Raw genomic sequence first — 109,819 nt, forward strand, 5'->3', positions numbered from 1 at the left:
CGTGGAGCCCGGGCTCCGGCGGTCGGACGGCGAGTACCGCCGGATCGGCGAGATCCGGGCGACGACGTACCGGGGCCGCGAGGCCGCCGACATGGAGTGGGTCGCCCGGGACGACGGCGACCGGGTGCGCACCTTCGGCCGTGGGTTCCTCCTCGGCGCGGGTCGCAGCTTCTCGCTGCGCTGGACGGCACCGGCGGACGACTGGGAGGCCGCGGCGAACGAGAAGGCGCTCGCCACCGTGCTCGACACGTTCCGCGAGGACGCGGACCGGCGCGCGTGACCGGCGCGCGTGACCGGCGGGGCCGTTTTCGCTCCGTCCGGCCGGGGACTCGCCGGTTATGGTGCAAATCGGATACACGATGATGACCGAGCAGGCCGGCCCCCGTGAGCTCGTCGGCCACCTGGTGCGTGCCGAGGAGGTGGGGTTCGACTTCTCGGTGACCTCGGACCACTACTTCCCGTGGCTGCGCGCGCAGGGCCACTCGCCGTACGCGTGGAGTGTGCTGGGCGCGGCGGCGCAGGCGACCTCCCGCATCCCGATGATGACGTACGTGACGTGTCCGACGTTCCGCTACCACCCGGCGGTGGTGGCGCAGAAGGCGGCGACGGTGCAGTTGCTGTCCGAGGGCCGCTTCCGGCTGGGGCTCGGTTCGGGCGAGAACCTCAACGAGCACGTGGTGGGCGGCGGCTGGCCGTCGGTCGACGTGCGGCACGAGATGCTCCAGGAGGCCGTGGAGATCATCCGGGCGCTGTTCGAGGGCGGCCACGTGAACCACCGGGGCACGCACTTCGACGTGGAGTCGGCCCGGCTGTGGGACGTGCCGGACAGCCCGCCGCCCATCGGCATCGCCGTCTCGGGGGAACGCTCCTGCAAGCTCGCGGGCGAGCACGCCGACCTGGTGATCGCCACCGAGCCGAAGCCGGGGCTGCTGGAGGCCTTCGACCGCCACGGCGGCGGCGGCAAGCCGCGCGTGGGTCAGCTGCCGGTGTCCTTCGACCCCGACCGGGACACGGCGATCAAGCGCGCGCACGCGCAGTTCCGCTGGTTCGGCAGCGGCTGGAAGGTCAACTCGGAACTGCCGCACCCGGATTCCTTCGAGGCGGCCACCCAGTTCGTCACCCCCGACGACGTCGCCGAGTCGATTCCGTGCGGCGACGATCCGGAGGCTTTCGTGGAGGCCGTACGCCCCTACGCCGAGGCCGGGTTCACCGAGATCGCCCTGGTGCAGATCGGCGGCGAGACCCAGCCCGCCTTCCTGGACTGGTCGGAGAAGACCCTGCTGCCCGCGCTGCGGGAGGCGCTGGGCGGCTCCTGAGACACCGGCACGGAAACCGGGTCGCCGACGAATCACCCGTCCGACTGAGCATCTTGCCGACGTGCGGGGTACTAGAGGGCTCTACGTCCGTTCCCCTGGAGGCTGCTGTCGTGAACTCCCTCGTGCGCAAGACGCTGGTCGTGCAGCTCCAGGCGGGCGATGCCGACCGCTGCCCGGTCCTCGCCCACCTCGGCTACGACGCCGCGGACCCGTTCGCGCTGACCGTGGTGTTCAGCCACGACGGCCGTGTGCTCGCCCGGTGGACGCTGGACCGGGAGATGGTGGGCGACGGACTGACCCGTCCGGTCGGCGTGGGCGACGTGCGGCTGCGGCCCGAGTCACGGGGCGTGTGGGACGAGTTGCGCGTCGAACTGCTCGGCGACGCCCGACCGGACGGGGACCGCCACCGCGCCGTCGTGTTCGTGTGGGCGGCGGCGGTCGAGGCCTTCCTGCGCGAGACGTACGACGTGGTCCGGCCCGGGCAGGAGGAAGTGTGCGTCGACGACTTCCTGGCGGAGCTCATGGCCGAGGGCTGACCGTCCGCCGTCAGCGGGACGTGTGGCGGTACCGGGTCCACATCGGTATCCCGAACCAGCACAGCAGGTACCAGAAGACCACGCCGGCCACGAGGTAGGGCACGAAGCCGTCGTGGGTCGCGACGCGCAGGATCAGCAGCAGTGAGCAGGCCGTCGTCGCGAGCAGCAGCACCAGACCGAGAATGGTCAGCCGGGAGGCCCACCGCACCGCCTGCGGCTTCACGCGTCGCCCCGAGACGATGCGGTGCAGGGACACCGGTCCGATCAGGGCACCGGTCGTCACGGCGCCGAGGACGACGGTGATCAGGTAGATCATCTGGTCGGTGTCCGAGAGGTCGTCGTACTTGGGCTGGAACACGACGGTGAGCAGGAAGCCGAAAAGGATCTGCACGCCCATCTGGGCGACGCGGACCTCCTGGATCAGCTCCGTCCACATCCGGTCCGCCCGCTCCTCCTCGCTCTCGTTGCGCCCCCTGCGCCGCACCGGCTGCTCAGCCGCGTCCGTCACGTTTCCTCCCGATGCCGTGGCCTTGAGTTCTCTTCCCTCTTCCCGGGTTCCCCGCGCTCAGGCGCCCTGTCGGCGCGGTGGCGCACTGTTTGAGTGATCGGGAGGCGGTTACACGGGCCGGGAACCACACCGGCCGGAAGGAAGGCGAAGGATGTCCGACACTCAGCTCACCGTGACGCTCAGCGGCGGCGGCGTGGACGACGCGCGGGCGGTCGTGCGCGCACTGGAGGATGTCTTCGGGGCGCCCGACGCCATGCCTGCCGACGACCGGGCGACGGTGCGCACCGCGACCTTCGACGCACCGGACACCGTGGAGGCGGCCACGCCGCCGGAGGCGGGCGCCCCGCTGTCCGCGCCGGTGACGGTCACCGTCCAGGGAACGCCCCAGGCCGTCGAGGCGGCGAGCCGGACCCTGACCCGGGCCTTCAGCACCCGCGACGAGGGCGCGGCCTCCGGCGACCAGGAGCGGGAACGCGAGCTGCTCCTGGTGCCGTGAGTTTCGCCCGTCCCGGCTACCAGCGGCCCTCGACCTGGTCCTTGATCCGGCCGTCGTAGAGGTCACGGATCGCCACGAGGGTCTCCTCGGACAGTTCCGGCAGCCGGGCGGCGTCCGCGTTGGCGCGGGCCTGCTCCGGGGAGCGGGCGCCGGGGATCACGGTGGTCACTCCGGGCTGCTGGACGATCCAGCGCAGCGCGAGCTGGGCCGGGGTGTACCCCTCGGGGGCGAGCGCGGCGAACTCCGCCGCCGCCTGGACGCCGGTGGCGAAGTCGACGCCGGCGAAGGTCTCGCCCTGGTCGAAGGCCTCGCCGTGCCGGTTGAAGTTGCGGTGGTCGTTGGCGGCGAAGACCGTGTCCCGGGTGTACTTGCCGGACAGCAGGCCGGAGGCGAGCGGCACCCGGGCGATGATGCCGACACCGGCCTCGCGGGCGGCCGGCAGGACCTCGCGCAGGGGCTTCATCCGGAACGGGTTGAGGATGATCTGCACGCTGGCCACGTTCGGCCGGGCGATCGCGGTCAGCGCCTCCTCGCAGGTCTCCACGCTGACGCCGTACGCGGCGACGCGCTCCTCCTCGACCAGGGTGTCCAGAGCGTCGAACACCTCGTCGCCGGAGTAGACGGGGGTGGGCGGGCAGTGCAGCTGCACCAGGTCGATGACGTCGACGCCGAGGTTGCGGCGCGAACGGTCGTTCCACTGACGGAAGTTGTCGAGGACGTAGTTCTGCGGGATCTGCTCGACCCGGCGGCCCATCTTGGTGGCGACCAGCACGTGCAGGTCGGGTCGGCCGCGCAGGAACGTGGCGATGGTCTCCTCGCTGCGTCCGTCTCCGTAGACGTCGGCGGTGTCGAAGAAGGTCACCCCGGATTCGGCCGCCGTCTCCAGTACCGTCAGGGCTTCCTTGTCGTCGACGTCTCCCCAGTCGGCGCCGAGTTGCCAGGTGCCGAGGCCGACCACCGAGGCGTGCTGGTGCGACCTGTCGAATGTGCGCTCGTCCATACCCGCCAGTCTGTCATCCGGCGCCCGCCCGCACCGCGTCGGCACGGTGCGGGCGGGCAGGCGGGCAGCTCAGCCGCGGGTGGCGAGGTTCCGCGCCTGCGCCGTCCGCGCGATCACGGGTCCCAGCCTCCGTTTGAGCCGCCGCAGCGCCTGCGAGTGTCCGGCCGCGCGGTCGATCCGGTAGTACAGCCGGGGCGGGACGTACAGCAGCAGGGGCGAGTGCCGCTGGCCGAGCAGCGCGAACATCTCCTGCGGGGGCAGCCCGATGTATCGGGGCAGGTTCTCGTACCACCGGGCGCTGTAGCGGGCCGCGCTCTGCACCGGCAGCAGGGCCGCCTTGCGTTCCCGTTCGTAGCGGGCGAGGGCGTCCGGGAGGGGGACGGGCTCGCGCAGTGCGGAGGCCAGGGCCATGGCGTCCTCCAGGGCGAGCGTCGTTCCGGCGCCGATGGAGTAGTGCGTGGTGTGGGCGGCGTCGCCGAGCAGGACCAGGTTGCCGCGGGCCCAGGTGCGGTTGGTGAGGGTGCGGAAGGTCAGCCACGAGGCGCCGGGGCCGGAAGCGGACCGGCCGGTGAGCGGGTGGCCGTCCAGGACGTCGGCGAACAGTTTCTCCAGCAGGACGAGTCCTTCGGCCTCGTCAGCCCGGTCCAGGCCCAGCCCGGTCCAGGTCTCGGGGGCGCACTCGACGACGCAGGTGCTGCCCTCGGGGCCGTAGCCGTAGCCGTACGCCCAGATCCAGCCGTGCGGGGTGTCGGTGAAGGCGAAGGTGAACGCGTCGAAGACCTTGGTGGTGCCGAGCCAGATGTAGTGGTTGTGCCCGGCCCGGACCTCGGTGCCGAAGTGGCCGGCATACCGGGTGCGCACGGCGCTGCCCACGCCGTCGGCCGCCACGACGAGGTCGGCGCCCGGCAGGCGGTCGGCGCCGACCTCGTGCTCGTGCTCCAGGCGCACGCCGAGCGAGCGGGCGCGGGCGGCGAGGATCTCCAGGAGCCGGTGGCGGCCGATGCCGAAGCCGTCGTCGCCGCGGTGCCGGGCGGTCCGGTCGCCCACGTGGGCGACGCCGTCGCGCCAGCACGCGGAGTGCTCCTCGACGGCGCTTGCGGACTCGGGGTCGTGCTCGTGGAGCCGGTCGAGCAGTCCCCGCCAGTAGGTCACGCCCCAGCCGTAGGTGGAACCCTCGGGGCTGCGCTCGTGGACGGTGATGTCGTGGGACGGGTCCTGAAGCTTCAGCAGGATCGACAGATACAGGCCGGCGGGCCCGCCGCCGACGCAGGCGACCTTCACATTCACCCCTGGAATGCACTCAAAACGGGCATATCGCTACGCAGAGTACAGAGGGGTGGGACGCCGTCGCGTGACCGCGCCCGACGCGGGTCGCGCGCCGGGCGACGGCAGGAAGCGTCGGACAGGCCCTAGCCGGCCGCGGCCGTGCGGCACTCCGGGTGGCCCCAGCCCTGGTCGTTCTTGGCGATGGACTCACCGGCCGCGTACGAACGGCCGCACAGGCAGCGTCCGGGGAACTTCGCCTTGATGGTGCGTGCGGAGGAGCCGCCCTTGCGGGCGGTGGCCGGTCCCCGGCGCGGTGCCTTCTTCGCCGGGACGTCCGGTGCGGGCGGCGGCTCGGGGGAGCCGAGTCCGCTGCCCGCGGGCTCCTGGACGACGGCCGCCTGGCTGGCGGCGCGGTCGGCGAAGTCGTTGAGCCGGTCGCCGTCGACCTGGTGGGCGGGCACGTAGCGGAAGTCGACCGAGCGGCCGTCGAGCAGCTCGTCGATGCGCACGACGAGCTCCTGGTTGGCGACCGGCTTGCCGGCGGCCGTCTTCCAGCCGTTGCGCTTCCAGCCGGGCAGCCAGGTGGTGACGGCCTTCATGGCGTACTGCGAGTCCATGCGGACCTCGAGGGGCACGCCGGGGTCGGTCGAGGCCAGCAGGCGCTCCAGCGCCGTGAGTTCGGCGATGTTGTTGGTGGCCCGGCCCAGCGGCCCGGCCTCCCACCGCACCGGGGTCTCCGACGCGTCCGCCACCACCCAGGCCCAGCCGGCCGGGCCCGGGTTTCCCTTTGAAGCCCCGTCGCACGCGGCCACCACACGTTCAAGCATGCGCCCGATCATGCCATGGGGCGGCGGGGCGTCCGGACCGGGTCACGGGAGGGCGTTCAGGAGACGTCGGTGATCTTCGGCATCTCTCCCTCGGTCCGCGTGATGTCGATCACCGAGAAGTCGGCGCCCTGCGGGTCGCTCAGCGTCGCGTACCGCCCGAAGGGGGTGCTCATCGGCCCGAAGCGGAGGGTGCCGCCGAGTCCGGTGGCGCGGGCCACGGCCGCGTCGCAGTCGGGGACGGTGAAGTAGACGTTGATGTACGACGGCACCTCGGGCGGGAAGTCGTCCGTCACGGCCATGCGGCCGAGCACGGGCTCCTCGCCCAGGTCGAAGAGGCGGAAGTCGACGCCGTCGTCCTCCATCCGCTTCGACCGGTAACCGAAGACCGCGGGGAAGAAGGCGTCCGACCTGCCCGGCTCCCGGGTGAATACCTCGGCCCAGCAGTACGCGCCGGGCTCGGCGACGGCCTCGAATCCCTCGTGGGCGCCGCCCTGCCAGAGGCCGAACACGACGCCGCCCGGGTCGCGGGCCAGGCACATGGTGCCGAAGTCGCCGACCCGCATCGGCTCCATCAGCACCTCGCCGCCCGCCTCACGGACCCGCGCGGCGGTCGCGGTCGCGTCCCGGGAGGCGAAGTAGAGACACCACTGCGACTGGTCCTCCTGACCGGGCACCGGCGGCACCACGGCGGCGACCGCCTTGCCGTCCGCGTAGCACTGGGTGTAGTCGCCGTACTCGGACGACGACACGCCGAAGGTCCAGTCGAGGACCTCACCGTAGAAACGCTTGGCTCCCTCGACGTCGGCGAACATCGCGTCCGCCCAGCAGGGGGTTCCCTCGGGTCGCATGACGGTTCACTCCCCGGCGTACGCCTTCTCCAGTTCGGCGATGTCGAGCTTGCGCATCGACATCATGGCCTGGTTGGCCCGTGCGGCCTTCGCGGGGTCCGGGTCGCGGAACATCTCCTCGAGCCGGCCCGGGACGACCTGCCAGGAGACGCCGAAGCGGTCCTTGACCCAGCCGCAGGGGCCCTCCTCGCCGCCCTCCTCGGTGAGCCTGGCCCAGTAGTGGTCGACCTCCTCCTGGTCGTCGCAGGTGATCTGGAAGGAGATCGCCTCGTTGAAGCGGAACTCCGGGCCGCCGTTGAGGGCGACGAACCGCTGGCCGTTGGCCGTGAAGTCGACGGTGAGCACCGTCCCGGCGGGCTGGTGCGCTCCCTCTGGGTAGCGGGTCACGGCGCCGATGCCGGAGTTCTTGAAGAGGGACACGTAGAAGTCGGCGGCCTCCTCCGCCCGGCCGTCGAACCAGAGACACGTGGTGAATCCGTCGGTGTTCATGAGTACCTCCCGGTCGCGGAACACGGTCACCACTGTCGACCGGCGGGAGCCGGAGAACTCATCGGTCGTGGGCCCCTCGTCTTCGCGGATTGCCCGGCGGATTGCCCGGACGCTCTGCCCGTGGCAGATCTGCCGCGGGCAGAGAAGGGCCTTTCCGGGGCCGCGGCGGGCCAAGAGTGGAGGGAGCGCGGCGCCACCGGCCGCGTACGACTCGCCCGACGACCCGACAAGGAGCACCGATGTCTCCACTCATCTCCGGCCCCGCCCCGGCCGCACTGCCTCGCGCGCAGGAGGGCGACACCCCTCCCTCCCGGTTCGACGACCACCTGGCCGCGCAGCTGCTGGCGCAGCGGATCGTGCTGCTGGGCACCCAGGTCGACGAGGTCTCCGCGAACCGGGTCTGCGCCCAGCTGCTGATCCTCTCGACGGAGGACCCGCGCGCCGACATCACGCTGTGCGTCAACAGCCCGGGAGGGTCCGTGCACGCGGGGCTCGCCATCTACGACACGATGCGGCTGATCCCCAACGACGTCTCCACGCTCGCCATGGGGTTCGCCGCCAGCATGGGGCAGTTCCTGCTGAGCGTCGGGACGGCGGGCAAGCGCTACGCCCTGCCGAACGCGCGCGTGATGATGCACCAGCCGTCGGCGGGCATCGGCGGCACCACCGCCGACATCGAGATCCAGGCCGACAACCTGGAGTTCACCAAGCGGACCATCGAGCGGATCACCGCCGAGCACACCGGGCAGAGCCCGGAGACGATCTCCCGGGACGGCGATCGGGACCGCTGGTTCACGGCCGAGGAGGCCAGGGAGTACGGCATGGTGGACCGGGTCGTCCAGTCCCTCGCGGACGTGCGCCCGGCCGCCCCGCGGCGACGGATGGGGCTGTGACATGGGGAGCTACACGATTCCGAACGTCGTCGAGCGGACCCCGCAGGGTGAGCGGTCCTACGACGTGTTCAGCCGGCTGCTGTCGGAGCGGATCATCTTCCTGGGCACCGAGATCGACGACGGCGTGGCCAACGTCGTCATCGCGCAGCTCCTCCACCTGGAGTCGTCGGCCCCGGAGAGCGAGATCGCGGTCTACATCAACTCCCCCGGCGGCTCGTTCACGTCACTGATGGCGATCTACGACACGATGACGTTCGTCCAGGCGCCGATCTCCACGTTCTGCGTCGGGCAGGCGGCCTCCACGGCTGCCGTGCTGCTGGCCGGCGGTGACCCGGGGCGGCGTTTCGTGCTGGAGCACGCGCGGGTGCTGCTCGGCCAGCCGGCCAGTGGCGGGCGGCAGGGCACGGTCTCCGACCTGGCGCTGCAGGCCAAGGAGATGGTGCGGATCCGCTCGCAGGTCGAGGAGGTGCTGGCCCGGCACACGCGCCACGACGTGTCGACGCTGCGCGCGGACATGGACCGCGACAAGGTGTTCACCGCCGAGGAGGCGGTGGCGTACGGGCTGGCCGACGAGGTGCTCAGCCGGCGGCTGGTGCGGGTGTGAACACCGGGGCGGCGCCTCGCGGTCCGCGGGGCGCCGCTCCTTACGGCGGTCAGGCCGCCAGGCACATCCCGTCGTACCGGGCACCGGACGCACCGGGACCCCGGCCGGCACCGGTGTGCCGGGAGGCGAGGCGGACCAGCTCTCCCTGGGCCCGCGCCAGCAGGTCGCCGAGGCCCAGTCCGAGGGCGCCCGCGGCGGCGGCCAGCACCTCCGAGGAGGCCTCCTTGCGGCCGCGCTCCACTTCGGAGAGGTACGGCATGGAGATGCGGGCGGTCTCCGCGACCTCCTTCAGGGTGCGTTCCTGGGCGAGGCGTTCACGCCGCAGGATGTCGCCGACCAGATCGCGCCACAGGGGCTCCCGGGCGGCGGGTCGCCTTCGCTCCGGGGGCAGGGGCGGGGCGGCGGGGCGGGCTTCCGGGCGGTGGGCCCGGGGTCGCATGGGGATGACGCGGGCTTCGTTCGGCACGTGGCTGGTCACCTCCTCAGCCTAGGAGCCCGGTGGGGCGGCGGAAGGGGGCGGCGTTCAGCCCAGAGGGAAATCCCCGGGTGCCGGTCGCGGTGCGCGGGGCTAGCCTGAGGACTGGACGCATCACTCCGCGAAGGCGCCGCGGCGCCCGCTTTCCGCCACCCGTGAAAACGAGGGGCATGTGCCGCAGCGTCCCGGGTACCCGCTAGCGCGGGAAAAACCTAGGGAGACGCCGAACCGTGACTTTCGTGGGAGAGGTAATGGAGACCGCTGTGACCCGGCCGCAGGCGCAGGTCGTCGAGGAGACCACCGGGAGCGGGACGGGTGACGGATCGCTGCCGGGTGTCGTGGACCCCCGCACCGTGGCTCCGCGTGACGCGCGGCAGTTGTCGCGCCAGTTCTTCCAGCGGCTGTCGGAACTCGAAGAGGGCACGCACGACTACCAGTACGCGCGCAACACGCTGATCGAGATGAACATGTCGCTCGTGCGGTTCGCCGCCGGCCGCTTCCGCGGTCGCGGGAACGACATGGAGGACATCGTCCAGACCGGCATGATCGGCCTGATCAAGGCCATCGACCGGTTCGAGCTGGCGCGCGAGGTGGAGTTCACGTCCTTCGCGCTGCCGTACATCGTCGGCGAGATCAAGCGGTTCTTCCGGGACACCACCTGGGCGGTGCACGTGCCGCGGCGGCTCCAGGAGCTGCGCGTCGAGCTCGCCAAGGCCCGCGAGGAGCTGTCCTCCCGCCTGGACCGCGAGCCCACCGTCGCCGAGCTCGCCACGCTGATGAACATCGGCGAGAACGAGGTGATCGAGGGCCAGATCGCCTCGAACGGCTACAACTCCTCCTCGCTGGACGCGGCACTGACCGGCGACGGGCCCGAGAACGGCGAATCGGTGCTGGCCGACTTCATCGGCGTCGAGGAGGATGGGCTGCGGCTCGTCGAGGACTTCCACTCGCTCGCCCCGCTGATGGCCGAGCTCAGTGAGCGCGACCGGCGGATCATCCACATGCGGTTCGTCGAGGAGGCCACCCAGGTGGAGATCGGCGAACAGCTCGGCTGCTCGCAGATGCACGTGTCCCGGCTGATCAAGCGGATCATCACCCGGCTGCGCGAGGGCATGCTGGGCGAGCTGGGCTGCGCCTGAAACCTGCGCGAGGGAGCGCTCAGGCCTCGGTGAGCGGCACCTGGGCCGTGACCCGCTTGCCGACCGGTACGCGTTCGACGACGACCGCCTCGGCCAGGGCGTGGACGATCTCCAGACCGTGCCGGCCGACGCGCTCGGGATCGCGGGGGTAGCGCTCGGGCACCGCACCGCTGCTGTCGTAGACGGTGACGGCCACCGAGGCGGGTGTGCCCTCCAGCTCCAGGATGTACGGCCCCTTGCTGTGGCGGTCGGCGTTGGTGACCAGCTCGCTCACCACGAGCAGCACCGCGCCGTCGGCCCGCGGGCCTACGGTGGCGCACCACTCGGTCCTGAGCCGGTCGAGGAAGAGCGAGGCGAAGGAACGTGCCTGCGCTATGCACCCCGGTTCACCGGAGTAGTGTGCCGCCCGCCTCAGCGGTTCAACGGGTACGTCGAAACCAGTCGGTATCACTGCCCCGTCCAGGTACTCGGTCATGCGTTTCTCTCTCGGAAGCCGGACTGGCCGGACGCTGCTGCACCTGTCCTCGTACCCCGGGTCCGGCGTCGCAGTCCCCGTGTCCTCGTACTGCGGGCATCGTCACAGTGGCGCGGGGAACCCGAAGGCGCGGGAGAGGGCGCGGGAAGGGTGCGCGATGAACGAACTGATGGCCGCACGAAGCCTCACCACCCGGCCGGTGGTCACCCTCGGCGGCGATGCCGTCGCCCACGTCAAGGACACCGTATGCGACGCCGGCGCGAGCCGGATCACCGGTTTCACCCTGACCGGACGGGGGCTGTTGTCGGGGCCGCTGAAGGAGGGCCTGCCCTGGCCGTCGGTGTACGCGCTGGGGCACGACGCGGTGATGATCCGGGACCGGCGGGGCCTGGTGAGCGCCGCGGCCATGACGGCGCACCAGCAGACGCTGCGGGCCCGGGTGCTGGGGGCGCGGGTCCTCACGGAGGCCGGTGACGAGCTCGGCACCGTGCTCGACGTCGTGGTGGAGGGCGGCGCCGGGGGGCGGATCGTCGGCTTCCGGGTGGCGGCGAGCAGACGGTTCGTTCCGGGGCACACCCGGCACCGGCGGCGGGTGTACGTGCCGCGCGGTGACTCACTCACGGTCGCCGGCCGGTCCCTCGTCCTGCCCGGGGAGGCCGCCCGGCACGTCGCCGACGACCTCTCCGGTCTCACCGCCCTGGTCGGCGGTGTGCCCGGCCGATGGAAGGGCTCCCTGCCGTGATGCTGTTCACCGAGGTGCGGGGACTTCCGGTGACGGTGCCGGACCGGGCCGGACCGCTCGGCACCGTGACGTGCCTGACCGTCGACGTCGCGTCCGGGACGGTGAGCCACGTCCGGCTGCGGCGCGGCCGCTTCCGCGGGGAGACGGCGCTCCCCTGGGACGCGGTGCACGCGATCGGCCCCGGGGGCGTCCGGGTCGGTTCCGCCGACGCGGTGGACACCGCCCCGCCCTGCCACGACCTGCTGCACCGGCGGGTCCTGACCGAGGCCGGCACCGAGCGAGGCACGGTGCTGGACGTGGCCTTCGACACGGAGACGGGGCGCCTCCTCGCGCTCTTCACGACCCGGGGCGAGGTACCGGCCGACCGGCTGCTGGGCCTGGGCGACTACGCCGCCGTCGTCCGGACGGGCTGAACCACCGCGCCGGGTGGCGCGGGCCAGCCGGACCGGCGCGCGTAACCCGTGGGCGCCCGTGCGGGCAGGGCGGTCCGTGGATCGGTCGGCCGGCGGGGCGGTCCGCGCATCCGTGCATCCGGCGGACGCGGACGGTCCTGTCGGCGCGCGCCCGGGGCCGGGGCTGCTTAGCGTGGCAGCGTGAGTTCGCGAACCCCACCCCGCACCTCCGGACCGGCGGTCGCCCGTCACGGCTGGCCGCAGGCACTGGTCACGGTGGTGACCGGGCTGGTCGCCATGTGGGTCGTGGCCGCGCTGGGGCTGTGGGCGGCCGGCGCCGCGGACCTCCCCGACAACGCCTTCCCCCGGGTCGTCACGGCGACCGTCGTCACGGCCGTGGGCGGGGCACTGGAGATGTCCGGCGACGCGGGAGGGTTCGCCGAGACCGACGCGGGCCTGACCGTGCTGCCGCTGTCCGTCACACTGACCGGCGCGCTGGTCGTCGCCCGGGGCTTCCTACGGCCGTTGCGGCACCGGGCGGTCGCCGGTGCGGCGGAGCTGGCCGGCTGGGCCGGACGGATCGCCGTCCTGTGGCTGCTCGCCCTGCTGGGGCTGGCCTTCGCCGCCCGCCAGACCTTCGAGGTGTCCCTCGGCGAGGGCATTCTCGACGACCTCGGTGACCTCTTCGGGATCGCTCCGCGGGTCGGCTTCACCACGGACGTGCCGCTGACCGTCCTCTTCGGGCTGCTGTGGCTGGCCGGCGTGCTCGTGCTCGCCCTGCTCGTCTCGCGCGGGGCGCCGCTGCCCGGACGGCTGCTGCGCCTGCACACCTCGGTGCGGCCGGCGGCGTACGCGATGGTCGCGCTGCTGCTCGCGTACGTCGTCGTCGGCGCCGTGGTGGGGCTGGTCGTCGCCGGCACGCGGGGGCACCCGGCGGACACCTTCGCGGTCCTGCTGCTCGGACTGCCGAACCTGGCGTGGCTCGCGCTCACGGTCGGCCTCGGTGCCACGTGGGACGGGCGCGTGGAAGGGCCGTTCGGGCTGCCGATGCCGCACGTGCTGGACGAGGTGCTGCGCACGCCGGACGTCTCCGCCCTGAACCTGGGGACGCTCACCGAGCACGACGGGCGGTGGTGGTGGCTGCTGGTCGTCGCGGCGGTCCTGCTCCTGGCGGCCGGATTCGTCCTCGCGTCCCGCTCCCCGGCCGGGATGCCCGCCTGGCTGCACGCCGTGCACATGGCCGTCGCGCTGGCGCTCACGGTTCTCATGATCGGCCTGGTCGGCCGGATCTCCGCGCACTACGGCCTGTCGGTGCTCGGCGTCGGCGACCTCGGCGGCGGGCTGTCCGGGCAGCTGTTCCTGCGCCCCCGGCTGTGGGCCGCGGTCGGTCTCGCCCTGGCGTGGGGACTGGTCACCGGATTCGCCGGGGCGCTGCTCGCGCGGTGGGCGGTCCGGCGGCGCGACGGGGTTCCGGCGGGACCCTAGGACGGACGTTCCGGGCGCGGGCGGCTCAGGCGACGGGGACGACGAGGGGCGGAGCGGCCCGCTGCATGCGCAGGGCGTCCACGGACTCGGCCATCAGCTCGTACTCGGTGGTGTCGTCGCTGGTGGCGATGCGCACCAGGCGCCCGGCGGCCAGCTCGTCGGCGACCAGCTCCTGCTGGACGTCGTCGGCGCACCAGGTGCGCAGCACGCGCGGCACGTCGGGTGCGTCGTCGGCGACCGGAGTCAGGGCGCCGCGCGGTAAGTGGGGGGTGTCGGGCTGCGGGTCGAGCCGCTGGGCGATCCAGGAGGCCCGGTCGCGCAGCCACCACAGGGCGAGGGCGAGGGTGGGGGCCCGGTAGGTCCCGAGCGGTACTCCGATGCGCCGGCCGTCACAGACACCGTAGGCGGTGACATGGCACAGGAACTCGTCGTGCACTGCTCCCCTCCCCCGTCGCGCAGTCCGCCTGCCGGTCGGGCGTGACGTCCGTGCGGCTCGTGTGCTGTGCGTGAGGGCGCCGTCGCGTGCTGTGAGACGCCCTGTAGGTGAGTATGTTCACTACTGAACCACTGTCACCATGAATTTCCGGCCAGTCTCCTGGCATATTCACGGCCGCTGGTGGCCGAAACAGCGCGTCGCGGGGTGTGGGCAGGGCGGCGGTACCGGAGGGCCCCGGTCCGGACATGCCGAGGATCCCGGAGGCGGGCCGCCGCCTCCGGGATCACGTCCGTTTTTCCGTGCCGCTTCTCTACTTCGTGACGATCTCGTCGATCCGGGCCAGTTCGTCGGAACCGAAGTCCAGGTTCCCGACGGCCGCCACGCTGTCCTCCAGCTGCTGCGGGCTGCTCGCGCCGACCAGGGCGGAGGTGACCCGGCCCTCGCGCAGGACCCAGGCCAGCGCCATCTGGGCCAGGGACTGCCCGCGGGAGGCCGCGATGTCGTTCAGGGCGCGCAGCTTGCCGACCAGTTCCCCGGTGACCGCGTCCGAGTCGAGGAACGGACTGTCGCTCGCGGCGCGGGAGTCCTCGGGGATGCCGTCGAGGTAGCGGCCGGTCAGCAGGCCCTGCTCCAGCGGGGAGTAGGCGATGGAACCGGTCTCCAGCTCGTCGAGGGCGTCCAGCAGGCCGCTGGTCTCGGGGCGGCGGTCGAGCATGGAGTAGCGCGGCTGGTGGATCAGCAGCGGGGTGCCCAGCCCGGCGAGGATGCGGGCGGCCTCGCGGGTCTGCTCCGGCGAGTAGTTGGAGACGCCGACGTACAGCGCCTTGCCCTGCTGCACCGCCGTGTGCAGGGCGCCCATCGTCTCCTCCAGGGGAGTCTCGGGATCGGGGCGGTGCGAGTAGAAGATGTCGACGTACTCCAGGCCCATGCGGGACAGGCTCTGGTCGAGGGAGGAGAGCAGGTACTTGCGCGAACCCCACTCCCCGTACGGGCCGGGCCACATCAGATAGCCGGCCTTGGTGGAGACGACCAGCTCGTCGCGGTACGGCGTGAAGTCGGCCTTCAGCGCCTCACCGAGGGCGGACTCGGCGGAGCCGGGCGGCGGGCCGTAGTTGTTGGCGAGGTCGAAGTGGGTGACGCCGAGGTCGAAGGCGCGGCGCAGGATGGCGCGCTGGGTTTCGACGGGGCGGTCCGGGCCGAAGTTGTGCCACAGGCCGAGCGAGAGCGCGGGGAGCTTCAGGCCGCTGCGTCCGGTGCGCCGGTAGGGCATGTCCGCGTAGCGGTCGGGGTGTGCGGTGTACAACGCGACTCCAGAGGGGTTGGCACCCGGGGTACGGGGCTTGTGCGGAACCGCGTCCCACTCTGGCGTGACCTGCGGGCAGTGGTCCAACAGAAGAATCCGATGGGATTGTGCGGCTACGCTTCTGAGTCATGGAACTGCGTCATCTCCAGCACTTCGTGGCGGTCGCCGAGGACCAGCACTTCACCCGCGCGGCCGAACGGCTGCTGGTGTCCCAGTCCGGTCTGTCGGCGTCCATCCGGGCGCTGGAGCGGGAGCTGCGGGCGCCGCTGTTCGTGCGCACGACGCGCCGGGTGACGCTGACGGAGGCCGGGCGGGCGCTGCTGGGCGAGGCCGAGCGGATCCTCGCCCAGGTGCGGTCCGCGCACGAGGCCGTCGCGGCGGTGCAGGGCGTGCTGCGCGGCACGCTGTCCCTGGGGACCGAGCAGTGCATCGCCGGGGTGCCGGTGGCGGCGCTGCTGGCCGCGTTCCGCAGGGAGCACCCGGACGTGGAGATCCGGTTGCGGCAGGCGGGCTCGGGCGAGCTGGCGGAGGAGGTCGCGGCCGGGCGGCTCGACCTCGCCTTCGCCTACCGGACGCAGGAGGACACGGACCAGCTGCGGTCCGTGTCGCTGGCCGGCGAGCCGATGACGGTGCTCTGCCACCCCGGGCACCGTCTGGCGGCGCACGGCGCGGTGCTGACCCCGCAGGACCTCGCCGACGAGGTGTTCGTCGACTTCCACCCCGACTGGGGCCCGCGCCGCGTCACCGACACCGCCTTCGCCGAGGCCGGAGTGCGGCGGACCGTCGCGCTGGAGGTGAACGACGTCCACGGTCTGCTCGACCTGCTCGACGAGAACCTCGGCATCGCGGTCGTGCCGCGCCACTTCCGGCACAAGCGGGCCTCCCTCACGTCGCTGCCCCTCAAGGACGGCGACGAGAGCGCGTACGAGACCATCGCCCTGCTGCCGCCCGTCCAGGCCACCAGCCCGGCGGCGCGGGCGCTCATGGCGCTGCTGGAAACGGCGAGCGGCTGAGGGCGGACTGCGCGATGGTGGACGCATGCATGCGAAGGACATCCTCATCGAGGCCTACGGCCGCATCCAGGAAGAAGTCCACGCCGCCGTCGAGGGCCTGGACCCCGACGGCCTGAACACCCGCCCGGCCGACGACGCCAACTCCGTCGCCTGGCTGGTCTGGCACCTCACCCGGGTCCAGGACGACCACGTCGCGGACGCCTTCGGGCTCGAACAGGCGTGGCTCGCCGGGGACTGGGAGAAACGCTTCGGCCTGGGGCTGCCCCGCGACGACACCGGGTACGGCCACAGCCCGGCGCAGGTCGGGAAGGTCCGGGTCGACTCCGGCGGCCTGCTGACCGGGTACTACGACGCGGTGCACGAGCAGACGCTCGGGGCCCTGCGCTCCCTGGCCGCCAAGGACCTGGAGCGGATCGTGGACGAGAACTGGGACCCGCCGGTCACGCTCGGCGCGCGCCTGGTCAGCGTCCTGTCCGACGATCTCCAGCACGTCGGACAGGCCGCCTATGTGCGCGGACTCGTTCAGAGCGCCGAGGCGTAGCCCGGCAGGACCACGTCCTCGATGAGGGCCTTGCGCTCGTCGAAGGGGATGAAGGCGCTCTTCAGCGCGTTCACCGTGACCGTGCGCAGGTCTTCCACCGTCCAGCCCGCCTGCTCGACCAGCAGGGACATCTCGCGGGTCATCGTGGTGCCGGAGACGAGGCGGTTGTCGGTGTTGAGGGTGACGCGGAAGCCGAGGTCCTTGAGCGCCGTGATCGGGTGCTCGGCGATCGAGGTCGCGGCGCCGGTCTGGAGGTTGGAGGTCGGGCACATCTCCAGGGCGATCCGGCGGTCGCGGACCCAGCCGGCGAGCCGGCCGAGCTTGCCGGCCGCCAGGTCCGGGATGTCGTCGGTGATGCGCACGCCGTGGCCGATGCGCTGGGCACCGCACACCTGGAGGGCCTGGTGGATGCTGGGCAGGCCGTGCGCCTCGCCGGCGTGGATGGTGAACGGCACGTTCTCGCGGCGCAGGTGCTCGAAGGCGTCGAGGTGCTCGGCGGGCGGGAAGCCGTCCTCGGCGCCCGCGATGTCGAAGCCGACGACGCCCGCGTCCCGGAAGGCGACCGCGAGGTCCGCGGTCTCGCGGGTGCGGTCGAACATCCGCATCCCGCACAGCAGGGTGCCGACGCGCACCGGCGTACCGGCAGCCGCCGCCTTGGCCATGCCGGCGGCCAGCCCCTCCTGGACGGTCTCGACGACCTCGGCGAGGGTCAGGCCGCCCTTCAGCATCAGCTCGGGGGCGTAGCGGACCTCGCCGTAGACGACACCGTCGGCGGCGAGGTCGAGGACGTACTCCTCGGCGGTGCGCAGCAGGCCCTCGCGGCTCTGCATGACGGCGAGGGTGTGCTCGAAGGTCGCGATGTAGCGCACCAGGTCCCCGGAGTTGGCGGCCTCGTAGTACCAGGCGGCCAGTTCGTCGGGGTCGGTGGTGGGCAGGGCGTGGCCGACGGACCCGGCCAGTTCCACGACGGTCGCGGGGCGCAGGCCGCCGTCGAGGTGGTCGTGCAGGACCGCCTTGGGGAGGCGGCGGAGGGCTTCGGCGTCTATGCGCGTAGATGACATGGGTGGCGGTTCCTCGGCGGGTCGGTGAGCGAAAGGCGGGGACGGTCAGGCGGCGGGCTGGAGCAGGTCCCAGCGGTTGCCGTACAGGTCCTGGAAGACGGCGACCGAGCCGTAGGGCTCGTACCGGGGCTCCTCCAGGAAGGTCACGCCGGCGGCCGCCAACCGGGCGTGGTCGCGGGCGAAGTCGTCGGTGTGCAGGAAGAACCCGACGCGGCCGCCCGTCTGGTCGCCGACCCGGGCCCGCTGCCGCTCACCCTTGACCCGGGCCAGCAGCAGCGCGGTGCCGCCGCTCCCCGTACCGGGCTCGACGACCACCCAGCGGGAGCCGTCGGGCCGGGCGGAGTCCTCGGCGAGGCGGAATCCGAGGGCCTCGGTGTAGAAGCGGATCGCCTCGTCGTAGTCGTCGACGACGAGGGCGACCAGGGCGATGTGCGGCATCGGGACCTTTCGGGACGGACGATTGACGGGAGAGGTTATACGTAAAACCCACCGGACGCCAGTCTCCGGTCCTCCGGTCCTAGGCCTCGGGCACGAGGGGCGGGACCGACCCGGGCCCGAGGCGCGAGCGCGGCCCGCCCCCTACCGTCACGGCCATGAAGATCACCGCACCGCCGCGCGATCCCGGGCAGCGCCGGCAGGACGTGCTCGACCGCCTGGAACGCGAACTGGACATCTGGGTGGCCACGGCGGACACCGACGGCGTGCCGTGCCTGGTCCCGCTGTGGTTCGTGTGGCACGAGGAGTCGGTCTGGCTGTGCACGCGGCTCACCAACCCGACCGGCCGCAACCTGCGGGGCGGCGGCCGGGTACGGCTGGCGTTCGGGCACACCCGGGACGTCGTGCTGATCGACGGTGAGACGGAGACGTTCGGCCTGCGGGAGGCGCCCTCGGCGGCGGACGCGTTCGCCGCCAAGACCGGCTGGGACCCGCGCGGGGACAGTGCGTCGTACGCCTGGTTCCGGGTGCGGCCGTTCGCGGTCCAGGCGTGGCACGAGGAGCGCGAGCTGAAGGGGCGGCACATCATGCGGGCCGGCGCCTGGACCTCCTACGAGCTCAGCCGGTCCGGGCGGCGTCGAGCCGCGCGAGCTCCTCGTCCGTGAGCCGGAGGGCGCCCGCGGCGACGTTCTCGGCGAGGTGCCCGGGGTCGCCGGTGCCGGGGATGGCGAGGACATGGGGGCCCTGCCGCAGGGTCCAGGCGATCCGGACCTGCGCGGGGCTGGCGCCGTGCGCCCGGGCGACCTCGCGGACCTCTTCCTCGTGAGCGGTTCCGGCACCCCGCGGACCGGCCTCGCCCGCGATGGCGTAGAAGGGCACGAAGGCGATGCCCTGTTCGCGGCACAGGGCGAGGAGTTCGTCGGCGGCGGGGTCGTGGAAGCCGAGGCCGTACCGGTTCTGCACGCAGACCACGGGCGCGATGGCCCGCGCCTCGGCGAGGTGGCGCGGCTCCACGTCGGAGATGCCGAGGTGGCGGACCAGGCCCGCCGCGCGCAGTTCGGCGAGGGCGCCGAAGTGGTCGGCGATCGAGTCCTGCCGCATGCGGCGCAGGTAGACGACGTCGAGGTGGTCGCGGCCGAGCTGGCGCAGGTTCTCCTCGACGTGGGCGCGCAGGTCCTCGGGACGGGCGGAGGTGCCCCACTCCCCCGACCACTCCCGGTACGGGCCGACCTTCACGGCGATCACCAGATCGTCGGCGTACGGGGCCAGCGCGCTGTTGATCAGTTCGTTGGCGGAGCGCAGGGACGAGAAGTAGAAGGCGGCGGTGTCGATGTGGTTGACGCCGAGTTCGACCGCCCGGCGCAGGACGGCGAGGGAGCGTTCGCGGTCGCTCGGGGTGCCGAGGTGGAAGGCGGCGCTGCCCGTCAGCCGCATCGCGCCGAGGCCGACGCGGCGGACGGGCAGGTCGCCGAGGTGCCAGGTGCCGGCGGACTCCGCGGTGATCGTTTCCGAGGTCATCGGCGGAGTGTCGCACACGCCCGGCCGGGGTCAGCAGTAGAGATTGCCGCCCGGTGAGACACCGAGGATCTGGCTGAACTGCTGGTACTTGCTGACGCGGCTCTGGACCTGCGCGGGGTTCTTGCCGTCGCACTCCAGGGAGCCGTTGATGGAGCGGATCGTCTGGCCGAAGCCGGCGCCGTTCACCATGGCGTTGTGCCCGGTCATGCTGCCCGGCCCGGACTGGGTGTTCCAGTACCACAGGGCGGTCTTCCAGGCGACGGCCGAGTCGTTCTGCACCAGCCAGGGGTTGTTCAGCAGGTCGATTCCGAGGGCGTCGCCCGCCGCCTTGTAGTTGAAGTTCCAGCTGAGCTGGATGGGGCCGCGCCCGTAGTAGGCGGCCTGGCCGGCCGGGCAGCCGTAGGGCTGGTTCCAGTCGCAGTAGTGCGGGTAGTTGGCGGTGTTCTGCTCGACGATGTGCACGAGTCCGCCGGTCTCGTGGCTGACGTTGGCGAGGAAGGCGGCGGCCTCCTGCTTCTTCACCGTGTCGCTGCCGGTGTTGGCGAAACCCGGGTAGGCGCTGAGCGCGGCGGTGAGGCCGCTGTAGCTGTAGAACGAGTTCCGGCCCGGGAACATCTGGTTGAACTGCGCCTCGGTCACCACGAAGTCGCCGACGGGCGTCTCGGAGCCGCCGTCGCAGGCGTACGGCTCCCAGTACCAGGTGCTGATCAGCGGGTCGTAGCCCGGGTTGGCGTGCTCGGCGACGTACGCCTTGCCGTTCGTGTAGCGGACGATGTCGCCGGCGTTGTAGTTCGCGTCGGCCGACCAGGCGGGGTAACTGGAGCAGGAGGCGGCGGACGCCTCGGTGGCGGGCAGGAAGGCGGGGACGGCTCCCGCGAGGGCGAGTGCGGTGACCACGGCGGATATACGGCGCCTCGACACGGCTGCCTCCTTCGGCGGAGCACGGCCGCTCCCGTACCAGGGAAGGGAGAAGCGGAGCCCTGGGCGCGCGCCGGACGGACCGGCCACGGCGTCGGGGGCGGCCGTGGTGGGGGGTGTTGGAGGCACACTCAACCGCGTTGGTCTGTACCAGTCAAGGGTGTAGACCAGTTCAACCCGGCCGGTTCTCGGCCGGGTTGGCGTGGAATCGTCGGGCCGGTCAGCCCAGCGGCTTCTTCAGGACCGCCTTGCGGTGGCTGAAGGTCTCGATGGAGTACCGGCCGTGGTAGTTGCCCATGCCGCTCTCCCCCACACCGCCGAACGGCAGGTCGGAGACGGTGAGATGAGCCAGCGGCAGCCCGTGTCCGAGGCCGCCGGAGGAGGTCTCGGCGGCGAACCGCTCGCGGGTTTCGCCGGACTCGCTGAAGACGTAGAGGGCCAGCGGCTTGTCGCGGTCGTTGACGAATTCGATCGCCTCGTCGAGTCCGGGCACGGTGACGATCGGCAGGATCGGGCCGAAGATCTCCTCCCGCATCACCGGCGCGTCGGGCGCGACGTCGGCGAGCACGGTCGGCGCGATGTACTTCCGCGACCGGTCGCTGCCGCCGCCGACGACCGCCCGACCCGAGTCCAGCAGGCCGGACAGCCGGTCGAAGTGACGCTCGTTGACGATCCGCGCGTACTCCGCGGACCGCGCCGGGTCGCTCCCGTACAGCGCCTCGACGGCGCGGACCAGCGCCGGCTCCAGGGCGGCGGCGGTCTCGGGGTCGGTCAGCACGTAGTCGGGGGCCACGCAGGTCTGGCCCGCGTTGAGGAACTTGCCGGCGGCCAGCCGTGCGGCGACGGCGTCGAGGTCGGCGTCGCGGTCGACGAACGCCGGGGACTTCCCGCCGAGTTCGAGGGTGACCGGGGTGAGGTGCTCGGCGGCGGCGCGCATGACGATGCGGCCGACCGTGCCGTTGCCGGTGTAGAAGATGTGGTCGAAGCGCTCGGCGAGCAGGGCCGTGGTCTCGGGAACGCCGCCCTCGACGACGGCCACCGCGTCGGTGTCCAGGTAGCGCGGCAGCAGGCGGGCCAGCGTGTCGGAGGTGGCCGGGGCCAGCTCGCTGGGCTTGGCGACGACCGCGTTGCCGGCGGCCAGCGCGCCGACGACCGGGGCGAGCAGCAGCTGGGCCGGGTAGTTCCAGGGCGCGATGACGAGGACGACGCCGAGGGGGTCGTACTGCGTCCAGGCGGTGGCGTCGGCGCCGAGGTGGGCCGGGACCGGGGCGGGCTCGGGGCGCAGCCAGTCGGCGAGGTGGTCGAGGGTGTGGTCGATCTCGCGGACGGTGAAACCGATCTCCGTGCGCTGGGCCTCGGCGGCGCTCTTGCCGAGGTCGGCATGGAGGGCCGCCTCCAGGTCCGGGCCGTTCTCCGTGAGCAGGGCGCGCAGCCGGCGCAGCTGGCCGGTGCGCCACTCGACGGGCTTGGTACGGCCGGTGCGGAAGGTGGCGCGCAGCCGGGCGACGACGTCGGCGGCCTGCTCGGGGGCGGGGTGGTTCACGGGTGCCTCGCTGGCGGTGGAAGATGTTGACGGTGGATGTAATTGCCAACATTTCAGGTGCCGAAATACATTCCCGCGCCGCGCCCCTCGCTCCGTAGCGCCCTCGTCAAGGCCGGGGGTTCTCCTCGCGGCCCGGGACGACCACCAGGAATGCGTCCGACTTGAGGTCCATGATTACGGTCGCGGGCTCGCCCTGAGCACGCCGGCGTGCGGCGTACTCCTCCGCCGGCCACGACCCGCGCGGCGAACCTGCGGGGAACCGTTCCAACACCTTCGCACTCATGGCGGCGGCCACCTCCGCTGTCGCTGTGTCCCGGACGTCTCTCGCCCTTCGCCTGCCCGCGATCCGCGTGGACATGTCCAGCCCGCACGCTCTCCCCGCGCAGGCCGTCGCTCGACTACACATAAGGGAAAAATAAGAGCAGAATGGACGCGTGCGGCGCTACCGAATCCGCACCGACGGCCCGGTCAGTCGAAGGAGACGAATCATGGCCAACGTCTCGCACTCCCGAGGTGACATCTCCGGTCACCCCGACGCCCCGGAAATGCAGGAGCGTTACGCCCGCATGCTCGGCGGCCGCGATGTCGCACTCGTGGACGGGCCGGTGTTCCTGCTCGGCCTGTACTGCGCCGTGTCCCCGTGGATAGTCCACTTCACCACCAGCCAGCCCGCACTCGTGGCCCACAACCTGATCATAGGAATCGCCATCGGCCTGCTGGCCCTGGGATTCACCCGCGCTCCGGAACGCATGTACGGCCTCAGTGGTGCGATGTGCGCGATGGGGATCTGGATGATCATCTCGCCGTGGATCGTCGGCACCAACCCGGACGCCGGCGTCATCTGGAACAACATCATCATCGGCGCTCTGACCCTGGCCCTGGGCGCGGTGTGTGCCGCCACGGCGGCGAAGAGCATGCGCAGGCCCTGAACACGAGGGAGGAACACCGAGGGCCGGCCCGCTCCCGCGGGACGGCCCTCGCACACCCCTGGCGACCGGCGCCGCGGACTACGCGCGCCCGCAACGGGCACACGCCCTACTGCGGGGGTCTTGACATGAAGGGGCGGAGATGGAAATCGGCGGCATCATCAGTGCCATCGTCATCGGCATCGTCATCGGCGTACTGGGCCGACTCGTGGTCCCGGGCCGTCAGCGCATCGGAATCCTGTGGACGATCCTCGTCGGCATCGTGGCCGCGCTGATCGGATCGTGGGTCGCGGCGGCCTTCGGAGTGGCCGACACGGACGGCGTCGACTGGGTCGAGTGGCTCATCCAGATCGCTCTCGCCGCGCTCGGCGTGGCCGCGCTGGACCGGTCGAGGGCCCGTACTCGGCGCTGAGCGAGCGGGCCGCCTGCCCGGGGGACCGCCGTCACCGGTCGGCGAGCCACTCCTCGTACCAGCTCACGGTGGCGTCCACGGTGTCCGTGAGCGGCGTGGGAGCCGTGCCGAAGGTCCGCTCGAAGGCGGTGGAGTCCATGATCTGCGCCTCCGTGTGCTGGTAGAACATCTCCGCGTACTCGGCCATGAACAGTTCGTCGAACGGGCCGAAGGGGCGGGGCTCGGACAGCACCACGACGTTCAGCGGCCGGCCCACACGCTTCTCGATCATCGCGTGGATCTCACGCGTGCTGACGGCGGGCGCGGTGGGCAGGTGCCATACGCGGCCGTCACCCTCGGGCTGCTCACCGAGCGTGGCGAGGCCGGCCGCGACGTCCCGGATGTCCGTGTAGCTGTGCCGCAGACCGATGTCGCCCATGCCCACCACGTCGCCTCCCGTGAGCGCGCCCGGGAAGACTGCGGCACCGAGGGACGAGTTGAGCACTCCGGGACCGACGAAGTCGGCGCTGCGGCCGAGGGCGACGCGGGCCCGGCCGGCCCGGTGCGCGGAGAGATAGCGCTCGTCGAGCTCGGCGCGCATCCGGCCCTTGCGGCTGGTCGCCAGCCACGGACTGTCCTCGGTCATCACCGCTCCCCCGGTCTCGCCGTACGGGTAGAGGGTGTCGAGCACGACGAGCCGGGCCCCGGTCGCCTCGACGGCGGCGAGGACGGCCTCCTGGACGCGCGGCATCACCTCGGTCTGGAGGTGATAGCCGACGTTGACGCAGTGGTGCACCACGGCGGCTTCCCCTGTCGCGGCGAGCGCGCCCTCGGGCGTGCTCACGTCGGCGGCGAACCGTTCGACGCCCTCGATCGCGGGGCCGTCGCCCTTCCGGTCGACGAGGCGGACGCGGTGGCCCCGGCGCACCAGCTCACGGGCGAGTTCTGTGCCGGCGGGGCCCGATCCCAGGACGGTGTGCGGGGCGGGCGACTGCGGGGTGGCGGCGGACATGGCGGTCCCCTTCTCTCGGTTTCTCCGGGTGTGGCTGCGAGAGCGGACCGCAAGTGGCGGTAGCTCGCGTTATAGACTGTAACTCTCGCAATTGGGCGTAGCAAGAGAGGGGCGGCATAGGCTGTCGGTGGAGATCACTTCGGCGAGGAAGGGCCGGGCCCATGGTTGTGAAGGACGTCGAACTGCCGTACCTGCGTCGCTGCGTGGAGCTGGCGGCCGAGGCGTTGGCGGCGGGTGACGAACCGTTCGGGTCGGTGCTGGTCGGCGGGGACGGCGAGGTACTGGCCGAGGACCGCAACCACGTGGCCTCCGGCGACCGCACCCGCCACCCGGAGTTCGAGCTCGCGCGCTGGTCCGCCGCCCACCTCACCCCCGAGGAGCGGGCCGCCGCCACGGTGTACACATCCGGCGAGCACTGCCCGATGTGCGCCGCCGCCCACGCGTGGGTCGGCCTGGGGCGCATCGTGTACGTCGCCTCGTCGGAGCAGCTCGGTGACTGGCTGACGGAGCTGGGCGTCCCCGCGCCACCGGTGCGGACGCTCGCGGTGCGGGAGGTGGCACCCGGGGTGGCGGTGGACGGCCCGGTGCCGGAACTGACCGAGGAGATCCACGCGCTGCACCGCCGGTTCCACACGGGGCGTGCCTGAGCGGCAGCGGAGGCTCAGGCGGCGTCGGGGCCGGGGCGCGCGGGCCCCGGCCCAGGTGAACTGCTCGTGTCGGGTGCGCCGCCAGGGCGTCGTCCTGCCGTCCAGCCGGGACGCATGGCCCCAGTCGGCTCCCTCGCCGGTTCTGTGGCGCCCTGCCGGTGCTCGGTTTCCTTGCCGGTTCTGGGGGCGCCCTGCTGGCTCCCAGTCTCCCTCGCCGGTTCTGTGGCGCCCTGCCGGTCCTCGGTCTCCCTTGCCGGTTCTGGGGCGCCCCGCCGGCCCCCGGTCTCCCTCGCCGGTTCTGGGGCGCCCTGCCGGTCCTCGGTTCCCCTTGCCGGTTCCGTGGCGCCCCGCCAGTCCTCGGTTTCCCTTGCCGGTTCCCGTGGCGCCCTGCCGGTTCCCGTTTTCCTTTACCGTTCCGGGGCACCCTCCCGGTTCCCAATTCCCCTGGTCGGCACCGGGTGTTCGGCCCCGGCCGCTCACCGTCCGGACGGCGTGTGCCGCTCAACCGGTGCGTACGGTCCCCGGCCGGGGCCTGTCCGGGTGGCCACCCGGCAGCGCGCGCACCGGGCCGCCGGGCGGACCGGTCTGCCGAGGAGCGCCACCGGAGGGCGACCCCGTTCGGCACCCCCCGGCGGTCCAGCGGGAGCGGCGTGCCCCGGCCGCCCCGCGTGCGGTGACCCCGGGACGGCCGGCCACCGTCGGTCAGGTTCGGGCGCCCGGCCGGAACCGCCGGTAGAGGACGGCGCCGCCCAGCATGAGCGCGGCGCTCCCCGCGAGGGCCGGCAGGGTCTGGTCCGCCCCGGTGTGGGCCAGGGACACCGAGTCCTGCGGCGGGGCCGCGACGTGCGGGGACGGCTTCGGCTGGGCGCGCTCCTTCTCGGGCACCGACGGCTCGGGCTCCGGCCGCGCGGGGGGCTCGGGCTCGTCACCGGGCCCGTTCGTCGACTCGTTGCCGACGGCCGGGTTGCCGATGCCGACGACGTTGACGCTGTTGCCGCTGACGTTCACCGGCAGGTGCACCGGCAGTTGGACGCCGTTGCCGGAGAGCACGCCCGGGGAGTCCTGCGCGCCGCCCTCGGCGACCGCGCCTCCCGACGTACCGGCCCCCTCGGAGGATTCCTTCCCCTTGTCCGCCGTACCGTTCGCCCCGGTGTTGGCGCAGCTGTTGCCCGCGGCCGGATTGAGGAGCCCCACCACGTTCACCGTGTTCCCGCACACGTTCACCGGGACGTCCACCGGGAGCTGGACGGTGTTGCCCGAGATCAGCCCCGGCGAGCCGGCCGCGGAACCGTCCGCGGCGGCACCGTCGGACGCGAACGCGGCGTACGCCGGCATCGTCACGGCCAGCGCGCCGGAGGCCGCGACGGCGAACACACCGTTTCGGGTAACCCTTCTCATGAGTTTCCCTGCCTTCCAGACTTGGTCACGGGCAGTCGCCCGCACCGGTTAAAACGCGGACGCACCATCCGAGTTATGGCTAATAGGCCTTTCACCCCATCGAGTGACCGTTTTGTCGAACTGGTGGCAAAGCGCCCGTGGGCCCGCGGTGGCGCCCGCACGGGCGGCGCCGTCGCCCGGAGGCGAGCCGTCCGGGGCCCGCTTATGGTGAGCGAGGGCGCCGAGCACCGGTCCGCGACGGGGCGCCCGGGAGGCATCGATGCTGGCCAAGCTGGAGTCCCGGCCCTCGGTCCGGCACTGCGCGGTCACCGGCGCGCTGGGGCTGGCCCTGCTGGTCGCGGGGCTGCCCACCGCGACCGCGAGGGACACCGGGCCCGACCTGTCCCGGTTCTACGACCAGAAGGTCAAATGGTCGGCGTGCGAGGACATGGAGGCGCCGGAGGACCTCCAGTGCGGGAAGGTCACCGTTCCCCTCGACTACGACCGCCCCAAGGGCGGGACGCTCGATCTCGCCCTCGCCCGCTACCGGGCGACCGGCGACAAGCGCGGCTCGGTGCTGCTGAACTTCGGCGGGCCCGGCGGCTCCGGCGTCGACGAACTCGTCGGCGGCGGCAAGGACTTCATGCACCTGACCAACGGCTACGACGTGGTCACCTTCGACCCCCGCGGCGTCGGCCGGTCCTCACCGGTCACCTGCGGCCCGGCCACCGTCGACATCATCGAGGCGACGGACGGGGACGAGAAGATCACCGATCCGCGGGACGTGTTGCGGCGGCTGCGGGACGCGGCGGCCGAGTGCGCGAAGCACTCCGGCCCGGTGCTTCCCCACATAGGCACGGTCGAGGCCGCGCGCGACATGGACGTGATGCGCCAGGCGCTCGGCGACGACCGGCTCAACTACCTCGGCTTCTCCTACGGGACCCGGCTGGGGGCGGTCTACGCCGCCAGGTTCCCGGACAAGGTCGGGCGGATGGTGCTGGACGGCGTGGACACCCTGACGGAACCGCTGACCGAGCAGGGCCTGGCCGGGGCGCGCGGGCAGCAGACGGCGCTGGAGAACTTCCTCGACTGGTGCGTGGAGGACATCGCCTGTCCGTTCGGGCAGGACGCGCGGCAGGCCCGGCGCCTGGTCGAGCAGGTCATCGCGTCGCTCGACTCGGACCCGGTGCCGACGGCCTTCGGCGAGCCGTTCTCCGGTCAGGACATGGTGGGCGCCATGGGTCAGGCCCTCTACAGCAAGGAGCTGTGGCCGTCGCTTCAGCGGGCGCTCGCACAGCTGATGGAGGGCGGCGACACCAGCGGCCTGCAGGGTTTCGTGTCCGGCGGCGTGACCTTCCCGGTCCGTGCGCAGACGCGCGCCGGAAACGGGGAGAAGGCCGGTGCCGGCCTCACCGACCCGGAGGACGTCCCGGTGGACAACCTGCCGGCCGCGCTGATGGCGATCAACTGCGCGGACGACCCCGACCGGCCCTCCGCCGCCCAGGTCGCCGAGTCGCTGGGCCGGCTGCGTGCCCGGTACGAGGAGGCCTCGCCGGTCTTCGGCCGGTACCGGCTCACCCAGGTACTGATGTGCCACGGCCGCCCCAAGGGCACCGACTACATCCGTGAGGACGTGAAGGACCTCGACACCCCGAAGATGCTCCTCGTCGGCACCCGGGGCGACCCGGCCACGCCGTACCGCTGGACCGAGGAGACGGCCGAGCGGCTCGGGCCCTCGGCCGTGGTCCTCGACAACAAGGGCGAGGGGCACACGGGCTACGCGTCCTCCGAGTGCGTGCACCGCAAGGTCGACGACTTCCTGCTGTACGGCTCCCTGCCGCCCGACGGCAGCTCCTGCGGCGGCGAGGCTCCCCAGGGCCGGGGCGAATGAGGTCTGGACGTATGAGATGGATTGCTCCGAATGCCCGACACGTCCGTCCGTCTTATCGTGCTGACATGGAGCACGATCTGAGTCCCGCCGCCCTCGCCGAACTCCGGCGCCCCCGCCCCTACCCGGCCGTGTCCGTGCTGACGCCGACGCACCGCCGCGAACCGGACAACGCCGGTGACCCCGTCCGGCTGCGCAACGCGGTCGCCGAGGCCAAGAAGCAGTTGCAGGACGACCCGGCGGTCACCCGTGAGCGCCGCACGGAGGTCTCCCGGGAACTCGACCGGGCCCTGGCGGAGGTCGACCTGTCGCACACCGAGGACGGCCTGGCGATCTTCGCCGCGCCGGGTGAGCACCAGGTCTGGACCCTCGCCCGTTCCGTCCCGGAGCGCGTCGTCCTCTCGGACACCTTCCTGACCCGCAACCTCGTCGCCGCGCAGGCCGCCGAGCGGCCGTTCTGGGTGCTGTCGGTCGCCGCCGACCGGGTCACGCTGTGGAGCGGCGGGGCGGGCCGGGTCGTCGAGGACCGCACCGGCGGCTTCCCCATGGACCGCCCGCCGCTGGACTTCGACCCCGAACGCATGGAGCGGATCGGCGACTCGCCGAGCACCTTCCGGGACGAGACCACCCGCCGGTTCCTGCGCGACGCCGACACCGAGATGGGCCGGGTCCTGCGCGCGCATCCCCGGCCGCTGTACGTCACCGGCCCGCAGCCCGCGCTGTCCGTGCTGGAGGAGACCGGGAACACCGTGCGGGACGCGCTGCTCGTCCCGCACGGGGGCCTCGCGCACGGCACGGCCGACGCCGTATGGCAGGCGGTGGCGCCCGTCCTCGACGACGAGGCGCGCGGCTGGGTCGAGGCCGTCGCCAGGGAACTGGACGCCGCCCGCGGGCGCAAGGACTTCGCGGCCGGCGTCGACGAGCTGTGGGAGAGCGCGCACACCGGCCGGGTCCGGCTGCTGGCGGTCGAGGAGAACTTCAAGGTGACGATGCGCGAGGACGGCGAACACCTGCTCCCGGCGTACGACGGCGACCTCGACGCCCGCGAGGACATCGTGGACGAGATCGTCGAGCAGTGCCTGGAGACCGGCGCCGACGTCCGGTTCGTTCCGGACGGGGCGCTCGGCGAGGCGGAGGGCATCGCCGGCGTACTGCGGTACTGACGCCGGCGCCGAGGCGCCCCTCCCCTCTTGACGACCGTGAAACCCTGTTCGCGGTACACGTACCCGCCCTCCGCGGGTGCGCCGCGGACGGGGAAGGAGCCGGCGGAGCGTGAGCGAACTTCTGGGTGTGGCGGTGCTGGGCGCGGGACACATGGGCGCCGACCACGTACGGCGCCTCGACCGGGTGGTGAGCGGCGCCAGGGTCGCCGCCGTCGCGGACCCCGATGCCGAGCGGGCGAAGGCGGCCGCGGGCGGGATCGACGGGGTCGTCGTGCACACGGACGTCGAGGCCGCGCTGGACGCGCCGGGTGTGGAGGCCGTACTGATCGCCTCGCCGGGCGAGGCGCACGAGGAGGCGCTGCTGGCCGCCTTCGCGAGAGGGCTGCCGGTGCTGTGCGAGAAGCCGATGGTGCCGGACTCCGCGGGCGCGCTGCGCGTGGTGGAGGCGGAGGCGCGGCTGGGCCGCAGGCTGGCGCAGATCGGGTTCATGCGGCGCTACGACGCGGAGTACCGGCAGCTGAAATCGCTGCTGGACGGCGGGCGGCTGGGCCGGCCGCTGATGCTGCACTGCGTCCACCGCAACGTGTCCTCCCCGCCGCACTTCACCTCCGACATGCTGGTCACGAGTTCCGTCTCGCACGAGATCGACGCGGCCCGCTGGCTGCTCGGGCAGGATCTGACCGCGGTGACCGTCCTGAGGCCGCGCCCGTCGGCGGGGGCGCCCGAGGGGCTGCTCGACCCGCAGTTGGTGCTCTTCGAGACCGAGGGGGGCGCCCTGGTCGACGTGGAGATCTTCGTCAACTGCGGCCTCGGCTACGAGGTGCGGTGCGAGGCCGTCTGCGAGGCGGGCAGCGCCCGGATCGGGGACGCGCGCACCATGGTGGTGACGGCGGCGGGCGGCGCCCGTGAGGAGGTGCCGCAGGACTACCTCGTACGGTTCGCGGACGCCTACGACCGCGAGGTGCGGGACTGGGTCGACGCCACCCGGCGGGGACGGGTCACCGGCCCGGGCGCCTGGGACGGGTACGCGGCGTCCGCGGTCGCCGAAGCGGGCGTACGGGCACTGGAGACGGGGTCGCGCACGCCCGTCGGTCTGGCACCCCGGCCCGCGCTGTACGACGCGCCGTAGAACAGGGGTTCACCGAACACTCGGGCGACGACTCCGGTGAGTACGCACACCCGTCAAGTCCCGTAGGGCGTCTACGACTTGACGCCAGGAGCACGTACGCTCTTCGGGTGCCGAAGTCACTCCGGGGAGACTGTGGCATATGCCGGAAGCACCACCGTATCGTGTCTTGCCAAATCCCTTACGGGGCCTCGCGGGCTGTGCAACAGTCGTAACGGTCCTTCCGCCGGCCTCGGTTCCGCCCTGGTTCGTACCGTCTGCACATCGGAGTGCGTCATGTCGTCCCATCTCTCCGCGGACCGCCCAGCCGCCCAGCCACCGGGACGCGGCTCGGTCGAGGCGCTCATATCGCAGGCGCGGCGGCTCAAGGGCGACGTGGACGCCGTACGACGGGACAGTCAGGGCGACGGAACGGACCCCCGCGGACGCTGGCAGCGCGCCCTCTACGACCTGGCGTTGCATCAGCTCAGCGACCTGGACGAGCACTTGGCGCAGTTGCGGGACGGCCCGGCGCCCGCACCCCGCCCGGGTTCGCTGCTCAGCAGGGTCGGCAGCGCCGAGTGGAACCTGCTGACGGACGAGGCCGAGTGGTCCGGGGAGCTCTTCCAGATCCTCGGCCGCGACCCCGCCGCCCTCCCCCTCAGCCTCGACGAGTTCCCGTCCCTGGTCCTCACCGAGGACCGGCCGAAACTGACCGCGATGGTCACGGGCTGCCTCGTCGACGGTCGGCCCATCGATGGGGAGTTCCGCGTCGTGCGCCCCGACGGCACCGTACGGACCGTGCACATGATGGGCGAGCCCGTGCTCGACGCCGACGGCAGCACCGCCTCGATGTGGGCGGTACTGCGGGACGTCAGCGCACTGCGCCGCAGCCAGCGGGCCGTGAGCGAGACCCGTGACTCGTTCCGGCACCGTCCGCCGGCCGCGGGCACCGGGCAACGGGCCGCGGTCGAACCGCGGGAAGCCGTGCCGCCGCCCTGGCACGGCCTCCTGCGGTTCCCGGACCAGGGACGGCCCGGCCTGGACCTGGCGGCCGGGTACCTGCCCGCCGCGGCCGACGCGCCCCGGTGCGGCGTCTGGTACGACGCGTGTCCGCTCGCCGATGACGAAACGCTGCTGAGCGTCGGCGAACTCCCCTGCGCCGACGCCGACCCGACCCAGGGTCCGGCGATGGTGATCGGCGCGCTGCGCGGCCTGGCGACGGCGGGCGTCCGGCCCGCCGGACTTCCGGACCGGCTCGCCCGGTCGCTGCGGTCCACCGCCCTGCCGCCGGTGCGCGGCGCCGTGTACTGCGGCTACCGGCCCGACAGCCGCACCCTGACGTGGGCGCACGCCGACGGCCCCGCCCCGCTGCTGTTCCGCGACGGGACGGGGTGCGCGTCGGCCTGGCGGGCCGAGACCACCCTTGAAGCCGGTGACCTGCTGCTGCTGCACACCGGCGGACTCGTGCCGGCGGGGCGGCGACGACTCCTCGCCCTGGCCCCCCGGCTGACCGGGGCCTGCTCGGCACAGGAGGTCCTGCGGATCGTGTCGGAGGAGATCGGCCAGTCCCCGCGCCGGGAGGACGCCTGCGTGCTGGTGGCCCTGGTGACGCCGAAGTAGGGGCGCCGGACGCCGAGGCGGAGGCGTCGTGCGCTACGCCTGGGCTGTCCTGCCGCCGCTCCCCTTGCCCTTGGACGTCTTGGGCAGCGCCAGTTCGATCTCCTCCCGCAGTTCCTGGATCTTCGGGTAGCCGGCGTACTGCGCGGTGAGCCGGTACATCTGCCGCAGCCGGTCCCAGGTCCGCTGGGAGGAGTTGGACCCCATCGACACCAGCGCCAGGCGCGCGTACCGGTCCGCCTGTTCGGGGTCGTCGGCGATGAAGCAGGCGGACGCCATGGACAGGTAGTCGAAGATCTTCGACCGCTGCCGGCCGTCGATCCTGAGGGCCAGGGCCTTGTCCGCGTAGTGCTGGGCGTGCGCGGCGGCCCCCGGCTCGAACTCGGCGAGCGTCCGGTAGGCCAGGGCCTGCATGCCGTACAGGTCCTCCTCCTTGAACGTCTGCATCCAGTCCGGCGGCGGCACGTCCGCCTTGTCGGAGACGAAGAGGTCCTCGGCCCGGCCCAGGGTGCGGCGCATCGCCTGGCCCTTGCCCATGGACGCCTGGGCCCAGGCCTCGATCGTGTAGAGCATGGCCTTGGTGCGCGGCAGCACCTGCTCACCGGAGCCCGACTGGGCGAGCTTCATCAGGTCCAGTGCCTCGTCCGGCTTGCCCAGGTGCACCATCTGGCGGGCCGCCCGGGAGAGCGCCTCGCCGGCCCGGGGCCGGTCGCCGCCCTCGCGCGCGGCATGGGCGGCGATGACGAAGTACTTCTGGGCCGTGGGTTCCAGGCCGACGTCGTGCGACATCCAGCCCGCGAGGACGGCGAGGTTGGCGGCGACGCCCCACAGGCGCCGCTGGAGGTGGGGTGGGTGGTGGTAGGCGAGCATGCCGCCCACCTCGTTGAGCTGACCCACCACGGCCTTGCGCTGGAGGCCGCCGCCGCGGGCGGCGTCCCAGGCGCGGAACACTTCGACCGAGCGCTCCAGTTCCTCCACTTCCTGCGACCCGATGGGGGCGGCCTCGTAGCGGTCGAACCCGGCGGGGTCGGCGTGCAGGGGGTGGCGGAGGTCGGGAGCGTCGGCAGCCAGGGCCGGGTCGGTGTGCAGCCAGTCGTACATGGCGCTGCTGAGTGCGGAGCCCGCGGCGAGCGCGGCGCCCGCGCCCACCAAGCCGCGTCGGTTGAGCATGAGGTCCATTCCCGTGAATTCGGTGAGGACCGCCGCGGTCCGCTCGGGCGCCCACGGCACTCCGTCGGGATGTTCCTCGCTCCCGCCGCCCTGCCGTTTCCCCGCGCGCCCGTGCCGGACCAGACCGAGGTCCTCGATGGTCACGACACGGCCGAGACGCTCGGTGAACAGAACCGCCAGCACCCGCGGCACCGGATCGCGCGGGATCTCTCCCATGTCGATCCACCGCCGCACCCGCGAGGTGTCGGTCGCCAGCTGCGGGTGGCCCATGGCCGCCGCCTGCCGGTTGACCAGCCTCGCGAGCTCGCCCTTGGACCAGCCGGCCAGGCCGAACAGGTCCGACAGACGGGTGTTGGGTTCTTTGCTCACGTCAAGCCCCCAGGTTCTCGGCTGAGTTGACAGTAGCCCCGTGCGGGTTGCCGGGCGACTATTCGCCACCGTTCGCCAGGGTGCGCCAGATGGTGTGCCACGGGCGGCGGGGTGTCAGGTAGGAATGCGCCACCCCGACCGGTCGCCGCGGGGGTCACTCCCCAGGGTGGCTCCGGGCGGCCGGGCGGGCAGCGCGACGGCTTTCGGAAGAGACGCCCGCTCCTCGCGGGGCGGGCGCGGCTCTTCAGGCAGGCACAGCAGGCACACGAAGGGATCTGTCTCGCCCATGTACGCAGCATCGTCCTCCGTGTCCGCCCCGCAGCGCTCACTGCACCCCCGCCCGGCGGCGGGCGGCGGCCCCTATCTCGCCCCCGCGCGTCCGGCGGCCCCGGTGCTCGGGGCGGGCAGGGCACGGCGCGGCGCGGGCCCCGGCACGCAGCCGCTCAGCGGAAGAATCGACCTGTCCGGCCCGCAGGGCACTCAGTTGCGCACGGCGATCGCCTCGGTGCACCGGATCTGCCCGGAGTTCTCCCCGGTGCAGGTGTTGCGCCGCACCGGGCGGTCCGTGCTCCTGGTCGGTACGACCGGGCGCAGCACCGCGGTCGCCAAGTGTTTACTGGACCACTCCCCCGCGTGGGCGGAGCGCATCCGGCACGAGATAGGGGCATACCGCTCGTTCGTCCGGCACCGCCCCCCAGTGCGGGTGCCGAGGCTGATCGCGGCGGACCCGGACAACTGCACGCTGGTGATCGAGCGGATGCCCGGACGGGTGGCGGCGCTGCAGCGGCACCCGCTGGAGGCCCCGCCCCGGGCGGACATCAGGGCGGCGCTCGGCGCGGTCTGCCGGCTCAACGCCTGGCGGCCCCCGGCCGGCACCTTCGACGCCCCGCTGGACTACGCGGCCCGGATCTCCCGGTACCACGAGCTGGGGCTGCTCACCGACCGGGACCTGGGCGACCTGCAGAAACTGCTGCACGGCATCGCCCACGCGAGCGGACGCCAGGGCATGGGCCAGTTCTGCCACGGTGACGCGCTGCTGTCCAACATCCTCATGTCACCGGCCGGTCCGGTGCTGGTGGACTGGGAGCACGCGGGCTGGTATCTGCCGGGCTACGACCTGGCGACCCTGTGGGCGGTCCTCGGTGACGCCCCGGTGGCCCGCCGGCAGATCAGCCAGATCGCCCAGTCGGGCGGCACCGCCGCGCGAGACGCCTTCCTGGTGAACCTGATGCTGGTGCTCACCCGGGAGATCCGTACGTACGAGACGGCCGTGCAGCGTTCGATGCAGGACACGGCCCCGGCGCAGCCGGTGCCCGCCCAGCCGGGCGCCGTGCCCTCCGGCGAGGAGCAGCGGCTGCTGCTGCGCCGGCTGCACGACGACTGCCAGATGGCCCGCAGGGCCGTGCGGGCGGCGGTCGGCACGCGCTGAGGAACGGGACGACGGTCCGCGGTGTGCCTTCCCGGGAGGGCGCACCGCGGACTTCTTCTGTCCTCGACCGGGGGCCATTGGTGTACGCCACTGACGCCGCGCAGGCCCGTGAGCCGCCGCCCCGAAACTCGCCCGACCCCCTGCTGACGTGGGAAATCGCCGCTGTGACGGCATGATTGACGGATCGTCTGACCGCCGGGTACCACTGACCCACGCCCGGCCCCGCACAGTCCGTCGCTCACGCCCCGCCACGTCCGACCGTCACAGGAGGCCGCTTTGCGCAGATCCCCCGTCGTGCCCGCCCTGGCCACCGCGGCCCTGCTGCTGCCGCTGCTCGGCGCCGCGCCCTCCGCTGCCCGGCCCCCGGACGCACCGCCCGCCGAGGACCGCCTGCAGCGGGCCTTCGCCGACGCGGCGGCCGAGTATCACGTGCCGCAGAGCGTCCTGCTGGGCGTCTCCTACCTCCAGTCCCGCTGGGACGCGCACGGTGGCGCGCCGAGCGTGACCGGCGGCTACGGACCGCTGCACCTCACCGACGCGCGCACGGCGCTGGCCGGGGCGTCGCACCACAGTGAGGGCACCGAGGACCCGCGCGGCGACGACGCCCGCCCCCCGCTGCGCCCCGCGCCGACGACCGCCCCGCCCGCCGACCTCCCGGCGCGGCTCACCACCCTGCCGAGGGCGGCCGAGCTGACCGGTCTGAGCGCCGAGGCCCTGCGCACCGACCCGGCCGCGAACGTGTCCGGCGGTGCCGCGCTGCTGGCGGCCGCCCAGCGGGACCTGGGCGAGCCGCTGAGCGCGGACCCGGCGGACTGGTACGGGGCGGTGGCGCGCTTCTCGGGCGCCGAGGACTCGGCGACGGCGGCGGCGTACGCGGACGACGTGTTCGAGGTGATCCGCGCGGGCGAGCGGCGGACCACGGACGCCGGGCAGCGGGTCGCCCTGGCCGCCCGCCCCGGCGTGGCGCCCGACGTGTCCCAGCTGGACGACGCGGGTCTGCGGGCCGCGAGGTCCGCGGGCACCGAGTGCCCCCGGTCGGTCTCCTGCGAGTGGATCCCGGCGCCGTACGAGGAGTTCGGGGACGGCGACTACGGCAACCACGACCTGGGGAACCGGCCCGCCTCGCAGCGCATCCGGTACATCGTCGTGCACGACACGGAGGGCACCTGGAACGGCGTCCTCAACATGGTCCAGGACCCCACCTACGTCTCCTGGAACTACACCCTGCGCTCCACCGACGGCCACATCGCCCAGCACGTGAAGGCGAAGGACGTGGCGTGGCACGCGGGGAACTGGTACGTCAACGCCAAGTCGGTCGGCCTGGAGCACGAGGGCTTCCTCGCGGAGCCGGACGCCTGGTACACGGAGGCGATGTACCGGTCGTCGGCGCGGCTGGTGAAGTACCTGGCGAGGAAGTACGACATCCCGCTGGACCGGCAGCACGTCCTCGGCCACGACAACGTACCGGGCACCACCACGGCGACGATCCCGGGCATGCACACCGATCCCGGCCCGTACTGGGACTGGCGGCACTACTTCAAGCTGCTCGGCCGCCCCTTCGAGCCGACCGCCGGCAAGAGGTCCGGCCTGGTGACGATCCGCCCCGACTACGCCGCCAACCGCCCGGAGTACACCGGTTGTGAGACGAGGGGCGAGCCCTGCGCGGTCCACGGTTCCAGCGCGGTCCGGCTGTACTCGGACCACGACGTGAACGCGCCGCTGATCCGGGACATCGGCCTGGGCACCACTCCGACGACCGGGGTGAACGACGTGTCCTCCCGGGTCTCCACGGGACAGCAGTACGCGGTGGCCGACCGGTGGGGCGACTGGACGGCGATCTGGTACCTGGGGCAGAAGGCCTGGTTCCGGAACCCGCGGAGGAACCCTGCGGCGATCCCCGCCTCGGGCCGGGTGATCACGCCGAGGAAGGGCCTGGACAGCGTTCCCGTGTACGGACGCGCGTACCCGGAGAAGGCGGCCTACCCGGAGGACGTGCCGGCCCAGGCCGTGTCGCCGCTGCCGTACCGGGTGCTCGCGGGCCAGAAGTACGTGGTGGGTGAGCGGGTGGCCGGGGAGTACTACTACGCGGTCACCTTCGACGAGGCCTCCCACCGGGTGGTGACCGGGCGGGACGTGTACTACCAGATCCAGTACGGCCACCGGGTCGGGTACGTGCGCGCCGCCGACGTCACGCTCTCGACCGTGCGGTAGCCGCCCGGGTCAGCCCTGCTGGAAAAGTTCCGCCGGGAGCGGCTTCAGCAGGGCGTACAGGTCGTCGGTGATGGGGCGGTCCCAGGCGGCGATGGTCACCAGGACGCCGTCGCTGCGGTCGAACTGCACGCAGGAGATCCGGCTCTCGGAGAGCTTGAGGCGGCGCACGATGAGCAGGTTGTCGCCCTGCATCACCGGGACGTCCTCGGCGCCGGCGACCGTGACCTCCTCGTCGTTCTCCAGCGCCAGCAGCAGCTGGGCCACCTCGAACGGAATCTCGCCCTCGGGGACCTCGCGGGCCGGGGAGCCCTCCGGCAGGTTGCCGATGATCATCGCGGGACCGCGGCCGCCGAACAGGTCGTAGCGCAGGAAGACGCCCTGGCAGCTGCCGTCGGGCGCGGGCAGCAGGCCGGCGCCCAGATTGCCGGGCCAGTCGCCCGGGTCCATGGCCAGTACGTCGAAGTCGGGCCCGGCGGGCGTGGCGCTGCGGCGGCGGAGGAACGACATGCCGCCATGGTACGTGGCCGCGCCCTTCGAACGGCGTGCGGGCGGGTGCCCGTCCGGGCTACGCGGTCCGCTTCTGCCGTTCGTGGTGGCGGGCCACGCGGGCGCGGTTGCCGCAGGACGGCTTGCACCATTCCTGGCGTGGGTGCTCCTTGAGGAAGTAGCGCACGCAGCGCGGTGCGTGGCAGGCCCGCAGCCGTTGCCGGTCCGGACCGGCGAGGAAGCCGATCACGGCATGGGCGAGCAGCGCGGCGAGGTCGTCCGGCCGGTCGCCGACGGCCTCCCTGCTCAGCACCGGTTCGGCGGGGCCGGTCTCCACCCAGTCCAGCACGGGGACGGTGGGGGTACGCGCGGCCGCCTGGTTCAGGCAGCGCAGGGCTTCGGGGACGGGCAGCAGCCGGGCGGCGTCCGCGGGGCTCGGTTCACCGGGGCGCACGGCGCGGGCGAAGAGGGCACGGGCCGCGGCGCGCACCGCGCGGACGGCGGCCAGGGCCGGCTCGTCGGCGCGGTACCGCTCGGCGTCCGGCACGGTGCCGGGGTGGGCGCGGACCCACGCGCCGAGCCCGGCGACGTCGGCCAGGTCGTCGGCGCCCCCGCCGTGTCCGTCGTGCCGGACGGTCAGCGCGAGGTCGAGGGCGATCCGGGTGTCCGTGCTGGTCGTGTCCTGCATGGGGCCGATGATAGGCACGGCTCGTGCCCCGTCGGCCAGGATGCGTCCGGCCTCATGACGCGAGCCCCGCCGGCCGCGTCCCGGCCAACGATCGGATACGCCCGGCTCTCGGCGTACGGCCGCAACAGGACGGGCCCGGCCCGGGGCGGTCCGGCGCACCCCGCCTGCGGGCCCCGCCGACCGGACCACGGCGGGCGCGGGACCCCACCCCGCGGGGGCAGCCCACAACAGGACAAGCCCGACCCGAGGCAATCCGACACACTCCACCTGCGCGGGCACCACCGACCACACCACGGCGGGCACCAGCAACCCGCCCTCGCTCCCACCGAAGGCGCGGCCACGGCGCGCCCGGCTGCCATGCGGGAGGCGGGCGGCGTCCACGCGCGCGGCGAGGCACTGAACCGACGGCGGCCCGTCCGGCCCCGTCCCGCTCGGACCGTCAGTCCCTCGCTGATTCGCGCCCCCGCCCGTCTCAGCCCTCGTCCGGCGGAGCCGGGGGCACGACCGCGATCGGGGACACCGCGTGCAGCAGGACGGCGTGGGTGACCGAACCCATCATGCGGGCGGGGGCCAGCAGGCGCCGGCGGTGGCGGCCGACGACGACCAGGGCGGCGTCGCGGGAGGCGGCGACGAGGTGGCCGGCGGCGTCGCCGGGCACGACGTGCGCCTCGGCCCGGACGTCGGGGTGGCGTTCCCGGTAGGGGGCGAGGAAGCCGTCGGCGAGCACCCGGGTCTCGCTCTCGATCGAGACCTCGTCGATCACCGGGGGCATGATCTGGCCCGCCGCGGCCCAGGTCTGCACCGGCCACGGGTAGGCGGCGACCACCTGGAGCCGGGCGCCGAGCAGGGCCGCCTCGGTGAAGGCGAAGGACAGGGTGGCGTCGTCGGGGCTGTCCACGTGCAGGCCGACGACCACGCGGGGGCCGGGCTCGTCCGGCGCCTCGCCGTGGGCCTCGCGCCCGGGGCGCGGCACCACGACGACGGGGCAGTCGGCGTCGCGGGCCGCGGCCATCCCGTTGGAGCCGAGCAGCAGGCTGGCGAAGCCGCCGCGGCCCCGGGAGCCGAGCGCGAGCAGTTGGGCGTCGGCTCCCAGTTCGGGCAGCGCGGCGCCCGGAACGCCCTCCATGCCGACGTACTCCGTGGAGACCGCGTAGGCCCGTCCCTCCAGGTGGGCGCGGGCCTGGTCGAGCACGGGGTCGTCGCCGGTGTCCGGGGGGCCCGCGACCAGGACGTCGGTCTGGGCCCAGACGGCGTACTGGCGTACGTGCACCACCCGCAGGGGTGCCTCGCGCCGGTGTGCGGCCTCCAGCGCCCAGTCCAGGGCGCGCAGGCTGTCGTCCGATCCGTCGACCGCCGCGATGACCGGCAGGGTGCTCATGGGTGCCTCACCTCCGGAAGACCGACTTCCCCCGGGGGACGGACGGGACACCCCCGTTCGGCCGGTCGGCCCAGCCCGGCGGCTCAGGTGAGGTCGAACTCCCCGTCCCGCGCCCCTGACACGAACGCGCCCCATTCCGCGGGCGTGAAGATCAGGGAGGGGCTTTCCGGGCTGCCGCTGTTGCGCATGGCGATGAACCCCTCGACGAAGGCGATCTGGACATCCCCCCTGCCTCGGCTGCTGGACTGCCACTGCGCGTTGCTGAGATCCAGTTCCGGCTTGTCCCAGCCCATGAGCGGGCGCTGGTGGGTGGTGCTCTCGGCCACGTCCGTGCTCCTCCCGGTGTCGTCGTCCGCGGTCAGCCTAGCGATCGCCCCGGACCGCCGACAGGCCACGTGGGAAGCCTTTCGAAGGGTCAGGACCCGGTGAACCGGTCCCGCAGCTCCCGCTTCAGGATCTTCCCGCTGGCGTTGCGCGGCAGCGCGTCCACGAAGCGCACCCGCTTGGGTGCCTTGAACGGGGCGAGTCTCTCGCGGGCGTGGGCGATCAGTTCGTCCTCGGTCACCTCGCCGCGCACGACGACGACCGCGGTGACCGCCTCGATCCACCGTTCGTCGGGCAGGCCGATCACGGCGGCCTCGGCGACCGCCTCGTGGGTGTAGAGGGCGTCCTCGACCTGGCGGGAGGCGACCAGCACGCCGCCGGAGTTGATGACGTCCTTGACCCGGTCGACGATCGTGAAGTAGCCCTCCGTGTCCCGGACGGCGAGGTCGCCGGAGCGGAACCAGCCGTCGCGGAAGGCGGCTTCGGTCTCCTCGGGTTTGTCCCAGTAGCCCTGGCACAGCTGCGGGGAGCGGTAGACGACTTCGCCGGGCGTGCCGTCGGGGACGTCCTTGCCGTCCTCGTCGGCGATCCGCGCGTCGACGAACAGGACGGGCCGGCCGCAGGAGTCCATCCGGCCCTCGTGCTCGTCCGGGCCGAGGACGGTGGCGAGGGGGCCGATCTCGCTCTGGCCGAAGCAGTTGTAGAAGGCGAGGTGCGGGAGGCGTGCGCGCAGTCGCTCCAGGACGGGGACCGGCATGATCGACGCGCCGTAGTAGGCCTTGCGCAGGCTTCCGAGGTCGCGGGTGGCGAAGTCGGCACGGTTCGCGAGGCCGATCCACACCGTGGGCGGTGCGAAGAGGCTGTCGGCGCGGCCGGCTTCGATCAGGTCGAAGAGGCGGTCGCCGTCGGGTGCGTCGAGGACGGTGTTGGTGGCGCCGACGGCGAGGTAGGGCAGCAGGAAGACGTGCATCTGCGCCGAGTGGTAGAGCGGCAGGGCGTGCACGGGGCGGTCGCCGGCTCGGAGGTCGAGGGCGGTGATGGCGCTCAGGTACTCGTGCACCAGCGCCCGGTGGGTCATCATCGCGCCCTTGGGCAGGGCGGTGGTGCCCGAGGTGTAGAGCAGTTGCACCAGGTCCTCGGCGCCCGGCTCGGGTCCGTCGTACGGGGGTGTCCCGGGCAGCCGGGCGAGGAGTGAGCCGTCGGCGTCGCGCAGGGGCAGGGTGCGCACGCCCTCGGGGAGCCGGGCGGCCAGGTCCGGGTCGGTGAGGACGAGTGTGCTGCCGGACTGGCCGACGATGTAGGCGAGGTCGTCGCCGGTCAGGTTCTGGTTGACCGGGACGTGCACCAGGCCCGAGCGGGCGCAGGCCAGGAAGGCGATCAGGTAGGCGTCGGAGTTGTGCCCGTAGGCGCCGACGCGGTCGCCAGGGGACAGTCCCTGCTCCAGCAGGACGCTCGCCGCGCGGGAGACCGCGGTGTCGAGTGCGTCGTACGTCCAGGTGCGGTCGCGGTACTCCACCGCGACGCGGGCCGGAGTGCGCCGGGCACTGCGCCGCAGCACCCCGTCGACCGTGCTGCCGTGTCCGGGCGTCAGCGTCATGGCCCGATCCTCGGCCGGTCGGCGGGGCGGGTCAAGTCGTGTGCGCGGTACGGGAATCCCCGCTGCGACGCCCTGTGTCATGCAACTGACACGTGCACATACCGACTGGTACGCTCAGCCGCTCCTTCCCCCGAAGACGCAGGGAGGCACGATGCGCATACGCTCCAGACGGCTCGTCGCCGTGGCCGCCGCGCTGCTGACCGCGGCGACCGCGCTGCCCGCGGCCGCCGCCGACGGACCCGCCCGCGGGCGGCACGAACGTCCGTCCCACGGCGGGCTGTCCGCCGTCATCCGCTACACCGAGTACGGCATTCCGCACATCGTCGCCAAGGACTATGCGAACCTCGGCTTCGGCACGGGCTGGGCGCAGGCCGCGGACCAGGTGTGCACGCTCGCCGACGGCTTCGTGACCGTGCGCGGCGAGCGCTCCCGCTTCTTCGGCGCCGACGCGGTGTCGGACCGCTCGCTCTCCTCGGCCGGCACGAACCTCTCCAGCGACCTGTACTTCCAGGGCGTACGCCGGGCCGGCACCGTGGAGAAGCTGCTCGCCGAGCCGGCGCCGCGCGGTCCCAGCCGGGAGTCGAAGGAGCTGATGCGGGGCTTCGCGGCGGGTTACAACGCCTGGCTGGAGCAGAACCGGATCACCGACCCGGCGTGCCGGGACGCCGCCTGGGTGCGGCCGGTCACCGCCCTGGACGTGGCCGTGCGCGGCTTCGCCCTCTCCGTGCTCGGCGGACAGGGCCGTGCCGTGGACGGCATCACCGCCGCGCGGCCGCCGGGTGACAGCACGGCCCCCGCACCGGAACCCGGCGCCGACGCGATCGCGGACGCCGCCCGGGAACTCTTCGCCTCCGACGACGCCGACATGGGCTCCAACGCCGTCGCCTTCAGCGGACGCACGACGGCGAACGGGCGCGGGCTGCTGCTCGGCAACCCGCACTACCCGTGGCACGGCGGGCGCCGCTTCTGGCAGTCGCAGCAGACGATCCCCGGACGGCTGAACGTGGCGGGCGGCTCCCTGCTCGGCTCCGCCACGATCTCCATAGGCCACAACGCGCACGTCGCCTGGAGCCACACGGTCGCCACCGGCGTCACCCTCAACCTCCACCAGCTGAAGCTGGATCCGGCCGACCCGACGGTGTACCTGGTCGACGGCCGCCGCGAACGGATGACGAAACGGTCCGTCACCGTCCCGGTGCGCAACGGTGCCCCGGTGACGAAGACCCAGTGGTGGACCCGGTACGGCCCGGTGGTGACCTCGCTCGGCGCCTCGCTGCCGCTGCCCTGGACGTCGGCCACGGCGTACGCGCTGAACGACCCGAACGCCGCCAACCTGCGCGCCGCCGACACCGCGCTCGGCTTCAGCCGGGCCCGGGGCACGGACGACGTGCTGGACTCCCTGCGCCGCACGCAGGGCCTGCCGTGGGTGAACACCATCGCGGCCGACTCGCGCGGCCACACGCTGTTCACCCAGTCGCAGGTGCTCCCCCGCATCACCGACGAGCTGGCCGAACGCTGCTCGACGGCGCTCGGCAAGGTGACCTACCCGTCCTCGGGACTCGCGGTGCTGGACGGCTCGCGGGGCGAGTGCGCGTTGGGCCGGGACCGGGACGCCGTACAGCCCGGGATCTTCGGCCCCTCACGGATGCCGACGCTGAGGGACGCGCCGTACGCGGAGAACTCCAACAACAGCGCCTGGCTGGCCAACGCGGACCGGCCGCTGACCGGCTACGAGCGGGTCTTCGGCGATGTCGGCACCCAGCGGTCGATGCGCACCCGGGGCGCGATCGAGGACGTGGCGGCGATGGCCGACCGGGGCGGACTGACCGTGGCGGACCTGCAACGGCAGCAGTTCGCCAACCGGGTACCGGCCGGTGACCTGGCCGCCGACGACGCGGCGCGGGCCTGCGCCGAGCTGCCCGGCGGTACCGCGACGGACACCGACGGCAGGTCCGTGGACGTGCGGGAGGCCTGTGAGGTGCTCGCGGACTGGGACCGCACGGTCGACACCGGCAGCAGGGGCGCGCTGCTCTTCGACCGGTTCTGGCGGGCGCTCACCAAGACGGTGCCCGCCGGACAGCTGTGGAAGGTGCCGTTCTCGCCCTCGGACCCGGTCGGCACCCCGCACACGCTGAACACCGGCGTGCCGGGCTTCGCCACCGCCCTCGCGGACGCGGTCGGCGAACTGCGGGCGGCGGGCATCCCGCTCGACTCGCGCCTCGGTGAGCACCAGTTCGTGGTGCGGAACGGCAAGCGCATCGCCGTGGGCGGGGGCACGGAGTCGCTGGGCGTCTGGAACAAGATCGAGCCGGTGTGGGACCCGGCCGGCGGCGGCTACACGGAGGTGACCACCGGCTCCAGTTACATCCAGGCCGTGGGCTGGGACGGGAGCCGCTGCCCGGTGGCCCGTACGCTGCTGACCTACTCCCAGTCGTCCAACCCCGCATCGCCGCACCACGCCGACCAGACCCGGCTGTTCTCCGGCGAGCGGTGGGTGACGTCCCGGTTCTGCGAGCGCGACATCTGGTCGTCGCCGGACCTGCGCGTCGTCCGGGTGCGCGAACGCTGAGCCGCACCGGCCCGCGACCCGTCCGGCAGTCTGCCGGGCGGGTCCGACGGCCCGTCAACTCCGCACGCCCCATTGACACGACCCGCCTCTGACAGGAAAGTTTCACCCCGCACGGCGATCCACGAAAGATACTTTCAGCTTCGGTGGCGGGAGGCTCTTCGATGGCCGGACAGGCGACGAACGGATTCACTCGGCGTCAACTGGGCGCCGGCGCCCTGGCCCTGGGCGGTGCCCTGGCCATCGCCCCGTTCGCGGCCGGACCGGCCGAGGCCGTCGCGGACCGGGGCCGCCGCCCCACTCTGCGGCGCGGCTCCGCCGGGCGCGCCGGACTGCTCGCCGGGCATCTTCGCCAACTCGTCACCGACGCCGAGATGTTCCTCGGCCCCTCCCCCGAGCATCCCTGGTACGCGGGCGCCGTGCTGCTCGCCGGGCGGGGCGGGACGGTGGCGCTGCACGAGCCGATCGGGATGGCGGTGCGCTACCGGGCCTACGACGAGACGACCGACACCGGTGTCGAGTTCCCGGCCGGGGAGCAGATCCCGATGGCCCGGGACACGGTGTTCGACCTCGCGTCGATCTCCAAGCTGTTCACCTCGATCCTCGCCGTGCAGCAGCTGGAGCGCGGTGCGCTGGAGCTGGAGGCGCCGGTCGCCTCGTACCTGCCGGGCTTCGGGCGGTCCGGGAAACAGGACGTGACGGTCCGCCAGCTCCTCACCCACACCTCGGGCTTCCGTGCGTGGATCCCGCTGTACAGCGCGCCCACGTACGAGGAGAAGGTGCGGCTCGTCTACGACGAGGCGCCGGTCAGTCCGCCCGGGACGGCGTACCTGTACTCCGACCTGAACATGATCTCCCTCCAGCTGGTGCTGGAGGAGGTCACCGGCCGCACCCTGGACGTCCTGCTGCGCGACGAGATCACCGCCCCGCTCGGCATGGACCACACCCGCTACAACCCGCCCGCCTCCTGGAGACCGCGGATCGCGGCCACCGAGGACGCCCGCAAGCCCTGGTCCGGCCTGGACCGGGGACTGGTGTGGGGGGAGGTGCACGACGAGAACGCCTTCAGCCTCAGCGGTGTCGCCGGGCACGCTGGGGTGTTCTCCTGTGCCTGGGACCTCGCGGTCCTCGGCCGGGCGCTGCTCAACGGCGGTTCCTACGGCCGGGCGCGCATCCTGCGCCCGGAGTCGGTGGAGCTGATGTTCACCGACTTCAACACCGACTTCCCCGGCGACGAGCACGGCCTGGGCTTCGAGCTCTACCAGCACTGGTACATGGGCGCGATGGCCACCCCGCGCACGGCCGGGCACACCGGCTTCACCGGTACCTCGCTGGTGCTGGACCCGACCACCGACTCGTTCCTGGTCGTGCTGGGCAACTCGGTGCACCCGGTGCGCGGCTGGCGCTCGGGGTCGGCGCCCCGGGTCGCGGCCGGCACCCACATGGCGCGGGCCGTGCCGGTCCGGCCCGCGCACGGGCGTACGGCCTGGTTCTCCGGGACGGCGGGGTCCACGACCGCCACGCTGACGCTGCCCGCGCTGGACACGTCGGGCGGCGGGGCAGGGCTGCGCTGCTCCCTGTGGTGGGACACCGAGCCCGGGTCGGACGCCCTGGTCCTGGAGGCCACCACCGACGGCGGCGCCACGTGGACGCCCGTGCCGTTCACGACCACGCGCCGCGGCGAGGAGCCGCGGGAGCACCCGGCGGGTTCGGTCACCGGCTGGTCGGGTCGCGTCTGGCACCGGCTGACCGCCGCCCTCCCGGCCGCCCGCGGCCTCACGCTGCGCTGGCGGTACTCGACCGACCGGCTGTACGTGGGCCGCGGGGCGTACGTCGACGGGCTGCGCGCCGAGGCGGCGGGCGACGTCCTGTTCCACGACGCGCGCCCGGCGGACGCGGCGCGGATCGAGGCGGTGGGGTGGACGGCGTCGGCCGACTGAGGGTACGGGCTAGCCGTTGAAGACGGCCTTCTGCACCTCGTTGGGGCCGTCGAAGCTGTTCTCCTTCAGGCCGTCGAGACGGCTCACGACCTTGTCGTCGGCCTTGTTCTTGCGGGCGCAGTCGACGAGGGACTTCTTGTCCGCCGGGTAGTCCATGCCGCTGAGGGCCTTCTGCAGGTCGATGGGGCTGAGGTCGGCCATGACGGGCTCCTTGCCGTGCGGGTCACGTGTACGGAATTTCCGTTATGTCGCGGTACCCAGCTCGGTGCGGCGCATGCGCCCGTCAGTTCGGCGTCCGCTCCAGCACCGCCATCGCCGCGTTGTGCCCCGGCACCCCGCTGACCCCGCCGCCGCGTACCGCGCCCGCGCCGCACAGCAGGACGTTCGGCTGCCCGGTCGCCACGCCCCAGCGGCCGGTGCCGTCCTGGGCGTGGGGCCAGGACAGTTCCTGGTGGAAGATGTGGCCGCCGGGCAGGCGCAGGTCGCGCTCCAGGTCCAGCGGCGACCTGGCCTCGACGCAGGGCCGCCCGTCGGCGTCGGTCGCCAGGCAGTCCGCGAGGGGTTCGGCCAGGTGGGCGTCGAGCTGGGCGAGGGCCGACTTCAGCAGTTCGTCGCGGACGGCGTCGTTGTCCCGCGCGAACAGGCGGGCGGGGGTGTGCAGGCCGAACAGGGTGAGGGTGTGCATGCCCTCGGCGGCGAGGTCCGGGCCGAGGATGGTGGGGTCGGTCAGGGAGTGGCAGTAGATCTCGGAGGGCGGGGCGGCGGGCGGCTCGCCGGCCGCGGCGCCGGCGTACGCGGTGGTTAGCTGCTCGTAGCCCTCGGCGACGTGGAAGGTCCCGGCGAACGCCTCGCGCGGGTCGGCCGCGGGGTCGCGCAGGGCCGGGAGGCGGGTCAGCAGCATGTTCACCTTGAGCTGGGCGCCCTCGGCGGGCGGCGGCGGTGCCTGCCCGGTGAGCGCGGCCAGCTCCCGCGGGGAGGCGTTGACCAGGACGTTGCGGGCGGCGGCGACGCCCTCGCCGTCGGCCGAACGGTAGGTGACCTCGGCGGCCCGTCCGTCGGTGTCGACGCGCACCGCCTCGTGCCCGGTGGCGAGGACGGCGCCCGCCGCGCGTGCCGCGTCGGCCAGGGCGTCGGTGAGGGCGCCCATGCCGCCGACCGGCACGTCCCAGGCTCCGGTGCCGCCGCCGATCACGTGGTAGAGGAAGCAGCGGTTCTGGGCCAGGGTGGGGTCGTGGGCGTCGGCGAAGGTGCCGATCAGGGCGTCGGTGAGGGCCACTCCGCGCACCAGGTCGTCCGCGAAGTGCTCCTCGATCGCGACACCGATCGGCTCCTCGAACAGGGCCCGCCAGGCCCTCTCGTCGTCGACCCTGCGGCGCAGTTCGTCCCGGGAGGGCAGCGGTTCGGTGAGGGTGGGGAAGATCCGCTGGGCGACGTGCCCGGTCATGCCGTAGAAGCGCTGCCAGGCCGCGTACTCCCGCTCCGAGCCGGTGAGCCGGGCGAACGACTCCCGGGTCCGCCGCTCGCCGCCGCCGACGAGGAGCCCGGTGGGCCGGCCGTCGCGCTCCACGGGCGTGTACGAGGAGACGGTGCGCCCGCGCACCCGGAAGTCCAGGTCCAGGTCCCGCACGATCTTCCTGGGCAGCAGACTGACCAGGTACGAGTAGCGCGACAGCCTCGCGTCGACCCCGGCGAACGGCCGCGTGGACACGGCCGCCCCACCGGTGTGGTCCAGCCGCTCCAGCACCAGCACGGAGCGCCCGGCGCGGGCCAGATAGGCGGCGGCGACCAGGCCGTTGTGCCCACCGCCGACGACCACGGCGTCGTAGGTGCGGGATGCGAGGGGCTGTGCGGGCGGCGTCATGGCTCTTGGTAACACGGGGCGGCGACGGGCGGCCAGAGGTACGGCCACGAGGGAGCCGGCGAAGGCGCCCGTCTCAGAAACGAGCGGCGTGCGCTGTGCCGGCCCGGCCCGCTCCCGACCTGCGCAGCACCGCCACCCTGCGGTACAGCTCCACGGCCTCGGCCGCGCGGCCGAGTTGTTCGAGGCAGTGGGCCTCGTCGTCGCGGCCGGCGAGGGTGTCGGGGTGGTCGGGGCCCAGGACGCGTTCGCGGGCGGTGGCGACCTCCCGGTACTCGGTGAGGGCGGCGGACCAGCGGCCCAGCCAGCCGAGGGCGACGGCTGTCTCGCGGCGGCTGACGAGGGTGTCCGGGTGGTCCGGGCCGAGGGCGCGGGCGCGGATCGCGCACACTTCGCGGGACTCTGCCAGCGCCTCCTCCCAGCGGCCGAGGCGGCCGAGGTTGACGCCCAGGCCGTGGCGGGCGCGCAGGGTCTCGGGGTGGTCGGGGCCCTGGGCGCGGGTCCGGTCGTCGATCAGCCCCTCGTACAGGGCCAGCGCTTCGGCGCTGCGGCCGAGGCGCCCGAGGCTGATGCCGATCTCGTAGCGCGCGGCGAGGGTGTCGGGGTGGTCCGGACCGAGTGCCCGCTCGCGGGCCCCGGCGACCTCCCGGTAGGTGGTGAGGGCCTCCTGCCAGCGGCCCAGCCGTCCGAGTTCGTAGGCCACCTCGTAGCGGGTGACCAGGGTGTCGGGGTGGTCGGGGCCGAGCACCCGGGCGCGTGCGGCGGCCACCTCGCGGGCCATCCGGTGGGCGTCCTCGGGGCGGCCCAGCCGGCCGAGGTTGAAGGCCAGATTGTGCCGGCAGCGCAGCGTGTCGGGATGGTCGGGTCCCATGACGCGCTCGCGGGCGGCGAGGACCGACGCGTAGACCTGGTGGGCATCGGCGTGCCGGCCCAGCCGGCCGAGGGTGTAGGCCATCTCCTGGCGGACGGCGAGCGTGTCGGCGTGGTCGGCGCCCAGCACCCGGATGCGGGCCTCGGCGACGCGTTTGTACGCGCGCAGCGCGTCGGCGGGGTGGCCGGTGCGGCTGAGGGCGAAGGCGATCTCGTAGCGGCTGGCGAGCGTGTCGGGGTGGTCGGGGCCGAGCAGGCGCTCGCGTTCCCGGGCCACCGCGCGGTGGAGCTCGCCCGCCTCCTCCCAGCGGCCGAGCCGTCCGAGGCTCAGGCCCGCGTTGTGCCGCCCGGCGAGCGCGGCGGCCGCCTCGGGCGCCGGGTCGGGACGGACGCCGGGGTCGGGTGTGGTGGTCCCGGCGTCCGCGGGGCGGGGGGTCCAGTCGGCGGAGAGGCCGGAGGCGGAGTCCGGGGGCGTGGTGCGCAGGCCGGTGGCGGTCGCCTTGTGGCCGGTGGTCATGCCGTCGGTCCAGGACGGCAGCGCGGCCCGGCCGCCCCCGCCGACCGGCTGCGGCGTCCGCGTCCGGGGCGCCGGCACGGCCGGTGCGTACGCCGGTGAGGTCCGGCCGGCCGTGATCCGGCGGCCCAGTTCCCGGGCGTCGTCCGGTCGCTGATCCGGCCGCTTGGCCAGCAGGTCCAGGATGATCCGGTCCAGGTAGGCGGGCAGCTCGGCGCGGTGGGTGCGTGGGGGCTCCGGCTCGGTGTCGCGGTGTCCGACGAGTATCGCCCAGGCGTCGTCGAGGTCGAACGGCGGCACCCCCGTGGCGATCTCGTAGAGCACGCAGCCCAGCGAGTACAGGTCGCTGCGCCGGTCCACCTCGTCGCCGCCGATCTGCTCCGGCGACATGTAGTGCGGGGTGCCCATCGCGATGCCCGTGCCGGTCAGCCGGGCGGTGAACCCGACGTCGTGGCCGAGCCGGGCGATGCCGAAGTCGCAGATCTTCACGGTGCCGTCGGCGAGCCGCACGATGTTCGCGGGCTTCAGGTCGCGGTGCACGATGCCCTGCTCGTGGGTGTACGCGAGCGCGGCGGCGACCTGTTCGGCGATGTCTTCGACGTCGGCGACCGGCAGCGGATGGTGCTTGTTGTCCTCCAGCAGCCGGCTCAGGTCGCGCCCCTCCAGCAGCTCCATGACCAGGAAGAGCACACCGTCGCTCTCCCCGAAGTCGTGCACGACGGTCACCCCGCGGTGCTGGAGCGCGGCGGCCACCCTGGCCTCGCGCCGGAACCTCTCCCGCAGGACGCGGGTGAAGGCGTGGTCGTGCTGCGCGCCCAGCGGCTTGAGGCACTTGACGGCGACGCGCCGCCCCAGCGACTCGTCCCGCGCCCGCCACACCTCGCCCATGCCGCCGCGCCCGATTCGCTCCAGCAGCCGGTACCGGCCCTGGATCAGCGTGCTGTCCCCCATCACTACGCCCGCCCCCGTAGTTCTGTGTCCCGTCAGCTGCGCCCTCCCCTGGCGGGTCCAGTATGGCGGTTTATGGTCCGAGTTTGTATGGCGCCGGGCGCGCGGCCGGTCCGAGCCGTGCCACGGCGCGCAGAATATGTTTGGGCGGCAGCTGCCACCGCAGACGTGCGGGGACCGTGCGCAGCGCGGTGCCCGTGGCGCGCAGCCGCCGGGTGACGGTGGCGGGATCGGGGGCCGGTCTGCCGTAGAGCTCGTGCGCGTACGGCGGTAGGGAGTCGTACGCCAGTTGTGCCACCCGGCGCCACAGCAGTGCGCGTGCGGGGACCAGGAGCGGGTGCGTCGGCGGGCGGCGCAGGAAGTCGTCCACCTCGTGTGCCTCGTCCCCGGCGGCCAGCTCGGGCCGCACCCGCGCGAAGTAGGCGGCCAGCTCGGCGCGGTTCGCGGGCACGGCGCCGGGGTCGAGGCCGACGAGGCGGGCGCTGTGCCGGTGTTCGGCGAGGTAGCGGTCGGCGTGGGCGTCGGTGAGCGGGAAGCCGGAGCGCCGCAGGACGTGCAGGTAGGAGCCGATCTCGGCGCAGTGCACCCACAGCAGCAGCGCGGGTTCGTCGACGCCGTAGCGCTCCCCCGTGTCGGGGTCGGTCGCGCCGAGCATGCGGTGGATCTTCCGTACGCGTGCCCCGGCCCGCTCGGCGGCCTCCGTGGTGCCGTACGTCGTGGTGCCGACGAAGCCCGCGGTCCGCATCAGGCGGCCCCAGGCGTCGCGGCGGAAGTCGCTGTTCTGCATGACGCCGCGCACGGCGCGGGGGTGCAGGGCCTGGAGGTACAGGGCGCGAATGCCGGCGATCCACATCATCGGGTCGCCGTGCGCCTGCCAGGTCACCGAGCCGGGACCGAACAGCCCCGGGTCTCCGCCCGCTGGATCGCCTGCCCGCGTGGCCTTCATACCGGCAGGCTAACGCCCCGCGCGAGGCGGCCCCAGAGCACTGAGGGGTCAGCGCAGGGTGGCGAGGAACTCTCCGCAGGCGCGCGCGCAGGCGCGACAGGCCTCGGCGCTCTCCTCGGCGCCCGGGTGGGCGTCGAAGACGTGGGCGCTCTCCAGGCACACCTGCCGGCACCACTCCAGCTGGACGCGGATGGCGGCCTCGTCCACCTGGTTCTGTTCGGACAGCACCCGGCAGGTCGCATCGCAGACCTCCGCGCACATGATGCCCTTGCGTCGTACGAGCTCCTGGTTCTCGGTCCCGTCCGGGTCCACGAGGCTCGCCCGCAGGGCGCAGGCCCGCGCGCACTCGGTGCAGGCCTGTGCGCAGGCGAAGCGGTCCTCGAGGAAGCGGAACAGTTCCTGCTGGGAAGTCGTCGTCGATGTCACACCGCGCGGGTTGCCGCTGCGGAGGGCGGCAAACCGCCGGGCCCTGTGCTGCCAAGGGTTCCGGCCCGTTATCCGGGTGGCCCGGCGGGCACCCGTGCACCCTCCCGACGCTGGTGACAGCGAGAACGTCCACGACTTGCGGAGGTGCAGGACATGCCGGGACGACAGGAACTGCCGTCGACACTGGAACGCTCCCCCCAGGAGGCCCAGCGGACCTGGATCAAGGCGCACGACTCGGCGGTGGAGGAGTACGGCGAGGGCGAGCGCGCTCACCGGGTGGCGTACGGGGCGCTCAAGCACAAGTTCGAGAAGGTCGGCGATCACTGGCAGCGCAAGGAGGGCGGCCGCAAGGGCCCCTCCGACCCGCAGTCCGGGCGGCCCCGCGGACAGGGCGGGCGCAGTGGTGAGGGCGTCGACGAGAAGGCCTCCAAGGAGCACCTGTACGGCGTCGCCAAGGAGCTCGGGGTGGAGGGCCGGTCGCGGATGTCGAAGGCTGATCTGCTCGCGGCGATCCGGAAGGCCAACCGTTCGCGGACGCGGTCCGCCCGGTCGAGCTGAGCAGGTTGGTGACGTGGACCGGGGGTACCCGCGCTCCATGACGAACGCATGGATGGACCTGGCCGCCGGTGGCGGCATCGGCATCGGCATCGGTGTCGCAGCCGTCGTGGTCGTGGCCCTGCTGATCGGGGCGTTCGCCTTCGGCAGTCGTCAGAAGCGCAAGGAGTCGCCGCCGCCGACCCCGGAGGAGCAGCCCCGCATGCCCGACGAGGGGCCCGTCCGCGAGGTGCGTGAGCGGCGGGAGCCCGACGAGATGCCCCGCAGCGACGACCGGACGCTGCCGCACGACCTCGGTCACCAGGGCAGCCGCTCCGCCCCCGGGCAGGAGCGGCCCCGCTGGGACGAGGGCAGCAGCGGTTCGTTCGGCAGCGGCGGGCCGGGCGGACGCTGACCCCCAAGGAAGCCGTACAGAGGGAAGTGAGAACCATGGCCGACCCCGCTCGCAACACCCTGCCGTTGCCCGACTACGACCACCTGCCGATCGGCGGTCTGGAGAGCCGGATCCGGTCGCTGGGCGCGGAGGAGGTGGAGGAGCTGCTGGCGTACGAACGGTCGCACGCCGACCGGCTCCACGCCACGGAGCTGCTGACGGCCCGGCTGGAGCAGCTGCGGTCCGGTGCGCAGCCGTCCTCCGGCGACCCTGGAGCGGTACGTCCGGAGCAGGGGCAGGGCCGCACGGGGTCCCCCGTGTCGCCAGCGACCTCGCCGCAGCCGTTCTCCCCGCCGCCGCACGGTACGCCGGACCAGCGGGGCAAGCCGAAGGGTGACCGTACGTAGGCCGTACGCGCCGTCGGCGTAGTTTCCGGCACGGGCGCCGGGGAACTCATGCGCCGTGCTGTTGAAGAGGAGAAGGGCCCGCGCCGGCGCGCGGGCCCGCAACGCGGCCGAACGCACCGTCCACTGGGCCGACGGACGGCTCCCCGTCTCTCAGGGCGGGGGGCTGCTGCGGAAGGCCTTCCCGGAGCACTGGTCCTTCCTCCTGGGCGAGATCGCCCTGTACAGCTTCGTCGTGCTGCTGCTGACCGGTGTCTGGCTGACCCTGTTCTTCAAGCCGTCGATGACGGAGGTCGTCTACGACGGGTCGTACGAGCCGCTGCTCGGGCTGAGCATGTCGGAGGCGTACCGCTCGACGGTGGACATCAGTTTCGACGTGCGCGGCGGGCTGCTGATCCGGCAGACGCACCACTGGGCGGCACTGGTGTTCCTGTCGGCCATCGGAGTGCATCTGCTGCGGGTCTTCTTCACCGGGGCGTTCCGCCGGCCGCGTGAGGTCAACTGGCTGATCGGCGTGACGCTCTTCCTGCTGGCGCTCGTCGAGGGCTTCGCCGGCTACTCGCTCCCCGACGACCTGCTGTCCGGGACGGGGCTGCGCATCGCGCAGGGCATCATGCTGTCGATCCCGGTGGTGGGCACGTACATCAGCATGTTCGTGTTCGGCGGCGAGTATCCCGGCGACGACATCGTGTCGCGGCTGTACTCACTGCACATCCTGCTCGTCCCCGGTGTGCTGCTGGCGCTGGTGACGCTCCATCTGATCCTGGTGTTCTACCTCAAGCACACCCAGTGGGCGGGGCCGGGCCGGACCAATCGCAACGCGGTCGGCAAGCCGATGTTCCCGCAGTTCGTGACGAACTCCACGGGCCTGTTCTTCATGGTCTTCGGCGTCCTGACGGTGCTCGGGGCGGTGGCGCAGATCAACCCCATCTGGGCGTACGGCCCCTACCGGCCCGACGTGGTGTCCTTCGGCTCGCAGCCGGACTGGTACGTCGGCTTCCTGGAGGGGTCGCTGCGGCTGATGCCGCCGTTCGAGACGGAGGTCTGGGGCCACACCGTCATGTGGAACGTCCTGGTGCCCGCGGTGGTGCTGCCGGGCGCCCTGTTCGCGGTGCTGTACGCGTACCCGTTCTTCGAGCGCTGGGTGACGGGCGACCACCAGGAGCACCATCTGTGCGACCGGCCCCGGGACAAGCCCGTGCGGACCGGGCTGGGCGTCGCCGCGATCTGCTTCTACGCGGTGCTCCTCCTGGCCGGCGGCAACGACATCATCGCCCATGTCTTCGACGTCTCGATCAACCTGCTGACCTGGGTGTTCCGGATCTCCCTGGTGCTGCTGCCGCCGGTCGCGTTCATGGTGACCAAACGGGTCTGCCTGGCGCTGCAGGAGCGGGAGCGCGAGCGGCTGGACGAGGGCGCGGAGACGGGGCAGTTGCGGCAGACGCTCGCGGGGGGCTACGTCGAGACCCACGCGCCCCTCGGCACCGAGGAGCGGCACGTGCTGCGGTCGCGGCGGGAGCCGGAGCCGCTGGCGCCGGCTCCGTCCGACGACGAGGCACCGCACGTGGGGCGGCTGCGGGCGACGCTCAGCGAGTGGTACTACGGCGACCGGGTCGACGTGGAGGAGGCGGGCCCGGAGGAGTCGCCTTCCTCGCCCGGTGAGCTGGAGCGCTGAGCGTCCCGGCCGGCGTACTGGAGGACGAGGCCGAGGACGGCGAGGGTGAGGATGCCGAAGCCGATGAGGGCGAGCCACAGTCCGTAGACGATGCCGAGCGCGACGACGACGGCGCCCAGGGCGGTGGTGATGGGCCAGGGGCTGTGCGGCGGGAAGAAGTCGAGCGGGCCCGCGGTGTCCAGGACCTCCGCGTCACCGCGGTCCTGGGCACGCAGGCCCTTCCTGCGGTACTGCACGCGCAGGAAGAACGCGACGAGCGAGGCCATCAGGAAGGCGACGGTCAGTGCCGCGGTGCCGGCCGGCTCGTGGGAGAACCAGCCGTAGCCGGCGGCGGTGACGGCGAAGAAGGCCGCCACGCCGGTGAACAGACGGGCTTCGGTCCTCACTCTGCTACTGCTTCCTCTGCTCGTGCCGCTGGTCGCGTCGGGTGATGGCCGGATGGTGCAGGTCGAATGCCGGGGACTCGGAGCGGACCCGGGGCAGCGACGTGAAGTTGTGCCGCGGGGGCGGGCAGGAGGTGGCCCATTCGAGGGAACGCCCGTAGCCCCAGGGGTCGTCGTGCTCCACCTTCGCGCCGTACTGGCGGGTGCGCCACACGTTGTAGAGAAACGGCAGGGTGGACAGACCGAGCAGGAAGGCGCCGATGGAGCTGATGGTGTTCAGCGCGGTGAAGCCGTCCGCGGCCAGGTAGTCGGCGTAGCGGCGGGGCATGCCCTGCTGGCCGAGCCAGTGCTGGACGAGGAAGGTGGTCTGGAAGCCGACGAAGAGCGTCCAGAAGTGGATCTTCCCGAGGCGTTCGTCGAGGAGTCTGCCGGTGAACTTCGGCCACCAGAAGTAGAAGCCCGCGAACATCGCGAAGACGACCGTGCCGAAAAGCACGTAGTGCAGGTGGGCGACGATGAAGTACGAGTCCGTCAGGTGGAAGTCCAGGGGCGGGGAGGCGATGAGGACGCCGCTCATGCCGCCGAGCAGGAACGTCATCAGGAACCCGAACGACCACAGCATGGGTGTCTCGAAGGACAGCGAGCCGTGCATCATCGTGCCGATCCAGTTGAAGAACTTCACTCCCGTCGGCACCGCGATGAGGAACGACATCAGGGAGAAGAACGGCAGCAGCACCGCGCCGGTGGCGAACATGTGGTGGGCCCACACCACCGCGGACAGCATCGTGATGGCGATGGTGGCGCCGACCAGGCTGACGTAGCCGAAGATCGGCTTGCGGCTGAACACCGGGATGATCTCGGAGACGATGCCGAAGAACGGCAGCGCGACGATGTACACCTCGGGGTGGCCGAAGAACCAGAACAGGTGCTGCCACAGCAGCGCCCCGCCGTTGGCCGCGTCGAAGATGTGCGCGCCGAACTTCCGGTCGGCCTCCAGCGCGAGCAGCGCGGCGGTGAGTACGGGGAAGGCCGGCAGCACCAGGATCGACGTGAACAGCACGTTCCAGGTGAAGATCGGCATCCGGAACATGGTCATGCCGGGGGCGCGCAGGCACAGGATGGTGGTGATGAAGTTGACGGCGCCGAGCGTGGTGGACACGCCGGTCACCACCAGTCCCATGGTCCACAGGTCGCCGCCCGCTCCGGGGCTGAACACCGCGTTGTTCAGCGGCGCGTAGGCGAACCAGCCGAAGGCGGCCGCTCCCCCGGGTGTCAGGAACCCGGCCACCACCATCAGGCCGCCGAACAGGTACAGCCAGTACGAGAGCGCGTTGAGCCGGGGGAAGGCCACGTCCGGGGCGCCGATCTGCAACGGCATGACCGCGTTGGCGAACCCGGCGAACAGCGGGGTCGCGAACAGCAGCATCATGATCGTGCCGTGCACGGTGAAGAGCTGGTTGTACTGGTGGGTGGTGAGCAGCTGGAGCCCGGGGCGGGCCAGTTCGCTGCGCATCAGCAGGGCGAGGACGCCGCCGAAGAGGAAGAACCCGAAGGACGTCGTCATGTAGAGGTTGCCGATCACTTTGTGATCGGTCGTGGTCGCCCACCGGGCCAGCGCCCGGCCGACCGTGCGGTTTGTCCGCTGCCGCGCCGGTGTCCGGCGCGGCGGTTCCGTCCTCTCCTCCACCGCCATGCGGCGGAGGGTACCCAGGCGGCCCCGGCTCAGTCGTACGGCCACGCCGGGACCGGCGTCAGGTGCTCGCGCCCTCGTCGTCCGGGAAGACCTCGGCGGTGTGTTCGCCCAGCTCAGGCGGTGCGAGGCGGTAGCGCGCCGGGGTGGCCGCGAGACGGATCGGATGGGCCACCTGGCGGGTACCGCCGACGTCCACGACGGCCTCGACGCCCAGCCGTCCGGCGTAGGCGAAGGCTTCGTCGAGGGCGTTGACCGGGCCGGCCGGCACTCCGGCCGCGGGCAGCACGCCGGCCCAGTGGTCGGCGCCGCGGGTGCGCAGCCGGTCCTGGAGGAGCGGCCGGAGTTCGCTCCGGTGGGCCACGCGGTCGGGGTTGGTGCCAAACCGCGCGTCGTCGGCGAGCTCCGGCGCGTCGAGCAGCGCGGCCAGCGCGGCGAACTGCCGGTCGTTGCCGACCGCGAGGGCGATCGGCCGGTCGGCGGTGTGGAAGGTCTCGTACGGGGCGATGCTCGGGTGGGCGTTGCCGAGCCGTCCCGGTACGACGCCCGCCGCGACGTAGCCGGAGGCCTGGTTGGCCATCGCCGACAGCAGCGAGCCGAGCAGGCTGACCTCGACGAGCTGGCCCTCGCCGGTGCTTTCCCGGTGGCGCAGGGCGGCGAGGATGCCGACGGTGGCGTGCAGCCCGGTGATGACGTCGACGAGGGCGACGCCGGTCTTGGTGGGTTCGCCGTCCGGTTCCCCGGTGACGCTCATCAGACCGCCGACGGCCTGCACCAGCAGGTCGTAGCCGGGCAACCCGGCGCCGGCTCCGGTGCCGAAGCCGGTGACGGAGCAGTAGACGAGCCGCGGGTCGGCGGCGCGCAGTTCCTCGTGGCCGAGGCCGAGCTTCTCCATGGTGCCGGGGCGGAAGTTCTCCACCACGACGTCCGAGCCGGCGATCAGTTCGCGGGCCCGGTCGCGTCCCTTGTCGGTGGCGAGGTCGAGGGTGACGGACCGTTTGTTGCGGTTGACGGCCAGGAAGTAGGTGGAGGTGCCGGACGCGTCGGCGGGCGGACGCCAGGCGCGGGTGTCGTCGCCGGTGCCGGGCCGTTCCACCTTGACGACCTCGGCGCCCAGGTCGGCGAGGAGCATCGTCGCGTACGGTCCGGCGAGGACGCGGGAGAAGTCGGCGATCCGCACGCCGCGGAGGGCTGCCGTGCCGTGGTCGGTGAGGGTGGTGTCAACGGGCATGGCGTCATCGTGCGCGCTCGGCGGTGCCCTCACACGTGAGCTGCGCCACCCGCACGCGGCTCCGGACGGTCCGGAACCGCGTGCGGGGCCGGCCCGGGTCGCCTACGAGGCGTCGAGCACCGTGCCGTTCAGCACCGGGCCCTGCGGCTCACCTTCGTCGTCGGTGGGCTGCCACCCGATGTGCTCGGCGGGTTCGGTGACCTCGTCACGGACCGTGGGCACCGTCACCTCGGCGTCGGTCTCCCCCGGCGGGACCAGGGCCCACAGTGAGAAGTACTCCAGCCGGGACAGCGGGACCTCGCCGTCGGGGACCTCCCAGGCGTTCTCCAGCAGCCAGTCCGGGTCGACGTCCTTGGTGGACAGTTCGGGACGGGCGTCGTCCGGCACCGGCAGCAGCGTGGTGCCGAGGAGGACGTCGGCCGGCTCGGACAGCGTGACGCGCCAGCGCAGCGGCTGTCCCTCGGTGACCTCGTCGGCGACGGGGCTCACGGCGATCTCCGGCATCGGGTCGTCGTTCTCGACGGTGACACCGCCGGCGTAGGAGCCGACGACCGATCCGCGGACCGCCTTCACCAGCAGGTCGTGCGAGGTGTCCCAGGCGTACCGCTTGTTGCCCGCCACCTTCACCGTCACGTCGATGTCGGAGCCGCCGGTACGGACGTTCACCAGCCGGTGCTCGGTCACTCCGGTCGCCGGATCGGTGACGTACGTGCGGACCGTGCCGCCTCCCTTGCCGGAGACACGCACCGGGACGCGGTAGGTGCGCTCCCCGTCGTCGCCCTCCTTGACCGTCGTCCGGCCGACGTCGACACGGGCCAGCGGGGCCGGCCGCACCCGGGGGGTGCCGGGCTGCCAGGCGTAGGCGTCCATCAGCCATGCCTTGCCGGAGCGCGAACGGGGCGTCAGTTCCAGCGAGGTGATCCGGCGCAGGTCGATTCCGGTGCGGGCGGCGGCGGTGAGCGGTACCCGCAGTTCCTGCGCCCAGTAGGAGGCCGTGCGGTCGCTGCCCGGCAGTCCGTCGGCGCGGACGCCGCCGAGGGTGGCGCGCCTGCCGTCGGCGTCGGTGACGGACACGTCGAGCCGGGTGCCGGTGCTGCCCGGCGGCACGATGACGCGCAGGGCGAGGCTCTGGGCGCCCTTGAGGGAGACGGGCGCCTTGGGCCGGATCCGGGCCGGGGTGCCCGGTGCGGACCAGTCGAGGGCGACGGCGCCGCGGCCGACCTCGCGTTCCGGCTGCCAGTACGCGAAGTGGGGTGAGGAGCCGCGGGCGTCCTCGCCGAGGCAGGCCGCGGACGGGTCGGGGTCGACCGCGGAGCACAGGCGTGCGCCGGTCACCTCCAACCCGTCGTCCGGCAGGAGTCCGGCGCCTCGGCCGGCGCCGACCGCGTGCGTCAGCACCCGTGCCGGGTCGGCCGAGGGGGCCCGGCGGCCGGTGCCGTCGATCAGCTCGCGCACCCGGTCGTCACCGGCGACGAACAGCCGTGCGGCGGCGGCGATGTAGGTGGCGCCGGCCCGGTGCTGCTGCTCGGCGGTGAGGCGGGTGGGGCTGCCCACCGAGCAGACCGGGTCGCGGTCCTCGGGGTCGTCCCAGAAGTCGTCGGAGGCGGGCGCCTCGGCCTGGCCGGGCGTCCACTCGCTGTTGAAGTAGTTGTGGTTCGCGCCCGTGATGTGGACCGCGCTGTGCAGCGCCCGGCCCCGGCTCACGCCGCGGGTGCCGTCGACGTACAACTGCCCCTGGAGGTCGGAGACGTCGCCGTCGCAGCCCGGCAGGATCGTCAGTGACGGCACGTCGGGGACGGGGTTCTGGCCGAAGGCGGTGGGGCCGATGAGTACGGTGCCGCGGATGTTCCAGCGGGCGCGTCCGGGGCCGCCGTCCTGGTTCGCGGGCGGCGGGTAGAGACTGTCCATGGCGGCCCGGTCGACGCCCTCGCCGCCGCGCGAGTGCCCGACGAGCAGAACGCGGGACAGGTCGGCCTTCGGGCCCCGGCGTACGGCCCGGGGTGCCGTGGCGGAGTGGGCGGCCCAGTCGGCCCAGCGGGCCAGGTGCGAGCGCACCAGCGAGGAGCGGGCCTGGGCGCCGCCGTCCTCCAGGTCGCCGTCCTGGCCGTTGATGCCGTTTGCGGAGACCGAGACGGTCACGTAGCCCTGGGAGGCGAGCAGCTTCTGGTCCTCCAGGTAGCCGCGGTGACTCGGGATGGGCCGGGCGCCGTCGGCGCAGGGCCAGTCGATCGTGACGGCCTCCTCGCCCCGGCCGGGGACGTAGCAGGTGCCGTGACGGCCGTGCAGGAACAGCGCGAGCGGGCGCTTTCCGGTCGCCCCCTTCGGCGCGACGACCAGGCCGCGCATCTCGACCGGCGCGGAAAGGTCGGGAAGCCGTATGGGATCGAGCGTGTAGTCGCCGGTCGTCGTGGCGAACCGGCCGGGCCTGCCCGGGTCGACGGTGCCGGCGGGGAGCTGGGGCGGGAGTTTCGCCGGGGGCGCCTGGGAGGGGCGGCGCTCGCGGACCGGGGCGCCGGGTGCCTCGTCCAGGCGGCGGCCGGCGGCCAGGACCTGGAGGTCCGTGAGCCCGTCGAGGGCGGCCGGTCCGGTGTCGTGCAGCGGTAAGCGGAAGGTGCGGCCGTCGTCGTCCGGTTCCGGTACGCCGAGCAGGCGGCCGTCGGCGTGGAACTCCACCCGGGCGTCGCCGTGCGGGACGTTCCGCGGGGAGCGCCACAGAAGGGCTCTCTCGTCACCCGCGCCGGTGACCCGCCAGCCGGGCGGGAGGTCCGCGGTGCCGATCGGGATCGCCGGGGCATCGACGGTGCCTGGCGGTCGGGGTGCGGCGTGGGCGGCGGCGGGCGCCACTCCCAGCAGGGTCAGGGCCGCTGCCGCGGCGGCCCACGTCCTTCGAGCACGTACCAAGAATCCGCTCCTCAATACCTCGGTTCGGGGCTCCACCGGTGCGGACGGCCCTCGTTGGAGGAGGAGGGGAACGAGTTCCTTCGGGTTGCCTGTGAGCGCGCTCGGGCGTGCGGTCAGCCTCCGGCGGTGCTTCCGCCTGTGCTGCCGCCGATGCCTTCCGTTCTGTCGGCCGCGTCGGACGCGCCGGTCGGGCAGTCGTCGCTGGACCGGCCGGCGAGCCGGCCGCCGGGCTGTTCCACGGTCACCTGCGCGCTGCCGAGGGCCGGGTCCTGGCGCAGGCGGGCGACGGCGACCGTGCAGGCCAGCTGGTCGACGGCCGTCTCGCTGAGGCTCCCGGTCCCCTTCGGCAGCTGGACGACGACGGCCGCTCCGTCTGCGCGGACGGTGGGCGCCTCGGCGGCCGGCGGCAGTTCGGTCGTCAGCCCCCGTTCCCGCTCCTCGCCGTCCGGCCCCTTGAACAGCATGAGTACGGTGCTGCCAAGGTCGGCCGCGCCGGTCACCGTGCGCGTCACCGCCACCAGGTCGCCGTCCGCCACGAAGTAGAGCGGAACCGCGGCGGCGGGCACGGCCTCGGGCGGTGCCTGTGTCGGGGTGGGGGTGTCGGCCGGGTCCCGGACACCGGTCGCGGGATCCCCCGCCTCCACGACACCGGTCGCGGGGATGCCGCAGGCGGAGAGCGGGAGCAGCGCCGCGCACAGGAGGGTGAGGGCGAGCCTGCGTCGCGGGTTCATGGCCGGTCCTCCTCGTGCGTGTGCGTCGTACGGTCCCCGGCGCTCTCCGGTCGCAGTGGGAGGACGACCGTGAAGACGGCGCCGCCGTCCGGGTGGTTGGCCGCGCGGACGGTGCCGCCGTGCAGGCGTACGTTCTCCGTGGTGATGGCCAGGCCGAGGCCGCTGCCCTCGCTCCGGACGCGGGCGCTGTCCGACTTGTAGAAGCGGTCGAAGACCTGCGGCAGGACGTCGTCGGGGATGCCGTCCCCGCCGTCGTGGACCTCGATGACCGCCTGCCTGCCCGTCCGGGGGTCGTGCTCCTCGCGCAGGCGCAGGCGGACGGGCGGGGCGCCGTGGCGCAGCGCGTTGGCGACGAGGTTGGCGACGACGACGTCGAGGCGGCGCGGGTCGACCCGGCCGCGCAGCTCGCCCGGTCCGGGCAGGGTGGTCCGTACGGTGTCCGGCCAGCCGCGGGCGGCGAGGGTGCGCCGTACGGACTCGGCGAGGTCGATGTCGTCCAGGTGCAGGGCGGCGGCGCCCGCGTCGAACCGGGAGATCTCCATCAGGTCGTCCACCAGGCCGGCCAGCTTCGTGGTCTCCTCGCTGATGAGGCGCACGGCCGTCGCGGTGTCCTCGTCCAGGCCGGCCGCGTCCTCGTCCAGTACGTCCGTGACCGCCGACATCGCCGCCAGCGGGGTGCGCAGTTCGTGGGAGACGTCCGCGGCGAAACGGCGCGCGCCGGCCTCCATGCGCCGCAGTTCCGCCACCGACCTCTCCAGCGCGGCGGCCGTCTCGTTGAAGGTGCGGGACAGGTCGGCGAGTTCGTCGGAGCCCTGGACGGCGAGCCGGGTGTCGAGGCGGCCCTCGGCGATGCTGCGGGTGGCCCGCCGCAGGGCTCGCACGGGGCGCAGCACACCGCGCGCGGCCAGGAGCGCGATCAGGACGGCCAGGGCCAGGGCGGGCACGGTGGCGCGTTCGATGGCGGAGACCAGCGCGTCGACGTAGCCCTGCTCCTCGCGTTGCGGCACGGTGAGGTAGACCTCGAGTCCCGAGGCGGGCCGTTCGGTGCTGTAGTCGCCGGCGAAGGTGACGGGCATCCCGACGACCAGTGCGGAGTGGCCGTCCCGCGTGACGCGCTGGAACACCGTGGCCCGGCGGGTGCGCACGGACTCGCGCATCTCCGGCGACAGTTCGCCGAACGCGTCGCCGGTCTCGGACGTCGCGCTCGCCTGCCGGTAGGCGACCAGCACCCGCCAGTTCTGGGACCGGCCGCCGCGCGACACGTCGGCGGCGAACACCTGGAGGTCCGCCTCGTCGGGCGGGAAACGGTAGTTGGGGACCAGGGTGTTGACGCGGTGCCGGAAGTCCTCGATCACCGTGTCCTGGCTCTGCTGCAGGACCCCGGTGCGCGCCTCGCGGAAGGTCAGGGCGCCGGTGGTCACCGTGGCGACGACGGCTACGAGGGTGAAGGCCACGACCAGCCGCACGCGCAGCCCGTTCAGCGCGCGCGGCACGCGCGGCATCCTCATCGGGCGCCGAAGCGGTAGCCGAAGCCGCGCACGGTGTGGACGTAGCGGGGGCTGCCGGCGGGTTCGCCGATCTTGGACCGCAGGCGCTTGACGCAGGCGTCCACCAGGCGCGCGTCGCCGTGGTAGCTGTGCTCCCAGACTGCTTCCAGGAGCTGCTGGCGGCTGAAGACCTGCCCGGCGGAGGCCGACAGGGTCAGCAGCAGCCGGAGTTCGGAGGGGCCGAGGGCGACCGGCCGTCCCTGGTGGGTGACGGTGAGTCCGGCCCGGTCGATGACCAGGTCGCCGTGGTGTTCGACGCGGGAGGTGCCGTGGTCGTCCGCGGCGCCGCCCACCCGGCGCAGCACCGCGCGGATGCGTGCGTCCAGTACACGGGCGCGGACCGGCTTGACCACGTAGTCGTCGGCCCCGGACTCCAGTCCGACCACGATGTCCGCGTCGTCGCCGCGGGCGGTGGCCATGATGATCGGCACCTGGTCGTGGGCGCGTATGCGGCGGCACACCTCCAGACCGGGCATGCCGGGCAGCATCAGGTCGAGGACGACGGCGTCGGGCCGGAACGACCGCAGCTGCCGCAGCCCCTCCTCGCCCGTCGCCGCCGCGGCGACCTCGTGTCCCTGGCGGCGCAGGGCCAGGCGCACGCCCTCCCGGACGGCGCGGTCGTCTTCGATGATCAGGACCCGTGGCATGGGTCTCAGTATGCGGATGTACGTGCGAACGCCCGCGTGCGGGTCACGGCTGTTACACAGCGGTCCAAAAGCCGTCCATGGGCGATCACACGGACCGGGCACGCTTCGTGATCATGAACGTGCACCGATCGAACCCCTCCTCGTCCTCCGGCGCGTCCCGCCGCCGCGGAAGCCGGGCCCGTCGCAGGCGGGGCGGCGGACCGCCGCTCCTGTGGGCGGGGCTCGTGGCCGGTGTCGTGCTGCTGCTCGCCGGCGGCCTGGCCCTCGAGGAACGGTCCGCGTCCGTCGACGGCCGCGCGGACGCGGCCGGTCCGTCCGCGCCGGGCTCCGGCGCACCGTCCGCACGCGAGGGCGCGACCGGTGCGGGGAAGCGCCCGGACGCCGCCTCCATCCCGTCGTCGGGCCCGGGGACGTTCGTCACCGCGCGGGGCGGCGGTGACCCGGTCGGCGGGAGCGGACGGACGCTCACCTACGTCGTGCAGGTCGAGGACGGCATCGGGATCGCGGCGCCGGAGGTGGCGGCCGAGGTGGAGCGGATCCTCGCCGACGAGCGCGGCTGGACGGCCGACGGGCGGACCGAGTTCCGGCGGGTGTCCGGCGGCACCTCCGACTTCCGGGTGCGGCTGGCCACGGCGGGGACGGTGGACGACATCTGCGGCCAGTACGGCCTGGACACCGGCGGCGAGGTCAACTGCAACGTCGGTCAGGACGTCATGGTCAACCTCAAGCGGTGGCTGCTGGCGACGCGGTACTACGCGGACGACGTGACGTCCTACCGCGCGCTGATCATCAACCACGAGGTCGGGCACTTCCTCGGCCACGGCCACGAGAGCTGCCCCGGGGCGGGGCGTCCCGCCCCGGTGATGATGCAGCAGATCAAGGGGCTGCACGGCTGCCGGACCAACGTCTGGCCCTACGACCGCGAGGGCCGGCCCGTCACCGGTCCCGCCGTCGGCTGAGCCGGCGGCCCCGGGCTACGAGCGCCGCTCCTGGCCGGACTCGGGGCAGTCGGGATTCAGGCAGGTGCCCCGGTGCCATACCGGGACGTAGATGCCGAGGGTCTTGTGGCGTGAGACCTCCGCGGGCACGTGGTGGCCGCAGGAGGGACAGACGTCGTTCTCGCGCGGCGCTTCGGTCTGCCGCGTTTTCGCGCCTGTTTTCGTCTTCTGCATGTGACTGGTCATGATTTCTCACCAACACCAGCGAGAGCTTTGAAAAGCCTTTGCTCCCACTTTACTACGAATTACTACGAGGACTTCTGGGGACGCCTCAAACTCATGATCACCGACACCGTCAGGACCACGACGATCACGGCCAGACTCAGCGTGGAGGGGATCTCGGGGATGGACGTGCTGATCATCTCGTGGCTCGCCTGGAGGATGAGCTTGACGCCGATGAAGCCGAGGATGACGGCCAGGCCCGTGCTCAGGTAGTGGAAGCGGTCCAGCAGGCCCGACAGCATGAAGTACAGGGCCCTGAGGCCGAGGATGGCGAACGCGTTGCTGGTGTAGACGATGAAGGTCTCGTCGCTGACGGCGAGCACGGCCGGCACGCTGTCCACGGCGAAGATCAGGTCGGCCGCCTCGATCGCGGCGACGACGGCCAGCAGGGGTGTCGCCACCCGCTTCCCCGCCTCCTTGACGAAGAACCGCTGCCCCGCGTACTCGTCCCGCACGGGGACGAACTTGCGCAGCAGGCGGACGGCGAAGCTCCGGCCCGGGTCGAAGCTCTCCTCCTCGCCCTTGAGGATCTTGTACACGCTGTAGAAGAGGATGGCCGCGAAGACGAACAGGACGGCGGTGAACCGGCTGACCACGGCCACACCGGCGGCCAGGAAGAGACCGCGGAACACCAGGGCGCCGATGACCCCGAAGAAGAGGACCCGGTGCTGGTATTCGCGGGGCACCTTGAAATAGGCGAAGATCAGGGCGAAGACGAAGAGGTTGTCGACGGAGAGGCTCTTCTCCAGCAGCCACGCGGTGGTGTACTCGGTTCCCGCCGTCCCGCCGAGCACCAGGAAGACGACCGCGCCGAAGACGAGGGCGAGTCCCACCCACAGTCCGCTCCAGGCCGCCGCTTCCTTGAAACCGATGACGTGGGCGCTTCGGTGGGCCAGCAGGTCGACGACGAGTGACACGACCACGGTCGCGGCGAAGACTGTCCAGAGCCAGAACGGCACATCGAGCATGCGGGCCTCGCAGTGATCCGCAGGGACGGCCCCCCTCCATCCGAGTGTGCCCTACGCACGGGGGCGGGTCGCCCGGAGACCGGGCGGCCCGCCGCGCTCGTGACCGCGCGGGCGTGCGGGGTCAGTGCCCGGCGACGACGCCCGACAGTTCGTTGGTGCCCTTGGGGAGCGTCACGGACGTGACCTTCTCGCCCGACTCCAGGTCGATGGCGTGCAGGCTCCTCGTGCTCGGCTCGGAGACGTAGGCGGTGTGGTCGCGGACGAAGAGCGTGGGCCTCGGCTGCTGCCAGTCCAGCGGCTCCTGCCACGCGCCCACGGCGGGGATCTTCTCGGTGACCTTGCCGCTGACCGGGTCGATGACGTGGATCGCGCCGTCGGTGCCGAGGACGAGTGCCTCGCCGTGCGGTCCGCGGGCCAGCGAGCGGAACGAGTAGCTGGTGCCGAGGTCGACCAGGCGCAGCTTCGCCTTCTCCGTGTCGATCAGCGACACCCGTGTGGGCCGCTCCAGCTCCGCGTCCGGGTCGGTCTTGTAGTCGCCCAGCAGGACGGGCGAGGCGTCGCTGCCGGCCTGGTTGCCGATCCGGCCGTAGTCGTCGGGGGCGTCCACCTTGGTGAACTCGCCGTCCTTGTAGAGCAGCACTCCGTCCTCGCAGCCGACGGCGATCGCCTCGCCCTCGGCCGCCGCCTCGCCGTGCACGCCGGGGCAGTCCTCGTTGCGGGCGATTTCCTCGCCGTTCTCGTCCAGGACGAGGGCTCCGGTGCGCTTCTCCTCGTCGCCGATCGTGGTGAGGAGCTCGCCGTTCGCCAGTTCGATGGCGACGCCGTGGTGGGCCTCGGCCGTGGTGTAGGTGCGGCCCTGCGGCTTCTCGCCGGTTCCGAGGTCGGCGGGGTCGAAGACGTTGACCTGGCCGGTGCCGTCGGTGAAGAGCACCGTCTTCCCGGCGTGGCGTACGACGTGGCCGGGCTTGGCGCCCGGGTACTCGATGTCGGTGAGGGTCTGGTCCGCCGCGTCCAGGACGCGGAAGCCGCTGTCGGTGGAGACGATGACGTGGTCGTCGTCCCCGGCGGGGTTGACCCGGTTGAACCCGGGCAGCTCGATGGTCCGGGTCAGCTTCAGGCTCTCGCCGTCCAGGATGTAGAGGCCGCCGTCGAAGGTGGCCACCAGCGGGTCCGTGACCGTGGTGGCGGGCGTGGCGCTCGCGGTGTCCTTCACCTTCGCGTCGGACGAGGAGGACGAGGCCCCGTCGCCGCCGCAGGCGGTCAGCACCGTGGACACCGCCAGGGCGAGGGCCGTCCCCGTGAGGGTTCTGTTGCGTATCGACTTGTTCACCGGTGTGTTCCTTTCCGGGCCGCGCCGGGGCGGCGTGTGATGCGGGACGGGGTGCCGGCCGGTCGGCCGGAAACTGGTGGGGGAAGGCGAGGCGGAGTCAGCCGCCGCCCGGGGAGGCGGTCAGTCCGTCGGTCATGGCGGTGGTGTTGGCGCGCATCATCCGCAGGTAGGTGTCGGCGCCCTCGCCCTTCGCGGTCAGTGACTCCGAGTACAGCTCGATGACCCGTACGTCGCCGCCCAGTTCCGTGCGCAGCACCTCGGCCAGCCGCTTGGGCTGGGAGGAGTCGGCGAACACCGTGCGCACCCCGGCCCGTTCCATGGCCCGGGTGAGCGAGCGCAGGTCGGAGGAGCTGGGCGAGGCCAGCGTCGTGCCGCTGGGGATCACGGCGCCGATGACGCGGAAGCCGAAGCGTTCGGCGAGGTAGCCGAAGACGTGGTGGTTGGTGACCAGGGCGCGCTCGTCGTCGGGGATGCGGTCGAAGGAGTCCGCCATCCAGGTGGACAGCTCCGCGAGTCGTGAGTCGTAGCGTGCGGCGTTGGCGCGTATCGCCGTCTCGTCCACGCCGTCCACGTGCTCCACCACCTGGTCGGCCATGAGGCCGGCCGCCTTGCGCATCCGGTCCGGGTCGGTCCAGAAGTGCGGGTCCGGCTGTCCGGCCCCGTCGGCGGGGCCGCCGTCGTCGCTCGCGTGGAAGGTGAGCGGGTCGACGGCCTCGCCGGCCTCGAAGGTGGCCACGCCGGCCTCGCGGGCGGCGTCCACGTGCCGCAGTACGTTCTCCTCCAGGCCGAGGCCGTTGAAGACCACCAGGTCGGCGCCCTCCAGTTCGGCGGCCTGTACCGCCGACAGGCCGAAGGAGTGCGGGTCCGCGTTCGGTTTCATCAGGACGGTGACCTCGGCCTCGTCGCCGACGATCTGCCGGGTGACGTCACCGAGGATGTTGGTGGTCACGACGATGCGGGCCCTGTCGTCGGTGGCGGCGCACGCGGTGGCGGCCGCCGCCGTGGTGAGGGCGAGCAGGCCCACCAGCAGGCTGCGCAGCCGGGCGATGCCCACCCGGGCGCGCTTCGTGCCCCTCATCGGCCGGTCTCCGTCATCAGGCGGGGCTCGATGTCCAGGTCGAAGGTGCGGGCGATGCGCAGGCCGTCGTTGTAGTCGACCTCGTACACCCGCTTGCCCGCGGGGTCGTTGACGTAGGCGCGGCTGCGGTCCACCTCGATGACGGGTCCGCCGGGGTCGGTGCCGGTCTTCCCGGACGTGGTCAGGAGCGGCTCGGTGGTGGAGGTCTCCCTGCCCGTGGCGATGTCGTATCCGTGCAGCGCGCCGTCGGTCTCCAGGACGAGCAGCGCGGAGCCCTCCCCCGCCGTGTTGGCGGCGACGACCGGCCCGGTCTCCACCCGCCTCCAGGTGCGGTCGGTGACGTCAAGGACCCACACGGCGCGGTCACCGGCCGGTGCCGTGAGGGTGTCGCTGCCGGCCCGGTGCCGGAAGGCGGTGGCCCGTTCCTTCACGGGCACGTCCTCTCCGTACGGGATTCTCTCCGCGGTGAAGGCGCCGTCGTCCGCGCTGACGAGCAGCGCGCCGTCGGCACATCCGAGGACGAGTCCGCGCCGGGTGACCGCGTCGCCGCCGGGTTCCTCGCACACCGCGTCCGGCGCGGTGACGCGCTCGCCCTCGCGGTCGTACACGGTGAGTTTCGTGGAGCGGCCGTCGCCGGTGAGCGCGAGCAGGTGTTCCTCGTAGGGCACCACGGCGCCGGAGTGCACCCCGTGGAGGGTCCGGGCGGCCGGGACCTCGCCGTCCTCCAGCTCCGTCCGGTCGTACAGCCTGGTCCGGCCGTCCCGGTCGGTCACGGCGGTCACGGTGGCGTCGCTGCGGACCTCGGCGTGCGGGCCCACGGGAAGGTCGCCGACGTCGCGTATCGCCGCCCGGTAGTAGTGCACGTGGTCGCCGTGGTCGACCGTCCAGGCACCGGTGTCGACCACGTGCGTACCGCGGGGGGTGTCGAAGTAGCCGAAGCGGCCGTCGGAGGACAGCCGGGTCGCGCCCGCCACGTCCGCCGTCCTGTGCGCCTTGCCGGTGATGAGGTCGAGGACCCGGGTGTCGCCGCTGCCGGGGTCGCCGAGCAGCAGACGGGACTGCTGCTCGGCGGACTCCTTCGCCCCCTCCACATATCCGTGCGGGGTGGCGGTCGGTGGGCTCGCGGCCGGGGCGGACGTGTCGTCGGCTCCCTGGGCGCAGCCGGCGGCGAGGAGTGCGGTCAGGACGAGTGCGGTCGATGCCCGCGTGGTGGTGTTCTTTCGGACGGTCAGGGCCATCGCGTCTGCTTTTCCTTCAGTCGACTGGTGCCGGAGCGGGAACGGCTGCGGATCGCGTGCGGCGGTGGCGGAGGCCGGACGCGACGTGGGAGAGGAAGAAGAGGGTCACCGCGAGCGCCGAGACGGTCGCGCCGGCGGCGGTGCCCAGGTGCCAGGACAGGAGCAGGCCGCCGAAGGTGGCGACGGTGCCGAGGAGCGCGGCCAGGACCATGACGCCGCGGACGCCGCGCGCCCAGGGCAGGGCCGCCGCCGGCGGGGCGATGAGCAGTCCCAGGACCAGCAGGGTCCCCACGATGTGGAACGAGGCGACGATCGCCATGCCCAGCAGGCCGAGCAGCACCGCGTGTGCGAGGCGGGGGCGCAGGCCGAGGGTGCGGGCCTTGCGCGGGTCGAACGCGAGGGCGAGGAAGGCGCGGTGGCCGAGGACCGAGACGGCCAGGGCCACCAGCAGAGCGACGCCCAGCAGAAGCAGGTCCTGTTCCCGGACGGCGAGGACGTCGCCGAAGAGGAAGCCGGTCAGATCCACGGCGAAGGACTGCGAGCGCGAGACGATGATCACGCCCAGCGACAGCATGCCCACGAACAGCAGCCCGATCCCGGTGTCCTGGGACAGCCTCGGCGTGCGCCCGAGCGCGGTGACGCCCGCCGTCATGACGGCCGCGCTCGCCACCGCGCCCACCAGCGGGTTCCCGCCGAGCAGCGCGGCCAGCGCGACGCCGGGCAGCAGCCCGTGGGACATGGCGTCCCCGAGGAAGGCCATCCCCCTGAGCACCACCCAGGTACCGGCCGGTGCGCAGATGGCGGACACGAGGATGCCGCCCCACAGGGCGCGCTGGACGAACGTCACTTCGAACGGGGCTGTCAACCACTCCATGCGAGGACACTACAATGAAAATCATGTTCAACGAACCACGCCTCTCGCCGGCCCCTCCCACCCGGCGGACGACATGCGTCCGCTTCAGTCGGCTGAGCGCCGGCTATCCGGGCCGTCCGGTGCTCCACCGCATGACGGCCGAGATACCTGCGTTGGCCACCACGGCCCTCGTCGGCCCGAACGGCAGCGGGAAGTCGACGCTGCTCGGCGTCCTGGCCGGCGTGATCCGGCCGACAGCGGGAGACGTGCACCACGACGGCGACCGGCCGCCGGCCTTCGTGCCGCAGCGCGGTGCCGTCGCGGACGCCCTGCCGCTGACCGTCCGGCAGACCGTGGAGATGGGACGCTGGGGCGAGCGCGGACCCTGGCGCCGGCTGACGCGCGAGGACCGCGCGCGCGTGGACTCGGCCCTCGACCGGCTGCACGTCGCCGACCTGGCCGGGCGCCAGCTCGGGGAACTGTCGGGCGGTCAGCGCCAACGCGTCCTCGTCGCCCAGGGGCTGGCCCAGGAGTCGGACCTCCTGCTGCTGGACGAACCGACCACGGGGCTCGACCCCGAGGCCAGGGAGCGCATCGCGACGCTGCTGACGGAGTTGGTCGCCGACGGCGTGACCGTCGTCCAGGCCACCCACGACCTTCAGGCCGCGCGCTCGGCGGACGCGTGCCTCCTGCTCCGCGACGGCCGCCTGGCCGGACAGGGGCACCCCGACGGCGTGCTGACCACGTCGGCGCTGGCCGAGGTCTGGCAGCCCGTCTGACTCCCGCGCCCAACCGATATCCGCTGTACGCGGGTTCACGGGACCGGAAGACTTCCGGCCATGGAGTTCACGTACTGATGATGAGCACGGACACGTACTCGGCCCTGTCCGCCGTGGAGATCGCCGGGTTGGTGCGGCGCGGCGACGTGACGGCCGTCGGCGTCGTCACGGCGGCGCTGGCCGGCATCGAGGAACGCGACGACGGTGTCCGGGCGTTCACCGAGGTATGGCGCGAGCAAGCCCTCCGCCGGGCCCGCGACGTCGACGCGCTGCTCGCCCGCGGTGACCGCCTGCCGCTCGCGGGCGTACCGATCGGCGTCAAGGCGAGCGAGGGTCCCGGCTCCTGGCAGAACGTCAGGCTGACGGCGGCCGGTTGCGTGCCGGTCGGCGCCACTTCGGTTCCGCGCACCGGCAAGGGCTGGCAGACCTACGGGCACACGGAACGGGGCCCCACCCTCAACCCGTTCCACGCGGCGTGGTCGCCCGGCGGCTCGTCGGCGGGCTCGGCGGCCGCGGTCGCCGCCGGCCTCGTTCCTCTCGCGAGCGGATCCGACGGCGCCGGATCGGTGCGCATACCCGCTGCCTGGTGCGGCGTCATCGGGTTGAAACCCACCAACGGCCGACTGCCCTCCCGCGATCGAGCGGGACTCAACTCACCGGGCGTACTCGTCCGCGATCCGGCGGACGCCCTCGCCTACCTCCGAGCGGTCGACGGGGCGCCGGAGCCGGCCGGGCGTCCCGCGTACCCGCTCGCCGCGGTCTGGTCGGCCGACCTGGGCCACGCGGACACCGACCCCGCGGTCGCCGCAGTCGCCCGTCGGGCGGCTCTGCGACTGGCCCGCGGCCGACTGATCACGCCGACGGGCTCTGCGGACCTCGCGCTGGTCGATCCCGCTGATGCGTGGACCTCGATCCGCGCTGGGGCGTGCGACCGTACCGACGTGGCCGGCGTCGCCGCCAACGACCGGCTGCTGCGCCGATGCTTCGAGGCAGCCGACCTCATTCTCACGCCCACCACCCCGCATCCGCCGCACGGCCACGACGGCCCTGGCGATCGGATGAGCGTCGCCCTGACCTGGGCGTTCAACATCAGCGGGCATCCGGCGCTCAGCCTGCCGGCCGGGTTCACCCCGCAAGGGGAACCCGTCGGCCTCCAGATCGTGGCCCGCCCGCACGAGGAGGGGACGCTCCTGGACGTCGCTCGGCACGCCGCCCGCCTGCTGCCGGCCCGTCGCCCCCTCATGGCGTCGCCGCCCCCCGCCGGTCGCTGACGGCCGCTCCCGCGTTCACCGGCGCCACGGCGTTCAGGTGAGTCCGGCCGCCGTGACGGCCAGGGCGGTGCGCAGGGTCGCCGCGAGATCGGCCCGGGCGGTCGCGGGATCGGCGCCCGGCTCGGTCGTCCGGTAGGCGTGGTGTTCGACCGCCGCACGGAGCGCGGCGTTGAGCATGGCGGCCCGGATGGCGGGCCGTACGTCGTCGGCGGGCAGCCCGGCACGCTCGGCGAGGGCGCGCGCGAAGGCGGGTTCCGCCTCGTCGTGGGTCTGCAGCCAGACCGCCCGCAGACCCGGTTCGCTCCGGGTCAGCCGCAGCAGGGCGCCCACGTCCGGGCCGGGCAGGGCCGCGTCGCGGGCCCACACGTGGTCGAAGGCCTCCTCGAGGGGGCGGCCGGGGCGCCACTGCCGCAGGGCGGTGGCGATCGTGTCGATGCCGGTCGAGAACAGCGGCCGTACGCAGCTCTCCTTGCTCGGGAAGTAGCGCCACACCGTGCGCGCCGAGACGCCGACGGCCTGCCCGATCTGCTCCCCCGTCGTCGCGGCGACGCCCTGGGCGACGAACAGGTCGACCGCGGCCCGGGCGATCTCCAGCCGGATGGCGGCCTTGCGCTCCTCGGTCAGGGGCGGCCGCCCCGTCCGTCCACGAGCTGCGGTCATCTGCCCCTCCGGCGCCGGTGATCAATGCCATGGGCATTCTCCCCCACCCCCGTTCTCACCCGCCCCTACTTTATGTCACTCAGAGACATAAAGAGGTAGAGTGCCGGCGCGGTGCGACACCGGTCCACCGCGACGGCACGACTTGGATGGAGCACTTCATGACCGGCGATCTGAACGGACGCGGTGTGATCGTCACCGGAGCGGGATCGGGCATCGGACGCGCGGCCGCGCTCGCCTTCGCCGCGCAGGGTGACCGCGTCGTGGTGGCGGACCTCGACGCCGGCCGCGCCGACGCGGTCGTCGAGGAAATCGGCCGGGCGGGCGGCACCGCGGTGGCCGTCACGGGCGACCTGAGCGAACAGGCCGTCGTGGACCGGGTGACGGCGACGGCGGTGGAGCGGTTCGGCGGCGTGGACGTCCTGGTGAACAACGCCGGGATCATGGACAGCATGTCGGCACTGGCCGACGTGAGCGACGCCGAGTGGGACCGGGTGATCCGGGTCAACCTGACCGCGCCGTTCATGCTCGCCCGCGCCGTGCTGCCGCACATGCTGGCCGCGGGCCGCGGCGCCATCGTGAACACCGCCTCCGAGGCCGCCCTGCGCGGCAGCGCCGCGGGCGCCTCCTACACGGCCTCCAAGCACGGCGTGGTGGGGCTGACGAAGTCGCTGGCGGTGATGTACCGCAAGAACGGCATCCGCGCCAACGCCATCTGCCCCGGCGGCACCGCCACCGCCATCGCGGTGGATGCCGACAGCGCGGCGCACGGGCCGGCGGCGATCGGCCCGCACTTCGTCAACCTGGGCCGCGTGTCGCAGCCGGAGGAGCAGGCGGCCGCGATCCTCTTCCTCGCCTCGGACGCCGCGAGCAACATCAACGGTGCGATCCTGCCCGTCGACGACGGCTGGTCCGCCGTCTGAACCGGCCCCGCCCGAAGGCTCAGGAAGGCTGCCCGGCCCTGAGGACCTCGTCCATGGACTCCTCGCGCCAGCGCTTCAGGAGGTCGTGGAAGGCGGCCGCGCCGTGCGGGTAGGCGTTCGGCCCGTTCGGCCGGCCGCGCCCCTCGCCGTTGTAGTAGCCGGGGGTGCACTCGGCGTGGAACCACTCGTGGTCCGGCGCGCCCTCGGTCATGACCGCGAGCCAGGCGTCCTCGGCCGCACGGGACGGCTCGATGACGGCGCCCTCGGCCTCGGCGGCCGCGACGAGCGCCGCCGCGTGTACGGCGTGCTCGTCGAGTACGTGCGTGAAGTTGACGCTGCTGGCGCTCTGCACGGCTCCCAACTGGATCAGGTTCGGAAAGCCGTTGCTGGTGAAGCCGTGCAGGGAACGCGGACCCCGCCGCCGCAACGCGTCCAGCAACTCGACGCCGTCCCGGCCGCGGACGGACAGCTTCCCGGAGTGGACGCCGGAGACTCCGACGGAGAAACCGGTGGCGAAGACCAGGCAGTCGAGTGCGTACTCGGTGTCCCCGACGACGACGCCGTGTTCGGTCATCCGCTCGATGCCGTGCGTGTCCGCGGTGTCGACGAGGGTGACGTTGTCGCGGTTGAACGTCTGCAGGTAGGTGTCGGAGAACGTGGGGCGCTTGCAGGCGTACCGGTACCAGGGCTTGAGTTTCTCGGCCGTGTCCGCGTCGGCGACGATCCGGTCGACGCGGGCACGGACCTCGTTCATCTTCGCGGCGTCCGCGACCTCGTAGGCCGTTTCGAACGCCTGCCGGTCCGCGGGACGGCGGAAGCTCGGCAGGAGCTTCTCGAGCAGACCGGCCGCCGAGGTCCACCGGTCCGCCACGAGGTCCTCTCCGGCGGACTCGCCGGACACGATGCGCAGGAAGTTGTCGCGGCGCTCGCGCGCCCAGCCGTCGTGGTCGGCACCCACGTCCCGCGCGGTGGTACGGCGGTTGGCGCGCACGTCCACGGCGGAGGGGGTGCGCTGGAACACGTAGACGTGTGCCGCGTCCTCGGCCAGCTTCGGGATGACCTGGACGCCGGTGGCGCCGGTGCCGACGACGCCCACACGCTTGCCCGCGAGGCCGGTGAGGCCGCCGTCCGGGGTGCCGCCGGTGTAGGCGTAGTCCCAGCGCGAGGTGTGGAAGGTGTGGCCCTCGAAGTTCTCGACGCCGGGGATGCCGGGGAGCTTGAGTTCGGAGAGGGTACCGGTCGCCGTGACGACGTACGTGGCCCGGAACTCGTCGCCCCGGTCGGTCGTGACGATCCATGCCCGCGAGGCCTCGTCCCAGGTCAGGGAGGTGACCGAGGTGGAGAACAGCGCGTCGGCGCGGAGGTCGGACTTCTCCGCGATCCGTACCGCGTGGCGGCGGATCTCCTCTCCGGGCGAGTACTTCCACTCCGGTACGTAGCCGGTCTCGTCGAGCATCGGCAGATACACGTGCGACTCGATGTCGCAGTGGATGCCCGGGTACCGGTTCCAGTACCAGGTCCCGCCGAAGTCGCCGCCCTTCTCCAGGACACGGACCCGCCCGATGCCCCGCTGACGCAACCGCGCGCCCGCCAGGATGCCGCCGAACCCGCCGCCGACGACCGCGACGTCCACCCGGTCCCGCAGGGGCTCGCGCTCCGCGACTTCCGCCGCGTACGGATCGTCGGCGTAGTAGCCGAACCCGGCGTCGGCGGCGAGGTACTGCCGAGTGCCGTCGGGGCGCACGCGCCGCTCCCTCTCCAGGCGATAGCGGCGCCTCAGATCGGCCAGTGCCTCGGGAGAAGGAGCCTGCGAGTTCGTCATGTGGGGGGACCTCGATTCTTCCGTTTCGCTCCCAGGCAGCCGCTCTGGTCCGGCAAAAGCTCACGCGGTCAACGGACTTGAGCAGGCATGCTCTACCGTAACAAGAACCGGACAACACTGTCCGGTTGCGGTTCGGACAGCTTCCGCAAAGCTTCGGACAGGAAGAGTGACCCCCATGCGACGACTCCCGCTCCGATCCCTCACCGGGCTCGCCGCCCTCGGCCTGCTGGCCCTCACCGGGTGCGGTACGGACACGGGCCGCGGTGGCCCCCAGGAGGCGGCCGCCGGCGGCGCGGACCGGACCGTCCGCGCCCACAAGGTGATGCGGCTGACACAGGTGCACCCCGAGACGGGCATGACCCTGCTCGAGGGCCCCACGTTCGACGCGGACGGCAACCTGATCGTCGTCGACGTCACGGCCCCGGCCGGCGATCCGAAAGTGCTGAGCGTCGACGTCGGGAAGAAGACGTCGCGCCAGATCCACACCGACGACCGCGGCGCCTACACCTCGGCTCAGTTCAGTCCCCACGACGGACGTCTGTACCTGACCGACTTCTCCCACGGCGAGATCGTCAGCATGGCCCCCGACGGCAGCGACCCGCGGACCTTCTTCTCGGGCGAGGTCGACGGAGCGGCGATGAACCCCGACGACGTCGCCTTCGACCAGGACGGCAACCTGTACGTCAGCGACTCGCGCGGCATGTCCGAGGGCGAGGCGAAGGGGCGCGTGGTGCGGATCGACCGCGAGGGGAAGAACGCAGCGGTCCTGGCGGACGGGCTGGCGGCGCCGAACGGGATCTCGTTCGACGCGGAGTACCGCGGTCTGTGGGTCAGTGAGCTCACGCAGAACCGCGTGTCCTACCTTCTCCTCGACGGCGAGGGCGGGGTCTCCTCCCGGCACACGGCCATCAGGGTGGACGGCGGGGTCGCCCAGACCGACTCGATCGCGGTGGACGCGGACGGCAACCTGTACCAGGCGCTGCACGGCCGGCCCGCCATGGCGGTGTACGACCGGCACGGTGCGCGCCTGGCGACCGTCGAGGTCCCCGCACGCGCCGCCGAACGCCTCGAATCGGCGACCAACGTGGCCATCACCCCCGGCGGGACCAAGGCGTACATGACCGTCAGCGGGCCCGCCGGAGGGTATCTGTACACCTTCGACGCACTGGCGGAGGGCATTCGTCAGTCCAACGGCGGCTGACCGCGCCCTTCACCCGCCGAAGGGGCGCACCGGTCCCACCTCGACGCCGAGCAGCCGCCATGCCGCCAGCGCCCGGTGTTCCCGCTGCTCGCGGGTGGGGCCGGTGACGGCGCCCGAGACCATGGCGACGGCGATCATGAGGTCGTCCCGCGCCCGCGCCAGCCGGTGGCCGTCCGGCAGATGCGCCCGCAGGGCCCGCTCGACCCGCCGGGACAGGTCGGCGGCGTACTCGGGAATGCCGGAACGGCCGGCCGCCGCCCCGTCGGCGTGCAGGACGCTGATGAAGGCCGCCGACTCGGTCTGGTGCCAGGTCAGCACACCGAGGACCCCGGCGATGTCCGCGTCCGGTGCCGCCGCCGCCTGCTCGATCTCACGGACGTTCTCGTCCAGGACCGCGGTGGCGACGGCGGTCCGGTCGGGGAAGTGCCGGTAGAGGACGCCCTGCCCCACCCCGGCCCGGCGCGCGATCGCGGACAACGGTGCGCCGAGGCCGTGCTCCGCGTAGATCTCCCGCGCGGCGGTGACGAGAGCGGCCCGGTTGCGACCGGCGACCCTGCGTCCGTCGTTGGTGGGGCGCCGCTCGTCGGGTAGGGGTTGCTGAGACACATCCGGAGCGTATCGCCGATGGGGAAGCGCTGTTCCGGGCGCGGCCGGCCGCGGGCAGCGGCCACGGCACCCGTCCTCGCGCCACCGCGCTCCGCCCGGCTCTCAATCCGTCTGTTTCGAGGAGAGCGAGCCGCACCCCGAAGGCGCACCCCCGGCCCGGGGCGGTGTCGACCTGGATGTCGCCGCCGTGGGCCGTCACGAGGGAGTGTGCGATCGACAGCCCCAGGACGTTCCGGCTACTTGATCATTGCGGTCCAGTTGGGATCTTCACCAAGGAAGCTGCCGTCCGCACAGAAGTGCCCAACCCGATCGGAAATTCCGGCGGCGGTCCGTCACGGCCGGGGCCGACCACGCGTCAGCTCCGGCCTCTTCCATCGATCACCGCAAGTTCACCTCGGCGGCCGAGGGCACCTCGGAACGTTCCGAGGTGGTGACGTCACTCTCATGTCAGCGCCGAATTCATGGACCGCGATTCCTGAAAATGTTGCGTGTCTGAACTCAGGTGCACCGCGGACGGCGGACGTGGGGACCGGGGCGCGCCCGTGCCGCTCTCTCACGTGACCTTCGCTGCCGCAGGACCGATACTGCCGACAGCGTCACCTTGGCCAGGGCTCGCCCGACCGCCAGGCCTGCCACTCTTCCCAGGAGGCACCCATGAAGATGCTCATCAACGTTCCCGAGACCGTCGTCGCGGACGCGCTGCGCGGTATGGCGGCCGCTCATCCCGAGTTGACGGTGGACGTCGAGAACCGGGTGGTCGTGCGGCGGGACGCTCCCGTCGCCGGGAAGGTGGCCCTGGTGTCCGGCGGGGGCTCCGGGCACGAGCCGCTGCACGGGGGGTTCGTGGGGCCCGGGATGCTGTCGGCGGCCTGCCCGGGTGAGGTGTTCACCTCACCCGTGCCGGACCAGATGGTGCGGGCCGCGGCGGCCGTGGACAGCGGGGCCGGGGTGCTGTTCGTCGTCAAGAACTACACCGGTGACGTGCTCAACTTCGACATGGCCGCCGAACTGGCCGAGGACGAGGGCATCCAGGTGGCCAAGGTGCTGGTCGACGACGACGTGGCGGTGACGGACAGCCTCTACACGGCCGGGCGGCGCGGCACGGGGGCGACGCTGTTCGTGGAGAAGATCGCCGGGGCCGCGGCGGACGAGGGCCGGCCGCTGGAGCGGGTGGAGGCGATCGCCCGTCAGGTGAACGACAGCTCCCGCAGCTTCGGCGTCGCGCTCAGTGCCTGCACCACGCCCGCCAAGGGCAGCCCTACCTTCGACCTGCCGGCCGGTGAGCTGGAGCTGGGCATCGGCATCCACGGGGAGCCCGGCCGGGAGCGGCGCCCGATGATGACCTCGGGCGAGATCGCCGAGGCCGCCGTCGACGCGGTGCTGGCCGACCTCAGCCCGCGCAACCCCGTGCTGGTACTGGTCAACGGCATGGGCGCCACCCCGCTGCTGGAGCTGTACGGCTTCAACGCCGAGGTGCAGCGGGTGCTCGGCGAGCGCGGTGTCGCCGTCGCCCGCACCCTCGTCGGCAATTACGTCACCTCGCTGGACATGGCGGGTGCCTCGGTCACGCTGTGCGAGATCGACGAGGAGCTGCTCGGACTGTGGGACGCGCCGGTGCGGACTCCGGGTCTGAGGTGGGGCATGTGACGGTGGACGGGGAAAGGACCGGAACGTACCTACCAGGCAAGGAGATCCTGTGCTCGACGCCGACTTCTTCCGCCGTTGGATGACGGCGACCGCCGCGCTGGTCGACCGTGAGGCGGACCGGCTCACCGCTCTCGACTCGCCCATCGGCGACGCCGACCACGGCAGCAACCTCCAGCGGGGATTCACGGCTGTGGCGGCCACCCTGGAGAAGGAGGCACCCGGCACGCCCGGGGCGGTCCTCACCCTCGCCGGGCGGCAGCTGATCTCGACGGTCGGCGGCGCCTCGGGTCCGCTGTACGGGACGCTGCTGCGCCGCAGTGGCAAGGCGCTCGGGGACGGCGCCGAGGTGAGCCCGGCACAGCTGGCCGAGGCGTTGCGGACGGGCGTGGACGCGGTCCGCACGCTCGGCGGCGCCCAGCCGGGTGACAAGACCATGATCGATGCCCTGGGGCCCGCCGTGGACGCCCTCGGTGACTCGTTCGCCGCGGCCCGTGCGGCGGCTCAGGAGGGCGCCGAGGCGACCACTCCGCTACAGGCCCGCAAGGGCAGGGCGAGCTATCTGGGCGAGCGCAGCATCGGGCACCAGGACCCCGGCGCCACGTCTGCCGCGCTGCTCTTCGCCGCACTGGAGGAGGCGGCCGGTGAGTGACGAGAAGCTGGTCGGGATCGTGCTGGTGTCGCACAGCGCCCAGGTCGCCGCGTCGGTGGCGGAACTGGCGAAGGCCCTGTCGGGCGGCGGCGCCGCCGTGCCCGTCGCCCCGGCGGGCGGAACCGCGTCCGGAGAGTTCGGCACCAGCTCCGAGCTGGTCTCGGCGGCCGCCGCGTCCGTGGACCGGGGCGCCGGGGTCGCCGTCCTCACCGACCTGGGCAGCGCGGTGCTCACGGTGAAGGCGCTGCTCGCCGAGGGCGACGAACTGCCGGAGAACACCCGGCTGGTGGACGCTCCCTTCGTCGAGGGTGCGGTGGCCGCGGTCGTCACGGCCTCGACGGGCGCGGACCTGGCGGCCGTCGAGGCGGCTGCCGCGGAGGCGTACTCCTACCGGAAGGCCTGACCCGGAACCGGCACGACGGGCGGCGGGGCGGCGGGGCGGGTACTTTCCCCGCCCCGCGCCCGGGACGCGCGCGCCTCACCGGCCGTCCACGAACTCCCGCGCGAGCCGCTCCCCCGTTGCCTCGGCGGCGGCCTCGTCCTCGATGGGATCGACCTCGCTGTCCTTGAAGACGATGTACGTCACGCCGGAGTCGGTGCCGCCCGCGTGCGGGTCGGCGGGGATGCCGAGCGATTCGGCGGCGGCGTAGGAGGCCTCGCCGATGAGCTCGCGCGGGCCGACGTCGCCGACGACGGCGTACCGCACCCGGTCACCGTGGACGACGGCCGCGACCGAACCGCCCCGGACGTCGTCCACGCGGTGGTCCCAGATGTCGCTGGGTTGCGGCACCACGACGTAGGGCAGACGTTCGGCGTCCAGGGGGCGGCCGTCCGACTGGGTGTAGGCGGTGGCGGGTGTGAAGTGCGGGTCGGTGCGGCTGTTGCAGTGGTCGCCGGGCCGGCCGTCGCAGTCGACGTCCAGGTCGGCCTTCCAGTACACGGCCCCCCGCGCGCCGCAGACCGGGATGTCCGCCGGTGCTCCGGCGTCACTGCGGTAGCGGCCCTTGGAGACGGGGTCGCAGTCGCGCACCTTGGCCAGCAGGTCGGCGGCGCGGACGGGTCCCTCGCTCCGGGCGCCGGCTTCGGGCGCGGCCTCGTACTCGGGGCGCACGGCGGCCTCCGGAACCGGCGCGTCCTGCGGCGGCGGCACCGGTCCCATCCGGAAGGCGGACCGGTCCGCGCGGTCCGGTCCGCCGTGGGGCTGGTGACCGGAGCTGAACGGGGCCTGGGGTCCGGGCCGGGGCGGAGGCGGAACGTCGGGGAACGTCGTGGGGGCGAGCAGGGCGGCGCTGGCCGCGACCAGTGTCAGCGACTGGACACGCACGTTGAGGCCTCTCCTGGGGGACGTGGACGGTCACACGGCCACATCTGTCCCCGGAACACTCGCGCCGCCACCTTTTGTGGGCCAGACGGTGCACGTCCTCTTGATGTGGTCGCGTCACTGACGTCATATTGGTCCGGACCATTGCCGCCACCCTGGAGGCAGCGCCCGTGCGAGACGTCCCCGTTCCCACCGCACCCACCCCCGCTCCCCTCCCGACCGTCCTGCGCCGCTGTGCCGTGCTCTGCACAACCCTCGTCCTGGTCGCCTCCTGCGGCTGGGGCACAGGCGACGACGGCGGCAAGAACGGCCCGCTGCCCGGGGCACCGACGGGCGTCACCGCCGAGGCGGGCAGCGCGACGACGGTGCACGTGATGTGGAACGCGGTCGACGGGGTCGAGGCGTACGAGGTGTACCGCGGCGGCACACTGGTCGAGGAGGTGCCCGCCGCCGACCGCATGGTGGACGTCACCCGGCTGACCCCCTCGACGGCCTACGCCTTCACCGTGCGGGCCCGCGACGCCGACGGGCGGCTCGGGCCGCGCAGCCGGGAGGTGCGGGCGACCACTCCCGCCGCGGTCACCGACGACTCGGCGCCGACGCGTCCGGGGGACACGCGCGGCCGGGCGGCGGGCAGCCGGGCGGTCCAGCTCACCTGGTCCGCCGCGACCGACGACCGCGGGGTGGCGTCGTACGACGTGTACCAGGGCGACACGAAGGTGCACAGCGTCGGCGGCGGGCAGACGGCGGCCGTGGTCACGGGACTGCGGCCGGGCACCCGCTACTCCTTCACGGTCCGGGCACGGGACGCCGCCGACAACGTCTCCCCCGCCGGTGCCGTCGTGCGGCTCACCACACCGGGCTCCGACGACGGCCGCGCCACCGCGCCCACGGCCCTGCGCGCGGCCTCCCGTCACGCCGACGGCGCCTACTACATCGACCTCACCTGGACCCCGCCGCGCACGGACGGGGTGGTGACGGAGTACCAGATCCACCTGGACGGCCGCCCGGCGACGTCCCTCGTCTACGGCGACGAGGCGCCGCGCGACCGGGCCGAGTACAGCTTCTACGCGGGGCGGGAGCCCGGCGTCACGCACCGGGTGAAGGTCCGGGCCAGGCTGTCGGACGGCACCTGGGGCGGCTTCTCGGCGGAGCGGGAGGTGACGACGGGCGCTGGTGGGTGACGCCGGGGCGGGGAGCGCGTCACCTGGGCGGTCGCGCTCCGCATGCGGGGGCGGGCGCCGCCCTGTTGGCTTCCCGTGAGGCAGCACGGGCGTTTCCGATCTCGGCGGCGCATGGGACGTACCGCCGACCGTGCCGCCGGAGGGCAGTCCACATGCGCATCTCTTCGCCACTCCTCCGCTCCGGCCTGACCGTGGCAGCCGCCGCGCTGCCCGTCGCCCTGACCGCCGGGCCCGCCGCCGCGGGCCCCGGGATCTCGGTGAGCACCACCGGGACCACGGTGTCGGTCACCACCACCGCCTGCGCCCAGCTCAACGGCAGCTGGGGCACCGCCTCGCTGATCACCGGCAGCCAGGGCGACTTCGCCCAGGGGCGCCAGGTGGCGCTGACCGGGAACAGCACCGGGCAAGGCGCCAGCTGGTCGGGGATCAGCCCCGGCACCTACACCGTCATCGTCATGTGCTCCAACAACAGCACCGCCGGCACCCAGACCGTCATCGTCTCGGCGGCGCCCTCCCCCTCGCCCAGCCGTTCCGCCTCCCCGTCGCCCCAGCCCTCCGCGTCCGCGTCGCGCGGCGTGCTGGGCGGCCTCGGCGGTGCCGTCCAGGACTACGGCACGGCCACCCTGGTGGCGGGCGGCGCGCTCGTCGGCACCGGGGTCATCGCGGCGGCCTGGTTCCTGCGCCGGCGTTCGAAGCCGTACCGGTTCTGAGCCCTGCCGGTTCCGCCGGCAGTTCGCCGACTTCCGCCAGCGCGTGCCTGAGCCACTGGGTCCAGAAGGTCTCCAGGTCGATGCCCGCGCGGAGGACCAGGTGCCGCAGCCGGTCCTCGGTGCTGTCCCTCTCCGGCGGGAAGTCCCGCTTCTCGATCTCCTGGTACTCGGCCAACTGCCGCTCGTGCAGCTCCAGATGGCGGCGCAGATCCGCCTCGATGCCGGTGGTGCCGACCACGGCCGCCGCCCGCAGCCGCAACAGCATCGCGTCCCGCAGGGGCTTGGGGTCCTGCGGGGTCGCGGTCCAGCGGGCCAGTTCGTCCCGGCCCGCCGGCAGCACCTCGTAGGACTTCTTCTGCCCACGGGCCGGCTGCTGCCCCGGCACGGCCCGGATCAGGCCGTCGGCCTCCAGTTTTCCCAGCTCGCGGTAGATCTGCTGGTGCGTGGCCGACCAGAAGTACCCGATCGACCGGTCGAACCGGCGGGTCAGCTCCAGCCCCGACGACGGCTTTTCGACCAGGGCGGTGAGGATCGCGTGCGGGAGTGACATGGGCTCATCCTAGGGACGGCCCGCGCACCGCCTACAGCGCCGCCGCGAGCTCGGTGCCCTGCTTGACGGCGCGCTTGGCGTCCAGTTCCGCGGCCACGTCGGCGCCGCCGATGAGGTGGACGCTGCGGCCGGCTTCGAGCAGCTCCTCGTACAGGCCGCGGCTGGGCTCCTGGCCCGTGCACAGGACCACCGTGTCGACCTCCAGCACCGTGGACTCGCCGTCGACGGTGACGTGCAGTCCGGCGTCGTCGATCCGGTCGTAGCGCACGCCCGGGACCATGGTGACGCCGCGGTGCTTGAGCTCGGTGCGGTGGATCCAGCCGGTGGTCTTGCCGAGACCGGCGCCGACCTTGGTGGTCTTGCGCTGGAGCAGGTGGACGGTGCGCGGCGGCGCGGGACGTTCGGGCGCCGCGAGGCCGCCGGCGGTCCGGTAGTCCGTGTCGACGCCCCAGAGGCGGAAGTACGTCTGCGGGTCCTCGTGCGCCTTGTCGCCGCCGTCGGTGAGGTACTCGGCGACGTCGAACCCGATGCCGCCCGCGCCGAGGATCGCGACCCGGTCGCCGACGGGGGCTCCGTCGCGCAGGACGTCGAGGTAGCCGACGACGCTCGGGTGGCCGACGCCGGGGATGTCGGGGGTGCGGGGGGTGACTCCGGTGGCGACGACGATCTCGTCGTGGCCGTCGAGGTCGTCCGCGCCGACCCGGGTGTTCAGGCGCACGTCGACGCCGTGCGCCGACAGCTGCGTACGGAAGTAGCGCAGCGTCTCGTCGAACTCCTGCTTGCCGGGGACCTTGCGGGCGACGTTGAGCTGGCCGCCGATCTCGCTCGCGGCCTCGTACAGGGTGACCTCGTGGCCGCGCTCGGCCGCGCTCACCGCACAGGCGAGGCCCGCCGGTCCGGCGCCGACGACCGCGACACGCTTGCGCCGCCGGGTCGGGGTGAGGACCAGCTCGGTCTCGTGGCAGGCGCGCGGGTTGACCAGGCAGGAGGTGATCTGGCCGCTGAAGGTGTGGTCCAGGCAGGCCTGGTTGCAGCCGATGCAGGTGTTGATCGCCTCGGGGCGGCCGGCCGCGGCCTTGGCGACGAAGTCGGGGTCGGCCAGCATCGGGCGGGCCATCGACACCATGTCGGCGGTGCCCTCGGCGAGCAGCTGCTCGGCCACCTCGGGGGTGTTGATGCGGTTGGTGGTGACCAGCGGCACCGAGACCTCGCCCATGAGGCGCTTGGTCACCCAGGTGTAGGCGCCGCGCGGCACGGAGGTGGCGATGGTGGGGATGCGGGCCTCGTGCCAGCCGATGCCGGTGTTGATGATGGTGGCTCCGGCGGCCTCGACGGCCTTGGCGAGGGTGATCACCTCGTCGAGGGTGGAGCCGCCGGGGACCAGGTCCAGCATGGACAGCCGGTAGATCAGGACGAAGTCCTCGCCGACCGCCTCGCGCACCCGGCGGACGATCTCGACGGGGAAGCGCATGCGGTTCTCGTACGAGCCGCCCCAGCGGTCGGTGCGGTGGTTGGTGCGCGCGGCGATGAACTCGTTGATGAGGTAGCCCTCGGAGCCCATGATCTCGACACCGTCGTACCCGGCCTCGCGGGCGAGGCGCGCGGTGCGGACGTAGTCGTCGATCGTGCGCTCGATGTCGGCGTCGGTCAGCTCCCGGGGCACCTGCGGGCTGATCGGGGCCTGGAGGGGGCTCGGGGCGACGAGGTCGGGGTGGTACGCGTACCGGCCGAAGTGGAGGATCTGCAGAGCGATGCGGCCGCCCTCGCGGTGCACGGCCTCCGTGACGGTCCGGTGCCGCTCGGCCTCCGCCTCGGTGGTGAGCTTGGCGCCGCCCGGGTAGGGGCGGCCCTCGTCGTTGGGGGCGATGCCGCCGGTCACGATGAGGCCGACTCCGCCGCGGGCCCGGGCGGCGTAGAAGGCGGCCATGCGCTCGAAACCGCGCTCGGCCTCCTCCAGACCGACGTGCATGGAACCCATCAGGACCCGGTTCGGCAGCGTGGTGAAGCCCAGGTCCAGCGGGCTCAGCAGGTGGGGGTATCGGCTCATCGGGCCCTCCGTGCGCGGTGTGGTGCCTCTGTTGTAGAGGACCGCCGCCTCTTTGTGCAACTAGTTGCACAAAGAGGCGGCGTACACCACACCGCCGCGCCGGCGGGCTCGCGTCAGTGACTCTCCAGCCTCACGTGCAGCTCCCGCTCCTGGTCCCCGGAGGCCGTGCTCAGGTCGTGCACGGTGAACAGGGAGTCCAGGGTGGTACGGAAGCGCTCGATCGCCCAGTAGCCGCCCTGTACGTCGGCGTCCACGGACGCCGCGAGCCGGGCGGGGTCGCACTCGCCGTGGGCGTCGGCCACGTCGAACGTGCCGAGCCACACGGTGGGGCGCACCTCGTGGTAGTCCCGGGGCACCTCGTCCGAGCGCCGGTCGGACGCGTAGCACGCGCACAGCGCGTCGAACACGGTCCGGGCGTCCTCCTTGCTGCACCCGCTCAGCTCCACCGAGACGGACTCCGGGTGCAGTCGCTCACCGTCCATCGTCATCGCTCCTCTCGTGGCCCGTACGCGTGGCCCATATCCCCAGAAAAGCACCACCCGGGGCCGAGCACTACCGGCGCGGGTCAGCTCCGGGTGAAGCGGTAGGTCTTGCTGTCGGTCAGCACGCAGAAGCCCGGCGACACGACGATCACGCGCAGGGTGCCGGTACGGCGGTCGTAGTCGATGCCTTCCACCTCGAAGGAGCCGGAGCAGGAGCTGCGCAACGGCAGCTGCCGCAGGGCGGTGACGTGACCGGTGACGTCCGCGGTGCCGTTCGGGGCGGCGGACAGGTCGATGCGCAGCAGGGGCTTGGTGACGCCGAAGAGGGTCCCCTCGGGGTCGTCGGAGGAGCAGAGCAGCGTCGTCGCGTCGAGGAAGTCGCAGCCCTGGACGTCGCGCACGGCGTGGTCCAGGTGGACGGTGGCCGCCTGCGGCAGGTTCGCCGAGGGTGAGGTGGCCGGGTTGACGCCGGGCGTCGGGAAGACGAGGAGCCGGTTCATGGTGCCCCACTCGCCGGACAGCATCCACTGGCCGTCGGGCGAGATCGCGGACCAGGAGTTGTTCCGCGCCTCGCCGGGGCTCAGCGTGTGCACGTACTCCGACCACCGGCCGTCGGGTGCCTGCACGCGGAACATCTTCGTGTTCCCGTCGTCCCGCTGGTACGGCTCGACGTAGTGGCCGTCGTAGGAGGCGTCGGGGTCGCCGACGTGGTTCCAGCCGCGGGTGCTGAGGCCGAGGGGGATGGTGCCGATGCCGGTGTAGCGGTTCGGGCTGCCGGCCGGGACCTCGACGGAGGCCAGTCCCTGGCTCTCGGTCAGCGGGTCGGCGCGGTCGGAGCCCACCTCGGTCCAGGTGCCGGCGGCCGGGGCCGCCTGGGCGGAGGGACCGGCGAGGGCGAGGGTGAGGGCGGCGAGTCCGGTGAGGGCGGCGAGACAACGTTGCCGGGCGCTCAGGGGCATGGGCGGGCGCTCCTTGGTGGGGGGCGGGCGGTACGCACTCGGCGGACAGTCTGGCCGTACGTCACAGTCATGTACAGACCAAGTCCGGTCCCGGCGTCGTCCCGGGGCCTGCCCCGCCCGTACTCCGTGCGGCGGCGGTCGCTCCCGCGCCGGGTGATGCTGGAAGGAGACGGCAGCGGCCTCGGCGAATCGGCCCTGTGCACGGTGGAACGCGGTAGAACAAAGGAGTCGGCATCGACAGGGCGTGCCGCGTGGAACGGTGAAGGCGGGGCGTGGGATGAGTGCAGCCGGGTCTGCCGGGTTCGACGGGGACGCCGTGTCGCGCGGGCCGGTGCGGCCGAGCGGTCTGCTCGACGTGCTGAACGTGGCCTCGGTGGTGCTGGACACCGAGGGCCGGATCGTGCTGTGGAGCCCGCAGGCCGAGGAGCTGTTCGGCTACTCGGCGCGGGAGGCGCTGGGGCAGTACGCCGCCCGCATCATGGTCCACGAGCGCCACCTGGACCTGGTCGTGAAGCTGTTCGCCGACGTCATGAAGACCGGCCGGAGCTGGGCCGGGGCGTTCCCCATCCGCCGCAAGGACGGCGAGACGCGGCTGGTGGAGTTCCGCAACATGCGCCTGCTGGACGACCGGGGGGACGTCTACGCGCTGGGGCTCGCGGTCGACCGGTCGACGGTGCGCCGGCTGGAGCAGGACGTGGCGCTGTCCACGCGAGTGATCCGGCAGTCCCCGATCGGGCTCGCCGTCCTGGACACGGAGCTGCGGTACGTCTCGGTCAACCCGTCCCTGGAGCGGATGAACGGCGTGCCGGCCGAGGAGCACATCGGCCGGACGGTCCGCGAGGTGCTGCCGCTGGTGGACGCCGCTCCGCTGGAGGAGGCGGCGCGTCTGGTGCTGGAGACGGGAAGGCCGGTGGTCGACCGGGCGGCGACCGGGCGGACCCCCGCCGACCCGGACCGGGACCACACCTGGTCGGTCTCCCTGTACCGGCTGGAGGACGCCGTCGGTGCCGTGCTCGGGGTGGCCGTGTCGGTGGCGGACGTCACCGAGCAGTACGAGGCGGGCGTCGAGGCGGAGGCCGCACGGCGCCGGCTGGCCGCCGTGGCGGACGCCTCGACCCGGATCGGGACCACGCTGGAGCTGGACCGCACCGCCCACGAACTGGCCGACGTGGCCGTGCCCGGCCTCGCGGACGTCGCGGCCGTGGATCTGCTGGAGACGGTGGTGAAGGGCCGGCGCAGCACCCTCGGCCCGGCCGAGCCGGCCGTGATCCGGGCGCTGGCCGTGCAGGCCCAGGACGCCCCCGAGGCGCTGCGGGCGGCCGACCGGCCCGGTCAGGTCGCCCGGTACGGGCCGGACCGCCTGGTCACCGAGTGCGTGCGCACGGGGCTGCCGGTGATGGTGGAGCGGGTGACCGAGGAGGACCTGCCGCGGATCGCCCGCTCCCCCGAGGCGGCGGAGCTGCTGCGCCGGGCGGGCGTGCACTCCTACCTGGCGGTGCCGCTGATCGCACGGGGCGAGGTGCTCGGCGCCCTGGACCTGAAGCGGACGCGCAACCCGCTGCCGTTCGGCGAGGACGACCTGCTGCTCGCCCGTGAGCTGGCGGTCCGGGCGGCGCTCCAGATCGACAACGCCCGCTGGTACCAGAACGCCCGCGACGCCGCCCTCACCCTCCAGCGCAGTCTGCTGCCCAGTCATCCGCCCGTGACGGGCGGGCTGGAGGTCGCCTCCCGCTACCAGCCGGCCGAGGCCACCAGCGAGGTCGGCGGCGACTGGTTCGACGTGATCGGGCTGGAGGACTGCAAGACGGCGCTCGTGGTGGGGGACGTGATGGGCAGCGGCATCGCGGCGGCGGCGTCCATGGGGCGGCTGCGCACCGCGACCAACACCCTGGCCGCCCTCGACCTCGATCCGGCGTTCCTGCTCGAACACCTCGACCGGACCACGGCCGGCCTCGACCAGGCCATCGCCACCTGCGTCTACGCCGTCCACGACCCGCACCTGCGGCAGTGCCGGATCGCCAACGCGGGCCACCTCCCGCCGGTCCGGCTGCGGGCGGGCCGCCCGCCGGAGCTGCTCGACCTGCCCACCGGGGTGCCCCTGGGGGTGGGCGGCGTCCCGTTCTCGACCACCACCGTGGACCTCGAGCCGGGCGACCGGCTGGTGTTCTACACCGACGGTCTCGTCGAGACCCGCAGGCATCCGCTGGACGAGCGGCTGGACGCACTCCTCGCCCTGCTGGAGGGCCCGGACCGCCCGCTGGAAGAGGTGTGCGACCTGCTCCTGCGCACCCTGCACGAGCCGGAGAACTCCGACGACGTGGCCCTGCTGATCGCCCGGGCCACGCCGCCGGACACGCCTAGCTAGCCCAGGCCAGGCTCCCTGACGCCGATCACCACATGGGCGTACAGCTCCTCGCAGACCGCGAGACGGGTCGCGAGCCCCGCCCGGGTGAAGGCGTCGACGGCCGCCGGTGCCTGGCGTTCGCTCGTCTCGACCAGCAGGCAGCCGCCGGGCGCGAGCCAGTCCGGTGCCCCGGCGGCGACCCTGCGCAGCACCTCCAGGCCGTCGGCGCCGCCGTCGAGGGCGACCAGCGGCTCGTGCTCCCGTGCCTCGGCGGGCAGCAGGGGGACCTCGCCGGTGGGGACGTAGGGCACGTTGGCCGCGAGGATGTCCACGCGGCCGCGCACCGCGTCGGGCAGCGCGTCGAACAGGTCCCCGGCGTACACCCTGCCGCCGGAGGCGGCGAGGTTGCCGCGGGCGCAGGCGACGGCGGCCGGGTCGACGTCGGCGGCGTGCACCTCGGGCCGGTCGAGCGCGGCGGCCAGGGCGGCACCGACGGCGCCGGAGCCGCAGCACAGGTCCACGACGACGGCCGCGTCCGGCGCGTGTGCCAGGGCCTCGGTCACCAGGAACTCGGTGCGGCGGCGGGGCACGAAGACCCCCGGCGCGACGGCGATGCGCAGACCGCGGAACCCGGCCCAGCCGAGGACGAGTTCGAGGGGCAGCCCGGTGGCGCGGCGGTCCACCAGGGCGGTGAGCTCCCCGGCGGTGCGGGCGGCGGCCAGGATCAGCTCCGCCTCGTCCTCGGCGAAGACGCAGCCCGCGGCGCGCAGCGCGGCCACGACGGAGTCGTACGACGGGAAGGCGGCCGAGAAGGGGGAAGGAAAGGGGGGTGTGGAGAACAGCTGAGGCATGGAAGCCGAGAGCCTTTCGAGAACCGAAGGGCGCTCTCAGGGGTCACCCGCTGACGGGGACCGCACTGCCGTGAGGTGAGAGCACCAGGGCCGACACAGCGGTAATGGGTCTCACCTCCCAGGTGTCCGGCGGCCGGGACTGCCCGCGGCCGACAGCCACCCTACCCCAGTGATCAGACGCCGACGGACTCCTCGGCCTCCTCGTCCGCTTCCGCCGCCGCCCCGATTCCGGCCTCCCGGCCGTCCGGCCTCGCGTGCTTGCCGGCGGGGACCGCGGCCGGCGCCGCGCCACCGCGCTCACGGAGGGCGGCGACCGCCGTCACCAGCAGTCCGAGCAGCAGCCACGCGGCCAGCGTCCACACGCTGCGGCCCAGCCCGTCGCCGTCGAAGTACAGCAGGCTGCGGGCGCCCTCGACGAACCCGGCGCCGTTCCAGAAGGCGTGCAGGGTGCCGAAGAAGCCGTTCTGCAGCTCGGGGCGGAACAGGCCGCCGGAGCTGGTGAAGTTGAGCATCACGAACAGCACCATCATGGCGAGCGTGGTCCACCGCTTGAGGAAGGTGTGCAGGCCCACGCCGATGAACAGGATGCCCGCGGCGTACAGCCAGGCCATGCCCCACACACCGGCGAGGTCGTGGTGGGCGAGGTGGAACACCGGCCCGGCGAGCAGGGCGCCGATGCCGCTGACGACGACGGAGACACCGAGCGTGAGCAGGGCCCGCGCCCGCATGGACAGGGCGGCTCCGGCGGCGCCGAGGGCGGCGACGGAGGCGTAGGAGCCGATGCTGACCGCGATCAGCAGGAAGAACAGACCCTGTCCGGTGGGGTCGTCGTCGACCGGGGTGGCCACGTCGGTCACCTCCAGCGGGACGCCCCGGTCTTCGGCGAGCGGGGTGAAGACCTTCTCGGCGGCCATGGCGCCCATGTCGGAGGCGGCGGTGGCGACCAGGACCTCGGGCGCCTCGGCGCCGGGCACGTAGGCGCCGGTGATGTCGCGGGCCTTCAGCAGGTCGACGGCGTCGGCGCGGCTCGCGACGGTCCGCACCTCCAGGGCGTCGCCCGCCTCGTCCTTCACCGACTGGGCGAGGAGCTTCGCCTCGGGTCCGGAGCCGACGACGGCGACCGGAAGGTGGTTCGGCTCGGGGGTGACGAAGGCCCCCATGTACGCGAGTCCCATGCCGACGCACATCAGCAGCGGGTGATCAGGTGCGTCAGCACGTGGCGCAGGGCGTGCGACTTCATCGCGCACATCCTCCAATGGCGGCCGGAGACGACCGTCCGACTAGTTGGCTTATACAACTCTCTTTCAAGTTGTACTATACAACTAGCGATGGAGGAGGAGACCCCGTGACGACGGCCGAGACGCCCGACGAGACGACTGTCACCCCCGGCGCCCGCACCGCGGACGCGGCCGTGGAGACGATCCAGCGGGAGATGACGGCCTTCGCCCGCCGCGCCCGTGCGTCGGCCGGGCGCATGCACCCGGAGCTGTCCCTGGTGTCGTACACCCTGCTCGGGCACCTGGAGGAGCGGGACGGCTGCCGGGCCACCGACCTGGCCGCCCACTACGCCCTGGACAAGTCCACCGTCAGCCGCCAGGTGTCCGCCCTGGAGCGCGCCGGGCTCGTCGAGCGCCGCGTCGACCCGGACGACCACCGCGTCCAGGTCCTGCACCTGACCGAGGCCGGGCGGCGCATCCTGGCCCAGGTCACCGAGAGCCGCCGGGCCGCCGTCCGGGAGCGGCTCGTGGACTGGTCCGAGGAGGACCTGGCCCGCTTCTCCGCGTATCTGGAGCGGTACAACGCGTGGCCGACCGCTCCGGAGGACGGGGACCGGGACTGAGATCCCGCCCCCGGGCACGTACGGTTGACCGGTACGCACTGATCACGCCGGCCGCGACGTCCCCTCGCGCCGGTCCGAAAGGCCGCACCGCATGAACACCACCCGAGGCTTCACCGGACGCCCGCGCGGGGCCCGGCCGGGGCTGCCGCCCGGCCAGTACGACGCCGGCGACGACTGGCCCGTGCTGTCCGCCGAGGTCACCCCCGAGCTGGCGGCCGCCGACTGGACGTTCCGCGTCGGCGGCCTGGTCGCCGAGGAGCGCACCTGGGACTGGGCGGACGCCCACCGCCTGCCGGCGTCGGCGTACGCGGGTGACATCCACTGTGTGACGGGCTGGTCGAAGTTCGGGGTGCGGTTCGCGGGCGTGTCCCTGGACACCTTCCTGGACGCGGCGGCTCCCCTGCCGTCCGCCACGCACGCCGTCGCCTACGCGCACACCGGTTACACCGCGAACCTGCCGCTCGCGGACCTGACGGGCGGGCGCGCCTGGATCGTCCGGGAGTACGACGGGCGGCCGCTCGCCCCCGAGCACGGCGGCCCGGCGCGGCTGGTGGTGCCGCACCTGTACTTCTGGAAGAGCGTCAAGTGGATCGCCGGCCTGGAACTCCTCGACCACGACGAGCCCGGCTTCTGGGAACGGAACGGCTACCACGCGCGCGGCAACCCCTTCGAGGAGCAGCGGTACTCCGGTGACTGAGACGGCGACGCACGAGACAGCGCCCTTCACGCCCCCGACGCGGTTCGCCGTGCCGGGACGCATCGAGGTGGCGGGCGAGGTGGCCACGAGGTGGCAGACGGCCACCCTCGCGCAGGTCCGCCGGGAGACGCCCCACGCGTCCACCTTCCGGCTCGCGGTGCCCGGGTGGGCGGGCCACCTGCCCGGCCAGCACCTGATGCTGCGGCTCACCGCCGAGGACGGGTACACGGCCCAGCGGCACTACTCGCTGGCGTCCGCGCCGGACGACTCCGGGCACATCGAGCTGACCCTCGACCACGTCGAGGACGGCGAGGTGTCCGGCTGGTTCCACCGGGTGGCCCGGCCCGGTGACCGCATCGAGGTGCGCGGCCCGCTGAGCGGCTTCTTCGCCTGGCCCGGCGACCGGCCGGCGCTGCTGCTGGGCGCGGGCTCCGGGGTGGTGCCGCTGATGTCGATGGTCCGGCACCACCGGGCGCGGCGACTGACGGTGCCGCTGCGGATGCTGGTGTCCGCGCGCAGCCCCGAGGAGCTGATCTACGCCCGTGAGCTGGGCCCGGAGACGGTCCCCGTGTTCACCCGGAGAGCGCCGGCCGGGACGCCCGTGGGCCGGATGACGGCCGCGCACCTGGCGCCGCCGCTGGCCGAGCCGCCCGCCGGGGGCTGGGAGGCGTACGTGTGCGGTTCCAACTCCTTCGCGGAGCACGCCTCGCGCCTGCTGGTGGCGGCCGGCCAGCCGGTGGACCGCATCCGGATCGAACGCTTCGGCTGAGCCGGCCGCTTTCCCGGACTCCTCCGCGTCCGGGACGGCGACGGGGTGAGCGAGGTCGGCCGTACGGGGTACCTGACCCCTGCGGGTACTCGCACACGAGGCGCGGAGGTCGACATGCGAACCCGGGTGCGTGGCCGGCGCCTGCGGCACAATCCGCTGCGCCGCCGGTCGGACGTTTTCGAGGCGTGGACGACGGTGGTCGTCGCCCTCCTGCTGTTCGTGGGGGCACCGGCGCTGGGGGCGGCCACCGCGTGGTGGAGCCACACGGAGGCCCGGGCGGTCGCGGCGGAGCAGCGGGCCGAGCGGCACCGCGTGCGGGCGACGGTGGAGGGCAGCACCCCGGACACCCTCCCGTCGGTGCAGGCGGGCGGCCAGCACTCCTACCGTGCGACCGTTCGCTGGACCACACCGGAGGGCACCGAGCGGACCGACACCGCCCGGGTCCCGGCCGGTACCCGCCACGGTGACGCGGTGGACGTGTGGCTGGACTCCCGCGGCCGGAACGTCCCGGCGCCGATCCACGATTCCGCGGTCCTCCAGCACAGCGTCACCATCGGCGCCTGCACCACGGCCGGGGCGGCGCTCGCGGTGCTCCTGGCGCGCTGCGCCGTACGCAAGGTGACCATGCGGCGCCGGCTGGCCGAGTGGGACCGCGAGTGGGCCCTGATCGAACCGCGGTGGACGCACCGCCGGGCCTGACCGGTCGCACCTCCCTGACCTGCGGTTCGACGGGCCGAACGCCGACGGGGCGGGTCCCGCGATCAGGGCCTGGCGGGCCCTCCGACCGCTCCCGTACGGTGTGATCATCCGTACGGTCCGGCACCGGCTCCCAGCAAAGGCGGTTCTCGATGGCCCTGTTCGACCTTCCGCTCGACGAACTCCGCTCGTACCGCAGCGCGTCGGCCGAGCCCGAGGACTTCGACGCCTTCTGGAGCAAGACGCTCGCCGAGGCCCGTGAGCACGATCCGGCCGTCCGCTTCGAGCCAGTGGACACGGGTCTGTCCACGATGCGGGTGCACGACGTGACCTTCGCCGGGTTCGGCGGTCACCCGGTGAAGGGCTGGCTGACGCTGCCCGCTGCGGCGGAGGAACCGCTGCCGCTGGTCGTGGAGTTCGTCGGGTACGGCGGCGGGCGCGGGCTGCCCCACGAGCACCTGCTGTGGGCGTCCACGGGGCGGGCGCACTTCGTGATGGACACCCGCGGTCAGGGCAGCGCCTGGGGCGGCGGTGGCGGCACCCCGGACCCGGTCGGCGGCACCCCCGCGTACCCGGGTTTCATGACCCGCGGCCTGGACGCCCCGGAGCACTACTACTACCGCCGCGTCTTCACCGACGCCGTGCGCGCGGTCGAGGCGGCCCGCTCGCACCCGCTGACCGACGCGACGCGCACGGTCGCCCTCGGCGGGAGCCAGGGCGGCGGCATCACGATCGCCGTCGGCGGGCTGGTGCCGGACCTGACGGCCATCGCGCCGGACGTGCCGTTCCTGTGCGACTTCCCTCGCGCGACCACGCTCACCGACCGGCACCCGTACCGGGAGATCGGCCTGTACCTCAAGACGCACCGCGGCCGCACCGAGGACGCGCTGCGCACCCTGTCCTACTTCGACGGGGTGCACTTCGCGGCACGCGGCCGGGCGCCCGCACTCTTCTCGGCGGCCCTGGAGGACCAGACCTGCCCGCCGTCGACCGTCTTCGCGGCGTTCAACGCCTGGGCGCACGACGACAAGGCGATCGAGGTGTACGACTTCAACGACCACGAAGGCGGCGGGCCCTTCCAGGAGGCCGCCAAGCTGCGCTGGCTGCGTTCCCGCCACTGACCGGGACGGGAGCCTCTGACCGGGACGGGGGCCGGGGCGCCCTGTACGGCGCCTTGTGCGGCGGTGACGGACGGTCGACGCGCGGGTGAGGTTTCGGCCGAACCGACGGGCGGCTCTTCCCTGCTGGTTTAGACCAATGGTAGTTCTGGTGGCGCACCGAGCCCGCGCGGCTACCGCACGTCACGACAGGAGGGCGCGGCATGGCCCCCGCCACCCCGTACGACCACTCCCCCGCCGACGCCCCGCCCCTGTACCGGCGAGTGGCCGAACGACTGCTCGGCGAGCTGCACGACGGGACCTTCCCACCGGGCGGACGGCTGCCCGGCGAACGCCGGCTGGCCGAGCACTTCGACGTGAGCCGGGAGACCGTACGGCAGGCCCTCGAGGTCCTGCGCCGGGACGGGCTGCTCGCCACCGACCGGCGGGGCAGTCACGTCGCCCTGCCGGGACCGGCTCCGCAGAGCCCGGCGTCGCTGGCCTTCCCGGTCGGCGCGCGGTCGGCGGAGCCGTGCACCGGCGACCGGACCACCGTCGCCTGGGAGCCTCCGTCGCGGGAGCACGCCGAAGCGCTGGGGCTGGCGCCCGCCCGGCCGACCCTGGTGCACCGGTACACGTCCGCGACCGCGGACGGGAGCGGCCGGCGGACGGCCGTGACCTCGTTCTCCGCCGTGGCCCTCACCGAGGTCGAGGAGCTGGCCCGGTACCGCGGACGCGCCGACGGGTCCAACTCGGCGCAGCTGCGGCGGGCGTACGACTGGATGCGCGGGGCGGGCCTGACCCTGCACCACCGGGACACGATCACCCGGCTCGCGGACACCGAGTCCGTGCGGGTCGTCCGGCTGGTGCACGACCAGTTCGCGCGGCCCCTGGAGATCACGGACCTCCTCGTGGACGCCCGACAGGACGCGCTGGTCTACGAGTTCACGCTTCCGGCGGCCGGCTGACCCGGTCCGCGCCCGTCCTCACGACAGCCGCCGGGCCACGACCAGCCGGGCGCGCGGGCTGCCGTCGGGCCGGAGCCCGAACTCGGGCAGGGCCCGCAGCTCCGTGCGGAATCCGGCGCGGGCCAGTTCCCGGCCCACGTCCCCGAGCCGGAACGTCCGGTAGTACATGACGAACGGCGGCCGCCACAGCGCGTTGCGCACCCGCATCGCGGCGTCGAAGCCGAGCAGCGTCCAGTAGCCGCGGGAGCCGGGCCGGGGCGGGGCGACGACGGGGAAGGCGAAGCAGCCGCCCGGCCGCAGCACGGAACACACCTGGCCGAACAGCCCCGGCAGTTCGCGGGGCAGGAAGTGCCCGAAGGCGCCGAAGCTGACGACGAGGTCGAACGCGGGACCGAAGGGCAGGGCGCGGGCGTCCGCGCGCACCCAGGAGACCGCGGGCCCCTGGGGCACGGCGCGTTCCCGGGCGACCGCGAGCATGCCCGCGCTGAAGTCGACGCCCGTGACGCTCGCCCGGCACACCCGGGACAGCACGTCCACGCCGGCGCCGGTGCCGCAGCACAGGTCGAGCCCGGCGTCGAACGGCCCCGTCGATTCCAGGGCCGAGGCCACGGCGCCGAGCACCCGGTCCGGCGTCCGGTACGGAGTGTGGTCGAACTTCGGCGCGAGCAGGTCGTAGCCGCGCTCGACCGACGACAGCGCCTGGACGACGAGTTCGCGCAGGGTGGGGCCTTCGGGGCTGAACATCGGGTCAGCCTAGGGCCTGCCCGGTGGGGCCCGCGGGGGCGCGCCGTTCTCGCAGCACCGTGAGGACGCGCTCGCACCAGCGGGCGTTCTCGCGCTCGAACGTGATCCCGGCGAGCAGGGTGAGGTAGGGCCCGACGCGGTCGGACTCCCGCAGGTGCTCCTCCTCGGTGCGGCCGTCCAGGAGGCGCTCGCGGACCCGTTCGTAGCGGGCGAGTTTGCCCAGGGCCCAGGTCCGGCGTTCCTCCACCAGCGTGCGGACCCGCTCGGGGTCGACGCCGTCCATGGCCTGCATCTTGATCAGGAACTCGTCGCGGACGGCGGTGGGGCGCCGGGTCGGCTCGGCGGCGAAGGCGCCCAACTGCTCGCGGCCGGCCGCCGTGAGCGAGAAGAGCCGCTTGGTGGGCCGGCGCTCCTGCGGCACCGTCCGGGCCTCGATGAGTCCGTCGCCCGCGAGGCGCTCCAGCTCGCGGTAGAGCTGCTGCGGCGTGGCCGGCCAGAAGTTGGCGAGCGAGACGTCGAACACCTTGGACAGCTCGTAGCCCGAGGCCTCGCCCTCCAGCAGGGCGGCCAGCACGGCGTACTTGAGAGACATGTCGACACGCTAGCAAGCAGGGGCTAGCCTGCTCCGCACCTATTCAAAAAGTTGGGTATTCCTTCAGGTGCCCACTGACTACAGGAGTTGCGATGCGGGCATTCCGTGCGGCGGTCGAGGCCCACGATCTCGACGCCGTCGAAGCGCTGCTGGCCGAGGACGTGGTCTTCACCAGCCCCGTCGTGTTCAAGCCCTACCGCGGAAAGGCGATCACGGCGGCGATCCTGCGTGCGGTCGCCCGCGTCTTCGAGGACTTCCGCTACGAACGCGTCATCGGCGAGGCGGACGGCCGGGACCACGCGCTGGTCTTCACGGCACGGGTGGGCGATCGCGAGATCGGCGGCTGCGACCTCCTGCACCTCGACGAGGACGGCCGGATCGACGAGCTGACGGTGATGGTGCGCCCGCTGTCGGGCGCGCAGGCGCTGCAGGCGGCGATGGGCGCGCAGTTCGAGCGGATCGCCCGGGAGGCGGGGGCGGTTTCGGAGGGCTGAGCCCCGCACGGCACACGCGGAAGACGGAACATCCGTCGCACCCACGGCGTTGAGGAGGGTGGGAGCCGGAAAAGGCGCCCGCGTTCCCGCCGTACCACGGCTTCCGTGGTACGGTGCGTGAAGCACTTGTGTACGCCCGGTCCCGGGCGCCGGTGCCTGTTTCTCCCTCGGTTCGCCGACCCGCCCGTCCAGTCGACCGGCGCGCCGGCTTCTCAGCACAACCTCGTGAGCGGACGTCTCGACCCGCTGTGTCCGAGGTGCTGTTCCCGCCGTCCGGAGGAGTGTCGTCCGACCCCTCGCGCGGCCTCTCACCCCTTCCTTCCGCATCTTCCGTGCCCGCGTCCTCGAAAGGACCGACCACCATGACCACCACACTCGAACACCCCCCGGTACGTCAGTCCCCGGCCGAGACCGTGAGCGGTGTCCTCGACATCGACGCGGGCGGGAAGGGGTACCTGCGTGGCCCGAGCCTCCAGCCCGAGCCCGCCGACCTCTCCGTCTCCCCCGCGCTGATCCGCCGCCACGGCCTGCGCAAGGGCGACCTGGTCGAGGGCGTACGCGGCGACCGACGCGCCCTGTCCGACGTCGTCCGGGTGGGCGGCCGCACACCCGAGCGGCAGGGCGGCCGGCGCCGCTTCGGCGACCTGACGCCGCTGCACCCGCACACCCGGCTGCGGCTCGAACACCCGGCGGCCGGAGCGACCGGACGCCTCGTCGACCTGCTCGCCCCGGTGGGCAAGGGGCAGCGCGGCCTGATCGTGGCCCCGCCGAAGACCGGCAAGACCGTCCTCCTCCAGCAGATCGCCGCCGCGGTAGCCGGCAACCACCCCGGCTCCCGCCTCATGGTGGTGCTGCTCGACGAGCGCCCCGAAGAAGTCACCGACATGCGCCGGGCCGTGCGGGGCGAGGTGTACGCCTCGACCTTCGACCACAGCGCCAAGCAGCACATCGCGCTCGCCGAGCTGGTGATCGAGCGGGCCAAGCGGCTGGTCGAGGCCGGCGAGGACGTCGTCATCCTCCTGGACTCCCTCACCCGGCTGTGCAGGGCGCACAACAACGCCGCCTCCTCCGGCGGCCGCACCCTCAGCGGCGGGGTCGACGCCGGGGCGCTGCTCGGACCCAAGCGATTCTTCGGCGCCGCCCGGCAGGCCGAGGAGGGCGGCTCCCTCACCATCCTCGCCACCGCCCTGGTGGAGACCGGCTCGCGCGCCGACGACTTCTACTTCGAGGAACTCAAGAGCACCGGCAACATGGAGCTGCGGCTCAGCCGTGAGCTCGCCGCCCGGCGCGTCTTCCCCGCCGTGGAACTGACCGGTTCCGGCACCCGCCGTGAGGAACTGCTGCTGTCCCCCGCGGAGTCGGCCGCCGTGACCGGGCTGCGGCGGGCGCTGCAGACCCGGGACGGGCAGTCCGGTCTGGAGACGCTGCTGGAGCGGATGCGCCGCACCCCGGACAACGCGACGTTCCTGCGCGCCGTCCAGCCGACGCTGCCCGCCGGCTGACGTCCGCCGTCGTTCCCGCTACGGCATCCGGGTGCTTGCGGGCGCGGCCCGGCCCGGGCAGCGTGGCGGTCCGGAGGTCCGTTCCTACGTTTGCGGTATGACTATCGGATTCTCATCCCGGGCGGTTCGCTCCACCTGTGTGCTCTGCGCGGCCGGGCTGCTGACGCTCATGCCCGCGGCCGCGGCCGCCCGCGCACAACGGCCGGACCCCGGTCCGCCCGGCGGGTCACAGGCGGCGGCGCCCGGGCAGGGGCTCCTGTACCGCTCCGGTACCCAGGTCCGGCCCCTTCGGGGTGCGCCCGAGGTCCCCGATGTCTCCGCGCTGTCCTGGGTGGTGGCCGACGCCGGCACCGGCGACGTGCTGGCCGCGCACGACGCGCATCGCAAGCTGCCGCCGGCCAGCACCCTCAAGACCCTGTTCGCGCTCACGGTGCTGCCGGTCCTGCCGGGCGGCATCCGCCACGAGGTGAGCGCGGACGAACTGTCCGGCATCGGGCCCGGCAGCAGCCTGGTGGGTGTCGTCGAAGGGCATACGTACCGGGTCTCCGACCTGTGGAACGGCGTCTTCCTGAACTCCGGCAACGACGCGGTCCACGTCCTCGCCTCGCTCACCGGCGGCTGGCGCGCCACGGCCGCCCGGATGCAGGCCGAGGCCCGCGCCCTCGGCGCCCGCGACACCCACGTGCGCTCGCCCGACGGCTACGACGCGCCGGGACAGGTGTCGTCGGCGTACGACCTCGCGGTCTTCGGCCGGGCGGGCCTCAGGAACCCGGACTTCGCCCGGTACTGCGCGAAGGTCGACGCGATGTTCCCCGGCCGCGACGGGGACTCGTACGGGATCATGAACACCAACCGGCTGCTCACCGGGGCGGACGGTGTGGAGCCGTACCCGGGGCTGATCGGCATCAAGAACGGCTACACCAGCAACGCCGGCAACACGCTCATCGCGGCCGCCCGCCGCGACGGACGGACCCTGGTGGTGACCGTGATGAATCCGCAGGAGGGCGGCGGCCACGCCGTGTACGAGGAGGCCCGCGCCCTGCTCGACTGGGGCTTCGAGGCGGACGGCCGCGTCGACCCGGTGGGATCGCTGGTGCCCGCTTCCGCGCGCCCGCGGCAGGGCCCCGAGGCCGTGCCCGCGTCGGTCACGACGGCCCGGCCGTCACGGGACGACGCGGGCTGGGCGGAGACCGGTGCGATCGTGGGCGTCGCCGGACTCGGCGCGGGCGCCATGGCACTGGCCCTCAGGCTCAAGCTGGTCCGGGTGGAGAAGGACTGACGCCGCCACGGCTCCCCTCCCCCTTCCCCCAGAAGACCGAATGGCCCGTCAGAAGACCGAATGGCCCGTCAGCGTCGTGAAGCGGTCCAGGGCGGCGACCCCGGCCACCGAGTTGCCCCGCTCGTCCAGGCCGGGGCCCCACACGCACAGCGTGCAGCGGCCCGGCACGACCGCGATGATGCCGCCGCCGACCCCGCTCTTGCCCGGCAGGCCCACCCGGTAGGCGAAGTCACCGGCCGCGTCGTACGTCCCGCAGGTCAGCATCACCGCGTTGACCTGTTTGGCCTGACTGCGGCTCAGCAGCCGGGTGCCGTCGGCGCGGATGCCGTGCCGGGCCAGGAAACCGGTCGCCAGGGCCAGATCGGCGCACGAGGCGGCCACGGAGCACTGCCGGAAGTACTGCTCCAGCAGGACCGGCACCGGGTTGTCGATGTTGCCGTACGACGCCATGAAATGGCCGAGGGCGGCGTTCCGGTCGCCGTGCGCGGTCTCGGAGGCGGCGACCTCCTCGTCGTAGGTCAGGTCCGGGTTGCCGCTCTCCGCGCGCAGGAAGGCGAGCAGTTCGCCCGCCGCGTCGCCGGTACGGGTGTGCAGGCGGTCGGTGACGACGAGGGCGCCCGCGTTGATGAACGGGTTGCGGGGGATGCCGTTCTCGTACTCCAGCTGCACCAGGGAGTTGAACGGGTTGCCGGACGGCTCGCGGCCCACGTGCTCCCAGAGGGCGTCGCCCTCGCGGGACAGGTCGAGGGCGAGGGTGAACACCTTGGTGATGGACTGCGCGGAGAAGGGCTCGCGCCAGTCCCCCACCCCGTACACCGTGCCGTCCGGCTCGGCGACGGCCATGCCGAAGCGACGCGGGTCGCAGGCGGCCAGCGCCGGGATGTAGTCGGCGGGCCGGCCGCTGCCCGGGGTCCGCTCGATCTCCTCGGCGATGCGTTCCAGGACCGGCAGGAAGGTCGTCGGCGTACTCATGATCGCCATTGTCCACGCGGGCCCGTCCCGGCGCGCAGCGGCGGGGAGGACCCCAGGCCGGGGGTGGGGCTGGCCACACCCCCGGCTCGGGTGCCAACGCCATTCTGCGACCGGACGGCCGTTCACATACTGAAGTACATGGTCAATTCAACGGTGCTCGTCGAGAGCACGCCCGCGCGTGGACAGGAAAAGGGACGCGAGAAGGGGAGCGACTTTTCCGAACTCAACCGGCGTATGGCCGACGCGGGGCTGCTGCGGCGCCGCCCGCTGTATTACACGGTCCGCTTCGGCCTGGTCGCCCTGGCGCTCGCGGGCGGTGTCGCCGCCTTCCTCCTGCTGGGGGACAGCTGGAGCCAGCTGTTCGTGGCGGTGGGGACGGCCGTCGTCTTCGGCCAGCTCGGACTGGCCGCCCACGACCTCGCCCACCGGCAGGTCTTCACCCGCCGGCGCCCCAGCGAGACCGGCGGACTGCTGGTGGCGAACCTGCTGCTGGGCATGAGCTACGGCTGGTGGATGAACAAGCACACCCGCCACCACGCCAACCCCAACCACGAGGAGAAGGACCCGGACGTCTCACCCGACATCCTGGTCTGGTCCCGGGGCCAGGCGAGCCGGGCCAAGGGAATCCCGCGTTTCATCGGGAAGCACCAGGCCGCGCTGTTCTTCCCGCTGCTGACGCTGGAAGGGCTGAATCTCAGCTTCAACAGTTTCAAGGCACTGCGCAGCCCCTCCATGAAACGGCCGGTCCTCGAGGGCACACTGCTCGTCGCCCACTTCGTCCTGTACTTCGGCGGCCTGTTCACGGTTCTCTCCCCCGGCAAGGCGCTCGCCTTCATCGCCGTGCACCAGGGCCTGTTCGGGATCTACCTGGGCTCGGTCTTCGCCCCCAACCACAAGGGCATGCCGATGATCGAGGAGGGCACGCGGCTCGACTTCCTGCGCCGTCAGGTCCTCACCTCCCGCAACGTACGCGGGGGGTTCTTCGTCGACGCGTTCATGGGCGGCCTGAACTACCAGATCGAGCACCACCTCTTCCCCAGCATGCCGACCCCGGCCCTCGGCAGGGCCCAGGTCATCACCGAGCGGTACTGCGCCGAACTGGGCGTCCCGTACCACCAGACGGGGCTGCTGGCCTCGCACCGGGAGGCGCTGCGCCACATGAGGAGCGTCGGGGAGCCGCTGCGCAACGCCCGCTGAGTACCCGTGCGGTGTCCCGGCGTACCGCGGTCAGCTCTGCAGTACGCCGGTGCCGAGCAGCCCGAACAGCAGGAGGCCGACCGCGATCCGGTAGATCACGAACGCGTTGAAGGAGTGCTTGGCGACGAACTTCAGCAGCCAGGCGATGGAGGCGTAGGCCACCACGAAGGAGACGAGGGTGCCGACCGCCAGGGGTGCGGCGCTCGTCCCGGTGCCGAGGGCGTCCTTCAGTTCGTAGAGACCGGCGCCGGTCAGGGCGGGGATGCCGAGGAAGAAGGAGAGCCGGGTCGCGGCCACCCGGTCCAGGTCGAGCATCAGGGCGGTGGACATGGTGGCACCGGAGCGGGAGAAGCCGGGGAAGAGGAGGGCGAGGATCTGGGAGCCGCCGACCAGCATCGCGTCCTTGAAGGAGGTGTCGTCCTCCCCCCGCTTGTGCCGGCCGGTCCGGTCGGCCACCCACATCACGCCGCTGCCGACGATCAGCGAGCCGGCGACCACCCACAGCGAGGCCAGCGGGCCCTTGATCAGTGGCTTGGCGGCCAGGCCCACGAGCACGATCGGGATCGTCGCCGCGATGACCCACCAGGCGAACTTGTAGTCGTGGTGGTAGCGCTCCTCACGGTCGGTCAGCCCGCGCAGCCAGGCCGAGACGATCCGCGCGATGTCCCTGCGGAAGTAGACGAGTACGGCGGCGATCGCGCCGACCTGGATGACCGCCGAGAATCCGATGACGGCGTCGTCGTCGACGGGGATGCCCATCAGCCCTTCGACGATCTTGAGGTGGCCGGTCGAGGAGACCGGGAGGAACTCGGTCACCCCCTCGACGGCTCCGAGGACGACGGCCTGACCGATGCTGATGGCGCTCATGGCATCCATGTCCTACTACACGCGGTGAGCGGCTCCCCGTCACCGCCGGAGCGCGTCGGCCTCCGTCACCCCCGTGAGCGCCGCTCCCAGGCCTCCTTGCCCCCGGACTCGCACTTGCGCGCGCACTGGTTGCACGGGAAACGAACCGTGGTTCCGGTGTTACCGTGCAGACATGGCAGCCAGGACAGCCGGTGCGCGGCTCGAGGAACGGTGGCGGGAGATCCTCTCGGTGCACGCGCGCACGCTGTGCGAGATCGACCGCGTGCTGCACCCGCACGGTCTGGGCGCGAGCGACTTCGAGGTGCTCGACATCCTCGCGACCGAGGGGCCCGAGGAGGGCTCGCAGTGCCGGGTGCAGAACCTCGTCGGCCATGTCCACCTGAGCCAGAGCGCGCTGTCGCGCCTCATCGCCAGACTGGAGAAGGACGGGCTGGTGGTGCGCTCGATGTGCGCGGAGGACCGGCGCGGTGTGTACGTCGCCCTGACCCGCAGGGGCCGCGACCTGCACGCGGAGGTGCTGCCGCTGCAGCGGGCCGTACTGGCCCGCATGCTCGGCGACGACGCGGGTTCTCCGCTCTAGGGACTAGGGGCGGGCCAGCAGGGTGCGTACGCCGTCCGACGTGAGCGTGAGGCGGTGCTCGGAGCCGGCGTCGATGGACAGCGACAGGTCGTCGGCCGGCCACTGCGCGGCGAGGGCGCCCAGCGGCACCATGCGGTAGCGGGAGACGTACGGCAGCAGGTCCGCCATCTGGAGCTCGGACGTGAAGACCGGCACCACCTGCCGGCCCCCCTGCTGTTCCAGTACCGGAAGCGCGAGCATCCCCGGATCGGCGGCGTCCTGTTCGTTCGCGTCGTCGGGGACGGGGACGAGGACGTCGCTGCTCGCGAGCGTGTCGAGCGCCGCCGTGTCCTCGGTGTTCTCGGCAAGGGCGTCCAGCGCGCGCTGGGCGGGCGAGACGGAGTTGTCGTTCGCGGGTGTTTCCATGACAGATCCCTGGTCGCGGCAGTGGGGTTCCCGCCTCGAATGATCGGCGCGGGGGCGGTCCAGCCTCGCGTACCCGATCGCCCAGGCCGCAATCCTGTTCGACGATTCGCCCGGAATGTGAGGAGTGGGGCCCGGGGGTTACCCGGAGGTTCCGAACGCCCCCGCAGGCCCCACAGGGGCCGAGCCACGGACCGGGAGAAGGCCTCATGTCCCACAGCACCAGCGCCCGAGAGGTGGCCGACGCCATCAAGGACGTCGACTTCCCCGCGGGCAAGGACGATCTGATCCGGGCGGCCCGCGAGGCGGGCGCGTCGCAGGACGCCGTCGCCGCGCTGCGCGGCATACCGCCCGAGAGCTACGCCAACCGCGAGGAGGTGGCCCGGTCGGTGCGCGTGGACCCCGCCTCCGACCTCGGCACGTCCCCCGCGCAGCGCGCCGAGCAGGCCCGTGCGGGCGGGAAGCCCGGCCAGTCGCAGCACCTGCGCGAGGTGCCGAAGCCGCCCGTGGAGGAGGAACTGGACCGCGGCCGGGACCGCTGACGACCCGGTGCGGGGCGGGAGCAGGGGGCGCCGCGACCCGATCATCTGATCACAGGGTGGCCCACTTGATCGATCATAAGGGCGATGGGGTTAGCATATGAGCGCCGCCTAGCTCGAAAGATAGAGACGTGACTGTCAACGACGACTCGTTCACCAACTGGAAGAACCGCGAGGAGATCGCGGAGTCGATGATCCCGATGATCGGGAAGCTGCACCGTGAGCGGGACGTCACCGTCCTGCTGCACAGCCGCTCCCTGGTGAACAAGTCGGTGGTCAGCATCCTCAAGACCCACCGCTTCGCCCGGCAGATCGCCGGCGCGGAGCTGTCGGTCACCGAGACGATGCCCTTCCTGCGGGCCCTCACCACGCTCGACCTCGGCCCCTCGCAGATCGACATCGGCATGCTCGCCGCGACCTACAGGAGCGACGACCGCGGGCTGTCGGTGGAGGAGTTCACCGCCGACGCCGTCGCCGGGGCCACCGGCGCCAACAAGATCGACCGTGGCGAGGGCCGCGACGTCGTCCTGTACGGCTTCGGCCGCATCGGCCGGCTCGTCGCCCGTCTGCTCATCGAGAAGGCCGGCTCGGGCAACGGCCTGCGCCTGCGCGCCATCGTCGTCCGTGGCGGCGGCGAGCAGGACCTCGTCAAGCGCGCCTCGCTGCTGCGCCGCGACTCGGTGCACGGCCAGTTCCAGGGCACGATCACCGTCGACGAGGACAACAGCACCATCCTCGCCAACGGCAACGCCATCAAGGTGATCTACGCCGACGACCCGACGCAGGTCGACTACACGGCGTACGGCATCAAGAACGCCATCCTCATCGACAACACCGGCAAGTGGCGCGACCGCGAGGGCCTGTCCAAGCACCTGCGCCCCGGCATCGACAAGGTCGTGCTGACCGCGCCGGGCAAGGGCGACGTCCCCAACATCGTGCACGGCGTCAACCACGACACCATCAAGCCGGACGAGCAGATCCTGTCCTGCGCGTCCTGCACCACCAACGCGATCGTCCCGCCGCTGAAGGCGATGGCTGACGAGTACGGCGTGGAGCGCGGCCACGTGGAGACCGTCCACTCGTTCACCAACGACCAGAACCTGCTGGACAACTACCACAAGTCGGACCGCCGCGGCCGCAGCGCGCCGCTGAACATGGTGATCACGGAGACGGGTGCCGCCTCCGCCGTCGCCAAGGCCCTCCCGGACCTCAAGGCGAAGATCACCGGTAGCTCGATCCGCGTCCCCGTGCCGGACGTCTCGATCGCGATCCTCAACCTCCAGCTCGCCCGCGAGACCACCCGCGAGGACGTGCTCGACCACCTGCGCGAGGTGTCGCTGACCTCGCCGCTCAAGCGCCAGATCGACTTCATCAGCGCGCCCGACGCGGTCTCCAGCGACTTCATCGGCTCGCGCCACGCCTCGATCGTGGACGCCGGCGCGCTCAAGGTCGAGGGTGACAACGCCATCCTCTACCTCTGGTACGACAACGAGTTCGGCTACTCCTGCCAGGTCGTCCGCGTCGTCCAGCACGTCTCCGGGGTGGAGTACCCGACGTACCCGGCTCCGGCGGTCTGATCGCCGCAGTACGTGGAAAGGGGCGGTGGGAGGTTGTCTCCCGCCGCCCCTCGCGCACGCCGGGTCAGGACGTGAGGCCGTCCACGAACAGCCGGGTCAGCGCGGTCGGCGCCGTGATGGCGGTGCCGACGACGACGCTGTGCGCGCCCGCCGCGAGGGCCTGCGCGGCCTGCTCCGGCGTGGCGATCCGGCCCTCGGCGATCACCGGGGTGGCGAGCGCCCCGGCGAGGTCGGTCACCAGGGCCAGGTCCGGGGCGGTCTGGACCGGCGAGCCCGGCACGTAGCCGGACAGGGTGGTGCCGACGAAGTCGGCTCCCTCGGCGGCCGCCGTCCGCCCCTCGCCGAGCGTCGACACGTCGGCCATGACCTGGGCGCCCGCCGCGTGGACGGCCTCGACGAGTTCGGCGAAGGTGCTTCCGTCGGGGCGTGGGCGGGCGGTGGCGTCGGCCGCGACGACCGCGGCGCCCGCCTCCACGAGGGCGAGCGCGTGGCGCACGGTCGGGGTGATGAAGACGCCGCTGTCGCCGTCCTTCCACAGGCCTATCACCGGGAGGTCGACGGCCGCGACCGTGGCGGCTACGACCTCCGGGGCGTTGACGCGTACGGCCGCCGCGCCGCCGTCGCGTGCCGCGAGGGTCATCCGGACCAGGGTGTCGGTGTGGCGCATCGGGTCTCCGGGCGGGGCCTGGCAGGAGACGATCAGGCGGCCGGCCAGGGCTGCGGCCAGGGGCGGGGCCGGGGTCATGTGGCAGCTCCCGTGGTGTGAGGGTGGTGCAGGGGCAGGGTGCGGGTCAGCGCGGCCGCTCCGAGGACGGCTGCGTCGGCTCCGCCGTGCGGCGGCACCGGGCGCAACGCCCGCAGCGGGGGCATGAGTTCCGCGGTGAACGCCGCGCACAGGGCGTCCCAGTACAGGGCGCCGATGCGGGGCACGCCGCCGGCGACGGCGACGCGGTGCGGGCCGAGGGCGTTGGCGAGGCCGCCCAGGGCACGGCCGGTGGCGCGGGCGCCGAGCGTGATGGCCGACGTGGCGTGCGGGTCGCCGTCGGCGGCGCGTTCGGCCACGGTCTGGAGCCGGTCGGCCCGCCGCCCGCCGAGCCGGGTGTAGTGGGCGGTGATGGCGGGGCCGGCCGCGATCGCCTCCAGGTGGCCGGTGGCCCCGCAGGTGCAGGGCAGTCCGTCCGCCTCCGGGCTCGGCAGGTGGCCGAGGTGCCCGGCGATTCCGGCGGCGCCGTGCAGCATGCGTCCAGACGCGGCGACGGCGCCGCCGACGCCGGTGCCGACGGCCGCGTAGACGAGGGTGGCGTCGTCGCCGAGGCCGGCGAGTTCCGTCGCGGCGGCGGCGCGTACGTCGTTGTCGCAGGCCACGGGCGCGCCGGTGCGGATGGCGAGGCCGGCGGCCAGGGCGGTGCCGGCCCAGCCGCGGATCGTGTCGGTGGCGCTGGTGACGGTTCCGGCGGCGGGGTCGATGACGCCGGCCGCGGCGACGCCGATCGCCGCCGTGCCGGGCGCCCACACCTCGCGGGCGGCCCCGGCCAGCGCGTCGAGCACCGCCTCCGCGCCCTCCGCCGCCGGGGTGGGCACCGTATGCCGGGCCAGGACGGTGCCGTCGGCCGCGACCAGGGCGGCGGCGATCTTGGTGCCGCCGAGGTCGAGGCCGATCACCGGCGCGTCGGGGGTCCGTTCGTTGAGGTGGCGTCCGTTCACGTGCCGTCCGTTCACGTGCCGTCCGTTCATCGGACGGGCAGCAGCCCGGCGCCGCGCAGGTGCCGCTCGACGTGGGCCACCGACGCCTCGCCCAGCTGGATCTGCGGCGCGGCGGTCGTGCCGTGCGTGAACACCCCGAGCAGGCGCAGCGCGTGCTTGAAGGCGCCGATGGCCGAGGAGTTGCGGCCCATCTCGGCCTCGGGGCCCGCGTCGACCAGTCCGAACAGCTCGACGAGCCGCTCCTGTTCCTTCACGGCGCGATCCAGGTCGCCGCCGCGTACGGCGTCGTAGAGACGGACGTACCCGGCGGGGTCGACGTTGCCCAGGCCGGGGACGACACCGTCGGCGCCGGCCAGCAGGGCGGCGTC

Annotated in this window: 109 protein-coding genes and 2 pseudogenes (1 of these 111 cut by a window edge); 52 read left to right on the forward strand and 59 right to left on the reverse strand. The window is 73.0% G+C overall.

The features are described 5' to 3' along the window. From KUM03_RS17315 to KUM03_RS17325, 3 genes and pseudogenes are all read left to right on the forward strand, one after another. Positions 1-280, forward strand: a pseudogene (locus tag KUM03_RS17315) (serine/threonine protein kinase); the annotation flags it as partial. 58 nt (positions 281-338) lie between these two features. Further along, positions 339-1,316 carry an LLM class F420-dependent oxidoreductase gene (locus KUM03_RS17320; RefSeq protein ID WP_217249677.1) on the forward strand — a complete coding sequence of 326 codons (978 nt, stop codon included), beginning with the start codon at positions 339-341 and terminating at the stop codon, positions 1,314-1,316. A gap of 110 nt (positions 1,317-1,426) precedes the next feature. Beyond that, the gene (locus tag KUM03_RS17325) at positions 1,427-1,852 is read left to right on the forward strand and encodes an SsgA family sporulation/cell division regulator (protein WP_217249679.1); all 426 of its coding nucleotides are present in this window, start codon (positions 1,427-1,429) and stop codon (positions 1,850-1,852) included. A gap of 10 nt (positions 1,853-1,862) precedes the next feature. Here the strand turns inward: KUM03_RS17325 and KUM03_RS17330 are convergent, their stop codons facing one another. Beyond that, on the reverse strand, positions 1,863-2,360 hold the full coding sequence (locus KUM03_RS17330) for a DUF6328 family protein (protein ID WP_217249681.1): 498 nt from the start codon (positions 2,358-2,360) through the stop codon (positions 1,863-1,865). A gap of 151 nt (positions 2,361-2,511) precedes the next feature. On the opposite strand from KUM03_RS17330, the gene KUM03_RS17335 reads away from it, so the two are divergent. Continuing rightward, the gene (locus KUM03_RS17335; protein WP_217249683.1) at positions 2,512-2,856 is read left to right on the forward strand and encodes a hypothetical protein; all 345 of its coding nucleotides are present in this window, start codon (positions 2,512-2,514) and stop codon (positions 2,854-2,856) included. 16 nt (positions 2,857-2,872) lie between these two features. Here the strand turns inward: KUM03_RS17335 and KUM03_RS17340 are convergent, their stop codons facing one another. The 5 genes from KUM03_RS17340 to KUM03_RS17360 all read right to left on the reverse strand — a co-directional run bounded on the left by KUM03_RS17340 (position 2,873) and on the right by KUM03_RS17360 (position 7,286). Then, on the reverse strand, positions 2,873-3,856 hold the full coding sequence (locus KUM03_RS17340; RefSeq protein WP_217249684.1) for an aldo/keto reductase: 984 nt from the start codon (positions 3,854-3,856) through the stop codon (positions 2,873-2,875). A gap of 69 nt (positions 3,857-3,925) precedes the next feature. Continuing rightward, the gene (locus KUM03_RS17345) at positions 3,926-5,143 is read right to left on the reverse strand and encodes an FAD-dependent monooxygenase (protein WP_308406347.1); all 1,218 of its coding nucleotides are present in this window, start codon (positions 5,141-5,143) and stop codon (positions 3,926-3,928) included. A 122-nt stretch (positions 5,144-5,265) separates the two neighbouring features. Continuing rightward, positions 5,266-5,961 carry a ribonuclease H gene (locus KUM03_RS17350; RefSeq protein ID WP_217249687.1) on the reverse strand — a complete coding sequence of 232 codons (696 nt, stop codon included), beginning with the start codon at positions 5,959-5,961 and terminating at the stop codon, positions 5,266-5,268. 44 nt (positions 5,962-6,005) lie between these two features. Further along, on the reverse strand, positions 6,006-6,797 hold the full coding sequence (locus KUM03_RS17355) for a VOC family protein (protein WP_254399478.1): 792 nt from the start codon (positions 6,795-6,797) through the stop codon (positions 6,006-6,008). Between the two features lie 6 nt (positions 6,798-6,803). Further along, complete coding sequence (locus KUM03_RS17360) at positions 6,804-7,286, reverse strand: VOC family protein (RefSeq protein WP_217249689.1); 483 nt, start codon at positions 7,284-7,286, stop codon at positions 6,804-6,806. Positions 7,287-7,525: 239 nt separating this feature from the next. Between KUM03_RS17360 and KUM03_RS17365 the strand changes: the two genes are divergently transcribed. Together KUM03_RS17365 and KUM03_RS17370 are read left to right on the forward strand one after the other, a co-directional pair. Then, positions 7,526-8,179 (forward strand): ATP-dependent Clp protease proteolytic subunit, encoded by a 654-nt coding sequence (locus tag KUM03_RS17365; RefSeq protein WP_217249697.1) that lies wholly within the window; start codon positions 7,526-7,528, stop codon positions 8,177-8,179. A 1-nt stretch (position 8,180) separates the two neighbouring features. Then, positions 8,181-8,783 carry a ClpP family protease gene (locus KUM03_RS17370; protein ID WP_217249699.1) on the forward strand — a complete coding sequence of 201 codons (603 nt, stop codon included), beginning with the start codon at positions 8,181-8,183 and terminating at the stop codon, positions 8,781-8,783. A 49-nt stretch (positions 8,784-8,832) separates the two neighbouring features. Here the strand turns inward: KUM03_RS17370 and KUM03_RS17375 are convergent, their stop codons facing one another. Continuing rightward, positions 8,833-9,261, reverse strand: coding sequence for a helix-turn-helix domain-containing protein (locus KUM03_RS17375; RefSeq protein ID WP_217249700.1), 429 nt, complete (start codon positions 9,259-9,261; stop codon positions 8,833-8,835). A gap of 248 nt (positions 9,262-9,509) precedes the next feature. Between KUM03_RS17375 and KUM03_RS17380 the strand changes: the two genes are divergently transcribed. After that, positions 9,510-10,397: an RNA polymerase sigma factor SigF gene (locus KUM03_RS17380; RefSeq protein WP_217249702.1), complete on the forward strand. Its 888-nt coding sequence runs from the start codon at positions 9,510-9,512 to the stop codon at positions 10,395-10,397. A gap of 19 nt (positions 10,398-10,416) precedes the next feature. On the opposite strand, the gene KUM03_RS17385 is transcribed toward KUM03_RS17380, so the two are convergent. Beyond that, entirely contained in the window at positions 10,417-10,872 is a 456-nt protein-coding gene (locus tag KUM03_RS17385) for an ATP-binding protein (RefSeq protein ID WP_217249704.1), read from the reverse strand. 157 nt (positions 10,873-11,029) lie between these two features. Between KUM03_RS17385 and KUM03_RS17390 the strand changes: the two genes are divergently transcribed. The 3 genes from KUM03_RS17390 (at position 11,030) to KUM03_RS17400 (ending at position 13,491) form a co-directional block, all read left to right on the forward strand. After that, positions 11,030-11,614: a PRC-barrel domain-containing protein gene (locus KUM03_RS17390; RefSeq protein ID WP_217249705.1), complete on the forward strand. Its 585-nt coding sequence runs from the start codon at positions 11,030-11,032 to the stop codon at positions 11,612-11,614. Further along, positions 11,611-12,027 (forward strand): PRC-barrel domain-containing protein, encoded by a 417-nt coding sequence (locus KUM03_RS17395; RefSeq protein WP_217250588.1) that lies wholly within the window; start codon positions 11,611-11,613, stop codon positions 12,025-12,027. The genes KUM03_RS17390 and KUM03_RS17395 overlap by 4 nt, the downstream gene beginning before the upstream one ends. 180 nt (positions 12,028-12,207) lie before the next feature. Beyond that, on the forward strand, positions 12,208-13,491 hold the full coding sequence (locus KUM03_RS17400; RefSeq protein WP_217249707.1) for a streptophobe family protein: 1,284 nt from the start codon (positions 12,208-12,210) through the stop codon (positions 13,489-13,491). 25 nt (positions 13,492-13,516) lie between these two features. Here KUM03_RS17400 and KUM03_RS17405 read toward each other — a convergent pair whose 3' ends face one another. Together KUM03_RS17405 and mgrA are read right to left on the reverse strand one after the other, a co-directional pair. Continuing rightward, positions 13,517-13,927, reverse strand: coding sequence for a hypothetical protein (locus tag KUM03_RS17405; RefSeq protein ID WP_217249710.1), 411 nt, complete (start codon positions 13,925-13,927; stop codon positions 13,517-13,519). Positions 13,928-14,237: 310 nt separating this feature from the next. After that, positions 14,238-15,230, reverse strand: a complete 993-nt coding sequence (gene mgrA, locus KUM03_RS17410) for an L-glyceraldehyde 3-phosphate reductase (protein WP_217249712.1) — start codon at positions 15,228-15,230, stop codon at positions 14,238-14,240. A gap of 128 nt (positions 15,231-15,358) precedes the next feature. Between mgrA and KUM03_RS17415 the strand changes: the two genes are divergently transcribed. Further along, complete coding sequence (locus KUM03_RS17415; RefSeq protein ID WP_217249714.1) at positions 15,359-16,243, forward strand: LysR substrate-binding domain-containing protein; 885 nt, start codon at positions 15,359-15,361, stop codon at positions 16,241-16,243. 25 nt (positions 16,244-16,268) lie between these two features. Further along, positions 16,269-16,784, forward strand: a complete 516-nt coding sequence (locus tag KUM03_RS17420) for a DinB family protein (RefSeq protein WP_217249722.1) — start codon at positions 16,269-16,271, stop codon at positions 16,782-16,784. Here KUM03_RS17420 and KUM03_RS17425 read toward each other — a convergent pair. Further along, entirely contained in the window at positions 16,766-17,845 is a 1,080-nt protein-coding gene (locus tag KUM03_RS17425) for an adenosine deaminase (RefSeq protein WP_217249724.1), read from the reverse strand. The genes KUM03_RS17420 and KUM03_RS17425 overlap by 19 nt on opposite strands. A 45-nt stretch (positions 17,846-17,890) precedes the next feature. Further along, positions 17,891-18,283: a VOC family protein gene (locus KUM03_RS17430; protein ID WP_217249726.1), complete on the reverse strand. Its 393-nt coding sequence runs from the start codon at positions 18,281-18,283 to the stop codon at positions 17,891-17,893. Between the two features lie 155 nt (positions 18,284-18,438). Between KUM03_RS17430 and KUM03_RS17435 the strand changes: the two genes are divergently transcribed. After that, on the forward strand, positions 18,439-18,945 hold the full coding sequence (locus KUM03_RS17435) for a pyridoxamine 5'-phosphate oxidase family protein (RefSeq protein ID WP_217249728.1): 507 nt from the start codon (positions 18,439-18,441) through the stop codon (positions 18,943-18,945). On the opposite strand, the gene KUM03_RS17440 is transcribed toward KUM03_RS17435, so the two are convergent. The 3 genes from KUM03_RS17440 to KUM03_RS17450 all read right to left on the reverse strand — a co-directional run bounded on the left by KUM03_RS17440 (position 18,899) and on the right by KUM03_RS17450 (position 22,259). Beyond that, positions 18,899-19,798, reverse strand: a complete 900-nt coding sequence (locus KUM03_RS17440) for an aldo/keto reductase (RefSeq protein WP_217249730.1) — start codon at positions 19,796-19,798, stop codon at positions 18,899-18,901. The two genes, KUM03_RS17435 and KUM03_RS17440, sit on opposite strands and share 47 nt — an antisense overlap. Positions 19,799-19,828: 30 nt before the next feature. Continuing rightward, positions 19,829-20,719, reverse strand: a complete 891-nt coding sequence (locus tag KUM03_RS17445) for a glycoside hydrolase family 19 protein (protein ID WP_217249732.1) — start codon at positions 20,717-20,719, stop codon at positions 19,829-19,831. 217 nt (positions 20,720-20,936) lie between these two features. Next, entirely contained in the window at positions 20,937-22,259 is a 1,323-nt protein-coding gene (locus tag KUM03_RS17450; protein ID WP_308406348.1) for an aldehyde dehydrogenase family protein, read from the reverse strand. Between the two features lie 488 nt (positions 22,260-22,747). Here KUM03_RS17450 and KUM03_RS17455 point away from each other — a divergent pair, with 488 nt between their 5' ends. Together KUM03_RS17455 and KUM03_RS17460 are read left to right on the forward strand one after the other, a co-directional pair. After that, the gene (locus KUM03_RS17455; RefSeq protein ID WP_217249740.1) at positions 22,748-23,188 is read left to right on the forward strand and encodes an SPW repeat protein; all 441 of its coding nucleotides are present in this window, start codon (positions 22,748-22,750) and stop codon (positions 23,186-23,188) included. A 139-nt stretch (positions 23,189-23,327) separates the two neighbouring features. Then, positions 23,328-23,597 carry a GlsB/YeaQ/YmgE family stress response membrane protein gene (locus KUM03_RS17460; RefSeq protein ID WP_217249742.1) on the forward strand — a complete coding sequence of 90 codons (270 nt, stop codon included), beginning with the start codon at positions 23,328-23,330 and terminating at the stop codon, positions 23,595-23,597. Positions 23,598-23,628: 31 nt separating this feature from the next. Here the strand turns inward: KUM03_RS17460 and KUM03_RS17465 are convergent, their stop codons facing one another. Further along, the gene (locus tag KUM03_RS17465; protein WP_217249744.1) at positions 23,629-24,588 is read right to left on the reverse strand and encodes an NAD-dependent epimerase/dehydratase family protein; all 960 of its coding nucleotides are present in this window, start codon (positions 24,586-24,588) and stop codon (positions 23,629-23,631) included. Positions 24,589-24,749: 161 nt separating this feature from the next. Between KUM03_RS17465 and KUM03_RS17470 the strand changes: the two genes are divergently transcribed. Further along, positions 24,750-25,235, forward strand: coding sequence for a nucleoside deaminase (locus tag KUM03_RS17470; RefSeq protein WP_217249747.1), 486 nt, complete (start codon positions 24,750-24,752; stop codon positions 25,233-25,235). A 702-nt stretch (positions 25,236-25,937) separates the two neighbouring features. Here the strand turns inward: KUM03_RS17470 and KUM03_RS17475 are convergent. Further along, complete coding sequence (locus tag KUM03_RS17475) at positions 25,938-26,633, reverse strand: chaplin (RefSeq protein WP_217249749.1); 696 nt, start codon at positions 26,631-26,633, stop codon at positions 25,938-25,940. Between the two features lie 259 nt (positions 26,634-26,892). Between KUM03_RS17475 and KUM03_RS17480 the strand changes: the two genes are divergently transcribed. The 4 genes from KUM03_RS17480 to KUM03_RS17495 all read left to right on the forward strand — a co-directional run bounded on the left by KUM03_RS17480 (position 26,893) and on the right by KUM03_RS17495 (position 32,391). Continuing rightward, on the forward strand, positions 26,893-28,503 hold the full coding sequence (locus KUM03_RS17480) for an alpha/beta hydrolase (protein WP_217249751.1): 1,611 nt from the start codon (positions 26,893-26,895) through the stop codon (positions 28,501-28,503). A 65-nt stretch (positions 28,504-28,568) separates the two neighbouring features. After that, the gene (locus tag KUM03_RS17485; RefSeq protein WP_217249753.1) at positions 28,569-29,663 is read left to right on the forward strand and encodes a chemotaxis protein; all 1,095 of its coding nucleotides are present in this window, start codon (positions 28,569-28,571) and stop codon (positions 29,661-29,663) included. A 109-nt stretch (positions 29,664-29,772) separates the two neighbouring features. After that, complete coding sequence (locus KUM03_RS17490; protein WP_217249762.1) at positions 29,773-30,792, forward strand: Gfo/Idh/MocA family protein; 1,020 nt, start codon at positions 29,773-29,775, stop codon at positions 30,790-30,792. A 273-nt stretch (positions 30,793-31,065) separates the two neighbouring features. After that, positions 31,066-32,391, forward strand: coding sequence for a PAS domain-containing protein (locus KUM03_RS17495; RefSeq protein WP_217249771.1), 1,326 nt, complete (start codon positions 31,066-31,068; stop codon positions 32,389-32,391). A 33-nt stretch (positions 32,392-32,424) separates the two neighbouring features. On the opposite strand, the gene KUM03_RS17500 is transcribed toward KUM03_RS17495, so the two are convergent. Further along, entirely contained in the window at positions 32,425-33,927 is a 1,503-nt protein-coding gene (locus tag KUM03_RS17500; RefSeq protein ID WP_217249780.1) for a hypothetical protein, read from the reverse strand. A gap of 286 nt (positions 33,928-34,213) precedes the next feature. Between KUM03_RS17500 and KUM03_RS17505 the strand changes: the two genes are divergently transcribed. Continuing rightward, a complete protein-coding gene (locus KUM03_RS17505) occupies positions 34,214-35,356 on the forward strand; it encodes an aminoglycoside phosphotransferase family protein (RefSeq protein WP_217249782.1) in 1,143 nt (380 codons plus the stop codon). A 276-nt stretch (positions 35,357-35,632) separates the two neighbouring features. Continuing rightward, positions 35,633-37,567, forward strand: coding sequence for an N-acetylmuramoyl-L-alanine amidase (locus tag KUM03_RS17510; RefSeq protein WP_254399480.1), 1,935 nt, complete (start codon positions 35,633-35,635; stop codon positions 37,565-37,567). Between the two features lie 9 nt (positions 37,568-37,576). On the opposite strand, the gene KUM03_RS17515 is transcribed toward KUM03_RS17510, so the two are convergent. From KUM03_RS17515 to KUM03_RS17535, 5 genes are all read right to left on the reverse strand, one after another. Beyond that, the gene (locus KUM03_RS17515) at positions 37,577-38,074 is read right to left on the reverse strand and encodes a hypothetical protein (RefSeq protein ID WP_031021076.1); all 498 of its coding nucleotides are present in this window, start codon (positions 38,072-38,074) and stop codon (positions 37,577-37,579) included. A gap of 58 nt (positions 38,075-38,132) precedes the next feature. Then, positions 38,133-38,741 (reverse strand): ABATE domain-containing protein, encoded by a 609-nt coding sequence (locus KUM03_RS17520; protein ID WP_217249785.1) that lies wholly within the window; start codon positions 38,739-38,741, stop codon positions 38,133-38,135. 472 nt (positions 38,742-39,213) lie between these two features. Beyond that, positions 39,214-40,119, reverse strand: a complete 906-nt coding sequence (locus tag KUM03_RS17525; RefSeq protein ID WP_217249789.1) for a universal stress protein — start codon at positions 40,117-40,119, stop codon at positions 39,214-39,216. Positions 40,120-40,202: 83 nt separating this feature from the next. Further along, the gene (locus KUM03_RS17530) at positions 40,203-40,445 is read right to left on the reverse strand and encodes a DUF397 domain-containing protein (protein WP_073732137.1); all 243 of its coding nucleotides are present in this window, start codon (positions 40,443-40,445) and stop codon (positions 40,203-40,205) included. Between the two features lie 89 nt (positions 40,446-40,534). After that, the gene (locus KUM03_RS17535) at positions 40,535-42,040 is read right to left on the reverse strand and encodes an acyl-CoA synthetase (protein ID WP_217249791.1); all 1,506 of its coding nucleotides are present in this window, start codon (positions 42,038-42,040) and stop codon (positions 40,535-40,537) included. Positions 42,041-42,191: 151 nt separating this feature from the next. Here KUM03_RS17535 and KUM03_RS17540 point away from each other — a divergent pair, with 151 nt between their 5' ends. Further along, positions 42,192-44,609 carry a penicillin acylase family protein gene (locus KUM03_RS17540; protein WP_217249799.1) on the forward strand — a complete coding sequence of 806 codons (2,418 nt, stop codon included), beginning with the start codon at positions 42,192-42,194 and terminating at the stop codon, positions 44,607-44,609. Between the two features lie 161 nt (positions 44,610-44,770). Then, complete coding sequence (locus tag KUM03_RS17545) at positions 44,771-46,546, forward strand: serine hydrolase domain-containing protein (RefSeq protein ID WP_217249801.1); 1,776 nt, start codon at positions 44,771-44,773, stop codon at positions 46,544-46,546. Positions 46,547-46,555: 9 nt separating this feature from the next. Here the strand turns inward: KUM03_RS17545 and KUM03_RS17550 are convergent, their stop codons facing one another. The 5 genes from KUM03_RS17550 to KUM03_RS17570 all read right to left on the reverse strand — a co-directional run bounded on the left by KUM03_RS17550 (position 46,556) and on the right by KUM03_RS17570 (position 52,108). Further along, positions 46,556-46,747: a DUF2795 domain-containing protein gene (locus KUM03_RS17550; RefSeq protein ID WP_055420399.1), complete on the reverse strand. Its 192-nt coding sequence runs from the start codon at positions 46,745-46,747 to the stop codon at positions 46,556-46,558. Positions 46,748-46,829: 82 nt separating this feature from the next. Continuing rightward, positions 46,830-48,407: an NAD(P)/FAD-dependent oxidoreductase gene (locus KUM03_RS17555; RefSeq protein WP_217249810.1), complete on the reverse strand. Its 1,578-nt coding sequence runs from the start codon at positions 48,405-48,407 to the stop codon at positions 46,830-46,832. Between the two features lie 73 nt (positions 48,408-48,480). After that, positions 48,481-50,739 carry a serine/threonine-protein kinase gene (locus tag KUM03_RS17560; RefSeq protein ID WP_217249812.1) on the reverse strand — a complete coding sequence of 753 codons (2,259 nt, stop codon included), beginning with the start codon at positions 50,737-50,739 and terminating at the stop codon, positions 48,481-48,483. Positions 50,740-50,809: 70 nt separating this feature from the next. Next, on the reverse strand, positions 50,810-51,682 hold the full coding sequence (locus KUM03_RS17565) for an oxygenase MpaB family protein (RefSeq protein ID WP_217249814.1): 873 nt from the start codon (positions 51,680-51,682) through the stop codon (positions 50,810-50,812). 48 nt (positions 51,683-51,730) lie between these two features. After that, the gene (locus tag KUM03_RS17570; RefSeq protein ID WP_073732046.1) at positions 51,731-52,108 is read right to left on the reverse strand and encodes a four-helix bundle copper-binding protein; all 378 of its coding nucleotides are present in this window, start codon (positions 52,106-52,108) and stop codon (positions 51,731-51,733) included. Between the two features lie 153 nt (positions 52,109-52,261). On the opposite strand from KUM03_RS17570, the gene KUM03_RS17575 reads away from it, so the two are divergent. The 4 genes from KUM03_RS17575 to KUM03_RS17590 are packed head-to-tail and all read left to right on the forward strand — an operon-like array spanning position 52,262 to position 55,115. Continuing rightward, the gene (locus KUM03_RS17575; RefSeq protein WP_217249816.1) at positions 52,262-52,666 is read left to right on the forward strand and encodes a ChaB family protein; all 405 of its coding nucleotides are present in this window, start codon (positions 52,262-52,264) and stop codon (positions 52,664-52,666) included. Between the two features lie 37 nt (positions 52,667-52,703). Continuing rightward, on the forward strand, positions 52,704-53,057 hold the full coding sequence (locus KUM03_RS17580; protein ID WP_217249819.1) for a DUF6479 family protein: 354 nt from the start codon (positions 52,704-52,706) through the stop codon (positions 53,055-53,057). A 35-nt stretch (positions 53,058-53,092) separates the two neighbouring features. After that, the gene (locus tag KUM03_RS17585) at positions 53,093-53,443 is read left to right on the forward strand and encodes a hypothetical protein (RefSeq protein WP_217249821.1); all 351 of its coding nucleotides are present in this window, start codon (positions 53,093-53,095) and stop codon (positions 53,441-53,443) included. Between the two features lie 55 nt (positions 53,444-53,498). After that, complete coding sequence (locus KUM03_RS17590; protein WP_217249822.1) at positions 53,499-55,115, forward strand: ubiquinol-cytochrome c reductase cytochrome b subunit; 1,617 nt, start codon at positions 53,499-53,501, stop codon at positions 55,113-55,115. Here KUM03_RS17590 and KUM03_RS17595 read toward each other — a convergent pair. The 7 genes from KUM03_RS17595 to KUM03_RS17625 all read right to left on the reverse strand — a co-directional run bounded on the left by KUM03_RS17595 (position 55,040) and on the right by KUM03_RS17625 (position 64,245). Continuing rightward, a complete protein-coding gene (locus KUM03_RS17595) occupies positions 55,040-55,501 on the reverse strand; it encodes a cytochrome c oxidase subunit 4 (protein WP_217249824.1) in 462 nt (153 codons plus the stop codon). The two genes, KUM03_RS17590 and KUM03_RS17595, sit on opposite strands and share 76 nt — an antisense overlap. 4 nt (positions 55,502-55,505) lie before the next feature. Continuing rightward, a complete protein-coding gene (gene ctaD / locus KUM03_RS17600) occupies positions 55,506-57,236 on the reverse strand; it encodes a cytochrome c oxidase subunit I (RefSeq protein WP_217249826.1) in 1,731 nt (576 codons plus the stop codon). A 13-nt stretch (positions 57,237-57,249) separates the two neighbouring features. Then, positions 57,250-58,419, reverse strand: coding sequence for a CaiB/BaiF CoA-transferase family protein (locus tag KUM03_RS17605; RefSeq protein WP_217249832.1), 1,170 nt, complete (start codon positions 58,417-58,419; stop codon positions 57,250-57,252). Positions 58,420-58,521: 102 nt separating this feature from the next. Then, the gene (locus KUM03_RS17610) at positions 58,522-61,320 is read right to left on the reverse strand and encodes a hypothetical protein (RefSeq protein WP_217249834.1); all 2,799 of its coding nucleotides are present in this window, start codon (positions 61,318-61,320) and stop codon (positions 58,522-58,524) included. A gap of 113 nt (positions 61,321-61,433) precedes the next feature. Then, positions 61,434-62,051 (reverse strand): hypothetical protein, encoded by a 618-nt coding sequence (locus tag KUM03_RS17615; protein WP_217249836.1) that lies wholly within the window; start codon positions 62,049-62,051, stop codon positions 61,434-61,436. Further along, on the reverse strand, positions 62,048-63,544 hold the full coding sequence (locus KUM03_RS17620; RefSeq protein ID WP_374225334.1) for a sensor histidine kinase: 1,497 nt from the start codon (positions 63,542-63,544) through the stop codon (positions 62,048-62,050). Before KUM03_RS17620 ends, KUM03_RS17615 begins: the two co-directional genes overlap by 4 nt. Before the next feature lie 11 nt (positions 63,545-63,555). Continuing rightward, positions 63,556-64,245, reverse strand: a complete 690-nt coding sequence (locus KUM03_RS17625) for a response regulator transcription factor (protein ID WP_217249840.1) — start codon at positions 64,243-64,245, stop codon at positions 63,556-63,558. A gap of 113 nt (positions 64,246-64,358) precedes the next feature. Between KUM03_RS17625 and KUM03_RS17630 the strand changes: the two genes are divergently transcribed. After that, on the forward strand, positions 64,359-65,204 hold the full coding sequence (locus tag KUM03_RS17630) for a DUF3152 domain-containing protein (protein ID WP_217249842.1): 846 nt from the start codon (positions 64,359-64,361) through the stop codon (positions 65,202-65,204). Between the two features lie 15 nt (positions 65,205-65,219). Here the strand turns inward: KUM03_RS17630 and KUM03_RS17635 are convergent, their stop codons facing one another. The 6 genes from KUM03_RS17635 to aztB form a co-directional block, all read right to left on the reverse strand. Beyond that, the gene (locus KUM03_RS17635; RefSeq protein ID WP_308406349.1) at positions 65,220-65,429 is read right to left on the reverse strand and encodes a hypothetical protein; all 210 of its coding nucleotides are present in this window, start codon (positions 65,427-65,429) and stop codon (positions 65,220-65,222) included. A 62-nt stretch (positions 65,430-65,491) separates the two neighbouring features. Then, the gene (locus tag KUM03_RS17640; RefSeq protein ID WP_217249844.1) at positions 65,492-66,433 is read right to left on the reverse strand and encodes a TerC family protein; all 942 of its coding nucleotides are present in this window, start codon (positions 66,431-66,433) and stop codon (positions 65,492-65,494) included. A gap of 121 nt (positions 66,434-66,554) precedes the next feature. Next, positions 66,555-67,763, reverse strand: a complete 1,209-nt coding sequence (gene aztD / locus KUM03_RS17645) for a zinc metallochaperone AztD (RefSeq protein WP_217249846.1) — start codon at positions 67,761-67,763, stop codon at positions 66,555-66,557. Positions 67,764-67,860: 97 nt separating this feature from the next. Beyond that, positions 67,861-68,841, reverse strand: a complete 981-nt coding sequence (gene aztC / locus KUM03_RS17650; RefSeq protein ID WP_217249847.1) for a zinc ABC transporter substrate-binding protein AztC — start codon at positions 68,839-68,841, stop codon at positions 67,861-67,863. After that, complete coding sequence (locus KUM03_RS17655; RefSeq protein WP_217249849.1) at positions 68,838-70,079, reverse strand: hypothetical protein; 1,242 nt, start codon at positions 70,077-70,079, stop codon at positions 68,838-68,840. Before KUM03_RS17655 ends, aztC begins: the two co-directional genes overlap by 4 nt. A 16-nt stretch (positions 70,080-70,095) precedes the next feature. Continuing rightward, on the reverse strand, positions 70,096-70,953 hold the full coding sequence (aztB, locus tag KUM03_RS17660) for a zinc ABC transporter permease AztB (RefSeq protein ID WP_217249864.1): 858 nt from the start codon (positions 70,951-70,953) through the stop codon (positions 70,096-70,098). Between the two features lie 14 nt (positions 70,954-70,967). On the opposite strand from aztB, the gene aztA reads away from it, so the two are divergent. Together aztA and KUM03_RS17670 are read left to right on the forward strand one after the other, a co-directional pair. Then, positions 70,968-71,711, forward strand: coding sequence for a zinc ABC transporter ATP-binding protein AztA (gene aztA / locus KUM03_RS17665; protein WP_217249871.1), 744 nt, complete (start codon positions 70,968-70,970; stop codon positions 71,709-71,711). 77 nt (positions 71,712-71,788) lie between these two features. Then, a complete protein-coding gene (locus KUM03_RS17670) occupies positions 71,789-72,982 on the forward strand; it encodes an amidase (protein ID WP_217249873.1) in 1,194 nt (397 codons plus the stop codon). A 33-nt stretch (positions 72,983-73,015) separates the two neighbouring features. On the opposite strand, the gene KUM03_RS17675 is transcribed toward KUM03_RS17670, so the two are convergent. Then, positions 73,016-73,642 carry a TetR/AcrR family transcriptional regulator gene (locus tag KUM03_RS17675; protein ID WP_217249886.1) on the reverse strand — a complete coding sequence of 209 codons (627 nt, stop codon included), beginning with the start codon at positions 73,640-73,642 and terminating at the stop codon, positions 73,016-73,018. 158 nt (positions 73,643-73,800) lie between these two features. Here KUM03_RS17675 and KUM03_RS17680 point away from each other — a divergent pair, with 158 nt between their 5' ends. Continuing rightward, positions 73,801-74,562, forward strand: a complete 762-nt coding sequence (locus KUM03_RS17680) for an SDR family NAD(P)-dependent oxidoreductase (RefSeq protein WP_217249889.1) — start codon at positions 73,801-73,803, stop codon at positions 74,560-74,562. 19 nt (positions 74,563-74,581) lie between these two features. On the opposite strand, the gene KUM03_RS17685 is transcribed toward KUM03_RS17680, so the two are convergent. Further along, positions 74,582-76,384 carry an NAD(P)/FAD-dependent oxidoreductase gene (locus KUM03_RS17685; protein ID WP_217249891.1) on the reverse strand — a complete coding sequence of 601 codons (1,803 nt, stop codon included), beginning with the start codon at positions 76,382-76,384 and terminating at the stop codon, positions 74,582-74,584. A gap of 175 nt (positions 76,385-76,559) precedes the next feature. Between KUM03_RS17685 and KUM03_RS17690 the strand changes: the two genes are divergently transcribed. Next, positions 76,560-77,585, forward strand: coding sequence for an SMP-30/gluconolactonase/LRE family protein (locus KUM03_RS17690; protein ID WP_217249894.1), 1,026 nt, complete (start codon positions 76,560-76,562; stop codon positions 77,583-77,585). 9 nt (positions 77,586-77,594) lie between these two features. Here the strand turns inward: KUM03_RS17690 and KUM03_RS17695 are convergent, their stop codons facing one another. Further along, on the reverse strand, positions 77,595-78,191 hold the full coding sequence (locus KUM03_RS17695) for a TetR/AcrR family transcriptional regulator (protein WP_217249896.1): 597 nt from the start codon (positions 78,189-78,191) through the stop codon (positions 77,595-77,597). A 654-nt stretch (positions 78,192-78,845) separates the two neighbouring features. Between KUM03_RS17695 and dhaK the strand changes: the two genes are divergently transcribed. Genes dhaK through KUM03_RS17710 form a run of 3 tightly spaced genes read left to right on the forward strand, consistent with a single transcriptional unit; the run spans position 78,846 to position 80,890 of the window. Next, positions 78,846-79,838, forward strand: a complete 993-nt coding sequence (dhaK, locus tag KUM03_RS17700; RefSeq protein WP_217249898.1) for a dihydroxyacetone kinase subunit DhaK — start codon at positions 78,846-78,848, stop codon at positions 79,836-79,838. A 49-nt stretch (positions 79,839-79,887) separates the two neighbouring features. Next, complete coding sequence (gene dhaL, locus KUM03_RS17705) at positions 79,888-80,487, forward strand: dihydroxyacetone kinase subunit DhaL (protein ID WP_217249900.1); 600 nt, start codon at positions 79,888-79,890, stop codon at positions 80,485-80,487. Further along, positions 80,480-80,890: a PTS-dependent dihydroxyacetone kinase phosphotransferase subunit DhaM gene (locus KUM03_RS17710; RefSeq protein ID WP_217249907.1), complete on the forward strand. Its 411-nt coding sequence runs from the start codon at positions 80,480-80,482 to the stop codon at positions 80,888-80,890. The genes dhaL and KUM03_RS17710 overlap by 8 nt, the downstream gene beginning before the upstream one ends. A 75-nt stretch (positions 80,891-80,965) precedes the next feature. On the opposite strand, the gene KUM03_RS17715 is transcribed toward KUM03_RS17710, so the two are convergent. Then, positions 80,966-81,811 (reverse strand): glycoside hydrolase family 75 protein, encoded by an 846-nt coding sequence (locus tag KUM03_RS17715; protein WP_217249909.1) that lies wholly within the window; start codon positions 81,809-81,811, stop codon positions 80,966-80,968. Positions 81,812-81,978: 167 nt separating this feature from the next. Between KUM03_RS17715 and KUM03_RS17720 the strand changes: the two genes are divergently transcribed. Both KUM03_RS17720 and KUM03_RS17725 read left to right on the forward strand, forming a co-directional pair. Next, complete coding sequence (locus tag KUM03_RS17720) at positions 81,979-82,992, forward strand: fibronectin type III domain-containing protein (RefSeq protein WP_374225337.1); 1,014 nt, start codon at positions 81,979-81,981, stop codon at positions 82,990-82,992. A 152-nt stretch (positions 82,993-83,144) separates the two neighbouring features. Beyond that, on the forward strand, positions 83,145-83,702 hold the full coding sequence (locus tag KUM03_RS17725; protein ID WP_217249911.1) for a hypothetical protein: 558 nt from the start codon (positions 83,145-83,147) through the stop codon (positions 83,700-83,702). Here KUM03_RS17725 and KUM03_RS17730 read toward each other — a convergent pair. The 4 genes from KUM03_RS17730 to KUM03_RS17745 form a co-directional block, all read right to left on the reverse strand. Beyond that, positions 83,650-84,252, reverse strand: a complete 603-nt coding sequence (locus tag KUM03_RS17730) for a PadR family transcriptional regulator (RefSeq protein ID WP_217249919.1) — start codon at positions 84,250-84,252, stop codon at positions 83,650-83,652. The two genes, KUM03_RS17725 and KUM03_RS17730, sit on opposite strands and share 53 nt — an antisense overlap. Before the next feature lie 31 nt (positions 84,253-84,283). After that, positions 84,284-86,299 carry an NADPH-dependent 2,4-dienoyl-CoA reductase gene (locus KUM03_RS17735; protein ID WP_217249927.1) on the reverse strand — a complete coding sequence of 672 codons (2,016 nt, stop codon included), beginning with the start codon at positions 86,297-86,299 and terminating at the stop codon, positions 84,284-84,286. Positions 86,300-86,412: 113 nt separating this feature from the next. Further along, entirely contained in the window at positions 86,413-86,781 is a 369-nt protein-coding gene (locus KUM03_RS17740) for a hypothetical protein (RefSeq protein ID WP_217249929.1), read from the reverse strand. A gap of 83 nt (positions 86,782-86,864) precedes the next feature. Then, the gene (locus KUM03_RS17745; protein ID WP_217249931.1) at positions 86,865-87,740 is read right to left on the reverse strand and encodes a hypothetical protein; all 876 of its coding nucleotides are present in this window, start codon (positions 87,738-87,740) and stop codon (positions 86,865-86,867) included. Between the two features lie 277 nt (positions 87,741-88,017). Between KUM03_RS17745 and KUM03_RS17750 the strand changes: the two genes are divergently transcribed. Further along, positions 88,018-90,105, forward strand: coding sequence for a SpoIIE family protein phosphatase (locus KUM03_RS17750; RefSeq protein ID WP_217249933.1), 2,088 nt, complete (start codon positions 88,018-88,020; stop codon positions 90,103-90,105). Here the strand turns inward: KUM03_RS17750 and KUM03_RS17755 are convergent. After that, positions 90,102-90,935 carry a putative protein N(5)-glutamine methyltransferase gene (locus tag KUM03_RS17755; RefSeq protein ID WP_217249935.1) on the reverse strand — a complete coding sequence of 278 codons (834 nt, stop codon included), beginning with the start codon at positions 90,933-90,935 and terminating at the stop codon, positions 90,102-90,104. The two genes, KUM03_RS17750 and KUM03_RS17755, sit on opposite strands and share 4 nt — an antisense overlap. 173 nt (positions 90,936-91,108) lie before the next feature. Then, positions 91,109-92,175 (reverse strand): annotated as a pseudogene (locus KUM03_RS17760) (hypothetical protein). Between the two features lie 105 nt (positions 92,176-92,280). Here KUM03_RS17760 and KUM03_RS17765 point away from each other — a divergent pair. The 6 genes from KUM03_RS17765 to KUM03_RS17790 all read left to right on the forward strand — a co-directional run bounded on the left by KUM03_RS17765 (position 92,281) and on the right by KUM03_RS17790 (position 97,002). Continuing rightward, a complete protein-coding gene (locus KUM03_RS17765) occupies positions 92,281-92,775 on the forward strand; it encodes a MarR family winged helix-turn-helix transcriptional regulator (protein ID WP_217249937.1) in 495 nt (164 codons plus the stop codon). 91 nt (positions 92,776-92,866) lie between these two features. After that, positions 92,867-93,472 (forward strand): sulfite oxidase-like oxidoreductase, encoded by a 606-nt coding sequence (locus KUM03_RS17770; RefSeq protein WP_217249939.1) that lies wholly within the window; start codon positions 92,867-92,869, stop codon positions 93,470-93,472. Beyond that, positions 93,465-94,241, forward strand: a complete 777-nt coding sequence (locus KUM03_RS17775) for a ferredoxin reductase (RefSeq protein ID WP_217249941.1) — start codon at positions 93,465-93,467, stop codon at positions 94,239-94,241. Before KUM03_RS17770 ends, KUM03_RS17775 begins: the two co-directional genes overlap by 8 nt. Before the next feature lie 114 nt (positions 94,242-94,355). Then, the gene (locus KUM03_RS17780; RefSeq protein WP_217249943.1) at positions 94,356-94,940 is read left to right on the forward strand and encodes a hypothetical protein; all 585 of its coding nucleotides are present in this window, start codon (positions 94,356-94,358) and stop codon (positions 94,938-94,940) included. A 149-nt stretch (positions 94,941-95,089) separates the two neighbouring features. Beyond that, positions 95,090-96,058 carry an acetylxylan esterase gene (locus KUM03_RS17785; RefSeq protein ID WP_217249950.1) on the forward strand — a complete coding sequence of 323 codons (969 nt, stop codon included), beginning with the start codon at positions 95,090-95,092 and terminating at the stop codon, positions 96,056-96,058. A gap of 200 nt (positions 96,059-96,258) precedes the next feature. Next, entirely contained in the window at positions 96,259-97,002 is a 744-nt protein-coding gene (locus tag KUM03_RS17790) for a GntR family transcriptional regulator (protein WP_217249964.1), read from the forward strand. An 18-nt stretch (positions 97,003-97,020) separates the two neighbouring features. Here the strand turns inward: KUM03_RS17790 and KUM03_RS17795 are convergent, their stop codons facing one another. Both KUM03_RS17795 and KUM03_RS17800 read right to left on the reverse strand, forming a co-directional pair. After that, entirely contained in the window at positions 97,021-97,746 is a 726-nt protein-coding gene (locus tag KUM03_RS17795; protein WP_217249966.1) for a class I SAM-dependent methyltransferase, read from the reverse strand. Positions 97,747-97,750: 4 nt separating this feature from the next. Next, positions 97,751-98,338 carry a PadR family transcriptional regulator gene (locus KUM03_RS17800; protein ID WP_217249968.1) on the reverse strand — a complete coding sequence of 196 codons (588 nt, stop codon included), beginning with the start codon at positions 98,336-98,338 and terminating at the stop codon, positions 97,751-97,753. A gap of 92 nt (positions 98,339-98,430) precedes the next feature. Between KUM03_RS17800 and KUM03_RS17805 the strand changes: the two genes are divergently transcribed. From KUM03_RS17805 to KUM03_RS17815, 3 genes are all read left to right on the forward strand, one after another. Beyond that, positions 98,431-98,832 (forward strand): nuclear transport factor 2 family protein, encoded by a 402-nt coding sequence (locus KUM03_RS17805; protein ID WP_217249970.1) that lies wholly within the window; start codon positions 98,431-98,433, stop codon positions 98,830-98,832. A 362-nt stretch (positions 98,833-99,194) separates the two neighbouring features. After that, positions 99,195-100,334: a transcription termination factor Rho gene (gene rho, locus KUM03_RS17810; protein WP_217249972.1), complete on the forward strand. Its 1,140-nt coding sequence runs from the start codon at positions 99,195-99,197 to the stop codon at positions 100,332-100,334. A gap of 97 nt (positions 100,335-100,431) precedes the next feature. Then, positions 100,432-101,613, forward strand: a complete 1,182-nt coding sequence (locus tag KUM03_RS17815) for a D-alanyl-D-alanine carboxypeptidase family protein (RefSeq protein WP_217249974.1) — start codon at positions 100,432-100,434, stop codon at positions 101,611-101,613. Between the two features lie 48 nt (positions 101,614-101,661). Here the strand turns inward: KUM03_RS17815 and KUM03_RS17820 are convergent, their stop codons facing one another. Beyond that, positions 101,662-102,594 carry a glutaminase gene (locus KUM03_RS17820; RefSeq protein WP_217249976.1) on the reverse strand — a complete coding sequence of 311 codons (933 nt, stop codon included), beginning with the start codon at positions 102,592-102,594 and terminating at the stop codon, positions 101,662-101,664. A 129-nt stretch (positions 102,595-102,723) separates the two neighbouring features. Here KUM03_RS17820 and KUM03_RS17825 point away from each other — a divergent pair, with 129 nt between their 5' ends. Further along, a complete protein-coding gene (locus tag KUM03_RS17825) occupies positions 102,724-103,782 on the forward strand; it encodes an acyl-CoA desaturase (protein ID WP_217249978.1) in 1,059 nt (352 codons plus the stop codon). 30 nt (positions 103,783-103,812) lie between these two features. Here KUM03_RS17825 and KUM03_RS17830 read toward each other — a convergent pair whose 3' ends face one another. After that, positions 103,813-104,649, reverse strand: coding sequence for an undecaprenyl-diphosphate phosphatase (locus tag KUM03_RS17830; RefSeq protein WP_217249980.1), 837 nt, complete (start codon positions 104,647-104,649; stop codon positions 103,813-103,815). A gap of 172 nt (positions 104,650-104,821) precedes the next feature. Here KUM03_RS17830 and KUM03_RS17835 point away from each other — a divergent pair, with 172 nt between their 5' ends. Continuing rightward, positions 104,822-105,229, forward strand: a complete 408-nt coding sequence (locus KUM03_RS17835; protein ID WP_217249982.1) for a MarR family winged helix-turn-helix transcriptional regulator — start codon at positions 104,822-104,824, stop codon at positions 105,227-105,229. A gap of 3 nt (positions 105,230-105,232) precedes the next feature. On the opposite strand, the gene KUM03_RS17840 is transcribed toward KUM03_RS17835, so the two are convergent. Continuing rightward, entirely contained in the window at positions 105,233-105,634 is a 402-nt protein-coding gene (locus tag KUM03_RS17840; protein ID WP_217249984.1) for an SseB family protein, read from the reverse strand. A gap of 206 nt (positions 105,635-105,840) precedes the next feature. Here KUM03_RS17840 and KUM03_RS17845 point away from each other — a divergent pair, with 206 nt between their 5' ends. Continuing rightward, complete coding sequence (locus KUM03_RS17845; RefSeq protein ID WP_217249986.1) at positions 105,841-106,173, forward strand: DUF2795 domain-containing protein; 333 nt, start codon at positions 105,841-105,843, stop codon at positions 106,171-106,173. Positions 106,174-106,301: 128 nt separating this feature from the next. Next, the gene (locus KUM03_RS17850; protein ID WP_217249987.1) at positions 106,302-107,747 is read left to right on the forward strand and encodes a glyceraldehyde-3-phosphate dehydrogenase; all 1,446 of its coding nucleotides are present in this window, start codon (positions 106,302-106,304) and stop codon (positions 107,745-107,747) included. A 64-nt stretch (positions 107,748-107,811) separates the two neighbouring features. Here the strand turns inward: KUM03_RS17850 and KUM03_RS17855 are convergent, their stop codons facing one another. The 3 genes in view from KUM03_RS17855 to KUM03_RS17865 are tightly spaced (at most 26 nt apart) and all read right to left on the reverse strand, a layout consistent with a single transcriptional unit that may run on beyond the window. Then, the gene (locus KUM03_RS17855; RefSeq protein WP_217249989.1) at positions 107,812-108,492 is read right to left on the reverse strand and encodes an N-acetylmannosamine-6-phosphate 2-epimerase; all 681 of its coding nucleotides are present in this window, start codon (positions 108,490-108,492) and stop codon (positions 107,812-107,814) included. Further along, positions 108,489-109,451 (reverse strand): ROK family protein, encoded by a 963-nt coding sequence (locus KUM03_RS17860; RefSeq protein ID WP_308406350.1) that lies wholly within the window; start codon positions 109,449-109,451, stop codon positions 108,489-108,491. Before KUM03_RS17860 ends, KUM03_RS17855 begins: the two co-directional genes overlap by 4 nt. Before the next feature lie 26 nt (positions 109,452-109,477). Next, positions 109,478-109,819 carry the 3' end of a dihydrodipicolinate synthase family protein gene (locus KUM03_RS17865; RefSeq protein WP_217249993.1) on the reverse strand. The gene runs 618 nt beyond the window's last position, so the window shows 342 of its 960 coding nt (coding positions 619-960); its start codon lies beyond the right edge, outside the window; the stop codon is at positions 109,478-109,480.

Source organism: Streptomyces sp. AC602_WCS936, assembly GCF_019049125.1.
Classification (GTDB): Bacteria; Actinomycetota; Actinomycetes; order Streptomycetales; family Streptomycetaceae; genus Streptomyces.

Excerpts from the sequence above, each read along its gene's own strand:
- KUM03_RS17340 (WP_217249684.1), bottom strand. The coding sequence starts at position 3,856 with ATGGACGAGCGCACATTCGACAGGTCGCACCAGCACGCCTCGGTGGTC.
- KUM03_RS17435 (WP_217249728.1), top strand. The coding sequence starts at position 18,439 with ATGAAGATCACCGCACCGCCGCGCGATCCCGGGCAGCGCCGGCAGGAC.
- KUM03_RS17350 (WP_217249687.1), bottom strand. The coding sequence starts at position 5,961 with ATGATCGGGCGCATGCTTGAACGTGTGGTGGCCGCGTGCGACGGGGCT.
- KUM03_RS17585 (WP_217249821.1), top strand. The coding sequence starts at position 53,093 with ATGGCCGACCCCGCTCGCAACACCCTGCCGTTGCCCGACTACGACCAC.
- KUM03_RS17465 (WP_217249744.1), bottom strand. The coding sequence starts at position 24,588 with ATGTCCGCCGCCACCCCGCAGTCGCCCGCCCCGCACACCGTCCTGGGA.
- KUM03_RS17425 (WP_217249724.1), bottom strand. The coding sequence starts at position 17,845 with ATGTCATCTACGCGCATAGACGCCGAAGCCCTCCGCCGCCTCCCCAAG.
- aztB (WP_217249864.1), bottom strand. The coding sequence starts at position 70,953 with ATGGAGTGGTTGACAGCCCCGTTCGAAGTGACGTTCGTCCAGCGCGCC.
- KUM03_RS17630 (WP_217249842.1), top strand. The coding sequence starts at position 64,359 with ATGAACGTGCACCGATCGAACCCCTCCTCGTCCTCCGGCGCGTCCCGC.
- KUM03_RS17515 (WP_031021076.1), bottom strand. The coding sequence starts at position 38,074 with ATGTCGTTCCTCCGCCGCCGCAGCGCCACGCCCGCCGGGCCCGACTTC.
- KUM03_RS17655 (WP_217249849.1), bottom strand. The coding sequence starts at position 70,079 with ATGGCCCTGACCGTCCGAAAGAACACCACCACGCGGGCATCGACCGCA.
- KUM03_RS17740 (WP_217249929.1), bottom strand. The coding sequence starts at position 86,781 with ATGGACGGTGAGCGACTGCACCCGGAGTCCGTCTCGGTGGAGCTGAGC.
- KUM03_RS17730 (WP_217249919.1), bottom strand. The coding sequence starts at position 84,252 with ATGTCACTCCCGCACGCGATCCTCACCGCCCTGGTCGAAAAGCCGTCG.
- KUM03_RS17495 (WP_217249771.1), top strand. The coding sequence starts at position 31,066 with ATGTCGTCCCATCTCTCCGCGGACCGCCCAGCCGCCCAGCCACCGGGA.
- KUM03_RS17470 (WP_217249747.1), top strand. The coding sequence starts at position 24,750 with ATGGTTGTGAAGGACGTCGAACTGCCGTACCTGCGTCGCTGCGTGGAG.
- KUM03_RS17415 (WP_217249714.1), top strand. The coding sequence starts at position 15,359 with ATGGAACTGCGTCATCTCCAGCACTTCGTGGCGGTCGCCGAGGACCAG.
- KUM03_RS17335 (WP_217249683.1), top strand. The coding sequence starts at position 2,512 with ATGTCCGACACTCAGCTCACCGTGACGCTCAGCGGCGGCGGCGTGGAC.
- KUM03_RS17385 (WP_217249704.1), bottom strand. The coding sequence starts at position 10,872 with ATGACCGAGTACCTGGACGGGGCAGTGATACCGACTGGTTTCGACGTA.
- KUM03_RS17770 (WP_217249939.1), top strand. The coding sequence starts at position 92,867 with ATGAACACCACCCGAGGCTTCACCGGACGCCCGCGCGGGGCCCGGCCG.
- KUM03_RS17485 (WP_217249753.1), top strand. The coding sequence starts at position 28,569 with ATGGAGCACGATCTGAGTCCCGCCGCCCTCGCCGAACTCCGGCGCCCC.
- KUM03_RS17785 (WP_217249950.1), top strand. The coding sequence starts at position 95,090 with ATGGCCCTGTTCGACCTTCCGCTCGACGAACTCCGCTCGTACCGCAGC.
- KUM03_RS17750 (WP_217249933.1), top strand. The coding sequence starts at position 88,018 with ATGAGTGCAGCCGGGTCTGCCGGGTTCGACGGGGACGCCGTGTCGCGC.
- KUM03_RS17360 (WP_217249689.1), bottom strand. The coding sequence starts at position 7,286 with ATGAACACCGACGGATTCACCACGTGTCTCTGGTTCGACGGCCGGGCG.
- aztC (WP_217249847.1), bottom strand. The coding sequence starts at position 68,841 with ATGAGGGGCACGAAGCGCGCCCGGGTGGGCATCGCCCGGCTGCGCAGC.
- KUM03_RS17830 (WP_217249980.1), bottom strand. The coding sequence starts at position 104,649 with ATGAGCGCCATCAGCATCGGTCAGGCCGTCGTCCTCGGAGCCGTCGAG.
- KUM03_RS17480 (WP_217249751.1), top strand. The coding sequence starts at position 26,893 with ATGCTGGCCAAGCTGGAGTCCCGGCCCTCGGTCCGGCACTGCGCGGTC.
- KUM03_RS17635 (WP_308406349.1), bottom strand. The coding sequence starts at position 65,429 with ATGACCAGTCACATGCAGAAGACGAAAACAGGCGCGAAAACGCGGCAG.
- KUM03_RS17390 (WP_217249705.1), top strand. The coding sequence starts at position 11,030 with ATGAACGAACTGATGGCCGCACGAAGCCTCACCACCCGGCCGGTGGTC.
- KUM03_RS17675 (WP_217249886.1), bottom strand. The coding sequence starts at position 73,642 with ATGACCGCAGCTCGTGGACGGACGGGGCGGCCGCCCCTGACCGAGGAG.
- KUM03_RS17505 (WP_217249782.1), top strand. The coding sequence starts at position 34,214 with ATGTACGCAGCATCGTCCTCCGTGTCCGCCCCGCAGCGCTCACTGCAC.
- KUM03_RS17540 (WP_217249799.1), top strand. The coding sequence starts at position 42,192 with ATGCGCATACGCTCCAGACGGCTCGTCGCCGTGGCCGCCGCGCTGCTG.
- KUM03_RS17800 (WP_217249968.1), bottom strand. The coding sequence starts at position 98,338 with ATGTCTCTCAAGTACGCCGTGCTGGCCGCCCTGCTGGAGGGCGAGGCC.
- KUM03_RS17520 (WP_217249785.1), bottom strand. The coding sequence starts at position 38,741 with ATGCAGGACACGACCAGCACGGACACCCGGATCGCCCTCGACCTCGCG.
- KUM03_RS17790 (WP_217249964.1), top strand. The coding sequence starts at position 96,259 with ATGGCCCCCGCCACCCCGTACGACCACTCCCCCGCCGACGCCCCGCCC.
- KUM03_RS17535 (WP_217249791.1), bottom strand. The coding sequence starts at position 42,040 with ATGACGCTGACGCCCGGACACGGCAGCACGGTCGACGGGGTGCTGCGG.
- KUM03_RS17565 (WP_217249814.1), bottom strand. The coding sequence starts at position 51,682 with ATGAAGGCCACGCGGGCAGGCGATCCAGCGGGCGGAGACCCGGGGCTG.
- KUM03_RS17560 (WP_217249812.1), bottom strand. The coding sequence starts at position 50,739 with ATGGGGGACAGCACGCTGATCCAGGGCCGGTACCGGCTGCTGGAGCGA.
- KUM03_RS17755 (WP_217249935.1), bottom strand. The coding sequence starts at position 90,935 with ATGCCTCAGCTGTTCTCCACACCCCCCTTTCCTTCCCCCTTCTCGGCC.
- KUM03_RS17825 (WP_217249978.1), top strand. The coding sequence starts at position 102,724 with ATGGTCAATTCAACGGTGCTCGTCGAGAGCACGCCCGCGCGTGGACAG.
- KUM03_RS17550 (WP_055420399.1), bottom strand. The coding sequence starts at position 46,747 with ATGGCCGACCTCAGCCCCATCGACCTGCAGAAGGCCCTCAGCGGCATG.
- KUM03_RS17640 (WP_217249844.1), bottom strand. The coding sequence starts at position 66,433 with ATGCTCGATGTGCCGTTCTGGCTCTGGACAGTCTTCGCCGCGACCGTG.
- KUM03_RS17320 (WP_217249677.1), top strand. The coding sequence starts at position 339 with ATGGTGCAAATCGGATACACGATGATGACCGAGCAGGCCGGCCCCCGT.
- KUM03_RS17365 (WP_217249697.1), top strand. The coding sequence starts at position 7,526 with ATGTCTCCACTCATCTCCGGCCCCGCCCCGGCCGCACTGCCTCGCGCG.
- KUM03_RS17525 (WP_217249789.1), bottom strand. The coding sequence starts at position 40,119 with ATGAGCACCCTGCCGGTCATCGCGGCGGTCGACGGATCGGACGACAGC.
- KUM03_RS17460 (WP_217249742.1), top strand. The coding sequence starts at position 23,328 with ATGGAAATCGGCGGCATCATCAGTGCCATCGTCATCGGCATCGTCATC.
- KUM03_RS17735 (WP_217249927.1), bottom strand. The coding sequence starts at position 86,299 with ATGAGCCGATACCCCCACCTGCTGAGCCCGCTGGACCTGGGCTTCACC.
- KUM03_RS17690 (WP_217249894.1), top strand. The coding sequence starts at position 76,560 with ATGCGACGACTCCCGCTCCGATCCCTCACCGGGCTCGCCGCCCTCGGC.
- KUM03_RS17670 (WP_217249873.1), top strand. The coding sequence starts at position 71,789 with ATGATGAGCACGGACACGTACTCGGCCCTGTCCGCCGTGGAGATCGCC.
- rho (WP_217249972.1), top strand. The coding sequence starts at position 99,195 with ATGACCACCACACTCGAACACCCCCCGGTACGTCAGTCCCCGGCCGAG.
- KUM03_RS17820 (WP_217249976.1), bottom strand. The coding sequence starts at position 102,594 with ATGGCGATCATGAGTACGCCGACGACCTTCCTGCCGGTCCTGGAACGC.
- KUM03_RS17625 (WP_217249840.1), bottom strand. The coding sequence starts at position 64,245 with ATGCCACGGGTCCTGATCATCGAAGACGACCGCGCCGTCCGGGAGGGC.
- KUM03_RS17430 (WP_217249726.1), bottom strand. The coding sequence starts at position 18,283 with ATGCCGCACATCGCCCTGGTCGCCCTCGTCGTCGACGACTACGACGAG.
- KUM03_RS17725 (WP_217249911.1), top strand. The coding sequence starts at position 83,145 with ATGCGCATCTCTTCGCCACTCCTCCGCTCCGGCCTGACCGTGGCAGCC.
- KUM03_RS17355 (WP_254399478.1), bottom strand. The coding sequence starts at position 6,797 with ATGCGACCCGAGGGAACCCCCTGCTGGGCGGACGCGATGTTCGCCGAC.
- KUM03_RS17605 (WP_217249832.1), bottom strand. The coding sequence starts at position 58,419 with ATGCCCGTTGACACCACCCTCACCGACCACGGCACGGCAGCCCTCCGC.
- KUM03_RS17615 (WP_217249836.1), bottom strand. The coding sequence starts at position 62,051 with ATGAACCCGCGACGCAGGCTCGCCCTCACCCTCCTGTGCGCGGCGCTG.
- KUM03_RS17780 (WP_217249943.1), top strand. The coding sequence starts at position 94,356 with ATGCGAACCCGGGTGCGTGGCCGGCGCCTGCGGCACAATCCGCTGCGC.
- KUM03_RS17580 (WP_217249819.1), top strand. The coding sequence starts at position 52,704 with ATGACGAACGCATGGATGGACCTGGCCGCCGGTGGCGGCATCGGCATC.
- KUM03_RS17440 (WP_217249730.1), bottom strand. The coding sequence starts at position 19,798 with ATGACCTCGGAAACGATCACCGCGGAGTCCGCCGGCACCTGGCACCTC.
- KUM03_RS17455 (WP_217249740.1), top strand. The coding sequence starts at position 22,748 with ATGGCCAACGTCTCGCACTCCCGAGGTGACATCTCCGGTCACCCCGAC.
- KUM03_RS17685 (WP_217249891.1), bottom strand. The coding sequence starts at position 76,384 with ATGACGAACTCGCAGGCTCCTTCTCCCGAGGCACTGGCCGATCTGAGG.
- KUM03_RS17805 (WP_217249970.1), top strand. The coding sequence starts at position 98,431 with ATGCGGGCATTCCGTGCGGCGGTCGAGGCCCACGATCTCGACGCCGTC.
- dhaK (WP_217249898.1), top strand. The coding sequence starts at position 78,846 with ATGAAGATGCTCATCAACGTTCCCGAGACCGTCGTCGCGGACGCGCTG.
- KUM03_RS17815 (WP_217249974.1), top strand. The coding sequence starts at position 100,432 with ATGACTATCGGATTCTCATCCCGGGCGGTTCGCTCCACCTGTGTGCTC.
- KUM03_RS17840 (WP_217249984.1), bottom strand. The coding sequence starts at position 105,634 with ATGGAAACACCCGCGAACGACAACTCCGTCTCGCCCGCCCAGCGCGCG.
- aztA (WP_217249871.1), top strand. The coding sequence starts at position 70,968 with ATGAAAATCATGTTCAACGAACCACGCCTCTCGCCGGCCCCTCCCACC.
- KUM03_RS17380 (WP_217249702.1), top strand. The coding sequence starts at position 9,510 with ATGGAGACCGCTGTGACCCGGCCGCAGGCGCAGGTCGTCGAGGAGACC.
- KUM03_RS17575 (WP_217249816.1), top strand. The coding sequence starts at position 52,262 with ATGCCGGGACGACAGGAACTGCCGTCGACACTGGAACGCTCCCCCCAG.
- KUM03_RS17555 (WP_217249810.1), bottom strand. The coding sequence starts at position 48,407 with ATGACGCCGCCCGCACAGCCCCTCGCATCCCGCACCTACGACGCCGTG.
- KUM03_RS17680 (WP_217249889.1), top strand. The coding sequence starts at position 73,801 with ATGACCGGCGATCTGAACGGACGCGGTGTGATCGTCACCGGAGCGGGA.
- KUM03_RS17370 (WP_217249699.1), top strand. The coding sequence starts at position 8,181 with ATGGGGAGCTACACGATTCCGAACGTCGTCGAGCGGACCCCGCAGGGT.
- KUM03_RS17545 (WP_217249801.1), top strand. The coding sequence starts at position 44,771 with ATGGCCGGACAGGCGACGAACGGATTCACTCGGCGTCAACTGGGCGCC.
- KUM03_RS17845 (WP_217249986.1), top strand. The coding sequence starts at position 105,841 with ATGTCCCACAGCACCAGCGCCCGAGAGGTGGCCGACGCCATCAAGGAC.
- KUM03_RS17855 (WP_217249989.1), bottom strand. The coding sequence starts at position 108,492 with ATGACCCCGGCCCCGCCCCTGGCCGCAGCCCTGGCCGGCCGCCTGATC.
- KUM03_RS17420 (WP_217249722.1), top strand. The coding sequence starts at position 16,269 with ATGCATGCGAAGGACATCCTCATCGAGGCCTACGGCCGCATCCAGGAA.
- KUM03_RS17835 (WP_217249982.1), top strand. The coding sequence starts at position 104,822 with ATGGCAGCCAGGACAGCCGGTGCGCGGCTCGAGGAACGGTGGCGGGAG.
- KUM03_RS17475 (WP_217249749.1), bottom strand. The coding sequence starts at position 26,633 with ATGAGAAGGGTTACCCGAAACGGTGTGTTCGCCGTCGCGGCCTCCGGC.
- KUM03_RS17795 (WP_217249966.1), bottom strand. The coding sequence starts at position 97,746 with ATGTTCAGCCCCGAAGGCCCCACCCTGCGCGAACTCGTCGTCCAGGCG.
- KUM03_RS17745 (WP_217249931.1), bottom strand. The coding sequence starts at position 87,740 with ATGCCCCTGAGCGCCCGGCAACGTTGTCTCGCCGCCCTCACCGGACTC.